109 protein-coding genes, 1 tRNA gene and 8 pseudogenes (2 of these 118 only partly in view) are annotated in these 112,471 nt (G+C 58.7%); 62 read left to right on the forward strand and 56 right to left on the reverse strand.

Annotated features, from left to right (window positions below):
* Positions 1–723, reverse strand: the 5' portion of a protein-coding gene (locus tag ACN2TU_RS01170; protein WP_435151996.1) for a mandelate racemase/muconate lactonizing enzyme family protein. The gene continues 516 nt to the left of window position 1, outside the view; only the first 723 of its 1,239 coding nucleotides appear in the window; the start codon lies at positions 721–723; the stop codon falls past the left edge of the window.
* A 48-nt stretch (positions 724–771) separates the two neighbouring features.
* Entirely contained in the window at positions 772–924 is a 153-nt protein-coding gene (locus ACN2TU_RS01175) for a hypothetical protein (protein ID WP_435152000.1), read from the reverse strand.
* Between the two features lie 331 nt (positions 925–1,255).
* Here ACN2TU_RS01175 and ACN2TU_RS01180 point away from each other — a divergent pair, with 331 nt between their 5' ends.
* Together ACN2TU_RS01180 and ACN2TU_RS01185 are read left to right on the forward strand one after the other, a co-directional pair.
* The gene (locus ACN2TU_RS01180) at positions 1,256–1,483 is read left to right on the forward strand and encodes a hypothetical protein (protein WP_435152002.1); all 228 of its coding nucleotides are present in this window, start codon (positions 1,256–1,258) and stop codon (positions 1,481–1,483) included.
* A gap of 289 nt (positions 1,484–1,772) precedes the next feature.
* Positions 1,773–2,891, forward strand: a complete 1,119-nt coding sequence (locus ACN2TU_RS01185; RefSeq protein WP_435152005.1) for a cellulase family glycosylhydrolase — start codon at positions 1,773–1,775, stop codon at positions 2,889–2,891.
* Positions 2,892–2,921: 30 nt separating this feature from the next.
* Here ACN2TU_RS01185 and ACN2TU_RS01190 read toward each other — a convergent pair whose 3' ends face one another.
* Both ACN2TU_RS01190 and ACN2TU_RS01195 read right to left on the reverse strand, forming a co-directional pair.
* Positions 2,922–3,767, reverse strand: coding sequence for a NosD domain-containing protein (locus tag ACN2TU_RS01190; RefSeq protein ID WP_435152007.1), 846 nt, complete (start codon positions 3,765–3,767; stop codon positions 2,922–2,924).
* A 67-nt stretch (positions 3,768–3,834) separates the two neighbouring features.
* On the reverse strand, positions 3,835–4,749 hold the full coding sequence (locus ACN2TU_RS01195) for a dihydrodipicolinate synthase family protein (protein WP_435152009.1): 915 nt from the start codon (positions 4,747–4,749) through the stop codon (positions 3,835–3,837).
* 100 nt (positions 4,750–4,849) lie between these two features.
* On the opposite strand from ACN2TU_RS01195, the gene ACN2TU_RS01200 reads away from it, so the two are divergent.
* Together ACN2TU_RS01200 and ACN2TU_RS01205 are read left to right on the forward strand one after the other, a co-directional pair.
* Complete coding sequence (locus tag ACN2TU_RS01200) at positions 4,850–5,116, forward strand: MoaD/ThiS family protein (protein WP_435152012.1); 267 nt, start codon at positions 4,850–4,852, stop codon at positions 5,114–5,116.
* A 136-nt stretch (positions 5,117–5,252) separates the two neighbouring features.
* A complete protein-coding gene (locus ACN2TU_RS01205) occupies positions 5,253–5,888 on the forward strand; it encodes a DUF8127 domain-containing protein (protein ID WP_435152014.1) in 636 nt (211 codons plus the stop codon).
* A 2-nt stretch (positions 5,889–5,890) separates the two neighbouring features.
* Here ACN2TU_RS01205 and ACN2TU_RS01210 read toward each other — a convergent pair whose 3' ends face one another.
* Together ACN2TU_RS01210 and ACN2TU_RS01215 are read right to left on the reverse strand one after the other, a co-directional pair.
* Positions 5,891–6,034, reverse strand: a complete 144-nt coding sequence (locus tag ACN2TU_RS01210) for a TRASH domain-containing protein (protein ID WP_435152016.1) — start codon at positions 6,032–6,034, stop codon at positions 5,891–5,893.
* Positions 6,035–6,111: 77 nt separating this feature from the next.
* Positions 6,112–7,365: an HAD family hydrolase gene (locus ACN2TU_RS01215; protein WP_435152019.1), complete on the reverse strand. Its 1,254-nt coding sequence runs from the start codon at positions 7,363–7,365 to the stop codon at positions 6,112–6,114.
* 447 nt (positions 7,366–7,812) lie between these two features.
* On the opposite strand from ACN2TU_RS01215, the gene ACN2TU_RS01220 reads away from it, so the two are divergent.
* Positions 7,813–9,216, forward strand: coding sequence for an MFS transporter (locus tag ACN2TU_RS01220; protein ID WP_435152021.1), 1,404 nt, complete (start codon positions 7,813–7,815; stop codon positions 9,214–9,216).
* 232 nt (positions 9,217–9,448) lie between these two features.
* On the forward strand, positions 9,449–10,864 hold the full coding sequence (locus ACN2TU_RS01225) for a nicotinate phosphoribosyltransferase (RefSeq protein WP_435152434.1): 1,416 nt from the start codon (positions 9,449–9,451) through the stop codon (positions 10,862–10,864).
* Between the two features lie 9 nt (positions 10,865–10,873).
* Here the strand turns inward: ACN2TU_RS01225 and ACN2TU_RS01230 are convergent, their stop codons facing one another.
* Both ACN2TU_RS01230 and ACN2TU_RS01235 read right to left on the reverse strand, forming a co-directional pair.
* Positions 10,874–12,379, reverse strand: a complete 1,506-nt coding sequence (locus tag ACN2TU_RS01230) for an alpha,alpha-trehalose-phosphate synthase (UDP-forming) (protein WP_435152024.1) — start codon at positions 12,377–12,379, stop codon at positions 10,874–10,876.
* A gap of 92 nt (positions 12,380–12,471) precedes the next feature.
* The gene (locus tag ACN2TU_RS01235) at positions 12,472–12,984 is read right to left on the reverse strand and encodes a gamma carbonic anhydrase family protein (protein ID WP_435152027.1); all 513 of its coding nucleotides are present in this window, start codon (positions 12,982–12,984) and stop codon (positions 12,472–12,474) included.
* Positions 12,985–13,060: 76 nt separating this feature from the next.
* On the opposite strand from ACN2TU_RS01235, the gene ACN2TU_RS01240 reads away from it, so the two are divergent.
* The gene (locus tag ACN2TU_RS01240) at positions 13,061–13,231 is read left to right on the forward strand and encodes a hypothetical protein (protein WP_435152029.1); all 171 of its coding nucleotides are present in this window, start codon (positions 13,061–13,063) and stop codon (positions 13,229–13,231) included.
* 10 nt (positions 13,232–13,241) lie between these two features.
* Here ACN2TU_RS01240 and ACN2TU_RS01245 read toward each other — a convergent pair whose 3' ends face one another.
* Entirely contained in the window at positions 13,242–14,099 is an 858-nt protein-coding gene (locus tag ACN2TU_RS01245) for an NmrA/HSCARG family protein (protein ID WP_435152032.1), read from the reverse strand.
* Positions 14,100–14,210: 111 nt separating this feature from the next.
* On the opposite strand from ACN2TU_RS01245, the gene rbcL reads away from it, so the two are divergent.
* A complete protein-coding gene (gene rbcL / locus ACN2TU_RS01250) occupies positions 14,211–15,458 on the forward strand; it encodes a type III ribulose-bisphosphate carboxylase (protein ID WP_435152035.1) in 1,248 nt (415 codons plus the stop codon).
* A gap of 88 nt (positions 15,459–15,546) precedes the next feature.
* Here the strand turns inward: rbcL and ACN2TU_RS01255 are convergent, their stop codons facing one another.
* Positions 15,547–16,017, reverse strand: a complete 471-nt coding sequence (locus tag ACN2TU_RS01255; RefSeq protein WP_435152038.1) for a hypothetical protein — start codon at positions 16,015–16,017, stop codon at positions 15,547–15,549.
* A 36-nt stretch (positions 16,018–16,053) separates the two neighbouring features.
* Entirely contained in the window at positions 16,054–17,691 is a 1,638-nt protein-coding gene (thsA, locus tag ACN2TU_RS01260) for a thermosome subunit alpha (RefSeq protein ID WP_435152436.1), read from the reverse strand.
* Positions 17,692–17,842: 151 nt separating this feature from the next.
* Between thsA and ACN2TU_RS01265 the strand changes: the two are divergent.
* A pseudogene (locus ACN2TU_RS01265) lies at positions 17,843–18,804 on the forward strand (AIR synthase family protein).
* A 166-nt stretch (positions 18,805–18,970) separates the two neighbouring features.
* On the opposite strand, the gene ACN2TU_RS01270 reads toward ACN2TU_RS01265, so the two are convergent.
* A complete protein-coding gene (locus ACN2TU_RS01270; protein ID WP_435152042.1) occupies positions 18,971–20,011 on the reverse strand; it encodes an NAD(P)-dependent alcohol dehydrogenase in 1,041 nt (346 codons plus the stop codon).
* Positions 20,012–20,258: 247 nt separating this feature from the next.
* Between ACN2TU_RS01270 and ACN2TU_RS01275 the strand changes: the two genes are divergently transcribed.
* From ACN2TU_RS01275 to ACN2TU_RS01310, 8 genes are all read left to right on the forward strand, one after another.
* Positions 20,259–21,323: a glucose 1-dehydrogenase gene (locus tag ACN2TU_RS01275; RefSeq protein ID WP_435152045.1), complete on the forward strand. Its 1,065-nt coding sequence runs from the start codon at positions 20,259–20,261 to the stop codon at positions 21,321–21,323.
* Positions 21,320–21,946, forward strand: a complete 627-nt coding sequence (gene gfcR, locus ACN2TU_RS01280) for a transcriptional regulator GfcR (RefSeq protein WP_435152047.1) — start codon at positions 21,320–21,322, stop codon at positions 21,944–21,946. The genes ACN2TU_RS01275 and gfcR overlap by 4 nt, the downstream gene beginning before the upstream one ends.
* Before the next feature lie 248 nt (positions 21,947–22,194).
* Positions 22,195–22,542, forward strand: coding sequence for a glutaredoxin family protein (locus ACN2TU_RS01285; protein ID WP_435152050.1), 348 nt, complete (start codon positions 22,195–22,197; stop codon positions 22,540–22,542).
* Positions 22,543–22,647: 105 nt separating this feature from the next.
* The gene (locus tag ACN2TU_RS01290) at positions 22,648–23,226 is read left to right on the forward strand and encodes a DUF7110 family protein (protein WP_435152054.1); all 579 of its coding nucleotides are present in this window, start codon (positions 22,648–22,650) and stop codon (positions 23,224–23,226) included.
* Positions 23,227–23,387: 161 nt separating this feature from the next.
* Positions 23,388–24,359 (forward strand): phosphoadenosine phosphosulfate reductase family protein, encoded by a 972-nt coding sequence (locus tag ACN2TU_RS01295; RefSeq protein ID WP_435152057.1) that lies wholly within the window; start codon positions 23,388–23,390, stop codon positions 24,357–24,359.
* 533 nt (positions 24,360–24,892) lie between these two features.
* Complete coding sequence (locus tag ACN2TU_RS01300) at positions 24,893–25,795, forward strand: polysaccharide deacetylase family protein (protein WP_435152060.1); 903 nt, start codon at positions 24,893–24,895, stop codon at positions 25,793–25,795.
* A gap of 227 nt (positions 25,796–26,022) precedes the next feature.
* Entirely contained in the window at positions 26,023–26,670 is a 648-nt protein-coding gene (locus ACN2TU_RS01305) for a class I SAM-dependent methyltransferase (RefSeq protein ID WP_435152063.1), read from the forward strand.
* The gene (locus tag ACN2TU_RS01310) at positions 26,667–26,858 is read left to right on the forward strand and encodes a hypothetical protein (protein ID WP_435152065.1); all 192 of its coding nucleotides are present in this window, start codon (positions 26,667–26,669) and stop codon (positions 26,856–26,858) included. The genes ACN2TU_RS01305 and ACN2TU_RS01310 overlap by 4 nt, the downstream gene beginning before the upstream one ends.
* 10 nt (positions 26,859–26,868) lie before the next feature.
* On the opposite strand, the gene ACN2TU_RS01315 is transcribed toward ACN2TU_RS01310, so the two are convergent.
* The 3 genes and pseudogenes from ACN2TU_RS01315 to mutL form a co-directional block, all read right to left on the reverse strand.
* Positions 26,869–27,060, reverse strand: coding sequence for a DUF7333 family protein (locus tag ACN2TU_RS01315; RefSeq protein WP_435152067.1), 192 nt, complete (start codon positions 27,058–27,060; stop codon positions 26,869–26,871).
* 31 nt (positions 27,061–27,091) lie between these two features.
* Positions 27,092–27,835: pseudogene (locus tag ACN2TU_RS01320) on the reverse strand (hypothetical protein).
* A 79-nt stretch (positions 27,836–27,914) separates the two neighbouring features.
* Entirely contained in the window at positions 27,915–30,056 is a 2,142-nt protein-coding gene (gene mutL / locus ACN2TU_RS01325) for a DNA mismatch repair endonuclease MutL (protein WP_435152070.1), read from the reverse strand.
* A 192-nt stretch (positions 30,057–30,248) separates the two neighbouring features.
* On the opposite strand from mutL, the gene ACN2TU_RS01330 reads away from it, so the two are divergent.
* Together ACN2TU_RS01330 and ACN2TU_RS01335 are read left to right on the forward strand one after the other, a co-directional pair.
* On the forward strand, positions 30,249–30,584 hold the full coding sequence (locus ACN2TU_RS01330; protein WP_435152073.1) for a hypothetical protein: 336 nt from the start codon (positions 30,249–30,251) through the stop codon (positions 30,582–30,584).
* 211 nt (positions 30,585–30,795) lie between these two features.
* Positions 30,796–30,930, forward strand: a complete 135-nt coding sequence (locus ACN2TU_RS01335; RefSeq protein ID WP_435152076.1) for a DUF7503 family protein — start codon at positions 30,796–30,798, stop codon at positions 30,928–30,930.
* Positions 30,931–30,934: 4 nt separating this feature from the next.
* Here the strand turns inward: ACN2TU_RS01335 and ACN2TU_RS01340 are convergent, their stop codons facing one another.
* The 10 genes and pseudogenes from ACN2TU_RS01340 to ACN2TU_RS01385 all read right to left on the reverse strand — a co-directional run bounded on the left by ACN2TU_RS01340 (position 30,935) and on the right by ACN2TU_RS01385 (position 43,014).
* Complete coding sequence (locus ACN2TU_RS01340) at positions 30,935–33,019, reverse strand: hypothetical protein (RefSeq protein WP_435152078.1); 2,085 nt, start codon at positions 33,017–33,019, stop codon at positions 30,935–30,937.
* Positions 33,020–33,048: 29 nt separating this feature from the next.
* Positions 33,049–33,735 (reverse strand): DUF7504 family protein, encoded by a 687-nt coding sequence (locus tag ACN2TU_RS01345; RefSeq protein WP_435152081.1) that lies wholly within the window; start codon positions 33,733–33,735, stop codon positions 33,049–33,051.
* A 361-nt stretch (positions 33,736–34,096) separates the two neighbouring features.
* Positions 34,097–34,300, reverse strand: a complete 204-nt coding sequence (locus tag ACN2TU_RS01350; RefSeq protein WP_435152083.1) for a DUF7576 family protein — start codon at positions 34,298–34,300, stop codon at positions 34,097–34,099.
* On the reverse strand, positions 34,297–34,581 hold the full coding sequence (locus ACN2TU_RS01355; protein WP_435152086.1) for a HalOD1 output domain-containing protein: 285 nt from the start codon (positions 34,579–34,581) through the stop codon (positions 34,297–34,299). Before ACN2TU_RS01355 ends, ACN2TU_RS01350 begins: the two co-directional genes overlap by 4 nt.
* Before the next feature lie 78 nt (positions 34,582–34,659).
* The gene (locus tag ACN2TU_RS01360) at positions 34,660–38,613 is read right to left on the reverse strand and encodes a PAS domain S-box protein (protein WP_435152089.1); all 3,954 of its coding nucleotides are present in this window, start codon (positions 38,611–38,613) and stop codon (positions 34,660–34,662) included.
* A 195-nt stretch (positions 38,614–38,808) separates the two neighbouring features.
* Positions 38,809–39,372, reverse strand: coding sequence for a COG4315 family predicted lipoprotein (locus tag ACN2TU_RS01365; protein ID WP_435152092.1), 564 nt, complete (start codon positions 39,370–39,372; stop codon positions 38,809–38,811).
* A gap of 97 nt (positions 39,373–39,469) precedes the next feature.
* Positions 39,470–39,772 (reverse strand): DUF8036 family membrane protein, encoded by a 303-nt coding sequence (locus ACN2TU_RS01370; RefSeq protein ID WP_435152095.1) that lies wholly within the window; start codon positions 39,770–39,772, stop codon positions 39,470–39,472.
* A 60-nt stretch (positions 39,773–39,832) separates the two neighbouring features.
* Positions 39,833–40,120: a winged helix-turn-helix domain-containing protein gene (locus ACN2TU_RS01375; protein ID WP_435152097.1), complete on the reverse strand. Its 288-nt coding sequence runs from the start codon at positions 40,118–40,120 to the stop codon at positions 39,833–39,835.
* A gap of 53 nt (positions 40,121–40,173) precedes the next feature.
* On the reverse strand, positions 40,174–41,667 hold the full coding sequence (locus ACN2TU_RS01380) for a S8 family peptidase (protein WP_435152100.1): 1,494 nt from the start codon (positions 41,665–41,667) through the stop codon (positions 40,174–40,176).
* Positions 41,668–41,869: 202 nt separating this feature from the next.
* Positions 41,870–43,014: pseudogene (locus tag ACN2TU_RS01385) on the reverse strand (acyl-CoA dehydrogenase family protein).
* Positions 43,015–43,210: 196 nt separating this feature from the next.
* Here ACN2TU_RS01385 and ACN2TU_RS01390 point away from each other — a divergent pair.
* The gene (locus ACN2TU_RS01390; protein ID WP_435152103.1) at positions 43,211–44,356 is read left to right on the forward strand and encodes a M24 family metallopeptidase; all 1,146 of its coding nucleotides are present in this window, start codon (positions 43,211–43,213) and stop codon (positions 44,354–44,356) included.
* Between the two features lie 124 nt (positions 44,357–44,480).
* Here ACN2TU_RS01390 and mutS (ACN2TU_RS01395) read toward each other — a convergent pair whose 3' ends face one another.
* Positions 44,481–47,138: a DNA mismatch repair protein MutS gene (mutS, locus tag ACN2TU_RS01395; RefSeq protein ID WP_435152106.1), complete on the reverse strand. Its 2,658-nt coding sequence runs from the start codon at positions 47,136–47,138 to the stop codon at positions 44,481–44,483.
* Positions 47,139–47,231: 93 nt separating this feature from the next.
* The gene (locus tag ACN2TU_RS01400) at positions 47,232–47,525 is read right to left on the reverse strand and encodes a hypothetical protein (protein ID WP_435152108.1); all 294 of its coding nucleotides are present in this window, start codon (positions 47,523–47,525) and stop codon (positions 47,232–47,234) included.
* A gap of 174 nt (positions 47,526–47,699) precedes the next feature.
* Between ACN2TU_RS01400 and ACN2TU_RS01405 the strand changes: the two genes are divergently transcribed.
* Both ACN2TU_RS01405 and ACN2TU_RS01410 read left to right on the forward strand, forming a co-directional pair.
* Positions 47,700–48,896 (forward strand): aryl-sulfate sulfotransferase, encoded by a 1,197-nt coding sequence (locus tag ACN2TU_RS01405; protein ID WP_435152111.1) that lies wholly within the window; start codon positions 47,700–47,702, stop codon positions 48,894–48,896.
* A gap of 194 nt (positions 48,897–49,090) precedes the next feature.
* A complete protein-coding gene (locus ACN2TU_RS01410; protein ID WP_435152114.1) occupies positions 49,091–49,234 on the forward strand; it encodes a hypothetical protein in 144 nt (47 codons plus the stop codon).
* An 18-nt stretch (positions 49,235–49,252) separates the two neighbouring features.
* Here the strand turns inward: ACN2TU_RS01410 and thiD are convergent, their stop codons facing one another.
* The 3 genes from thiD to ACN2TU_RS01425 form a co-directional block, all read right to left on the reverse strand.
* Positions 49,253–50,617: a bifunctional hydroxymethylpyrimidine kinase/phosphomethylpyrimidine kinase gene (gene thiD, locus ACN2TU_RS01415; protein WP_435152116.1), complete on the reverse strand. Its 1,365-nt coding sequence runs from the start codon at positions 50,615–50,617 to the stop codon at positions 49,253–49,255.
* Positions 50,614–51,627 carry an AIR synthase family protein gene (locus ACN2TU_RS01420; protein ID WP_435152119.1) on the reverse strand — a complete coding sequence of 338 codons (1,014 nt, stop codon included), beginning with the start codon at positions 51,625–51,627 and terminating at the stop codon, positions 50,614–50,616. The genes thiD and ACN2TU_RS01420 overlap by 4 nt, the downstream gene beginning before the upstream one ends.
* A 62-nt stretch (positions 51,628–51,689) precedes the next feature.
* Positions 51,690–52,700: an AIR synthase family protein gene (locus ACN2TU_RS01425; RefSeq protein ID WP_435152122.1), complete on the reverse strand. Its 1,011-nt coding sequence runs from the start codon at positions 52,698–52,700 to the stop codon at positions 51,690–51,692.
* A gap of 114 nt (positions 52,701–52,814) precedes the next feature.
* On the opposite strand from ACN2TU_RS01425, the gene ACN2TU_RS01430 reads away from it, so the two are divergent.
* From ACN2TU_RS01430 to ACN2TU_RS01450, 5 genes and pseudogenes are all read left to right on the forward strand, one after another.
* The gene (locus ACN2TU_RS01430; RefSeq protein WP_435152126.1) at positions 52,815–53,585 is read left to right on the forward strand and encodes an NAD-dependent epimerase/dehydratase family protein; all 771 of its coding nucleotides are present in this window, start codon (positions 52,815–52,817) and stop codon (positions 53,583–53,585) included.
* Positions 53,586–53,789: 204 nt separating this feature from the next.
* The gene (locus ACN2TU_RS01435) at positions 53,790–55,493 is read left to right on the forward strand and encodes an L-lactate permease (RefSeq protein WP_435152129.1); all 1,704 of its coding nucleotides are present in this window, start codon (positions 53,790–53,792) and stop codon (positions 55,491–55,493) included.
* 56 nt (positions 55,494–55,549) lie between these two features.
* The gene (locus tag ACN2TU_RS01440; RefSeq protein ID WP_435152131.1) at positions 55,550–56,050 is read left to right on the forward strand and encodes a DUF6735 family protein; all 501 of its coding nucleotides are present in this window, start codon (positions 55,550–55,552) and stop codon (positions 56,048–56,050) included.
* A gap of 16 nt (positions 56,051–56,066) precedes the next feature.
* Positions 56,067–56,846: an endonuclease NucS gene (nucS, locus tag ACN2TU_RS01445; RefSeq protein ID WP_435152134.1), complete on the forward strand. Its 780-nt coding sequence runs from the start codon at positions 56,067–56,069 to the stop codon at positions 56,844–56,846.
* Positions 56,847–57,011: 165 nt separating this feature from the next.
* Positions 57,012–57,544 (forward strand): annotated as a pseudogene (locus ACN2TU_RS01450) (metallophosphoesterase family protein).
* A 27-nt stretch (positions 57,545–57,571) separates the two neighbouring features.
* Here the strand turns inward: ACN2TU_RS01450 and mutS (ACN2TU_RS01455) are convergent.
* Entirely contained in the window at positions 57,572–60,163 is a 2,592-nt protein-coding gene (gene mutS / locus ACN2TU_RS01455) for a DNA mismatch repair protein MutS (protein WP_435152137.1), read from the reverse strand.
* A 116-nt stretch (positions 60,164–60,279) separates the two neighbouring features.
* On the opposite strand from mutS (ACN2TU_RS01455), the gene ACN2TU_RS01460 reads away from it, so the two are divergent.
* Positions 60,280–61,350 carry a guanosine monophosphate reductase gene (locus tag ACN2TU_RS01460; RefSeq protein WP_435152140.1) on the forward strand — a complete coding sequence of 357 codons (1,071 nt, stop codon included), beginning with the start codon at positions 60,280–60,282 and terminating at the stop codon, positions 61,348–61,350.
* 25 nt (positions 61,351–61,375) lie between these two features.
* Here the strand turns inward: ACN2TU_RS01460 and ACN2TU_RS01465 are convergent, their stop codons facing one another.
* Entirely contained in the window at positions 61,376–62,008 is a 633-nt protein-coding gene (locus tag ACN2TU_RS01465) for a DsbA family oxidoreductase (RefSeq protein ID WP_435152142.1), read from the reverse strand.
* Positions 62,009–62,130: 122 nt separating this feature from the next.
* Here ACN2TU_RS01465 and ACN2TU_RS01470 point away from each other — a divergent pair, with 122 nt between their 5' ends.
* On the forward strand, positions 62,131–62,460 hold the full coding sequence (locus ACN2TU_RS01470) for a DUF7471 family protein (RefSeq protein ID WP_435152145.1): 330 nt from the start codon (positions 62,131–62,133) through the stop codon (positions 62,458–62,460).
* A gap of 23 nt (positions 62,461–62,483) precedes the next feature.
* Complete coding sequence (locus tag ACN2TU_RS01475) at positions 62,484–62,996, forward strand: winged helix-turn-helix transcriptional regulator (protein ID WP_435152147.1); 513 nt, start codon at positions 62,484–62,486, stop codon at positions 62,994–62,996.
* Between the two features lie 16 nt (positions 62,997–63,012).
* Here ACN2TU_RS01475 and ACN2TU_RS01480 read toward each other — a convergent pair whose 3' ends face one another.
* Both ACN2TU_RS01480 and ubaA read right to left on the reverse strand, forming a co-directional pair.
* Entirely contained in the window at positions 63,013–64,131 is a 1,119-nt protein-coding gene (locus ACN2TU_RS01480) for a hypothetical protein (RefSeq protein WP_435152150.1), read from the reverse strand.
* Positions 64,132–64,210: 79 nt separating this feature from the next.
* Positions 64,211–65,029 carry an SAMP-activating enzyme E1 gene (ubaA, locus tag ACN2TU_RS01485; protein ID WP_435152153.1) on the reverse strand — a complete coding sequence of 273 codons (819 nt, stop codon included), beginning with the start codon at positions 65,027–65,029 and terminating at the stop codon, positions 64,211–64,213.
* A 141-nt stretch (positions 65,030–65,170) separates the two neighbouring features.
* Between ubaA and ACN2TU_RS01490 the strand changes: the two genes are divergently transcribed.
* From ACN2TU_RS01490 to ACN2TU_RS01510, 5 genes are all read left to right on the forward strand, one after another.
* Positions 65,171–65,986 carry a CPBP family intramembrane glutamic endopeptidase gene (locus ACN2TU_RS01490; protein ID WP_435152156.1) on the forward strand — a complete coding sequence of 272 codons (816 nt, stop codon included), beginning with the start codon at positions 65,171–65,173 and terminating at the stop codon, positions 65,984–65,986.
* A 58-nt stretch (positions 65,987–66,044) separates the two neighbouring features.
* The gene (locus tag ACN2TU_RS01495; protein WP_435152160.1) at positions 66,045–67,061 is read left to right on the forward strand and encodes an NADP-dependent oxidoreductase; all 1,017 of its coding nucleotides are present in this window, start codon (positions 66,045–66,047) and stop codon (positions 67,059–67,061) included.
* A gap of 118 nt (positions 67,062–67,179) precedes the next feature.
* Positions 67,180–67,572, forward strand: coding sequence for a hypothetical protein (locus tag ACN2TU_RS01500; protein ID WP_435152162.1), 393 nt, complete (start codon positions 67,180–67,182; stop codon positions 67,570–67,572).
* 15 nt (positions 67,573–67,587) lie between these two features.
* Positions 67,588–67,833 carry a hypothetical protein gene (locus ACN2TU_RS01505; RefSeq protein ID WP_435152165.1) on the forward strand — a complete coding sequence of 82 codons (246 nt, stop codon included), beginning with the start codon at positions 67,588–67,590 and terminating at the stop codon, positions 67,831–67,833.
* A 271-nt stretch (positions 67,834–68,104) separates the two neighbouring features.
* The gene (locus ACN2TU_RS01510; RefSeq protein ID WP_435152168.1) at positions 68,105–69,283 is read left to right on the forward strand and encodes an AI-2E family transporter; all 1,179 of its coding nucleotides are present in this window, start codon (positions 68,105–68,107) and stop codon (positions 69,281–69,283) included.
* 202 nt (positions 69,284–69,485) lie between these two features.
* Here ACN2TU_RS01510 and ACN2TU_RS01515 read toward each other — a convergent pair whose 3' ends face one another.
* A complete protein-coding gene (locus tag ACN2TU_RS01515; protein WP_435152171.1) occupies positions 69,486–70,076 on the reverse strand; it encodes a 50S ribosomal protein L15e in 591 nt (196 codons plus the stop codon).
* Positions 70,077–70,281: 205 nt separating this feature from the next.
* Here ACN2TU_RS01515 and ACN2TU_RS01520 point away from each other — a divergent pair, with 205 nt between their 5' ends.
* Both ACN2TU_RS01520 and ACN2TU_RS01525 read left to right on the forward strand, forming a co-directional pair.
* Positions 70,282–70,983, forward strand: a complete 702-nt coding sequence (locus tag ACN2TU_RS01520; RefSeq protein WP_435152174.1) for a DUF7504 family protein — start codon at positions 70,282–70,284, stop codon at positions 70,981–70,983.
* A gap of 176 nt (positions 70,984–71,159) precedes the next feature.
* Complete coding sequence (locus tag ACN2TU_RS01525; RefSeq protein ID WP_435152438.1) at positions 71,160–71,306, forward strand: DUF1328 family protein; 147 nt, start codon at positions 71,160–71,162, stop codon at positions 71,304–71,306.
* A 43-nt stretch (positions 71,307–71,349) separates the two neighbouring features.
* On the opposite strand, the gene ACN2TU_RS01530 is transcribed toward ACN2TU_RS01525, so the two are convergent.
* Complete coding sequence (locus ACN2TU_RS01530; RefSeq protein ID WP_435152177.1) at positions 71,350–72,267, reverse strand: serine/threonine-protein kinase RIO2; 918 nt, start codon at positions 72,265–72,267, stop codon at positions 71,350–71,352.
* Positions 72,268–72,781: 514 nt separating this feature from the next.
* On the opposite strand from ACN2TU_RS01530, the gene ACN2TU_RS01535 reads away from it, so the two are divergent.
* Both ACN2TU_RS01535 and ACN2TU_RS01540 read left to right on the forward strand, forming a co-directional pair.
* A complete protein-coding gene (locus ACN2TU_RS01535) occupies positions 72,782–73,270 on the forward strand; it encodes an Lrp/AsnC family transcriptional regulator (RefSeq protein WP_435152180.1) in 489 nt (162 codons plus the stop codon).
* Positions 73,267–74,406, forward strand: a complete 1,140-nt coding sequence (locus tag ACN2TU_RS01540) for an aminotransferase class I/II-fold pyridoxal phosphate-dependent enzyme (protein WP_435152182.1) — start codon at positions 73,267–73,269, stop codon at positions 74,404–74,406. Before ACN2TU_RS01535 ends, ACN2TU_RS01540 begins: the two co-directional genes overlap by 4 nt.
* 52 nt (positions 74,407–74,458) lie before the next feature.
* On the opposite strand, the gene ACN2TU_RS01545 is transcribed toward ACN2TU_RS01540, so the two are convergent.
* Positions 74,459–74,851, reverse strand: a complete 393-nt coding sequence (locus tag ACN2TU_RS01545) for a VOC family protein (RefSeq protein WP_435152185.1) — start codon at positions 74,849–74,851, stop codon at positions 74,459–74,461.
* Between the two features lie 167 nt (positions 74,852–75,018).
* Here ACN2TU_RS01545 and ACN2TU_RS01550 point away from each other — a divergent pair, with 167 nt between their 5' ends.
* Positions 75,019–75,828, forward strand: coding sequence for a lipoate--protein ligase family protein (locus tag ACN2TU_RS01550; RefSeq protein WP_435152188.1), 810 nt, complete (start codon positions 75,019–75,021; stop codon positions 75,826–75,828).
* A 20-nt stretch (positions 75,829–75,848) separates the two neighbouring features.
* Here ACN2TU_RS01550 and ACN2TU_RS01555 read toward each other — a convergent pair whose 3' ends face one another.
* Entirely contained in the window at positions 75,849–76,379 is a 531-nt protein-coding gene (locus tag ACN2TU_RS01555) for a redoxin domain-containing protein (RefSeq protein ID WP_435152190.1), read from the reverse strand.
* Positions 76,380–76,461: 82 nt separating this feature from the next.
* Between ACN2TU_RS01555 and ACN2TU_RS01560 the strand changes: the two genes are divergently transcribed.
* Entirely contained in the window at positions 76,462–77,331 is an 870-nt protein-coding gene (locus tag ACN2TU_RS01560) for a deoxyribonuclease IV (protein ID WP_435152193.1), read from the forward strand.
* Positions 77,332–77,399: 68 nt separating this feature from the next.
* Positions 77,400–77,585, forward strand: a complete 186-nt coding sequence (locus ACN2TU_RS01565) for a hypothetical protein (protein ID WP_435152195.1) — start codon at positions 77,400–77,402, stop codon at positions 77,583–77,585.
* An 18-nt stretch (positions 77,586–77,603) separates the two neighbouring features.
* On the opposite strand, the gene ACN2TU_RS01570 is transcribed toward ACN2TU_RS01565, so the two are convergent.
* Both ACN2TU_RS01570 and ACN2TU_RS01575 read right to left on the reverse strand, forming a co-directional pair.
* Entirely contained in the window at positions 77,604–77,948 is a 345-nt protein-coding gene (locus tag ACN2TU_RS01570) for an AzlD domain-containing protein (RefSeq protein ID WP_435152197.1), read from the reverse strand.
* On the reverse strand, positions 77,949–78,629 hold the full coding sequence (locus tag ACN2TU_RS01575) for an AzlC family ABC transporter permease (protein ID WP_435152200.1): 681 nt from the start codon (positions 78,627–78,629) through the stop codon (positions 77,949–77,951).
* Between the two features lie 137 nt (positions 78,630–78,766).
* Between ACN2TU_RS01575 and ACN2TU_RS01580 the strand changes: the two genes are divergently transcribed.
* On the forward strand, positions 78,767–79,558 hold the full coding sequence (locus ACN2TU_RS01580) for a class I SAM-dependent methyltransferase (protein ID WP_435152202.1): 792 nt from the start codon (positions 78,767–78,769) through the stop codon (positions 79,556–79,558).
* Positions 79,559–79,643: 85 nt separating this feature from the next.
* Positions 79,644–80,735, forward strand: a complete 1,092-nt coding sequence (locus tag ACN2TU_RS01585) for an aminopeptidase (protein WP_435152205.1) — start codon at positions 79,644–79,646, stop codon at positions 80,733–80,735.
* A 157-nt stretch (positions 80,736–80,892) separates the two neighbouring features.
* Here ACN2TU_RS01585 and ACN2TU_RS01590 read toward each other — a convergent pair whose 3' ends face one another.
* On the reverse strand, positions 80,893–81,540 hold the full coding sequence (locus ACN2TU_RS01590; protein ID WP_435152208.1) for a DUF7095 family protein: 648 nt from the start codon (positions 81,538–81,540) through the stop codon (positions 80,893–80,895).
* A 78-nt stretch (positions 81,541–81,618) separates the two neighbouring features.
* Positions 81,619–81,960 carry a hypothetical protein gene (locus tag ACN2TU_RS01595; protein WP_435152211.1) on the reverse strand — a complete coding sequence of 114 codons (342 nt, stop codon included), beginning with the start codon at positions 81,958–81,960 and terminating at the stop codon, positions 81,619–81,621.
* A 409-nt stretch (positions 81,961–82,369) separates the two neighbouring features.
* On the opposite strand from ACN2TU_RS01595, the gene ncsA reads away from it, so the two are divergent.
* Complete coding sequence (ncsA, locus tag ACN2TU_RS01600; protein ID WP_435152214.1) at positions 82,370–83,377, forward strand: tRNA 2-thiolation protein NcsA; 1,008 nt, start codon at positions 82,370–82,372, stop codon at positions 83,375–83,377.
* Here ncsA and ACN2TU_RS01605 read toward each other — a convergent pair.
* On the reverse strand, positions 83,365–83,826 hold the full coding sequence (locus ACN2TU_RS01605; protein ID WP_435152216.1) for a hypothetical protein: 462 nt from the start codon (positions 83,824–83,826) through the stop codon (positions 83,365–83,367). The two genes, ncsA and ACN2TU_RS01605, sit on opposite strands and share 13 nt — an antisense overlap.
* Before the next feature lie 119 nt (positions 83,827–83,945).
* On the opposite strand from ACN2TU_RS01605, the gene ACN2TU_RS01610 reads away from it, so the two are divergent.
* Together ACN2TU_RS01610 and ACN2TU_RS26930 are read left to right on the forward strand one after the other, a co-directional pair.
* Positions 83,946–84,164: a hypothetical protein gene (locus tag ACN2TU_RS01610; protein ID WP_435152219.1), complete on the forward strand. Its 219-nt coding sequence runs from the start codon at positions 83,946–83,948 to the stop codon at positions 84,162–84,164.
* A gap of 12 nt (positions 84,165–84,176) precedes the next feature.
* Positions 84,177–85,139 (forward strand): annotated as a pseudogene (locus ACN2TU_RS26930) (PQQ-binding-like beta-propeller repeat protein); the annotation flags it as partial.
* A gap of 42 nt (positions 85,140–85,181) precedes the next feature.
* On the opposite strand, the gene ftsZ reads toward ACN2TU_RS26930, so the two are convergent.
* From ftsZ to ACN2TU_RS01635, 3 genes are all read right to left on the reverse strand, one after another.
* A complete protein-coding gene (gene ftsZ, locus ACN2TU_RS01625) occupies positions 85,182–86,372 on the reverse strand; it encodes a cell division protein FtsZ (protein WP_435152222.1) in 1,191 nt (396 codons plus the stop codon).
* A gap of 3 nt (positions 86,373–86,375) precedes the next feature.
* Positions 86,376–86,555 carry a ribbon-helix-helix domain-containing protein gene (locus ACN2TU_RS01630; RefSeq protein WP_435152224.1) on the reverse strand — a complete coding sequence of 60 codons (180 nt, stop codon included), beginning with the start codon at positions 86,553–86,555 and terminating at the stop codon, positions 86,376–86,378.
* A 183-nt stretch (positions 86,556–86,738) separates the two neighbouring features.
* A complete protein-coding gene (locus ACN2TU_RS01635; RefSeq protein WP_435152227.1) occupies positions 86,739–87,266 on the reverse strand; it encodes a double zinc ribbon domain-containing protein in 528 nt (175 codons plus the stop codon).
* Positions 87,267–87,395: 129 nt separating this feature from the next.
* Here ACN2TU_RS01635 and ACN2TU_RS01640 point away from each other — a divergent pair.
* A tRNA-Tyr gene (locus ACN2TU_RS01640) sits at positions 87,396–87,469 on the forward strand.
* Positions 87,470–87,833: 364 nt separating this feature from the next.
* On the opposite strand, the gene ACN2TU_RS01645 is transcribed toward ACN2TU_RS01640, so the two are convergent.
* Complete coding sequence (locus tag ACN2TU_RS01645; RefSeq protein ID WP_435152230.1) at positions 87,834–89,699, reverse strand: SLC13 family permease; 1,866 nt, start codon at positions 89,697–89,699, stop codon at positions 87,834–87,836.
* A gap of 160 nt (positions 89,700–89,859) precedes the next feature.
* Here ACN2TU_RS01645 and ACN2TU_RS01650 point away from each other — a divergent pair, with 160 nt between their 5' ends.
* Together ACN2TU_RS01650 and ACN2TU_RS01655 are read left to right on the forward strand one after the other, a co-directional pair.
* Positions 89,860–91,041 (forward strand): M24 family metallopeptidase, encoded by a 1,182-nt coding sequence (locus ACN2TU_RS01650; RefSeq protein WP_435152232.1) that lies wholly within the window; start codon positions 89,860–89,862, stop codon positions 91,039–91,041.
* A gap of 61 nt (positions 91,042–91,102) precedes the next feature.
* Positions 91,103–92,704, forward strand: coding sequence for a COG1361 S-layer family protein (locus ACN2TU_RS01655; RefSeq protein ID WP_435152234.1), 1,602 nt, complete (start codon positions 91,103–91,105; stop codon positions 92,702–92,704).
* 63 nt (positions 92,705–92,767) lie between these two features.
* Here ACN2TU_RS01655 and ACN2TU_RS01660 read toward each other — a convergent pair whose 3' ends face one another.
* The 4 genes from ACN2TU_RS01660 to ACN2TU_RS01675 all read right to left on the reverse strand — a co-directional run bounded on the left by ACN2TU_RS01660 (position 92,768) and on the right by ACN2TU_RS01675 (position 95,234).
* Complete coding sequence (locus ACN2TU_RS01660; protein ID WP_435152237.1) at positions 92,768–92,965, reverse strand: hypothetical protein; 198 nt, start codon at positions 92,963–92,965, stop codon at positions 92,768–92,770.
* Positions 92,962–93,456, reverse strand: coding sequence for a hypothetical protein (locus tag ACN2TU_RS01665; protein WP_435152240.1), 495 nt, complete (start codon positions 93,454–93,456; stop codon positions 92,962–92,964). The genes ACN2TU_RS01660 and ACN2TU_RS01665 overlap by 4 nt, the downstream gene beginning before the upstream one ends.
* 74 nt (positions 93,457–93,530) lie before the next feature.
* Positions 93,531–94,325, reverse strand: a complete 795-nt coding sequence (locus ACN2TU_RS01670; protein WP_435152243.1) for an ABC transporter permease subunit — start codon at positions 94,323–94,325, stop codon at positions 93,531–93,533.
* Between the two features lie 24 nt (positions 94,326–94,349).
* Entirely contained in the window at positions 94,350–95,234 is an 885-nt protein-coding gene (locus ACN2TU_RS01675) for an ABC transporter ATP-binding protein (RefSeq protein WP_435152246.1), read from the reverse strand.
* 115 nt (positions 95,235–95,349) lie between these two features.
* Here ACN2TU_RS01675 and ACN2TU_RS01680 point away from each other — a divergent pair, with 115 nt between their 5' ends.
* Together ACN2TU_RS01680 and ACN2TU_RS01685 are read left to right on the forward strand one after the other, a co-directional pair.
* The gene (locus ACN2TU_RS01680) at positions 95,350–96,036 is read left to right on the forward strand and encodes a DUF7504 family protein (protein WP_435152248.1); all 687 of its coding nucleotides are present in this window, start codon (positions 95,350–95,352) and stop codon (positions 96,034–96,036) included.
* A gap of 20 nt (positions 96,037–96,056) precedes the next feature.
* Positions 96,057–98,138 (forward strand): CHAT domain-containing protein, encoded by a 2,082-nt coding sequence (locus tag ACN2TU_RS01685; protein ID WP_435152251.1) that lies wholly within the window; start codon positions 96,057–96,059, stop codon positions 98,136–98,138.
* Here the strand turns inward: ACN2TU_RS01685 and ACN2TU_RS01690 are convergent, their stop codons facing one another.
* Together ACN2TU_RS01690 and ACN2TU_RS01695 are read right to left on the reverse strand one after the other, a co-directional pair.
* Positions 98,139–98,273, reverse strand: coding sequence for a DUF7503 family protein (locus ACN2TU_RS01690; RefSeq protein ID WP_435152254.1), 135 nt, complete (start codon positions 98,271–98,273; stop codon positions 98,139–98,141).
* Positions 98,274–98,382: 109 nt separating this feature from the next.
* On the reverse strand, positions 98,383–98,736 hold the full coding sequence (locus tag ACN2TU_RS01695; protein ID WP_435152257.1) for a histidine kinase: 354 nt from the start codon (positions 98,734–98,736) through the stop codon (positions 98,383–98,385).
* Positions 98,737–99,194: 458 nt separating this feature from the next.
* Here ACN2TU_RS01695 and ACN2TU_RS01700 point away from each other — a divergent pair.
* The 4 genes and pseudogenes from ACN2TU_RS01700 (at position 99,195) to ACN2TU_RS01715 (ending at position 102,592) form a co-directional block, all read left to right on the forward strand.
* A pseudogene (locus ACN2TU_RS01700) lies at positions 99,195–99,968 on the forward strand (nucleotide-binding protein).
* Positions 99,965–100,174: pseudogene (locus tag ACN2TU_RS01705) on the forward strand (DUF8054 family protein); the annotation flags it as partial. The pseudogenes ACN2TU_RS01700 and ACN2TU_RS01705, both read left to right, overlap by 4 nt.
* A 507-nt stretch (positions 100,175–100,681) precedes the next feature.
* Positions 100,682–101,830: a PKD domain-containing protein gene (locus ACN2TU_RS01710; protein WP_435152260.1), complete on the forward strand. Its 1,149-nt coding sequence runs from the start codon at positions 100,682–100,684 to the stop codon at positions 101,828–101,830.
* A 114-nt stretch (positions 101,831–101,944) separates the two neighbouring features.
* Positions 101,945–102,592: a DUF4352 domain-containing protein gene (locus ACN2TU_RS01715; RefSeq protein ID WP_435152262.1), complete on the forward strand. Its 648-nt coding sequence runs from the start codon at positions 101,945–101,947 to the stop codon at positions 102,590–102,592.
* 48 nt (positions 102,593–102,640) lie between these two features.
* Here ACN2TU_RS01715 and ACN2TU_RS01720 read toward each other — a convergent pair.
* A pseudogene (locus tag ACN2TU_RS01720) lies at positions 102,641–103,342 on the reverse strand (creatininase family protein); the annotation flags it as partial.
* A gap of 47 nt (positions 103,343–103,389) precedes the next feature.
* Positions 103,390–104,784: a M28 family peptidase gene (locus ACN2TU_RS01725; protein WP_435152265.1), complete on the reverse strand. Its 1,395-nt coding sequence runs from the start codon at positions 104,782–104,784 to the stop codon at positions 103,390–103,392.
* A 107-nt stretch (positions 104,785–104,891) separates the two neighbouring features.
* On the opposite strand from ACN2TU_RS01725, the gene ACN2TU_RS01730 reads away from it, so the two are divergent.
* The 3 genes from ACN2TU_RS01730 (at position 104,892) to ACN2TU_RS01740 (ending at position 108,322) form a co-directional block, all read left to right on the forward strand.
* Positions 104,892–105,320 carry a hypothetical protein gene (locus ACN2TU_RS01730; RefSeq protein WP_435152268.1) on the forward strand — a complete coding sequence of 143 codons (429 nt, stop codon included), beginning with the start codon at positions 104,892–104,894 and terminating at the stop codon, positions 105,318–105,320.
* A gap of 809 nt (positions 105,321–106,129) precedes the next feature.
* A complete protein-coding gene (locus tag ACN2TU_RS01735) occupies positions 106,130–106,252 on the forward strand; it encodes a hypothetical protein (RefSeq protein ID WP_435152271.1) in 123 nt (40 codons plus the stop codon).
* 90 nt (positions 106,253–106,342) lie between these two features.
* Positions 106,343–108,322, forward strand: a complete 1,980-nt coding sequence (locus ACN2TU_RS01740) for a CocE/NonD family hydrolase (RefSeq protein ID WP_435152274.1) — start codon at positions 106,343–106,345, stop codon at positions 108,320–108,322.
* Positions 108,323–108,610: 288 nt separating this feature from the next.
* Here the strand turns inward: ACN2TU_RS01740 and ACN2TU_RS01745 are convergent, their stop codons facing one another.
* Positions 108,611–109,030: a protease-associated domain-containing protein gene (locus ACN2TU_RS01745; RefSeq protein ID WP_435152276.1), complete on the reverse strand. Its 420-nt coding sequence runs from the start codon at positions 109,028–109,030 to the stop codon at positions 108,611–108,613.
* 425 nt (positions 109,031–109,455) lie between these two features.
* Here ACN2TU_RS01745 and ACN2TU_RS01750 point away from each other — a divergent pair, with 425 nt between their 5' ends.
* The 3 genes from ACN2TU_RS01750 to ACN2TU_RS01760 all read left to right on the forward strand — a co-directional run.
* The gene (locus tag ACN2TU_RS01750; protein ID WP_435152279.1) at positions 109,456–111,144 is read left to right on the forward strand and encodes an ABC transporter substrate-binding protein; all 1,689 of its coding nucleotides are present in this window, start codon (positions 109,456–109,458) and stop codon (positions 111,142–111,144) included.
* A 66-nt stretch (positions 111,145–111,210) separates the two neighbouring features.
* A complete protein-coding gene (locus ACN2TU_RS01755; protein WP_435152282.1) occupies positions 111,211–112,188 on the forward strand; it encodes an ABC transporter permease in 978 nt (325 codons plus the stop codon).
* Positions 112,189–112,192: 4 nt separating this feature from the next.
* Positions 112,193–112,471 carry the 5' portion of an ABC transporter permease gene (locus ACN2TU_RS01760; RefSeq protein ID WP_435152285.1) on the forward strand. The gene runs 702 nt beyond the window's last position, so 279 of the gene's 981 nt are visible here — the first part of the coding sequence; its start codon is at positions 112,193–112,195; its stop codon lies off the right edge, out of view.

Raw genomic sequence — 112,471 nt, forward strand, 5'->3', positions numbered from 1 at the left:
CGCGCTCCCGGCGGAGAACGTCCAGTGGCAGTCGAACGCCACGTCAGCACGGTCTTTCACGCGCTCGGTGACCCGCTCGACGATTTCGGCCTTGTGTCGAATCTCCCCGGGGCGGAGATGGCGGTTCGCGCGGTCTTTCTCTAGTCCGGACGGAACGTCCAAGTCGAACTTCAGGGCGTCGTAGCCCAACTCTTCGACCACGCGCTCCGCTTCGTCGGCGCAGGCTTCGGGGTCGGCTTCGTCGGCAGTGTGACAGTCGCAGTACACGCGAACCTCGTCGCGGTACTTTCCGCCGAGGAGTTGGTAGGCCGGAACATCGAGAATTTTCCCTGCGAGGTCGTGGAGGGCGATTTCGATGCCGGAAATCGCGGTCACCGTGACACCTTCCACGGAGCCTTCACCGGACATCTTCTGCACGAGGTGCTCGAACAGTCGGTCGATATCGAGCGGATTTTCGCCGATGACGAACGGTTTCATTCGCTCGATGAGTTCGGGTACGCCCGCCCCCCAGTAGGCTTCACCCGTGCCGACGATTCCGGCGTCGGTGTAGACGCGAACGAGCGTCCACGGGAAATTCCCGTCCACCATCGTCGTCTGCACGTCGGTAATCTCTACGTCGCGCGTGCCGCTTCGCTCCGCCGTCGCGCCCATCGTTTCGGCGGAGAGATTTCGCATCGTGTACTCCGCGTTCGGGTCGTGGAGAGTCGAATAGTCGCGTCCCATGCCAGCGGGTACTCAGGCCAGAGTAAAAGTTCGAATGGTATCGGCTAGTCACTGCAGTACGTCGACTGGCTTCTCCGCACTGATCCATGCGTGGACGGAATCTTCTGTTCGGAGCTCGTATCGACCGCGGCGATAGTAGCCGACGACCCGTGGAGCGGTCTGCTGTTCTGGCATCTCGTTTATCGATTCGATTGCCGTCATCCTTACTATTGACCAGTTAACCAATGACACGGTAAAATAGGGCGACCGTTCCTGTCTGTTGGTGGACGAACGTCACAGCAACCGAGTCAGTCTCCCCATCACCGCTTCTGTCGATTAAGTGGTGTCTAATTGGTGTCTCCTTCGAACAAATCTCTGAATTTTTACCTTTCGACTTCGCTTCGCTCAGTCGAACGACGAAAATCGAAGATTTGCTGGCCCGACGGCGCGTGAGCGCCGTCGAACAGCGCGAGGCAGAGCCTCGCTGGCCTGAGGAAACTACGTTTCATCGAACATCAAATACCCGACCGACTCGGTTCGGTGGGCGACTTCGTTGTCCACGCTTCGTTCTTCTTCGACTCGCACCTCGACGCTCGAACCCGTCAGGTTCCGGTATCGGATTTCCGAGGTGTCGTGGCCGTTGTCCGTCTGGATATCGGCGACGAACGACGGATTGCTGTACGACCTTTCGAACGAAATTTCGTACCACTCCTCGGTAACTGCGTCAGGTGTCCGGCCTGCCTCGAACGTCGACCCGCCAAGCGTGCAGTTCCGCCAGTAAGTCGGATGAGTGTTCGGCGTGTCGTATTTTTCGCCGCGTCTCGGCTACTGTTTTGTCGCGTCACGGTTTGCTGCCAAACAGGTTGAAAGTATAAAACGAGAGAACAGTTGAGCGTTGCTAAACAGCACCTAAGCCGTTGAAGACTATTTCACGTTTGTAAGGCCCCGATATCGGTGCTTTCACGGAAACGACACCGTTTCAAAAAGCCGGGAAAACCCGTGTCAGGTTTTGATGGAGTATCAGTAAATCAACCATCACTTTCACGAGGGTCGGCGTTGTCCGCGTTTCTATGACCCGTCGGTGTACGAGACGGGGGTTCCTCGCTACCGGCGTCGCGTCCGCCGTTTCGCTCGCAGGATGCGTAGCCGATGCCCGAGAACCGCCGGTCGATGTCCGTGGTGCGATGTATCTCCCGTCCCGAGCGATGAACTCCTTTCAGATGTGGCACACCTACGAACGCGGTGTCACGAAGCGCGACATGGGCTTTGCCACCCGTTTGAACCTAAACGCCCTCAGAACGTGGCTGAGTTACGAGGCATGGCACAAAGACCCCGAGTCGTTCGGCCGGGCTGTAGACCATTTTTTGGACACCGCCGAATCACACGAAATTCGCGTTCTGCTGGGCATTTTCGAGGGGGTCGGTCGTCCGCCGGTTCCGAAGAACCTCTACGACACCGACCCGTGGACGGGTACGTCCGTCTGGTCACCAGGGAAGCGAGTGATGAAAAACCCCGACCGATGGGGGGGCCCGACCCGGTTCGCTGAATGGGTGATGAACCGCTACGGCGACGATGAGCGCCTCCTCGCCATCGAAGTGATGAACGAACCCGGGTGGCGGCCGTGGAAAAAGCGGTTCGCTCGCGAGATGTTTCAGGTCGTCCGCAACAATCGTGGCGACGTTCCGCTGACGGTCGGCGCGACGAGTTTGGCGAACGTCGCCGACTACTACGACTGGGGAATCGACGTAATGCAGTTCCACTACAACTACCCGAACACGCAGGCCATCTACCGCGATGTACTCGAACAGGCGAACAAACTCCAACGAAGCGCCGGGATGCCGGTATGGCTCACCGAGTGGCAACGAATCGCTGACTTCGGCTGGGGGCAGCAAAACGTCCCCGTCGAAAAGCGCGGACCCCGCTACGCCTCGCTCGCCCCGGTCATCCGCGAGGCCGGCGTCGGCAACTTCTTCTGGTCGCTCATGCTCAAACCGGCCTACATGCTGAGTCAGCGAAAACGCGGGATTCTGAACGGCGTCTTCCACGAGGACGGGACGGTGTGGAGCAGAGAGGACGCTCGCGCCATCAAATCGATGTCCGGCGACGATTCGTTTTCCGGACGCGAACGGAAAGAATGGCCGGAGTGGGCGAAGGAGGTGCCACGCCGAGCGAACTCGGGCGGGTCGTGATTCGTCCGGATGACGAAATCGCCGCTGGACTCACGTTGCGGGCGTGAGTCCGGCGTAGGCCAACACGTCACCGTGGTCTAACCGTCCATCATCGTCGAAATCGAGGGAGACTCGCTGTTCCGTCGGAACGTCGGCCAGGCCGACCGTGTTGGCCACGACGACGACCGGAAACGCCACTGCATCCCAGAATCCGGTTTGGCCGTTCCCTGTGACGTCCTCGTACTGCCCATCCCGGTCGGGGTCGAGAGGTGGGCCGACCGTGAGTTGGACGCCGAAGACATCGACGACTGCGAGTGGGGCGTAGACGTTCACGACGTGATTGTTGCCGATTCGGTTTCGTTCGAGTTCGTCGTCCCACGGGTCGGCGAGGACGATTCCCTTGAGGTCTCTTCTGGCGACGTTTTCCACGAGCCGAACGTCGGCGTCGGTAACGTCGATGCCGATCGCGTTGTTCGACGCGTCCACACCACGAATCGTCACGTCCTCGGCGTTTTTCACCATGACACCGCGATTCCAATCCTTGGCTCGAAGGTTTCTGACGGTGACGTTCGAAGCACCTTCGACGCGGACGCCACTGGTGTCGCTGACGCCGAAGCCATCGAGGAGATGGCCGCGACCGTCGAGCACGACATCGTCCGCTCGAATCTCGATGCAACCGGTCGAGATGCGCGTCTTGCCGTTATGGATGTCCTTCCCGAGGGCGTACGTGCCGGGTTCCGTGATTTTCGTACACGAACCGATCGTCGATACGGATTGTGTGTCGAGTGCGGAGTCGGTTGGGGGGCCGTTGATAGCTGAAGCGAGGGGTCGAGCGTCGGCGACACCACTCAGCAGACAGACGACGACCAGACCGACTACAACGACGCGTGAGACCATAGCCTCCCGCACAACGTCCTCCGTGTTATAGGCATCTCCTGAAAGAACGTCCTACTCGGGAGAAGGGTTAGAGTAAATCCAACGCACGGAGGTCGGATTCGAGTTCATCCCGATCTGAATCGTTCATTTTCCGGAGCGGACTTCGGAGCGGGCCGGGCGAAAAGTCGAGGTTTCGAATATCGAGGGTCGTCTTCACGCCTGCCATGTACGACCCACCTTTCAACGCATCTCGAACGTCGTACACCCGACTTTGGAGTTCGCGCGCGCGAGCCTCGTCGTCCGCATCGTACGCGTCGTAGAGGTCGACCACCAGTTCGGGGAAGGCGTTGGCGACGGCGCTGACCATGCCCGAACAGCCGATTTCGAGCCCGGGGAAAAGCAGGGAATCGGACCCTGCGAGGAAGGTAAGCTCCGGATGTGTGTCGATAGCCTGTCCTAACCACGGCACGTTCTTGCTCGAATCCTTGAGTCCTGCGAGATTCGGAATCTCGGCGAGGTCGGCGAGCGTGTCGAGCGACAGCGAATTTCCGGTTTTGCTCGGAATGTGGTAGACGTACACCGGCAGATCCACTGCCTCACAGACGCGTCGATAATGCGACACCGCGGCGTCGTGGTCGAGCGGGAAATAGTACGGCGTGACGACGACGAGACCGTCCGCGCCGACGGATTCGGCGTGTTCCGCGTGGGCCACCGTTTCGTGTGTGCTTGGTGCGCCGACACCGGCGATGACCGGCACGTCGTCCACGGCATCGACGACCGCCTCGACGACGCCGCGACGTTCCTCGCCCGTCAGGAGTGGGAATTCGCCGTTTGTGCCGAGCGGGAAGACGCCGTGTACGCCGCGTTCGACGACGAACTCGGCATGGGCCGCCGTCGATTCGTAATCGACCGATTCGTCTCCGTGAAACGCCGTAATCGTGGGTGGAACGACGCCGTGCAGGGAAAGCGGGTCGTCCGACCCTGGTTTCGGTGCGTGCGACATACTCGAACGCTCATCGCCCGCCCCCAAAAGCGGTTTCGTCTCGGCAGTACTTTTTCGACTATGAGTAAACTTTTTGTTGCAGGGGGACAACAGTGTGAGTATGAACGTCACAGTTAAACTTACCGGCCCGATGGTCGCGCGAACCGGAACCCGCGACGCCCGCGTTGCGGTGCCGGAAAAAGCAACCGTCGAGGACGTGGTCAACCGACTCGGCGAGCAGTACGGCCAGCAGGTCAGCGCCGGAATCGTGGACGGATTCGGCCTCCGCTCGGACACGCGTGTTCTCCGCGAGTCCAACCACGAACCCCTCTCGGCCCACAGTCCCGTCGAAGCGGGCGACACGGTGCGCGTTCAGTTGAACGCCTGATTCGTCCACTTCGGCACGCTTACCTCGGTTCCTCTATCTCCCGCTTTCTTCCCACTTTCTCAGTTTCTTTCGAACAGAAAGCTTATTCCATATATCGACAACCGGCCGCTATGAATCTCCGACGAACAGTGGTTTCATGAACCGGCGGCGAACTGTCGGTATCCTCTGTTTTTTGCTGGCTATCGCGTTCGCCGCGAACGCGCTTTGGCTGTATCCGCATGCCGACGAACCCCGGTACGAGTATCGTGCCGACGAACTATCTGACGGCAATCGACATCAGTATTTGCAACATCATCCAAAGGTGAAAGAATGCTACATCGTCTTCTCGCGGGCTTGCGGGTTGGAACATCAAGCGCGTGATGAACCACTGCGTTTGAACCTCAATGAGACGGATGCCAGCGATTATCTTGATGATACGTATCGCTTTGTCGTCTTTAGTGATGGGTACCGGAAACCGACACAGCACAACGAAAACGGGTCGTTGGTTCTTTCCTCGAAACCCGTTTCCGAACAGGCAGTGGCCGCCGAACTTGCGACGTCCTACGAGCATATCCATTCACAGATTCGACGCGTTTTCGACAGCGGTACCACCACGACGCGTAACGAACTGCCGCGAAACTATCTCCTCCAGCGAAACGGTTCGGTCTACGTTATCGACAAAATCGGAGAGTCTCACCCGAATTACGGCTTCAAACTCGTCGTTCTGCGTGGCTTACTCTGGCTCACGACGATTCCACTTTCAGTCGCCAGTTTCATCTACTGGTACGGCTGATTTCAGACGTACTCGCCCGGTGCTTCCTCGAACTGCTCGCGATGGTCGGCGGAGCAGAAGTGATACTCCTCGCCGATATGACGCGTGACGAACTTGGTTTCTCGGTTCTCGTACAGCGTCGTTCCGCAGACTGGACATTCGTTCATGCGAGTCTATTCGCGGGCTTACTGAAAGCGCGCTGTGTCTGCATCGGCAAGCATACCGCTCACTTCTCGGTGGGACGCTACCCCAAATTCGCTAACCGATTCAGCGCGTAGACGGTTCGAAGCACGTCGCCCGCCTTCCCTTGGTCGTAGATGAGCTCGTCCGTTCTGACGACATGGTCTAACACGTCGCGAGAGGAGTGTTCCGGGGCAGCGGCGATGCCCGAGTTGGTTTCGTCCACCCATCGCATTACGCGGAGGTCGCTTTTGCTGTCGCCCATCACGAGCGGGAAGGGGTCGTCCACGCCGAGAACGTCCAGCGCACTCTTCACGCCGACCACTTTGTTCAACTCCCGACTCCCGATTTCGGCGGCGTCACCCTCGTAGTAGGCTACGTCGATTCGGCCGAAGGTGTCCCGCACGTCCTCCGGAATCGCCGCCACGTCGTTCTCGGGGGTTTCACCCTGTTCTTCCAGCACGCCACGGATTTCCGGGTCGCTGTCGGCGTAGTAAGATCGTGCCCAGTCGCTTCCATTGTTGTTTCCACTTTGGCTTTCCTCTCCGCTCCCGGCCACCGTTTTCCCGAGCAGGTCGAGCAGGTAGACCAGCGCGTCGTCGATGATTTCGACCGCCCGCGAACTGCCGGTCTCGAAGTTCGGTTTCATCGTGATGTTGAACTCGTTGCCTTGCAGGTGGGTACACCGCCGGAGTTCGTCGGGTGCTGAGGACAATACCTGCGAGCGAACCGTATCGAAGGTGTTCCGAATCTCGTCGTCCAACTCCTCGTACAGCAGGCGTTTCGTCTCCGCGCCGTGCCCCGGCGTGAACACGCCGGTTCCGGCCTCGTACACGATGCTCAGATTGCTCGAGTGGACGATTTCGTTGCCGAGGCCCTGAACGGCGAACCCCTTCACGTTCTCCAGTGTCTGGCCGGTACAGACGACGATGGGCATCCCTTTCTCGTGGAACTCGGTCAGCAGGTGGAGCGTCTCTCGCGGAATCTCGTTGTCGGTTCCGCCCGCAGAGCGCAGGGTTTCGTCCACGTCCAGCACCAGCGCGTTCACCGCCCGGCCGTATTTCGAATAGAGGTCAAGCGCGGTAAACGCCTGGTCGCGCGTGGCGTGTGCGGCGATGGTGGCGTAGGTTTCGCCCGCGTCGAACGCACCCCGAATCTCGTCCTTTCGCTGTTCCAGTTCCTCGCTCGCGGACTGCCAGTGTTCCAGGGCAACACGGGAGTCCACGGGTGGAAAGAGGTCTACAAAATCCTGATACGCCCGGAGGGTTTTCGCGTCGAACTCGTCGTACAGCCGATAGAGGGCGTCGTAGCGTTCCATGCTGGAATATGGCGTTTCATGGGCGATAAAGTTCAGGGGTGGGGATATGCGGGATGGTTTTGTGCGGTTTTTGGAGATTCGTCACGACGGAGTTGCCGGTTCGAAAATGACGAACTTTCTGAGCTGTCGTTTACTCTTACAGACTCCAGTGAGACCGACCCCGCAGCTAGACGAACAGTGAGCGAACCGAACTGATGCGGAGCCGCTAGGTACTGCCGACAACACATGACCGCCACCACCATCCCGGGACAAACCTTGTAAACTCCAGCCCGAATAAATATCAGACACTCGTCGTCGGATTTTCCTACGATGACAGTTTCATTTGAGTCTCTAACACTCCATTTCACTACCCGTAGATGCTCTTTTGCTCGTTCAGACCGTCTCTTTCTGCGAGAGGGGGAAGCCGAGTGCCACCAAATCAGCCATCAACCAACAGAAGCAAACACAATGGATAGCCAACGAAGAACCGACTACGTCGTCATCTTCGTCCTCTGGCTGTTGGTGTTCGTCGTCGCCAGCCAAGCCCTGATTATCGCGCCCATCCTCCCGCGGATCTCCGAACAGCTGTCGGCTCCCGAGGCCGTGCTGGGGACGCTCATCACTTCGTACGCGGTCGCCGTCGGAGCCTTCTCGCTCGTCGTCGGGCCGATTTCCGACCACGTCGGTCGTCGCCGGATTCTGCTCGTCGGCACTGCCCTCCTCACGGTTTCGCTCGCGGCCCACGGATTGGCGTGGGATTTTGCCTCTCTACTCGCAGTCCGAGGGCTGGCGGGTATCGCTGGCGGCGTCCTGAACGGCGCGGCGGTCGCCTACGTTGGCGACTACTTTCCGCGCGAACAGCGTGGCTGGGCGAACGGTTGGGTGTTCAGCGGCTTCGCCGCCGGACAAATCGCCGGAATTCCGCTCGGTGCGATTCTGGCGGAGCGACTGGGATTTCGGGTTCCGTTCCTCCTCTTCGCGGTGCTGATGGCCGTCACCTTCGTTCTCGTCTGGACGATGATGCCGAAACCCGATGTCCAGTTGGCGGACGGAACACTTTCCTTCAGGTCGGCAGTCGGTGCTTACACGACACTTCTCCGTCGCCCGGAAATCGCCGCCGCGACGCTCGTGTTCATCGTGATGTTCATGGGCAACGCGCTGTACACGACCTACCTCCCGACGTGGCTCGAAGCGACCCTGGGCATGAGCGGCACGGCGATCGGTGCGATGTTCTTCGTCGGCGGCATCGCCAACGTCCTCGCGGGGCCGCAGGCCGGAACCTTCTCCGACCGCGTCGGTCGCAAGCGAGTCATCGTCGCCGCCTCGGTCGGCATCGCGGTCGTCATGTTCGCAACGCCGTTCGTCGCGATTGCGGCTGGAGTCCTCGCGGTATACGCGCTCTTTTTCGTCGTGATGGGCCTGTTCGCCTCCCGGGCCACACCGTTTCAGACGATGCTGACGGAACTGGTTTCCGGCGACCAGCGCGGGTCGCTGATGAGCCTCACGGTCGGCATCGGACAGGTCGGCTCCGGCATCGGCGGCGCGCTCGCTGGTGGTGCCTACGTCGCGGTCGGATATGGCGGCACGACGACGATTGCGGCGGGTGCGATGGTCCTCATCGTCGTCCTCGTCTGGCGGTATCTGCCGGAGACGGCACGAATCGACGTTCCACAGGGTGAAGAGCGCTCTGAGCATCTCCCCGTCGACACGGCCACCGAACTCGCCTGCGGACAGACACACGACGCGTTCTGCGGGCCGACTGCGGAGGGTGGCTACTCGCTGGAAAAGACGATTGCCTACGAACAGGCACGGCGGGACGCAGACGGAGAGGTTCGTCCGCCAACTGCGGACGAATTTACTGGCGGTCGGTGATTAGCGGATGCGGTCGAAAACGGTGTTTTGACAACGTCGGCACTCTCGGCGGTTGCGCCAATATTTTTTCCCGCACGCGTTGCACTTCCAATTCGGCGTAAGGAAATCCGGTTTTAGGGATTCGAGATTCACACCATCAGTAGGGCACGAGCGAATAAACGCCTCTCGCCGGATTCGACGAATCGGTAAGGTTGCCCACAGCTATTACTGAACCCCCGTCGTCCCGATGGCTATGGTGGGGAGCGAGTTCGACGATGGGGAACCGAACTTCGGGTACGTCACGCCCGACAATCTGGGGCTGTTTACCGACCTCTACGAACTAACGATGTTGCAGGGGTATCACAGAGCGAACCACAACCCACGGACGACGTTCAGCCTCTTCTTCCGCGAACTGCCGCCGGACAGAGGGTACGTCCTTGCGGCGGGGTTGGAGCAGGCGATATCCTACATCGAAACGCTGTCCTTCGGGGAGCGGACGATTTCGTATCTCCACGACAGAGGGTTCGAGGACGAATTTCTCTCCCGACTCGCCGAGTTCGAGTTCACGGGCGAACTTCGGGCATTGCCGGAGGGAACCCCTGTCTTTCCGAACGAACCGATTGTCGAGGTAACTGCTCCCCTCTTTGAAGCACAACTGTTCGAGACGCTGCTGCTGAATCAAGTCGGCTTTCAGAGCCTCGTCGCGACGAAGGCCGGCCGGATGCGCGACGCGGTCGAACGCCTCGGCGACGACCAGTCTCTCGTTGATTTCGGCTCTCGACGCGCCCACGGTACCGACGCCGGAATGAAAGCTGCCCGCGCCGCCGTCATCGGTGGCTTCGACGGAACCTCGCTCGTCTCGGCAGGCGAAGCGTTCGACATCCCGGTTTACGGGACGATGGCCCACTCGTGGGTACAGAGTTTCGCGGACGAGCGTGATTCGTTTTCCACGTTCACCGAGCAGTACGGCGACGACACGATTTTGCTGGTCGATACCTACGATACCATCGAAGGGGCGCGAATCGCGATGGATGTCGCTCGTGAACACGACGCCGAAGTCGGCGTGCGCCTCGATTCGGGCGACCTCGTGGCGCTCTCGAAGGACGTTTCCGAAATCGTCGGCAACGCCCCCATCTTCGTCTCTTCCGGCATGGACGAGTACAAAATCGCCGACTTCCTCGAAAACGGTGGTGTCGCGACCGGTTTCGGTCCCGGGACGGCACTCACGACGAGCGAGGATGTACCCTCACTCGACTTCGTCTACAAGCTTACCGAAATCGAACGCGACGGCGAACTGCAACCGAGCATGAAACTCTCGTCGGGCAAAGTTACCTTTCCCGGCGCGAAAAGCGTGTACCGAGTCGAGCGGAGCGACGACGGAGGAAAGTACGAGAAGGACGTGCTCGCACTGCGGGGCGAAGACGTGGCGCGTCAGGACGGTTTGGAGAGCGTAGCAGGAGACGAGCAACTGATTACGATCTTCGAAAACGGCAATCGAGTGTACGACCCGCCAAGCCTCGACGCGATTGCAGACCGGGCGCGAGAACGACTACGGAACCTGCCCGCGAATTGTCGTTTGCTCCGGAATCCTGCGGCGTATCCCGTCGAAATCAGCGATGGGCTTCAGGAACTGACCGACGACTTACGGGCCGAACTGGCGAATGAGTAGACGGGCCTCTCAGCACCCGTGGAGAATGTCGCTCGCCTCTCGAAGCACGTTCCGTTTCCACTGTTCGATGTCGTTCGTTTCGACCTGTTCTCGGAGTCGTCGCATTCGATTCGACCGCTCTTCCGGTTCCATCATCCGTGCTTGGTCGACAGTTGCAGCGAATGCTTCGGTGTCGTTCGGGTGAACCGTCAACGCCGACTCCCCGAGTTCTTCGTGTGCACCGACGAGTTCACTGAGAACCAACACGCCTGGGTCAGCAACCTGCGATGCGACGAACTCCTTCGCCACGAGGTTCATTCCGTCCCGAAGCGAACTCACGAGACAGATATCCGCCTCTCGGTACAAGGCGGCGAGCGCCGACTGCGGAAGGTGGTCGTTAATCGAGATGACCGGTTGCCACGTCTCCGTTCCGAACCGGTCGTTGATTCGTTCGACTCGTGCTCCGACGTTCGCCTGTAGGTGTTGGTATTCGTCGATTCGACTACGACTCTCGGTGGCTTTCTGCACGTAGGTGAGTCGTTCTCGGCAGTCGGGATACCACTCCCATAGGTGTTCGAGTGCCGCGAGTCGTTGTTCGATTCCTTTCGTGTAGTCGAGTCTATCCACGCCGAGGGCGAGTTGCCCTTCGTCGGGGATTCGGTACGTTTTACGCAACGATTCCCACTGCTCGCCCGCCTCCTTCCCCTCGGCGAGTGTTCGTCGCTCCGCGGTATCGATGCCGAGCGGAAACGCCGCGACGCGAACCGTCCGTCCGTCGTAGTCGATACGGCCGCGATTTCGGTCGACGTCCGCATCGAGAGCGTGGGAAACGCAGTCAAGGAAGTTTTGGCAGTACTGGTCGAGATGGAACCCGAGGAGGTCGTTTGCCAGCAGTCCGTCGAGGAGTTCCTCGTACTGTGGACAGCTCTGAAACACGTCCCACGACGGCCACGGAATGTGCCAAAACTGCATACAGAACGCGCCGGGTGACTGGTCGCGTATGTACCTCGGCGCGAGCGCGAAGTGGTAGTCCTGAAACCAGATGACCGCATTCGACGGGTCGGTTCGCTCCCGTACCGCGGCCGCAAACTGACGGTTGGTCTCTCGATACTGTCGCCAGAAACGCGCGTCCGAGGTCACCTTCGCCGTGTCGGAATGACACAACGGCCACAGAACTTTGTTGCTGTATCCGTAGTAGTAGTTCCGCACCTGTTCCTCGGTGAGGCTGACGCGTTTCAGTTCGTATGACGGCGATTCCGGCGGGACGCGGACACAGCCGTTTTCGTCGGATGCTTCATCGTCCGCGCCACCGCTTCCCCACGCCACCCACGTTCCGCCGGTACTCGCCATCATCGGGTCGAGCGCCGACGTGAGGCCCCCTGCCGGTCGAACGACGGTTATCGACCCGTCGTCGCGCTCGTGTGTGTACGGCTCTCGATTCGAAACGAGCACGAACTCCCGATTCTCGAACAAACTCGTCGCCGTTGGAGGGGATTCGAACGAGGAATCCGAGGCGGTCGTATTCGTGTTACTCATTGACTGAATTTGCGGTAGAAAGCCCAATCACTTCGTGGGTTGCGTTCGCAAGTTTATTTATAACGACGTGTCGGGTTCGCGTTCGACGACCGCTATTCGAATAGCGACCCGTGTCGTTCTGCGAGGTTGGTGTACGCCCCGGAGGAGTACGCTTCGAACGTTTCCTTGGGGTCGATAGCCGTCTCGGAAAGCGGCGTCACCTGCGCTGGTACACCGCGAACGAACGACTCGGGCGGAATCTCGAACGATTCCGGAGTTACGGTTCCTGCCGCGACGATACTTCGCTCTCCGACGTGTACGTCGCTGTTTATCGTCGCGTTGAAGCCGACGAGCGCGCCATCCGCGACTTCCGCGTCGTTCAGCACCGCGCCGTGCCCGACCATTACGCGGTCACCGACGATGGAGGCGTGGAGGACGGCGTTGTCCCCGATATGTGATTCCCGACCGATTCGTACCGGCGAAACGTCGCCCCGAAGGACGACTCCGGGCCAAATGCTCGCGTCGGCGTCGATTCGCACGTCACCCACGAGCGTCGTCTCCCGACTGACGTGGGCGTCCTCGTGGATGGACGGTTCTTTCCCTTCGAAACCGTACGTTCGAACCATAGCTCTGACACGACGTTCTCCAGCAAAACTCTGCCGGGGGTAGCTTTTACTGGACGAACGTCGTGTCTTGACAGCGATGTTCAAGGCACAACTTTCCGACGGCGAGCAGATACGGTGCGACGAGTACGAGATTGAGGAAGTCGGCGTCAGACTGTTCGACGGGGATGGGGATTTCCTCGCATTCGTTCCCTTCGCGCATCTGTTGTGGGTCGGGCGCGTGGACGAAGCCGGACGAACACTCTGGTAACCGAAGGCGGTTACTCTCCCCAACCGTGCTCGCGGAGGTACTCCTCGAACAGCGTGAAATCGACGTCGTGGTTCGTCCGCAGTGCGGCGACGTCGATCGGTGCCTCGATTCGGTTGTACCACCGGAACATGTCGGCGTACGCTTTTCCTCCTCGCTCTTCTACTGCTTCGGTTGGGACGTGGTCGGTCATCACGTCGATGCCGATACACTCCGATAGCCGAACCGCCATCGCCGACAGCGTGAGTTCGTCACCGGCGAGGTCGAAGGTCTTTCCGACGTACCGGTTCCGGTCGTGAAACGCCTCCGCGATGAACGCGCCGATATCGTTTACGTCTATCATGTAGAGCGGGACACGGGGTTCGAGCGGCATCGAAAGCGTCTCGTTCATGATGTCGTCGCGCATCGTCTCCACGTTCTGCATGAACGAGACCGGGCGGACGATGGTGAGCGGCAAATCCAGGTTTGCCAGTCGTCGCTCGATGGTGTGTTTGGACTCGAAAAACGGAATGCCGGTATCCTCGCCGGCGCTCCACACCGAACTGAAGACGAACTGCTCGACGCCGTGTTCCGCGGCGACTTCGCCGAGGTTCGTCCCTTGCTCGATTTCAGCGTCAGGCCCTTCCACCGGCGTCGTCACGCCATAGACCGCGTCCACGTCTCCCGTCCGAACTGCGTCATGAAGCGATTCCTTGTCGCGCAGATTCCCTTCGACAACTCTCGCGCCCAACTCGTCCAGTTCGCGCGCGGAATCGCTGTACTCGTCCCGCGTCAGCGCGTGGACTTCGACGCCGCGCTCCATGAGGTGTCGCGCGACTGCGCCCCCTTGTCGTCCCGTTGCCCCCGCCACAAGCACTCGCTCCGGTAGCATAAGCGGAGGAGAGACGACGGGAACATGCTTAGCTGTTCTCGCTCGCCATGAACGACTTCCATCCGAAATCGGCGGTCGGTTTTTTAACTGATGACGATGAAGTATCGGGTTATGCCGGGAATCACATACGAAGACTTCCTGAACCTGGACTACACCCCCGCCGACTCCGATCTCGTTTGCACCTTCCACATCGACCCAGCCGAAGATATGGACATGGAGGCCGCCGCGTCGCGCGTCGCCAGCGAGAGCTCCAACGGAACGTGGGCGGAACTGCAAGTCGAAGGTGGTATCACCGACCTGAGCGCCACGACGTTCGCCATCGACGGCAATACGATTCAGGTCGCCTATCCCGACGAACTGTTCGAGGACGGCAACATGGCGCAGGTGCTCTCGTGCATCGCGGGCAACATCATGGGCATGAAAGCGGTCGACCGCATCCGCCTCCTCGACTGCGAGTGGCCCGAAGCGCTCACGACCTCCTTCCCCGGTCCGCAGTTCGGAACCAGCGTTCGAAACGAAATTTTCGACGTGGGCGACCGACCGATTACCGCGACGGTTCCGAAACCGAAAGTCGGCCTTTCCACCGACCAGCACGCGAAAATCGGCTACGAAGCCTGGATGGGCGGTCTCGACCTCCTCAAGGACGACGAGAACTTGACCGACCAAGCGTTCAACCCTTTCCAAGACCGTCTCACGGAGAGTCTCTCCTACCGAGACGACGCACAGGACGAGACGGGTGAGAAAAAGAGCTACCTCATCAACATCACAGCGGACGCGAACACCATGCTCGAACGCGCGGACATGGTGGTCGAACAGGGCTGTGAGTACGTGATGGTGGACGTGGTGACGACCGGATGGGCTGCCGTGCAGGCCGTCCGCGAACGTTGTGAAGAACTCGGCCTCGCAATTCACGCCCACCGCGCCATGCACGCCGCCTTCGACCGCCTGGAAGACCACGGCGTCTCGATGCGCGTCATTGCGCAAATCACCCGACTCTGCGGTGCTGACCAACTCCACACCGGAACCGCAGACCTCGGCAAACTCGCAAACGAGGACACGGAGGGCATCAACGAGTGGCTCTACTCCGACCTCTACGGCATGAACGACGTGCTCCCCGTCGCTTCCGGCGGCCTTCACCCCGGGCTCGTCCCCGAACTTATCAGGCGCGAAGGGTCGAACATCGCCATTCAGGCGGGTGGCGGCGTCCACGGCCACCCCGACGGCACCCGAGCAGGTGCGGCGGCGCTCCGGCAGGCAGTCGATGCCTCGGTCGCGGGAACCCCAATCGAGGAGTACGCCGAAGACCACCCCGAACTAAAAACTGCACTCGACAAGTGGGGAACTGAAACACCACGATAACCAAGTCGCCACGATCGCTCTTTCGAGCGAACTAAAATGGTCGTGACCGCTCAACGGTCACGAATGCCGTAATCGTTCGGCGGTCGTATTATCGGGCCCGCTCGACGGTCGTCGATTTCGCTGATGGGTCATCGATCTGCTCGACGCGAAACGTCTCGGGTAACCGCTCCTTCATAGTGACCACCAATCGGTACGCGTCAGCGCTCTCGTCGGCAGTACAACTGTTCCCGGAGTTGGACGTGTCGCCGCTGCCGACCCGAACGGTGAGCGTTTTCGACGTTGCGTCGTAGGATACGTCCTTCAGGTCGGCTCGATGGCACTGACTCGACCCGACGAAGAGCGCGCCGCGAACGACGACCTGCTTCGATTCCGACTCGAACGAAACGGTCGGTTTGTCGGTCGGGCCGGGCGCGCGCTCGAACCCGTCACTTTCCGGTTGATACTCCGTGAATTCGCGGTTTACGATGTACTGAGAACCACCGCTCACGTCACCGAGGGAGGCGAGACAGCCGCCGGAGAGCGTCACTGCAGTCACGGTGAGGAGGGAACGGCGTTTCATGCCGAAAAATCATATCCTTCCAACAAATATTTTGAGCTATATCGCGCCACCCATCCCTCCCATACCGCCCATGCCACCCATGTCGCCCATTTCCGGTTCCTCCTGGCCTTCGCTCTTGCCGAGGTTACCTGCCGAAATCACGTCGTCGATTCGAAGGAGGAGTTCGGCAGCATCCGTCGCGCTCTCGATGGCTTGGGTTTTCACGCGGAGCGGTTCGACCACGCCCGCATCGAACATATCCGCCATTTCGCCGGTTTCCGCGTCGAGTCCAACGTCTTCCTCTCCGGCGTCGTGCTTGCTCCGGAGGTCGGTTAGCGCGTCGATCGGCCCGATACCGGCGTTCTCGGCGAGGGTGCGCGGAATGGCCTCCATCGCGTCGGCGAAGGCCTCGACGGCGAGTTGTTCCCGGCCACCGACGCTATCCGCGTAGTCGCGGATGGCGAGGGCGAGTTCCGTCTCGGGTGCACCGCCGCCCGGAAGGAGTTGCCCGTCGAGCAGGATAACGCGAACCACGCCGAGGCTGTCCTCCACTGCGCGTTCGACTTCTTCGACAACGTGTTCGGTTCCACCCCGCAGGAGCAAAGTGACGCTTTTCGGGTTCTCACAATCCTCCACGAAAATCATGGTGTCGCCCGCCACGTCGCGTTCGCTGACGGTTCCCGCCTCGCCGAGGTCTGCCGGGTCGATATCGTCCAAACTGGAGACGACGCGGCCCCCCGCGGCGCGCGCGAGATGTTTCATGTCGCTCGCCTTCGTTCGGCGGACGGCGAGGAAGCCCTCCTGTGCGAGTAGATGTTGCGCCATGTCGTCGATTCCCTTCTGACAGAAGACGACGTTCGCGCCACTGTCGGCGATTCTGTCAACCATTTCGCGAATCTGCGCCTCCTCCCGTTCGATGAACGTCGTCAGTTGGTCGGGATCGGTGACGCTCACCGAGGTGTCTGTCTCCGTCTCGCGCACCTCGATCGGCGTGTCGATGAGCGCGATTTTCGCGTCTTCGACGTGCCACGGCATGTTGTCGTCGACGCGCTCTTTGTCCACGACGACGCCCTCCACGAGTTCGGAGTCGGAAATTCCGCCTCCGACGACGGTTTCGACGGCAACGTTCGACAGGTCGATGTCCTCCTCGTCCTTGACTGCCCGTACTGCCGTTACCACGAGTTCTGAAAGCGCTCCCTTTGCGGCCTCCGCTCCCTTTCCGGTCATCGCGGTTTGCGCGATTTCGGTCAGTAATTCGGCCTCTTCGACCGGGTACGACTTCGATTCGAGGACGCGATGTGCCTCCTCGCTGGCCATTCGATACCCTCGTGCGACGACGGTCGGATGAACGCCTTGCTCCAGCAAGTCTTCCGCGCGTTTCAATAGTTCGCCAGCGAGAATGACCGCCGTAGTGGTTCCGTCGCCCGTTTCGTCTTCCTGCGTCTCGGCGACTTCGACGACCATCGTTGCTGCCGGATGCTCGATTTCCATTTCCTTCAGAATGGTGACACCGTCGTTCGTGATGACTACGTCACCCATCGAATCGACGAGCATCTTGTCCATCCCGCGCGGGCCAAGCGTGGTTCGTACCGCCTCCGCGACCGCCTTCGCCGCGGTGACGTTCATCTCACGGGCGTCCCGCCCGCTGGTTCGCTGTGCGTCTTCCCCCAGTATCAGAATCGGTCCGCTCTGCATTCTGTTTGCCATGGTACCCCCAACCACAGTACGTGAGCATCCACAAAAGAACTATCCCGACGCTCGGTCGAACGGTTCTACGTCTCCGCAAGCAGTCACCCCGATTCCGGTGGCGAAACGCACATTGGCATGCCTCGAGAATTTCCGGGCAATGATAGGTAAACTCGACCCCGAAGACCTCGCGCTGGTCGTGGCGCGCCGCCGGGTGCGCGAGACGACGACGTGCAGGTCGGGCCGGGGTACGGCGAGGACGCCGCGGCAATTCGGGTCGGCGACCAGTCGCTCGTTGTCAGCTCCGACCCACTCTCGCTGGCCAGTGAGCGACTCGGAACGCTGGCCGTCAACGTCGCCTGCAACGACGTGGCTGCCTCCGGGGCCGAACCGCGCTGGTTGACGAACGTCGTCTTCCTCCCCGACGACGACCCCGAAACGCTGGATGTGGTGACCCAACAGATAGACGACTCGGCCCGCGAGTTGGGTGTCACCATCGTCGGCGGGCATTCGGAATACGCGCCCGACCTCTCGCGTCCGATGGTGACGATGACCTGCATGGGCCTCACTGACGAGTTCGTTCCCACCGGCGGGGCGCAACCCGGAGACCGACTCGTTCTGACCAAGGGGGCCGGAATCGAAGGAACGGCCATCCTTGCCACGGATTTCCGCGACGAGGTCGGTTCCAACGCCGAACAGGGAGAATCCTTTTTCGAGGAGATCAGCGTGGTCGAGGACGCCCGAATTCTCCGCGAGTACGCCACGTCCATGCACGACCCAACCGAGGGTGGGGTGGTCACCGGACTGCTTGAGATGGCCGAAGCCTCGGATGTGAGTCTGGAAGTATCACGCGAGGACGTACCGGTTCGGGAGATTACTCGGGAATTTTGTGACGTAATGGGTGTCGATCCGCTGCGGATTTTTGGGTCGGGGGCACTCCTCGCGGCAGTGCCGGGCGATGCTGTTGCGGAGGTTCTCACCGACCTTCGCAACTCGGGAATTTCGGCCGACGAAATCGGTCGGGTTACCGAGGTCGGTCAGGGTAGCGATGGCGAACTCCTCTTAGATGGCGAGCGCGTTTCGAATCCACTGCGGGACGATTTGTACCACCTTTGGGAGTAACCGTTCGAGAACTGTTTCGTAGTCTCGTTGGTTGGTTTTCTGTTTTGGTGTCGCTGGCTGTTACCGACCCATCTACCGCAACAGCATCTGCCACCGCAGTCTCTCCTCTCCGCCAGCGTTTCGGCTGGTTGCTCACGCGATGTGGCGTGCGCCGAACGAACCTCGCTTACGGTGTGATGACCGCTCGACCTTCGATTTCGCCGTGTTCCAGTTTCTCGGCCACGTCGTTGATATCACTCAAATCGTATCGGGTGGTTCGTAACTCTACGTCGCCCCGTGCCACGAGCGCCATGAGTTCCTCTAGTTCCGTGTAATTCCCAACGAGAGTCCCTCGATAGTCGAAATCCCCGTTCACGAGTGCTTGGGCTGGTTCGTGAATATGGCCGCCGTAGCCGACGACGTGGTGCTCGCCACCCCCGGCGAGCAGGGCGGGTGCATAAGCGAGGGTTTCGTCATTTCCCACGAAATCGAGTATTTGGTGAACTCCCGCTCCGTCGGTAATCGCGTCTACTTCCTCCGCCACGTCCTCGTCACGGGAGTTGACGGTGTGGTCTGCACCTACATCGGTTGCGAGGTCAAGTGCCTCGTCTTTCACCTCGACGGCGGTTATCTTCGCGGCGCTCATGGTGCGGAGTGCCTGGAGGCCGATGTGGCCCAACCCACCGACACCGACGACGACGGCGTGTTCGCCGGGGTTCAGTTCGCGGACTGCCTTCTTCACCGCGTGGTAGGCCGTGATTCCGGCGTCCGCGTGCGGCGCGATTTCCGCCGGGTCGACGCCGTCGGGAAGCAGAATCACAGCGCGTTCGCTGGTTAGTAGATAGTCCGCGAACCCGCCGTCGGTGGAAAGGCCGGGGAAGACCAGGTTTTCACAGTGCATGTCCTGCCCGAGTCGGCAGGCGCGACAGAGGCCACAGGTTCTGGCAGGGTGGCAGACGACGGCGTCACCTTCCGAAACGAGTGTCACGTCCGAACCAACTTCGGCCACGGTTCCGGCGTTTTCGTGACCGAGTGTCATTGGCAGCGACTGGTTCATCTGTTCTTCCCACATGCCTTCGATAACATGATTGTCGGTTTGACACCAGCCAGCCCCCTCGACTTCCACGATGACGTGGTTGTCGTCGGTTACTTCGGGCCGGTCTACATCTTCAATCGAGAGTGCATCGCCCATCTCGTCGGTGTATTCGTGAAGTCGTGCGGCGCGCATACATGCCCCACAATCTGAAGAAGGACAGGTGTTGTGGCAATGACGGGGCCGTTCGGTGAATGATTCGAACGAACGTGACGGCTCGTGCGAAGGCGCGTAACGGCAAAAAGCGGGTGGCCGCCACGACGAATCGGACAGGTGTTCGGAGTTCGACGTGAGCGTACTGCTCCGCAGCGGTCACTCCCATCACACAAATTTACTCGGTAAAGAATAAATCTTTTTGAATCAGCGTGACCAAGGGAGAGATATGCACGCAGTCGCACTTCGACGTGGGGCAACCGGCCCCGAACTCATCGAGAAACCGCGTCCGAAACCCGGCCCGGGTGAAGCGCTGGTACGAACCCTCCGGGTCGGAGTCGATGGCACCGACCACGAAATCCTCGCCGGACACCACGGCGGGTTCCCCGCCGACGCCGACCACCTCGTACTCGGGCACGAGGCAGTCGGCGTCGTGGAAGACCCTAACGGAACCGCGTTCGAGGTAGGGGACGTGGTCGTTCCGACGGTTCGCAGACCACTCCCCGACGGCCCGACGGAATACTTCGAGCACGGCGAACCCGACATGGCCCCGCCGGACGAAACCACGGAGCGCGGGATTTCGGGCGATCACGGGTTCATGAGCGAGTACTTCACCAGCCCTGCCGAGAACCTCGTTCCGATTCCCGACGGACTGGCAGAGTGGGGATTTCTCGTCGAACCCATCAGCATCTCGGAAAAGGCAATCGAACACGCTCGCGCCTCACGGTCGGCCTTCGACTGGCGACCGGAAAGCGCGCTTGTCCTCGGTAACGGCAGTCTCGGCCTTCTCACGGTGTCAATGATCGAATCGGAGTTCGACCGTATCTACTGTCTCGGACGACGCGACAGGCCTGACCCGACTATCGACATCATCGAGGCGCTGGGCGCGACGTACATCGACTCGCGTGAAACGTCCGTCTCTGAGATTCCTGCGGCATACGAACCGATGGATTTCATCTACGAGGCGACAGGCTACGCAAAACACGCCTTCGAGTCCATCGAAGCACTCGCTCCGAACGGGGTTGCTGCGCTGCTTGGTGTGCCGGAGTCGTGGTCGTTCGAAATCGACGGCGGCGCACTTCACCGAGACCTCGTGATGAACAACAAGGCGCTCGTCGGCAGCGTCAACTCCAACTACCGGCATTTCGAATCCGCGGTTGAGACCCTTGCGGACGTGCCCGACTGGCTGCTGGACGACCTCGTGACAGGCGTTTACGACGTGTCGAATGTAGAGTCAGCCTTTGCGGACGACGAAACGACAATAAAGACGGCCGTTAAATTCCACACCCAATGAAGAACGTAGACGATTTGATAGAGAGTGCGGCAGAACTCGCAGAACGTGGCCTCTCGAAGGGCGAAATCGCGGACGAACTGAACGTGTCGCGCGAGACGGCCAGTTGGCTCGTCGAGCGCAGCGGGAGTGCCCCGACCCCCGAACCGAAAGGCGGTACGCAGGATATCCACGTCGATTGGAGCGCCATCGGCCGCGACAGCGCCCGACTCACCCACATCGGTGCGGCGATGGCTGACCTGCTGTCGAAACATGGTGAAGAAGTGGATTTGACGATCGGCATCGAGAAGGCTGGCGCGCCACTCGCGACCGTGGTCGCGCGCGAACTCGACACCGACCTCGGCACGTACGCCCCCCGCAAACACCAGTGGGAGGAGGGCGATATCGACGAGTATGGCGGCAGCTTCTCGCGCAACTTCGCGCAGATACGCGATCGCGAGTGCTACGTCGTCGACGACACCATCACCAGCGGGACGACGATGACCGAAACCATCGAGGCCATCCAAGACCGCGGCGGCGACCCCGTCGCCTGCATCGTCCTCGCAGACAAACAGGGTATCGAAGAACTGAACGGCGTCCCGGTCTACTCACTCGTGCAAGTCATCGGCGTTGGAAGCGACGAGTAGGCAAAAACCCGCTGCACAGAAAATAATTATTCCCAACCATCGTCGCTGAGGACATGTATTCCGGACGGGAACACGTATCAACGCTGGAATCACAGTTCCGCGCGACTACGACTCGATTACCGTCGTCGATGGTGATACCCTGACGACCATCGAAAATCGCGACTCGTCCTTTGCTCACATTGAAAGAGTAAATGCAACTGGATGACTCGGGCGCAACTTCTTTGCGGCGTGGGTGCCTACACAACCGCATGACGTTCACACCCGGCGAACAACTCACTGCCGAGGAGGTCGAAGACCGAGTGGATTCGGCGATCAAAGACGAGGAGGTCATCCTGTTTATGAAAGGGACACGAATGATGCCACAGTGTGGCTTCTCCCAGCGCGCGCTCGAACTCATCGGCAAACATCGCGGTGACGAGTTCGAGACGGTGGACGTACTCGACAACTTGGATGCCTACCGCGAAGAACTGTCGGGATACAGTGGCTGGGAAACGATTCCACAGACGTTCGTTGACGGCGAGTTTATCGGTGGCAGTGACATCCTCGCGGAGATGGAAGAACGAGATGAACTTGGTGACGCACTTCGAGCCAACTAGCGTCGTTTCGCTGGTTGAATACGCAACCGAAAGGGTAGCCCCTATAAGTTCGGGGCACGTAGTAGCAAACGTACAGCCGACGGGAGACGGAACTCACGACCACAAATGAGCCAGGTATACCGACTACATTCGACGCTCGAACTGCCGCTTGAAACCGTCTACGACCACTTTGAAAGCGACCCCCCACTACCGGATGGAATCGACAGCGTCGATATCACCCGCCGGAACAACACGCTTATCATTAGCGCGGTCTCGACGGACGAGAGCATCAGCAAGTACACACCGACAGCACAGCTGAAGGCCAGCGTTTCGGAGACGCGCGTCTTCACCGAAGAGGAGGAAGCACGGCGCAACGCTCCTAGATGGGGCACGGACGCCGAAGACGAGGAAGAGGAAGAACCCACGGGCGAACTCATTGAGATGGCTGCGTTCAAAGGCGACCGGGAGACCGTGTTGCAGAACACTGCGCTTCAGTATCCGATGTTCGAGGTGCTGTGCACCATCGCCCGCCAAGCCGAAAAGGGCACACTCACCGCGATTGCGGAAGTCGATGGTGATCTGGAAGCCACACGCATCGTAGATGGGGACGACCGCCCGGCCTCCATCGAAGTGGTGGAAGGACCGCGGAAGGAAAGTTCCTCGTCCAGCGGCGTGAACTGGCGCGACAACAAGTTCATTTCCTAGTATTTCGGTTTTCGATTCCCATTTTCGTCGAGCCACAGCGACCGCAGCGTGATTTCTTCCTTGGGATGTAAAATTCGAATCGAGTATCTTACTAACGTAAATGGTTCTTCATCCGGAGCCGAAAAGCACTTTAGCCAGGTAATTATATCTAATTACGAGTCATGGCAGACGAGTTCCCAGACTATCTCGATGTGGACTACACCGATGGCGAAGGCGAACAGCCCGAGGATTACCCCTCGCTCGAACACAAAGTAGAGAAAGCCATCGAGGTCACGAAGAAGGGTCTCGAAGAGTACGAAAACCCCGCCGTGATGTGGACTGGTGGCAAGGACTCCACGCTCACGCTTTACTTCATCAAGGAAGTGGCGGAGCGATACGACTTGGAGGTTCCACCGGCGGTCTTCATCGACCACTACCAGCATTTCCAGGAGATTCACGACTTCGTGGAACACTGGGCTAACGAGTGGGATTTGGACGTTATCTACGCCCGCAACGAAGACGTCGGTGCGTACGTCGATGAGCACGGCCTCGAACCGGGCGACGACATCGACATCAACGCGCTCTCCGAGCACAACCAACACCACGTTCGTGATCTCCTCGAATACGAGGAGGACACCTTCCCGTTCCTGCTCGACACCTACGTCGGCAACCACCTCCTCAAGACCGTCGCGCTGAACGACGCACTCGAGGAGTACGACGTGGACGGGGTCATCTCCGGCGTCCGCTGGGACGAACAGGAAGCTCGTGCCGACGAGACGTTCTTCAGTCCGCGCCACGACCCCGAAATCTACCCACCGCACGACCGCATTCAGCCCATCCTTCACTTCGACGAACCTGCCGTTTGGGACGCCTTCTGGTACTTCGTCGTGCCGGACACCGTCGAGGCGTACCCCGACGACGGCTACGTCCCGCAAGGATTCGACGACCTTCCGGAGGGCGTGGAACAGGACGACATCCCCGTCTCGCCGAAATACTTCGAAGGGTTCCGTTCGCTCGGCAGCGAAGTCAGCACAAAAAAGAGCGACCAGGAGCCTGCGTGGTTGCAGGACATGGAGAACACGACCGAGCGTGCAGGACGCGCCCAGGACAAAGAAGACCTGATGGAGCGCCTGCGCGACCTCGGCTACATGTAGGCACCACTTTTTACGACGGTCGAGGGTCAGCGTCTGCGTCGCCATGACGCAGACGCTGACCGTCTCCCTGTAAAAGCTGAACCAAAGGCACCGGAAGACGGTTCTGCTCGCTTCGCTCCGCGGGCTGCGACTTCCGAGCCTTCGTGAGCAGTGCGAACGAAGAAACTCCTTCTTCACTTCGCTACGCTCCATTCAGCCGTCGGCCCGCTCGTTCGTCACTTCGTTCCTCACTCGCGAAGTCTCAAACTCGCACAATGATTTTGATAGCTCGAAATAGCGAAGGTTTATTCGATGGATGAGTACGTCGTCGATGTTACTGTTTGCTCCCTCTCGAGCGGTCTTCTCACGTGAGGCCGCTAATACCAAATGCTTCCCTCTTCAAATTGATACAATTGATTTTTGAGTAGACGGGTATATGTATCTCTGTGAGAAAGTCTGCAACGAGTTCTCGCCGTGGATTTCTCCAAACTGTAGGAATCAGTGGTTTCACCCTTACCTCGTCGGCATCCGTTTCGTTCGCCACTGCATCAACTATGGTACAGAAATCGGGTTCGGGAAAGCTCGTATTCATCTACGACGATGGAACTACAACAGATTATACCAAAATATTCCCCGTTCATCAGGGAGAGTGCGTCCCCGGATGTTTCGCGGTCGTTTCAGGACTAATCGGGTCCGAAGGACGACTCACGATAAGCCAACTTCTCGAAATCAACGCCGCCGGGAACGAAATCATCTCCCACACGATCAAACACAGGGCGTTGGGAAGTCTCGAAGTCACGAAGGATGTCGAGAAGGATGACACGAAAGTCTACGGACACTCGAACCGTTACGGCGAGATTCCGGGTGACGACATTCGGATTTTCGACTCCGAAAAGCACGAAACCGTGACTGTTACTGGGAACGGCACTGACGAAACTGGGGAATTCATCACGCTCGAAAGTCCAGTGACGAAGGCGTTCAGCGCAGATGACGCACGGATTCGATATACAGACGAGATACTGAAATCCGCAGTCGGCGGCTCGAAAGCGCAGTTGGAAGGGTACGGCGTGAACGTTTCAAATTTTGTACTTCCCTACGGTATCAATAGCGACCGCGGGCAAGAGTTGGTTCCGAAACACTACTCCGCCGTCGCGAACGCGGAGCGAGGCGATGGTCTGAATCCGATTCGAGGGCTCGACCCGTACAACCTCCATCGGCGCTATTTCAGACCGGATCGGATGTCGAAAACCGAACTGGAAACGCATCTCGATAGGGTGGCAAATAACGACGTGCTCGCTATTTTAGTAGGTCACAGCGCCTACGAAAATTTCAGTGCAGAGCGTGTTCGGACGGCAATTCGACTGGCAAAGGAGCGAAACATCGAAATCGTCACGCTTCGTAAAGCACTCGTCGATTTGGGGTTCGCAAAACCGACGACGACCACGACACAGCGGTAGCTGACTTCTACCCGTACTAGTACGACGCGGACTACATCGCAGAAGACGACGACACGAACTGGACGGCTGGGGTTTAGGTTTGCGACTGCATTCGGTGGACAAAGTGATTCTTTTCTACGACGAATGAAACGGAAAACTGACGCTTTTTCTCGTCTCGCTCGCTAGCAGATAGTACCAACCTATCGGACGAAGAACTTTATTCCATTATCAGAAATGGACATGTCACGATGGCAGACGATGACCTACGGGCCAAAATCGACCCGGCGAACTACTACTACGATCTCGGCGAGGGCGAGTGGGAACGCCTCCAAGAGTCGTTCAAGAACTCGCTGGAGTTCGAGACCACGACCGATTATTTGAGTCAGTACCTTCCCGAGTCGGGGCACATCCTCGACGCTGGCGGGGCCGCGGGCAGGTATTCGATCTGGTTGGCGGAGCAGGGATACGACGTGACCCTACTTGACCTCTCGGCGGAGCAGGTCGTCATCGCCAAATCGTGGGTTGCGGAACGTGACCTCGAATCGCAGGTCACCATTCAACAGGGTGACATTCGCGACCTGCCGTTTTCCGAAAACCGATTCGATGCGACCCTGTGTCTCGGCGGACCGCTCTCACACGTCATCTCGGATGACGAGCGGGGCGAGGCAGTCCGCGAACTGAATCGCGTGACGCAGTCGAGTGCGCCCGTCTTCGCCTTCGTGATGGGATTCGTCTCTGTCGTCCAGAACCTCATCAAGAGCGCACCCCATTTCGAAGCCGGAATTCATCGAGACGGCGACGTACTCACTCGAACCCGCCGAGAAGTACGAGGGCGACGACCCGGCGTTCGTGGAATGTCACTTCTTCCGAAGCGAGGAACTGCGCGACTTACTTGAAAACCACGGCTTCGCTGTCGAAGTCGTCGCCGAACTCGAAGGATCGGCCTCGAACTTCGAAACTTCGCTGGAAGAAATCGACGCTGACTCGCAGGAGAAACGTCACAGAAGTCGTTCGAAAACTGCGCGAAGACCCGACCGTCGCCGACCTGTCGAATCACATCCTCGTGGTCGGACGAGTCGAGTAAACTCGTTTGGCTATCGCGTCGCGCGGTACTCGCCGTGTTTGACACCAAGGAAGAGTGCTATCAGGCCGAACACCAGCATCGAGGGGGCCACCATCATCAGTACTGTACTCGTCGCCATGGCCCCCATTCCGATGAGGCCCGCCGTACCGACGGCGACGATTGCCAGCAGTGCTGCTGCGGTCACGGGTAATGTAAATTCCATATCGGACAGTTAGCCGAGCAATAGAAAAGGGTTACTCCGATTTCGGGCGCATGAGATTCGCCAAAGTGACGAAGAACCCGAGGAACCAACCCAACGGTACCGCGATGCCGAACCACATGCCGACGTAGGCAAACCCTTCGAGGTCGAATCGCGCGCGGAGAATCTCGTTGATTCCCCGATAGTCGAGCACGTTGTCAAGCAACCATACCGCCAGCGTCTCGCTGTTCGGGAAGATGACTTCAGAGAGCGTCGGCGAGTACAGCGCCGCGACGACCGGCGGCAGGAACAGCGCCGTCATGCCGAACGGGTAGGCGAACAGCACTGTCGTAATTCGGCCGCCATATCGACTGGTGAGGTATGCCAGCACCGCCGCGATGGTGGCGACGCCTCCGGCGGCGGTGACGGCGTAGAACCCCTCGGTCGAAAATCGGACTCTGGCGAGCGCTGCAAAGTCACCCCAGACGACGACCGAGAGCAAAATAACGCCCAAAACCCCGAGACTCGCCGCAGTTCGGTCGATGCGACTCGTGTAGTAGCGAGTCGCGAAGCCGAACAGGACGAAGGGGTAGAGGAGAGCGACGACGAGCGTGCTGACCACGCCTCACACTCGGTAGGCTACTTTCCCCGACGTACTCTGTGGTGTCCACTGTCCGAGCACCGAATGGGCCTGCTGTCGCTGTCGTGGAAAGAACAGCGACATCCACCCGGTGTGTAACTGCTGTAAGTCGAATCGTATCGCATCTAGAAGTCTTCCCTGACTCGTCCCGCGTGCCATACTTTGGCTTGATTCGGCCAGCCGATATGAAGGTTCTCCTTACTAGTCGCAATACCAGTCACAAATAGTATCAAAATACTCACTCCGTCCGTCGCCCAGAATGGCCAGGATAGTCCCGCTCGAACCGGTCTTCGATCTCCCGCTCGTTGAACTCGATGATGACCGGTCGCCCGTGCGGACAAGCGTACGGATTGTCACAATCGTCCAACGCCGAGAGCAGACTCACCACGTCACCCTCCCGGAGTGAAGTGTTTCCTGTAATCGACGGGTAACAAGCCAAATCGGAGATGAGCGCGTCGGCTACCGCCTCCGCGGAGTTCCGGTCGTGTTCGTCCGGATCGGTCGAGACGAACTCGCCGAGCACGTCCCGCAGCAGGTCGGGTGAGAGCGTTTCGCTGAGAACGGCGGGAACGGTCGTCACTTCGACCGTTCGCTCGCCGGTGAGCGCCGCGTGAAAGCCCAATCGCGCCAGCGACTCGTCGTACTCGTCGAACAAGGCCGCCTCCGCCGCTGTCAGTTCGAGTTCGACCGGTGAGGCGAGGACTTGTGTCGTCGTATCGCCCGCGAACTGGGCGCAGAGTCGTTCGTAGTTCACTCGCTCGTCGGCGGCGTGTTGGTCGATGAGTACCAATCCTTCCGGCGTTTCAGCGACGACGTACGTGTCGTGCAGTTGCCCGAGGACGTGCATTCGTGGGAGTTGGTCGAACTCTGATTCCGGCGACTCGGTCGGCGTTTCCGACCCTGTCAGCGTTTCCGACTCGGTCGGTGCTCGGAACTTGCGTTCCGGTTCGCGGGACGGTTCGGAGTACGATGCCGTTCTTTCGGTCGCGGTCGATGTTCGGTTCGAATCGGACTGCTCGTCAGCAGCACCTTCCGCGGAATCGGTCTGCGGTCGGGTTGCCGACGGGTAGTCTTTCGACCGTCGATCTACCGTCTGTCCGTCTGCTGTCGAGTAATCCGCCGCAGTCGAACTGTCGGAATTCGAACTCGGAGGAGCGTTCGTGCTTGTTTCGGAACTGCTCGTGTCCGACTTCGAACTGCTGGCGCGATGGTTGGCATCGTCTCTGCTGGGTGTCCGTGACGGTTTCACGTCTTCCGGTTCGGCGTCGAGTTCAGACTGTACCCCGTCCGGTGTCACGTCGGTTTCATCGGGTGCGGAGCGTCCACGGGGGGCGGACGACCGGACGAGTCCATTGTCGAGAAGCGCGTCCTCTATCGCCGTTCGGACTGCATTTCGAACCCTGCCTTCGTCTCCGAACCGGACTTCCATCTTTCGCGGGTGGACGTTCACGTCCACTGAATCGCCCGGAACGGAGAGAAAGAGCACTGCAAACGGGTAGCGGTCGGGCGCGAGCTGGTTTCCGTAGGCGGAGAGGACGGCTTCCCTGATGACCGACGAGCGTACATATCGTCCATTGACGTACGTGGCAACGTACTCCCGTGTGCTCCGAGTCGTTTCAGGATGGCTGACGTAGCCAGTAACACCGACTTCATTCGTTTCGCTTTCGTCGGGAGCATCACCTTTTTCGCCCCCAACCGGAATCATCGCAGTAGCGATCTCGCGCCCGTACACCGATAGAATTGCAGATTGGAGGTCGCCCTGACCAGTCGTTGCGAACACTTCGCGTCCGTCGTGTTCCAGCGAAAACGCTACATCTGGATTCGCCAGCGCGTACTGCGTAACGACGCGGTTCACGTGCGAGAACTCGGTCGCGTCGGTTTTCAAGTACTTCTCGCGCGCAGGGGTGTTGAAAAACAGGTCGGTGACTTCGACCGTCGTTCCCGCCGGTCGGCCCGCTGGTTTGATTTCATCCATCTCACCGCCGACGAGTTCGAGTTCAGTACCTGACTCGCCACCCCTCGGTTTCGTTCGAATGGTCAGACGGGAGACTGCGCCGATGGTGTACAGGGCCTCGCCGCGAAAGCCGAGGGTAGCGACGCCGGACTCCAAATCGTCGATGTCACGGATTTTGCTCGTCGTGTGCTCCTCGACGGCGAGTTGGACGTTTTCCTCGCTCATGCCGATACCGTCGTCCTCGATGACGATTCGCTCCGTGCCACCGCCGTCGATGCGCACCGAAATCCGCGAGGCGTCGGCGTCGAGGCTGTTTTCGACCAGTTCTTTCACCACGGAGGCAGGTCGCTCTACGACCTCCCCTGCCGCGATTCGCTGGACGGTTTTCTCGTCCAGCGCCCGGATATTCGGCTCCCCGTCACTCATTTCTGGAACCGTTTCATCCCGGCGTATTCAAGGTTGGTGTGTTCGTCCGACTGGGGGACCCGATTCTGACACCGATTTCGTCATGCGGTGAATCGTTTGCCGTCAGTGATAGCGAGTAACGCCACAGAAACACTGCACACGACGAAAATACCGATATGCTCTCAGTAAATCCAACAGCCAGAAATAGTCACCGTGAAGGCCGGAACGCTTACTCGCGTTCGCATCGTGTTAGTCAGCGACATGCAGACGTTCACCGAAACACTGGAGCTTGTCGTCTTGGGAGACAACGTCCGAATCGAACTCACGAACGGGATGACCTACGAAGGGCCAGCGAGTCCGATCGACTATGCACCCGACGAACGCTTTCGACTCGAAATCGAACCGAAACACGAGGGAATCAGGCGGTGTGAGGTCAGTGCAGAGTACATCGACGGCGAGTGGTCGACACCCGAAGTTCGTCACTACAAATTCGGCGACGACGACTGGATCGTTGCGGGAGAGGCCGACGACATCGAAATCACGCAGTAAGATCGCCGGGAACGGGACCTCTCTTCGCGATTCAGCACTCTTCGTCGCATCGATTCGTGCAAACTGTAACTCGAACAGCTTTCATTTCCCACGTCAGCAACTACCGAAAGAAGTCGGTTTCTAGTGAATTTGCTAGGAGTTTATTTATATATTACAAACGTTTGTATGTTTGAGAAAAGTATAGGTTCCCGCCAGGTAACTATCCAAGCGCATGTCGGAAAACACCATCCAAGCCTACTTGGCGAACAATCCACGAATGATCGGAATCCTGTTCACTATCTGCCTTGCTTTGATGCAGGCGGGAAATGTGCTGGCGGCGTCAGCGAACAGCACAAACGGGCCATAACTAGTCAAAAATTTTCCATATTTAATTCATCGCTCCAGTAGAGTTCGCCATCGATTTTGACGGGGAGAAGTTCGAGTTCCAGCGCAGTCTCAAACTCTCCCGCGGATAGTTGAAACTCCGCTATCCTACCGGACATTAGGTATTTTGTTATGCTCTCATCGATATTTGATGAACACATAGACCCTATACCGTAGTTCGACGTGAGGAAGACCAAATGTTCGAGATGGTACGTGTCGGTCGCCTCGTCGTGGGAAACATCGTACATTGCCGGGCCACCGCTCGCACTCTGGCACAACGCGATGCCACCATCTCCGACGGTAACATACTCGACTGCGACGACGACTTCCTCCTTGGCGATGCTCAGCGCGGTTCGCAGTGAAAACCCGGCGTTCAACAACCGGGCGAGGGTTCGCCCGACTTTCGTCGCGGAACTGTTGATGACTTCCGCGAGCGTCACGACGCCGCCTTTGCTCCCTTTCTCGATCAGTGTCTTTCCTTGCCGATAGGAGCGACAGGCGTTCAACAGGAACGCATCGACGTTTACTTCGTCGAGCGACTGGGCGTCGAGATAGCCATCGGCACAGCGAAACCCTTTCTCATCGACGTGGCCGATGTAGTGGATGAAATCGGCGTCGGATTCGAACAGAGCCGCGAGTTCCGCCGCTGTCGTTTCTTCGTGAATCGATACGTCGAAGCTGACGAAATCTCGCAACCCATAAAACTCGCCGACGACGTTTTCTTCAGCCATCGCCGGATCGTTACAGACGACGTGAATTTTCAGCGCCGAATCGTCCGGTGGCGTTCGGTCTATCTGCTGGCGTAACGAGTCGAGCGTTACCTTGTTCGCACCGATTGGATAGCCGTTGCCGACCCACGCGTGTTCGATGGTGTCCACCGAGTCCACTTGGAACAACTCGTCGTCATCCCAGTTCCACCCGTCGCTCGCACTTCTGGTGAACCCCTCTGCCGTCACCGCGGTTCGCGTGAAATCGTCGAATATCTGCGGCGCGGGCATGACCGTGTGCGTGTCCGGATTTCGCGGCGTTCTGAGAAGCGACAGTTTGTTGGCGAAGTACGGCAGCGCAGGTACGTTCTCCGCTGTCGGAACCACGTCGGTCGTCAGGTGCCAGTCGAGCATGTGCGGTTCGAGCGTCTCGAACGGAATCGAGAGATACGCTCGAAGTTGTTCGGCGAGTGGTCGCTCGTAGAGGTCGGTAAAATCGAGATCGACCAGCGGTTCGACTTGCGTCCGCTCGTGGAGTTCGACCGGATAGTAGCCTTCGGTGCGGGTGAGACAGTCGAGAAAGAACACCTGTTGGAGAATGCGATTGCTCGTCGCTTCGTATCCTTCCGACCGGTCGAGTGCGTGTTCGAACTCGCCTGCAATCAGTCGCGGCGTGCTTCCTGCGACGATTTCTGCGCCGAGATAGTAGGCGAGTGATGCCGCCGGATAAACGTACTCCGGTTCCGATGGGAGGACGAGTTTGACCCCGGTGTCCGGCGCTTCGATACCGTTCGGAACGTTGAACGTCTCGCCGTATTCGATAAGCGGTGGATGGCCACGAAGCGTCGGAAACGACCGCTCGCAGGAGGTCGTCTTCAGTGCCGACCCGAGTAGCGAAAGACTCGCCATCGCATCCGCAATATCGTCGGTGACGGTAATCGTCCCCGCCGGATGTTCGTGAAAGGAGCGTGCACCGATACGAACCCGTCTCCGTCCATCGAACTGCACCGTGACGGCTGTGTCACCGTAGGTGAGGCCGAGCGACCCTTCGACGGCGATGTACAGTTTCATCGGTGTGCTCTGAAATTCGAGAAGGTGCTCGCCGGGTGGAAGCGACAGATTGTTCAACGAGGTTGCATCGGCCGTAATCTCCCCCGACTGCGTTCTGACGACGACTGAGAGATGATTCGGAATCTCGATAGCCGTCGTTTCGAAGCCAACGGCGGTTTCGACCGGGAAATAAAACTCGGCGGTCGGTGTCGGCTCTAATGCGATAGGTTCGGCAGTGTAGAGTTCGAACCGGACGTTCTCGATGGAGTCGAAAATCGCAAGTCCGGAACGTCGGTCGAGCGTATCGAACTCCATCTACTCTCCCGTGTTTTCTGCTGTCCAACTTATAGCTTTACCCACACGGTCGTTTTGCCGAGTTTCGGAACGTGCCACCGCTGTTCAGGTTGTACTCCCGGTCGTTTTCGAAGTTCGATACGTGCATCGAACAGCGGTGTTAGCTCTTCGACTATCTCCTCGTTGTCGCCGACTCGGAGATGATAGTGGCCCATCCCTCGAACGCCACGGACGGTCGCAGCGAGCGTTCGGAGCGTTTGTTTCGTCATCGACAGGTCTCGCTGGACGAACGGAAAGAGCGAATCGACACCGACGCGGAGTTCCGCCGGGTCAAACCCGTCTGCACGTTCCTCGAAAAAACTGATCGCCGTTTGGATTTCGGCACGGAGTTGGCAGACGTTGTCCTTTTCTGGCAGTTCGAGGTGGGACGCAATCGGCGTCGCGGCGGTTGGAATCGACCGTTCACCGTTCCGCTGGTCTAGCACCCACGTCGTCGAACTCTCGACCGACGTGGATTCCGGGAGGCGAGATTCGGGACTGCTAATGGTTCGGTCGATGCGGGCGAGTATCCGGTATCGGTGGTGACGACCGAAGAAGATTCGAGATGCATTCGCCGAAACGGCGTCCGGAACGTTTCCGGTGACGAGGACGTTGCTTCCCTGTCGTTTCAGCCGGTGTAGCCACGACTGAAACGTGATGTGGTCGTCTTCCCCACGAAACCGAACCTCCGAATTCATATAGTATATTGTTTCAATATTTTAAATAAATATTTTTATCATTAAACTACTCCGTGATGGGTTCGTGGCTCACAACGGCGCGGCTGGTCGAACTGGTCGGGTTCGATGGGTTCTCCATCGTCGTACAGCAGTCCTCGAATCCCATTGAATCATTACGACTCCGGCACGGTCGGGGGAACCGACTCTCAGCGCTTAACGGGGTACGTCGCGGACGACCGAATCCATGCTTTCGAGTTTTTCGGGTGGTAAACCATTACGATTCGACCGGAACCGTCAGTGTATTCCGTTTGTCGCAGTTCGCTCGCTCGTTCATTAGTAGTTGACATGTGGGTGGATAGGGGATTTTTGATTAGTTGGGTGATTATGACTGGTTCCATTCATCTTGACATGTTTCGTCACAGAATGAATGGAGTACGACAGATTCGCTTTCGGTGGTTTCCGTAATGATTGGAAACCATTCCGTCGTCTCGATGGGTGTGCCACAGTGAGAACAGACCGGTGTTCCCATCGGTGACACGACATCTGATTGGTGGGCTACTTTCCTGTCTTCTGCGTCGTCGCTCATGTGTCGACCGGTGAGAGGAGTTTCGCGGCCACGACCTGATTGTCGGTAATCGTCACTTCACAACCGGCCATGGTAAATCGGACGCGTGATTTGATGTCCCGGTTGGTCGAGACGGTCGGCTGAAAGAGCCGATTGAGTGCGTCGGGGTCGATAGTGTCGTACAGGGGGGTGTCGATGTCGAGCGGGTCAACGCCATTCACCCGCGAAATGGCACGAATCACCGCCTCGCTGACCTGCCCGTCTTCGACAGATATAGTGACGGAATTTTCTCGATTGCTCATGCGTTCTACGACTACATCCATGGGAAGTATCGACAAAGCGATTCCAGCTAGCTATGCAGTGGCAACGTGCGACCCTCACTAGTTATCTAGTGAGTCGATGCCGTAGAGCTGATCGAACAGCTTTCGCTGTGCCGTTCTGAGATGGTTCATGAACGTCGGTTGCGTGATGTCGAGGGATGCGGCGACTTCCTGTCCCGTCGTGCTTCGTGGCGAATCGAAAAATCCACTGAGGTAGGCCGTTTCCAACACCTGTCGCTGCCGGTCGGTAAGTCGTTCTTCGAACGCGGCACGACACGTTTGAACCGTCTGTACCGGGCGTTCGCGGTCACGTCGTGCGGCGAGTTCGAGGTTGGGATAGCGCGCTCGAAGACGTTCGACGAACTCCCTGACTTCCATCGCCTGTGGGAGGTTGACGACCGCTCGAATTATCCCCTCGGTGGCCGTCACCGATTCGGGCACCGCACCTCGCTCGACCAGTGCCGACACGAACAGTGGTTCGGTGACGGTTACCTCGAACAGCGCTTCGTCATCGCGTTCGCTGACGAGGCGTCTCTTCTCGACCCCGACCACGTCGTCCAAGTACGCTTCGATCGTGTCGATATCTCCCTCCGAAACGGTGATGAACAGGTTGTTATCGTCGCCACCCGCGACCATACCTTCGTACGTGACGTGGCAGTCGATCGCGGTCGCGAGACGTTGGAGCAAATCGTCCGAATCGCGCACACGCAAGTCGAGTTCGGTGATTCGATCCGTCAACAGTCCACGCTTCGTTTCTATGGCATTGATAGCGTAGGCGATGGTCTTCCCCAGTTCGGCAAACACCCCCCGCGAGAGTGCATCGAAGGCATCCGACCGTTCAGCGTAGACGGACAAGACGCCATAGGTGTGATCTCGATAGACCAACGGAATGCCGATGACTGCCTGGTAACCTCGTACGAGTGCCTCTGCTCGCCATCCATCACGCTGGAATCCGTCCGAAACACCCGCGATGTCCGCGACGTTCGTGACGGTCGTGAGGTCGCCGCTCTGTACTGCCTCTACCGCAGGTTCTACCGTTTCCGAGTCGCCACTCAGCGCGAGGGAAACGCTGTCCAGATAGCCACGCTCGGTTCCTGCCCACGCTTCGGGGAGAACTTGTGATGCGGCTTCGTCGGGCACGCCAACCCACGCCATCTCGAACCGGTCGGTTCTGACGAAACGGTCACAGACCTCACTCATTACGTCCGAGCGAGAGTTCGCGAGGACGAGTAGATGCTCGATATCTCGAAGCAGTTCCGTCGTCTCGTGAAGCTGTTCGAGTCGTGCGGTCTGTTCTTCGAGCTCCCGTTCTCGCTCGCGAAGCGCGGATTCTCGACTCACCCGGTCGAGTGCGGCCTGCGTCGTCGCGGCGAAGATGGTCGCCAGTTCGACCGCATCCGCTTCGAAGGTTTCCGGTGTATCATCGACGGAAATGAAAACACCGTGATTCCCGAGCGGAATGTAGAGCCCACTTCGAAGGCGTGTATCCGGATTATAGACCTTCTCGGATTCACGTACGTCGTCGAACACCCGTGTTTCGCCGCTGACGAACACTTGCCACGTGATGCTCTCACCCGCTTCGAACGGCACGGGTTGTCCCACGAGTTCAGGCACGTCGTCCGAGTGCGCGACGGGACAGAGCGCGTTCGTCTCCTCGTCGAACATGTAGACGACCACGCCGGGGAGGTCGAGCACCGAGGCACCCACCTCGGCAGCGATTTGAGCGACTGCGGCCGTGGAATCGGCATCGAGCATTTCCTGTGTCGCTGTGTGAAGCGCCGTCAGTGCCTGCTCGTGACGGGTTCGGGCGGTGACATCCATCGAGACACCGATGACGCCGGTCACCTCGTCCCCCTCACGCACCGGTTGGTACCACGTTTCGAAGTGGGAATCCCCTATTTTGTGAACGGCATCGAACGTCTCCCCCGCGAGTGCTCGCCGCACGTCCGCGATAGCGTCAGGATACGACGCCGACAGGTCGAAAATCGAATCGCCGACCATCTCCCCGGGGTCTGCATCGAACACCGACAGCCCTTGACCCTCGGACAACGTGAACACGCCGTCGGCATCGATGGCGAACAGGATGACCGGAACGTTTTCGACCACGGTTCTGAGGCGTTCTTCGTTCTCGCGGAGGGCACGTTGGCGCTCGACGCGCTCCGTGATATCGCGAACGACGCCGACGGTACCGTACTGTTCGCCGTTCGTCGGGAGCGGTTTGAATCGGAGCTCTACCGGAATCGCGTCACCATCCGCGGTGTGCAGATCTATCGTGGCAGATTCCATTTCCGAGGCACCGGTCAGCAATCGCTCGCGCATGGCCGTCGTTTTCACGAGCGTCTCCTCGTCGATGACCAGCGCGGGCGTGCTTCCGAGCAGTTCGTCGCGGCTATATCCGGTCAACGAGACCAGTGCGTCATTGACCGACGTGAACCGGTACTCCTCGTCGGTCGTGTAGATGCCGTCGCCGACCGTTTCCACGATGGTTTCGTAGCGCTCGAGTTCCCGCTCTCGTTCCTTTCGCTCGGTGATATCGGTGTACACGCCGTACGACCGCTCTCCCGATTCGCCCGGGCGAATCGGGACCGACCGTAAAAAGAAATCGCGTAACCCGTCGGCGGTTTTTCGCTGAACCTCGGTTTCCGAGTACTCTCCCGCCTTCGTTCGCCTGTTGATTTCGGTCGCTTCCTCCGCATGCTCAGGCGGGACGACCACGTCGTCGATCGGCCGACCGACCACCTCGTCGCTGGTGACGCCGAAAGACGTTTCGAACGCGGCGTTCACCGACCGGATAAACGGCACGTCGCCGTCGTATTCGCAGTAGGCCATCGCGTCGCCCGAGTTTTCGAACAGCGCCGCAACTCGGTCGCGCTCGATTTGGAGTCGCTGGTCTCGCTCGATTCGATCCGAAATGTCGCGCATGACCCCGACCGTTCCTTCGAAATCCCCGTTTTCAACCGGGAGAGCGGTAAATCGGACTTCGACCGGAACAGCATCGCCGTCAGCGGTTTGGATGGTGATTTCGTACCGCCCCACGTCGATTTCGCCCTCGAGAAGGAGTTCTCGCTGGTACAGCGCTTCTTCGACCGTCTCTTCGTCCCCGATGAGCGAGCCGTGTGCGCCGATGAGTTCCTCCCGGTTGTACCCCGTCAGTTCCTCCATCGCCTCGTTGACTGAAAGCAATCGGAACTCCTCGTCCAACGCATAGATGCCGTCGCCGACCGTCTCCACGATGGTTTCGTAGCGCTCGAGCTCCCGTTCCCGTCGCTTTTGTTCCGTGATATCCGTTGCGACTATCGTCACCCCATCGGACGAAGGGTAGAGGTGCGTCTGCATCCACGAGTCCGTGACCGAGAGGTGCTCTTGAAACGTGATCGGTTGCTGGGTTTCCAACGCGGCATCGATTTCGTCGTGTAATCGCGTTCCGACAGCCCTGGGGAACTCCGACCAGATGTGTTTTCCAAGTATCGGGCTTCCGTCGTATTCCCACTCAGCCGCGGATTCGTACCACGCTTCGTTCACGTACGTGTACCGTAACTCCGTGTCCAGAGAAAAGATGACAGTATCGACGTGGTTTAGCGACTGCATCCCATCCGTCGGTTCGTTTCTCTCGCCCACGACTGCAAAGAGGAGGTCGTCGTCGGGTATCCGGACGACTCGGCAGTCGCCGGAACCAGTTCGCTCACCGGCTGCATCGAGTGTCACTGGAAACGATGCTTCTCCCTCGCGGAGCGCCGTCTGTACTCCTGCTTTGAACCGACTTCTGCAGGTGTCGGCGATGAGGTCTTCGGCGTCTCGCGAGACGAGGTCGGAATCGGTACAGTCGGTCAGATCGGTCACACGGTTCGACCACCACGTGAGCGGTTCGTCGGGACGGAATGCGAAGGCAAATATCGTGTCGTCCACCGCCGAGAGCAACGGGTCAGATGAGTGTTCTTCAGCAGACAGCCATGATGCGATAGCGTCGAATCCGCCGACATCCAACGACGCCTGTTTATCGGGAAACGAAGTCATATCCGTTCGTGCTCCTAGCCACCGTCAGAAGCTACCTGGTAAGATGGTGGGCATGGTGATGAATCCATTGCCGACCGAACTTTCGTTCCAAGGCTCATCCGGGTAGTAACTGATTGTTACTAGAATGAACGGGAGTTCTCAGTGGACCATTGGGACAAATGCCAGCTCAACCCATCCAACTGGCAATATCAGTGACTAGTACCCGCCATCAGCACTCGTCGTCGAGGACGGTTTGACCGGATTGCCGTCCGGTTCGAGCACCCACCACACGTCGTTGACTCCCTGGCCGTTCACGTCGCCGGGGTTCTCATCGGAGGCGAAGTAGTACAGCGGCCACCCGTTCGCTGCGACTTGCATCTCGCCCGACTCCCGCTCGAACGTCGTTATCGACGCTGTGACGGCGTCCGATTTCGTCGGTGACTTCGAGACGGTGAGCGGTGGCCACGCTTTCGCACACCCGTCGCTGCACGTGCTCGCCTGTTCGCCCTTGGTATCGCTGTCGAACATGTACAGCGTCTTCCCCTCCGGGCCGACCAGGATATCACCGAGGTCAGAATGTTGGCGAACCTGAACCGTCATTCCCCCCTTTCCGTCCGTCGTGGTCGTTTCGGTAATCGTCGTGGACGTATCCGACATGGTCGTCTCAGTCATCGTCGTATCGGTCGTGGTATCGGAACCACCATCTCCGCCGCCGAGACAGCCAGCGAGGACGGTCGTAGCGGCGATAGCACCGAGGAGTGAACGACGTGTTCGGTTCATGGCCGGAGGGTGGATACCGTTGGTCAAGAGCGTTTTCCGAACTCAGTCCAAAATTGCGCCAACATCGAACGGCCTATCGGACTCTCTCAAAATTCCGCTACACCACCGTGAGACGTGCGAGGAACAGGAGCGCGACGAGTTCGAGACCACAGAGCAGTGTCATTCCCACCTGCACGTCGCCCCCGGCATTGACGAACCACCCGACGAATTTCGGATGGAGAACGTAGAAATACAGCCAAAGGCCGTTTTCGACGAGAAGGAAGCCCGCAAACACGAGCAGACCGAGGGTGTGTCGAGCACCGTGATTGCGGTAGTTGCGGAGCCACACAGACCCGAGTACCAGTAGTAGCACCACGTTTACCGCGGCGGCGATGCGGGCCACATCAAGCCAGAATGTCATCGGTATCTATTCTCCGTTGGTGTGTGGTTGCTATATGTCCTGTCCAAAATTTCTCTAGAGTCATGGTTCCTCCGGGGCGACTACGTCGAATATCTCGCTGACCGTGTCCCAGTTCGACCGTACTTGCTCGGTGAAGAGATAGACGGCCGCGTAGTCGTCATCGGTTCGCTTGACGACGTTGTTCTCCATCAACACGTCGAGATGGTGGCGAATCGTCGTGTAATCCAAATCGAGTTCGGTCGCGAGTTGATTGGCGTTCTGTGGTCGCCTATCGAGCGCCCGGAGGATGCGAACCCGTGTGGCACCGCCCCGGGAACTCGCGAGCAAGTACCAGAGAATGCCTTCCATCGCTTGTAGGGTCGCAGGACGGTTTTAAATATACTCGGTCGGTTGAGCCGACGTTATCCGCGTCGTTCGGCTTCCGCGACGGCGTCCGGTGGATAGATGACACCTGCACCGATGTCTGCATCACCCTTTCCGTTGCTGAACCGCGCGGTGTTTTCGATGATGCTCTGAACCTGTTTTGCGTTCAAGTCCGGGTTGACCTCTCGGATGAGGGCAACGAGCCCGGCGACCTGTGGTGCCGCCATCGAGGTGCCCGCGTACCAGGCGTATGCGGTGCCGTCGTTCAGATCCGGCGGCACCGTCGAGTAGACCAGATTGAGTGGGTATGGCCACTCCGTATCGCTCGCAAGAGTTTTTTCGAGCGTCTCGTAGCCCCCGCCGGGTGCGCCAACGTCGATGTCGCTGGTGCCGTAGTTCGAGTAGAAGACGCGCTCGTTGTTCGGCCCCGTCGCGGAGACGCTGATGGAGCCCGGAACGCTGTTCGGAAGTGTGTAGTACCCCTCGTGCTGGAGATCGGAACTCGCATTACCGGCACTGGTCGTTACGACAGTCCCACGCTGAACGGCGGATTGGATGACCTTCTGGTAGGCGACGTGCTCACCGTTTTTGTGCGCGTTGCCCTTGATGACACCGCCACCGAGGCTCATGTTCGCGGAATCGGCACCGATTTTCGCCGCGTAGTCGATGGCACTCAGAATGTCGAAATCCGTCGTCCAGAGCGTCGTCACGGTGACGCTTTCGGCCTCTCCATCGCCGTCTACGTCGTACTGATAGTCGTCCAACCGCTTCCAGTAGAACACGCGCAGTGGGACGACATCGGCGTCCGGTGCCATCCCTGCGACGCCGAAGTCCTCGCCGGCCGAAGTGTCATCGTGTTTTGCCGTGGCGATACCAGCACAGTGGCTGCCGTGGGAATCGACGTCGTCCGCGGCCATCTGTGAACGCAGTGCCGGGGCGCCGAGATAGGTGTAGGATTCTATCTCCTCGCCACCCGGTGGCAATCTCGCCTCGATGGTCGTGTCACCGGTGACGGTCGGACTTCCGTCAGGGCTGGACGCCCCGTCGGTACGGAATAGTTGTCCCCGTTCGACTCGGTTCCGCAGGTCAGGGTGGGCCGTGTCGATACCGGTGTCGATGATGGCGACGGTTCGTCCGTCACCTGTCGCGGCGTCGTGGGCCTCGAACGCGCCCGTCGTGTCGGCCTGTTTGTCCCACTGGATGTCCGCGTACTGTTCGTCGAGGGATTCCTCCGTCGATTGGAGTTTGGGGCCGACCGCTCGATACCCGATGTTCGGTTCGACGTGTTTGACGCCGTTGACCTCCTGAACCGAGGATTTCGAATCGGCGGCCACGAGTAGAACGCGTCCGTCAGCAACACTGCCTTGAACGTCGAAATCCGACCGCTCGAGTTGCTTTCGGCCACCCTTCCCCCCGACTGTGACAACGAACTGGTCGCGGCCTTCCGCCGTGCTCGTAACGCCCATCGTGGTCAATGCGACGGCTCCGGCACCGACGCTTTTAACGAAATTTCTTCTGTTAAGTTTTGACATAGCATTCCCACCTTATCTTCTGCATTCATATATCTTATTTACAGTTTCAGACCATATCAACGATATATAGAATCAAATGAATGTTTACATGAGTTTGTTTACATTTCATATCCATCTGCCACCGATTTTTCATCCGTTATCCGAGTTTCACCGAGAAAATCAGAGATTCCAACCTCGTTGCTGCCGGTTCCGTAGTTCGCGCTTAGAGCAGGCGGTCTGCGATTATGTTTTTCTGAATCTCGCTGGTGCCTTCGTAGATTTTCGTGATACGAGCGTCCCGGTAGTATCGTTCGACTGGATGGTCACTGACGAATCCGGCACCGCCATGCACCTGAATCGCTTCGTCTGCGACATCGACAGCGTGCTCCGACGCAAAGAGTTTCGCCATACTTGCAAATCGAGTCGCCATCTCCCCGTTGCCGGATTCGACTTGCGATGCGGCGCGATACGTGAGCGACCGAGCGGCCTCCACGTTCGTCGCCATCTCCGCGATTTTGTGGCTGATCGCCTGATAGTTCTTGATTCGTTGGCCGCCTTGCTCGCGCTCGTTCGCGTACTCGGTGGCCTCATCCACTGCGGCCTGCGCGATGCCGACGGCTTGTGAGGCGACGCTCACGCGCCCGGAAGCGAAAAATTCCATGAGCTGGTAGAATCCATCGTCCTCCTCACCGATGACGTTCGATGTCGGAATACGAACGTCGTCGAGGACGATTTCGGCGAGGTCCGAGGCGCGAATCCCGAGTTTGTTGTCTATCTTCGTCGCGCTGAACCCGTCGGTTTCCGTCGGAACGAGGATGGCACTGATACCTCGGTGTGGCGGTTCGGCTTCCGGGTCGGTTTTCGCCATGACGACGGCGACATCCGCAACCGTCCCGTTCGTTATCCACATCTTGTTGCCGTTGATGACGTACTCGTCGCCGTCCGTCTCGGCGACCGTCTCGATACCAGCGACGTTCGACCCGTGTCCGGGTTCGGAGATACAGCTACAGCAGGCGGATTCGCCGCTTGCGATACGGGGAGCCACTCGTCTTTCATCCAGTCGTCACCGAACGTCCGAATCATGCTCGAGCCGAAATCGCGGCTTCCGATTGCGCTCCCGATACCGCCGTGGGCGCGCCACAGTTCCTCCGTGACGATACTGGACGAGAGGACGTCCATCCCGGCACCGCCGTACTCGACGGGGATTTCCGCGCCGACGAAGTCGTACTCTGCGGCTTTTTCCACAAGGTCATGCGGGTACGCTTTCTCTTCGTCGTGTTCGCGCGCAACCGGCTTGATTTCCTTCTCTCCGAACTCGCGGACGGTCTGTCGGATGGCACGATGTTCCTCCGAAAGCTGAAAACTCATACGGAAATTTCGTTCGTCGGTCGCTAATAACTTCGCAGATGAATCATCGTTGAAACGATTTCACGTGCGAGCATGGCATTATTTCCCGATTACGTTGACCGGAAATCGTAACACCATCGATTCCAAACAAGCGGCAATCGACAGGGCACAGCGAATAGGCTATTGTATTGCTGTGATTGTGTACCAGTATCAGCGTATGAGGGTTCAGAAAACAGCCGACGAAATCACGCGTGAACTCGATGCCTCCGGTGCGGATGCGTTCGTTCACGTCGGTGACCGTTTCGATGACTTTCTTCGGTATTTCACCGGCTTTTCCGGGCCAGACCGCGACTACGCCTTCGTCTACGTTGCCGGACGAGCGATACTCTGTGCGCCGAGACTGTTCGGCGACCAAGCGCGACGAGAGTTCGACGGTGACGAGGTACGGACGAGTAAGCAACAAACGGGGACGACGGCGGCGGCCCGAGCCATCGAAACGGTTCGAGAGTTCGCCAACGCGCAACAAATTCTCGTTCCGAACCACACGTCACACCGAACAGTTACTGCGCTCGCAAATCACTTCGAAATCGTCACGACTGACGCCGATTTCGGTCGGGCACGGAAAACGCCGGACGAGCGTGCCGCAATCGCCGCGGTTCAGACCGCCGCACAGCGCGGGATGAATCGTGCCGAAACCGTTCTCGCGGAAACGACGGTTCGAGATGGGTCATTCCACTGGGACGGAACCATGCTTACGACGGAGCGTCTTCGTCGGGAGGTCAACGCCGTCCTTGCACAGCACGGCATTCGAGACGCCGGGAACACCGTCATCGGTGCGGGGCCGAGTTGTGCAGACCTCCATTTCACAGGCGAGGACGAAATCCGTCCCGGGGAAACGGTTCTGCTCGACATCTCCCCTCGCGGTTCGCGCGGGTACTATGGTGACCTCACTCGAACGTTCGTCGTCGGCGATGTCGGCGACTGGGAACGCGCCGCCTACGACGCCGTTCGGGACGCACAGGATGCCGCTTTATCGACGCTCGATTCGGGCGCAGGAATACCAGCCAAAATCGTACACCAGCGCGTTTCGGAAACGCTCCGTAACCACGGATTCGATGTCGGGGACGTTCCCGTTGGGATGTATCACGGAACCGGACACGGTGTCGGTCTCTCGCTTCACGAATCGCCATCCCTGTCGAGCAACGAGCGACTCGAAGCGGGAACCGTCGTCACGGTCGAACCGGGCGTGTACGACCCCGAGCGCGGCGGGGTTCGCATCGAAGACCTCGTGGTCGTGACGGAATCCGGTTACGAAAACCTCACCGACTATCCACGACGGATTCGGCCATCGTCGAGTCGGTAGCGTCGTCGCAAACTCGACGCCAACCGACCTCCGTGGCGACGGTCTGTCCGGGGTAACCGGCAACTACTCACCGATGAATCGAGGCGTGAATTTGCGAAAATAGCGTTTTTTGCCCCGCTGCGGTTTATTCGTTGTCGAGTCGATTCTGCCACTCCTGCACTTTCGACATCAACTCGATTGGTGAGACGTCGGCGACTTCGACCCCCGAAAGTTCCGAAAGCACCGCGTCCGTCTCCGGGTCGAGGGCGTCGTCGCTCTCGCCTTCGTTCGACTCGTCCGTTCCGGTGGTAGAACCGGTCTGGAATTCGCCGTTTCCGAGGTCGAAGACGGCCTGTACGGGTTCGCTGGCCGTCCCGCCCTTCGCCTCGATCGCCTTCTCCTGCCGCAGTTTGTCCAGCACGTCGCGGGAGCGTTCGACCACCGGAACCGGCACGCCAGCGAGGTCGGCGACGTGAATCCCGTAACTGCGGTTGGTTGGCCCGTCGCGGACGGTTCTGAGGAAGGTCACATCTCCGTCGCGCTCGTCGGCCGCGACGTGGACGTTCGACACTCGCGGGAGGTGTTCAGCCAGCGTCGTCAGTTCATGGTAGTGTGTCGCAAAGAGTGTCTTGGCGCGAACTTCGTTGTGGAGATACTCCGTGGCCGCCCACGCTATCGAAATCCCGTCGTAGGTCGCGGTTCCGCGCCCCACCTCGTCCAGGATGACGAGCGAGTCCTCGCTCGCGGAGTGCAGGATGTTGCTCAACTCCTGCATCTCGACCATGAACGTCGAACGCCCCTGGGCCAATTCGTCCAGCGCGCCGACCCTGGTGAAGATGCCATCGACCAATCCGATTCGGGCCTCCTTCGCCGGAACGAAACTCCCGACCTGGGCGAGCAGGGTGATGAGCGCGACTTGGCGCATGTACGTCGATTTCCCGGACATGTTCGGCCCGGTGACGATGAGGAACTCGCGTTCGTCGTCCATCCGCACGTCGTTTGGAACGAACTCGGTGGTCTGTTCCACGACGGGGTGGCGACCCTGCCGGATGTCGAGCCCGTCGGTCGCGAGTTCCGGACGCACCCAGCCGTTTTCGACGGCGTGAACCGCGAGACTCGCCAGCGCGTCGAGTTCGGCCAGCGTGCGTCCCACGTCCTGCATGAGTTCGGCGTACTCAGCGATTCGCGCCCTGAGTTGCTGGAACAAGTCGTACTCCAACTCGCCGCGTCGTTCTTCGAGGCGCAGGATTTCCCGCTCGCGCTCCCGAAGTTCGTCGGTAACGTATCGTTCGGAGTTCTTCAGCGTCTTGACCGCTTCGTACTCCTCGGGAACCTTGTCCGTATCCGACTTACCGACTTGAAGGTAGTAACCGTCCGTCTTGTTGCGGTCCACTTGCAGATGCGTGATTCCGGTGCGGGACTTCTCCCGACTTGCGAGGGTATCGAACCATTCCAGGTTTTCCTCGTGCTGGTCGATGATTTCGTCCAGTTCCTCGTCGTAGCCCTGCTTGAACAGGCCACCTTGCGTGACGGTTTTCGGCGGGTCGTCAGCCAGCGCCTCGGCCAACTCCTCACGCAGGCGCTCCGCCTGTGCTCGGTCGGGACGAGCCACGAGTTCCGCGAGTGGCGAACTCGACAGCGACGGCGCGTTCGCTATCGAATCCGCGACTTTCGGGAGCACTGCGAGGCTATCGTGCACTCGGAGCAGGTCGTTCGCGTCGGCGCTTCCCGACGCCGATTTGCTCGCCAGTCGTTCGAGGTCGTAGGCGTCGCCGAGCGTCTCTCGAATCTCCTCGCGGGCCAAGGCCGACTCGGCAAACGCCGATACGTTCGACTGCCGTTCGCGGAGCAACTCGACCGACCGCCGAGGGCGTTGAAGCCACTCCTTCAGCAGACGGCGACCCGCACTGGTTTTCGTGTGGTCTACCGTGTCGAACAGCGACCCGGTTCGGTCGCCGTGCATCGTTTCGGTGAGTTCGAGGTTGCGCTGGGTCGTCGCATCCAGTTCGACGTGGTCGTCGGCGTGATACGACTGGAGGCGCGTCATCGACCCGAGGACGCCCGCCCCGGTTTCTTCGACGTAGGAGAGCACTGCTCCGGCCGCACGGATTTCGGCTCCTTCGTCCGAGTCCAACCCGAGACTGGAAAGCGTTTCCTCGCCGAACTGCTCGCGGGTAACGTGTCTCGCTTTACCCGGCGCGAAGGCGTTCGCGTCGTGTAACGAGAGGGAGCCATCGGTTCGTTCGCGCACGCGCTCAAGGAACGAATCGTCGTTGCGAACCTTTGGGCCGGGAAGCACTTCGGCGGGGTCGAACCGATAGAGTTCGGTTAGTGCTTCCGAGTCGGCGTCCGGGCCCGACACCGAACTGACGAGAAATCTTCCAGTTGTCACATCCGCGAAGGCCAAGCCGTATCCATCGTCCACCCGGACGATTCCGGCGAGGTACTGGGCGTCCGCGGAGGTGGTTTCGAGCAGCGTCCCCGGCGTCACGACGCGCGTGATTTCGCGGGCGTGGCCGTTTTTCGTCTCGTACTGGTCGGCGACCGCGACCCGGTAGCCGCGCTCGACCAACTGTTTCACGTACGGCGTCAACTCCGAGAGCGGGACGCCGGCCATCGGATAACTGCTACCGTGACTCGATTTCTGCGAGACGTTCAAATCGAGCACGTCGCCGACCAGTTCCGCGTCGTCGGCGAAAAACTCGTAGAAATCGCCGACCTGCATCGTCAACACGTCCGCATCGGACTCCGTTTTCAGCGAGAGAAACTCCCCGACGATGCCGCCTTCGCTCACGGCGGGCACCCCCGAAGACGGGTAACCGAAATCATGTACGAACGTGAGTCAGAGCGCGACTAAAACGGTGTGGATTCCCCGACGATAGCAGTGGCCCACCTGTCACTGGGACATCACGGTGCTGAGTTCTTCGACGGTCGCTCGTACCGACTCGACGACCCCGTCGAATTCAGCGATGAATTCGGCAGTTCGTTCGGTGGTGACCGCACCGTCCTTGGTGGATCGTATCAGCTCGCGTTCCTCGAGTATCTGGAACGACGTTCTCACTCGATGTTCGGGTTGTTCGGTGACTGCGGCGGCCTTTCTGAGGCCGACGGGCTCCTCCTCATCGATCAATTGGAGGGTTTCGACGGTTCGTGCGATAAGTTCGACTTCTTCTTGGAGGGATTCGAACACTACTCCCAAAGGGTTGTACACCGGCTAAAGCGTTACTTCGTAGCGCCACTGTGAGTTGTATTCACATACCATTCCGAACCGGAGCCAGCACGGTTTTGTCGCTTCGCATCGTTTGACACTACTTACGTGGTCTCCGTGGCTTCTCCGTCGGCTAGACGTTTCGGTGCCGGACTGATGGCACTTGCCCTCGTGAGTTTTACCCTCGTTATCGTCGTCAGTGCTGCCGTCGCGCCGCCTATTTCGAAAGCTCCGATGACCAACGGCGCCGAGCAGACCGTCGTCGGTGTGCAATCCACGACCACCGAGGGACGAATCGCCGTTCTCGACGCGAACGGCGAACAGGTTTGGGATTTCGAGCGGGCGGATAGCTACCACGACGTGTCCCGCCTTCCGAACGGGTCGATTCTCGCTTCGTTCATGGCTGATGGGTACAGCGACTGTGGCGCCTACGAATCACCCTGTGCACACACGGGCGTCAGAATCATCGACCCGGAACCCGCCCCACACATCGTTTACGAATGGTCGTTTCCGGTTCGAACCAGCCTGAACAGCGAGGTTCACGACGCGGAGGTTCTCCCGTCTGGCGAACTGCTCGTCGCGGATATGGACAGGGAACGAGTGTTCACGCTCGCACCGAATGGAACCATCACGTGGCAGTGGAACGCGAGCCAGTTTTACGACTCACCGGCCGACCCGACCGAAACGGATTGGCTTCATATCAACGACGTGGATAGAATCGGGGAGGACAGATATCTCGTCTCGGTTCGCAACGCCCACCAGTTGCTCGTTATCGAGCGCGGGCGGGGCGTCGTCGAAGTCATCAACGAGAATCGCGACACGAGCGTCCTGCACTACCAACATAATCCACAGTGGCTCTCGGAGGACGCGGTTCTCGTCGCCGATTCGGAAAACGACCGCATCGTCGAACTCCACCGAAACGAATCGACGGGACGATGGGAGGTCGTGTGGCAGGCCCGCGGAGCGGGCGGCATCGGTTTCGACTGGCCCCGGGATGCCGACCGCCTGCCCAACGGGAACACGCTCATCACCGACAGTCGGAACAACCGCGTCGTTGAACTGAACGAATCGGGTGCTATGGTCTGGAGTGCGAAGGTTTCCACGATTCCATACGAAGCGGACCGTGGTTCCGGCGAGTATCCCGCCGGAGCGCCCTACGACTCGACCGGCGAGGTCGGCAGTAGCACGATGAAGCTGCCGCTTTTCGGCTACCTCCTCGACAGCGCTCGGCACGTGGTTGGTCTTCCGTACTGGCTGGCCGGCTGGCATCTCGCGGTCGGCGCGGTGGCGTTGTTGACCTTTTTCGTCGGTCTCTGGCTGTTCGTTCGCGGTTCCGAAAAATCGGTCACATGACCAACCACAGTATCCTCGCCGAACACTCCCGCAGTCTTTTCTAAGGTACTTGCCGAAATCGACCATCTGAGCGACGAGCAGCAAGATTGCATCGACAACTATTTCGAAGCCGCCCAAGCCTGTGAGTGGTGTGGAGATGTCGTTCGACCCCGTGGAAACGGGGGTCGGCGATTTCGAGGTGACGTTCAAACTACGTGCAAAACCGATGTTCGTTGCGAACGACGCCGACCGACCGAAAGTCGATGCGCGCGGTGGAAAAAGGGTTCACCCCCATCGAGATGTTGACGACCGACCGCGAGACGTTTCGGTGTTACAACTGGCTGGGCGAGGACGGCTAGCAGGACGCCGTTCTCACATCAGGACTCCAGCGCCGAAAGCACCGCCAACGTCCGTCGTTGCAGTTCCTCCGTATCTCTCGCCAACAGCTTCACAATGGCCTCTTTGCCGACTTCACCCCGGTCGATGATTGCAACGGGTGTTCCCTCTGCCGACTCGAACGCCCGCGTTGCACCCCACCCCATCGTGCTGCCCTCTCGCTCTTTCACGTCCTCGGGTTCCGCCGAGCGGTCGAACTCCGCGACTTCGCCGCTGAGCGTCGAGAGCGCGGACTCCACATCGTCGTCAAATCGACAGTTGACGGCAAATCGTAAGTCGGGGTCGAACTCGCGCGCCGATAGCAAGAACCGGGCGACGTGACTCGACGCGCCGAATCGCACGCTGCGATTCGGCTTCACGCCTGCAATCGTTCGGGTGATTCGTCCCTCGACGGCGGCGGTTTCGCCGACCCGCTCAGCGTACGGCGTCGCACCCACGACGTTCATGCCGACTTCCGGTACGAGCGCGCTCACGTCTCGTTCGACGAACGACTGGACGACGCGTTCGACCGCTTCGGCGGTCGAATCGCGTTCCGCTTCGTTCCGCAGTTCGGCGAGATGGTGAACCGACCCCGGCCCCTCGCCGACGTTCAGATGGTAGCGAACGGCACGTTCCATGAACGCCGTCGCGCCTGCAACCGACTCGCGCAGGTCGTCGTCCTGCGCGAGTCGGGCGGCGATGGCACTGGCGAGCGTGCAGCCGGAGCCGTGGCTCGCGTTCGTCTCGATTCGGTCGTGAGTGAAGGTCTCGACGCCGTCCGCAGTCATCAACACGTCTCGAACTGTTTCACCCGGAACGTGGCCACCCTTGATGAGCGCCGCATCCGCACCCAATTCGAGTAGGTTCTCGCCTGCCGCCCGGGAGCTTTCATCGTCCACGGGTTTCGTCCCGGTCAACACCTCGGCCTCGTCGGCGTTCGGCGTCACGAGCGTCGCGTGTTCGATGAGTTCTTGATAGGCGTCTTCCCCCTCGGAGTCCAGCAGTCGGTCACCCGACGCGGCGACCATCACCGGGTCGATGACAACGGGGATGTCCAGCCCTGCGACCCGTTTCGCTACACTCCGCACGACCGGGGCCTCCGCGAGCATCCCAGTTTTCACCGCTCGAACGTCGAAATCCGAGAGGACGGCGGAACACTGTGCTTCGATTTCCTCGACCGGAAGCGTGAACTCTCCCTCGACACACTGCGTGTTTTGGGCCGTAACGCTCGTGACGACGCTCGTTCCGAACACGCCGTGGGCCTCCATCGTCTTCAAATCGGCTTGAATCCCCGCGCCGCCGCCGGAGTCGCTCCCGGCGATTGTCAGCGCCACCGGCGGTTCGACGGGTGCTGGAATCCGGGTCATTCCAGTCGCTCCATAAACTCCTCGAAGGCACCCCAGAAGGGGTCGATTTCGGGATGTTCTATCCGTTCGCCATCGACCGTGACGCCGTCACCCTCGCGGACTTCGCCGATGTCCGCGGCGGGAATGTCGGCTTGTTCGAGTGCGGAGAGGACGCTGTCCGCGTCCTCAGGCGCGACCGAGAGCAGGAGCGTCCCTTCACTGATGGACGACCACGTGTCGATGTCGAAGAACTCGCAGGCTTCCAGCACGCCAGGGAGAACCGGAATCGAATCCTGTGATACGTAGAGATGGACACCGCCAGCACGCGCCATCTCAACCAGCGCACCGTAAACGCCGCCTTCGGTCGCGTCGTGCATCGCCGTGACGTTCCCCGCGTCCGCCGCAACCAGGGCGTCCGCCACGGGACTCATGTCGTAGAATCGTTCTTTGGCGTCTTCGACCGTTTCCTCCGGGAGTTCCATCAGTTCCTCGAACTGGATGGAAAGCAGACCAGTCGCTTCTACTGCCGGGCCTTTCGTGAGCAGAACACGGTCGCCCGGACGTGCGCCGTTCGGACGAACGATGTCATCGGGGTCGCCGACGGCCATCGCGTTCGCACCGCCAACCATCGGGTAGTTGCATCCCGCGTAGCGCGCAGTGTGACCCGTGACGACGCCCACGCCCAATTCCTTCGCTTCTCGGTCGAACGTCTGCCAAATCGTTTCGAACTCCTCGTCCGTGATTTCCGGCGGGAGATTGAAATCCACCGCGAGGTGTGTCGGCGTGAGACCGCTGACCGCCACGTCGCTCATGATTATGTGAAAGGCGAACCACGCCGCGCGCTCGAATCCGAGCGAGGGCATGATGAAAATTGGGTCGGTTGCGGTTGCGACTGCTTGGCCACCGACTTCGAAGACGCCGAAGTCCACGCCGTGCTGTGGCGAGAGCGTCACGTCGTCGCGTTCTGCCCCGAGATGCGGGTAGATGTACTCCTCGAAAAACGTCCTGTCTACTTTGCCAAGGTTCTCCATACGCAGGTGTTATTACTAGGTTGTATTTACCAGTGATGCTTACTGGCTATCCGCAGTAGCGTTCAGTCCCGGTCGGCGTACTCTGCGAACACCTGCCACGAGGGGTCTACGTCGGGATGTTCGATTCGACCGTCATCAACGTACACTCCATCGCCCTCACGCACCCTACCCATTTCGGCCGCCGGAATTCCCGCATCGGTGAGCGCGGAAAGCACAGTGTCCGCACTCTCGGGTGCGACGATCAGGACGAGCGTTCCTTCGGTCGTAGATTCCCACGGGTCGATGTCGAAGAACTCACACGCTTCCAGCACGCCCGGCAAAATCGGCACGTCGTCGTGGCTCACGTCGAACCGCACGTTCGCCGCCCGAGCCATCTCGACCAGTGCACCGTGAATTCCGCACTCCGTGGCGTCGTGCATGGCGGTGACGTTCCCCGCGTCCGCCGCAATCAGCGCATCCTCGACGGGACTCATGTCGTAAAATCGCTCTTTTGCATTCTCGATAGTCTCTTGCGGAAGGTCGATGTGTTCCTCGAACAGCGTGACCAGAAACCCCGCCGTCTCGACGCCCGGTCCTTTCGTGACGAGGACGCTGTCGCCCGGTTCCGCTCCGTCCGGTCGCACGAGATTTTCCTTCTCGCCGACTGCCAGCGTCGTCGCGCCACCGACCCACGGATACTGACACCCCGAATACCGGGCGGTGTGGCCCGTGACGACACTGACGCCCAACTGTTTGGCTTCCCGGTCGAACGTCCGCCAGACGGTGGCGAACTCCTCGTCCGTAATCTCGGGGGGCAGGTTGAAATCCACCGCGAGATGGGTTGGCTGAAGCCCACTGACCGCTACGTCGCTCATCACGACGTGGAAAGCGAACCATGCCGCGCGCTTGAATCCCAATTCCGGCAGAATCGAAAGCGGGTCGGTAGCGAGCGCGACGACGTTTTCGCCCACCTCAATTACTCCAAAATCGACACCGTGTTTCGGCCCGAGCAGTTCGTCGTCGCGCTCTGCGCCGAGATACGGATAGATATGTTGGTCGAAGAAATCGCGGTCTATCTTCCCGAGGTCGGTCATACTCGAGATATCTCCCGGTGGCACAAATCGGTGGTGATTTGCCAGGCCCGGTGCAATGGGTCCTGCTTTTAACGAGCCAAGAGATATACCTTCCAGCACACCAACCTCGCCCACATGACACGAATCGCAGTGACGGGTGCGGCGGGCAACGTCGGGCGGGAGACGCTCGCCGCCCTCGACGGTCACGATGTGACACCCATCACCCACAGCGAACACGACGATATCGACAGCGAGGTGTGCGACGTGACCGAACCGGATGCGCTTTCGGACATCCTCGCGGGCCACGACGTGGTCGTTCACCTCGCAGCGAACCCATCGCCGGAGGCCGACTGGCGAAGCACCGTGGACGTGAACATCGAGGGAACGCGCAACGTCTTCGAGGCCGCGCGCGAACACGATATCGACCGCGTCGTCTTCGCCTCCTCGAACCACGCCGTCGGGATGTACAACGCGGATGACCCCGCTGAAACGGAAACGATAGTTACCGGCCATGCCCATCCCGTCTACCCCGACGACCCGGCGCGTCCCGACTCGTACTACGGCGTGAGCAAGGTGACCGGGGAAGCCCTCGGTACGTATTTTGCGGATCGCCACGGTATCGAAGTCGTCAACCTCAGAATCGGCTGGCTTCTCTCGGAAGACGAACTTCGGGAGACACAGACCGGGTCAGACGAACACGCCCGATTTTCGCGCGCGATGTGGCTCAGTCCCGGCGACTGCCGAGACGTGATGCACGCCGCCGTGACCGCCGAACTCCCCGAACGGACGATTACCGCACACGCCACGTCGCGCAACGACGACCGATTCCTTTCGCTCCTACAAACCGAACGCGCCCTCGGCTATCGTCCCCGCGACAACGCGAACGAGACGTTGGATAGTCGATAGGAACGTGCCGGAATCGGTATCTCCTGTCGTATCTATCGACGGGGTTCGAGTTCTGACCCATCAGTTTTCCCATAGTAGTTAATTATAAATGTTACAATCTATACTTTGAATTCATGCCAGTCAGTCCCTGTCATAGTCCCGGTCTCCACATGGTTTGCGTCCGCCTGACAGCTTCGCGAAGCGATGCCGCGGAGGTGTCTATCGATGGCTAGCGCGACCGAAATCCTCCTTGGGGTTCTTCCACTGCTCGTCATCGCGTACCTGATGGTCGGCCAGTACTGGCCAGCGACACGCGCGATGCCGGTTGCTTGGGTCACCGCCGTCGTGGTCGGTTTCTTTGGGTGGGAGATGACGCCGCGCTGGGTCGCCGCGGCGACCATCAACGGCTTCATCACCGCGACGAACATCCTCTGGATCGTCTTCGGCGCGATTTTACTGCTATACACGTTGAAACAGACCGGCGCGTTCGACACCATCAACGCGGGCTTTACCTCCATCAGCGAAGACCGGCGGGTTCAGGTGGTGTTGCTTGTCTTCTTGTTGGGTTCGTTCATCGAAGCTGCGGCCGGATTCGGCACGCCTGCGGCGGTCGTCGGACCGCTTCTTGTCGGCCTCGGATTTCCGCCTCTCGCGGCCGTCGTGGTTGCCCTCACCGGAAACCTGATGGCCATCACTTTCGGCGCCGTCGGGACGCCGCTCATCATCGGTCTTCAGGACGTGTTCGCAACGTCCGACGTGGCGACACCCGCCGGGACGACCGTTCCGGAGTGGGTTGCTCAAATTGGCGTCTGGGCGGCGACGTTTCACGTCACCGTCGGTATCCTGCTCCCGTTCGTTGGGGTCGCCATGATGACGCGATTTTTCGGCGAGGAACGGTCGATTCGCCCTGCGCTCGAAGTGCTCCCGCTCACGCTGTTCGCGTGGTTCACCTTCGCCGTTCCGTACTGGCTCACCGCCTACTTCATCGGGCCGGTGTTCCCTGGGCTCATCGGCGCGATGTCTGGGATGGTGCTCACCGTCGGCGCGCTCAAAGCCGGCTTTTTCCACCCCGACGAGGAGTGGGATTTCGGCCCGCAGGAGACGTGGCCGAATCACTGGGTAGGCGACATCGAGCCGGGTGAAACGACCACGCAAGACGGTACCATCGCCGCCGACGGTGGCGTCGTCACCAAGCAGATGCCCCTTTGGAAGGCGTGGACGCCGTACGCGATGTTGGCGGCGGTGCTCGTCCTGACGCGCGTCTGGTCGCCGCTGACCGATTTCCTGACCAACACGCTCGTCCTCGCGTGGTCCGACATCCTCGGAACGGGCCTCGAAAACGACTTCCCGCTGCTGTACCTCCCCGGCGCGGTGTTCGTCTTCGTCCACCTCCTGACGATACCGATTCAGGATATGAACGGCCACGAAATCAAGGCTGCGTGGGTCGAAACGGCGGAAAAGGTCATGCCGGCCGTCGTTGCCCTGCTGTTCGCCGTCGCGACCGTTCAAATCATGATTCAATCGGGGAAGGCTGCTGGTATCGACAGCATGCTCGCCGTTCTCTCGGACGCGACTGCGAACTTCGCAGGGGGCGTTTATCCGTTCTTCGCGGCGCTCGTCGGCGCGTTCGGTGCCTTCCTCGCGGGGTCGAACACGGTCAGCGACATCCTGTTCGGCACGTTCCAGTACAACGTCGCGGAAAACCTCGGGGTTTCCCGGACGATTCTCGTCGGGGCACAGGCCGTCGGCGGTGCTATCGGCAACCTCATCGCGATCCACAACGTCGTCGCAGCGCTCGCCGTGGTGGGCCTCGTCGGTGAGGAGGGACGGGTAATCCGACTCGAACTCATTCCATTGACCTACTACGCCGTCGTAACCGGGACTCTGACGATGTTGTTCGTCTACGTGATATTCCCGGGCGTTTTCTGAGAAACGCTTCCCCTCGCGAACCCTTTTATCCGATACGGAACCACTCCGGGCTACCCGTGCGACACCGAGCACTCGTCGCCTACGAGCGACCCGACGGCCGCTACGATCGCCACTACGCACACTGGGGAGCAACTTCGCTCTCGCTCCGCCACAAAATCACGCCGGAAACCCCCTTCGCAGGTGGAATCGAAAATCGATGGACGCCTGCCATCGAACCCCTTCCCCAAGCAACAGCACTCCCGTTCGAAGACACGGCGACGTTCGATTACCAGCAGATAGAAGCGTTCTACGTCGTCTCGCTTGCGTGGGTCGTTACGGTATATCTCCCGCTCTGGTTCGGAACTACGGTGGAGGCCGACCCGACTGTTGGCGCGCTCGTTGCCGTCTCGGAAGACCAAGACGCCAACCACGTTCGTCAGTGGTTTCAGGCGACGAGAGCGGTTGTTCGTGATATGGTTCGTCGGGGAGCGCTCTCGGAGCGCGAGGCGACGAACTACCTCGCCACCCGTGTACCCGAGTGGGCCGGCGACCGTCGGGAGGTGATTTTGATCCGGTGACGATTTCGATGCGCCGATGGCGGTCGGTTTTTATCCGACCGCCATCTACCACCGGGCAGTGACAACCGAGGGCGAGAGGAGCGGCGAACCGACGACGGTACTGACACCGACCCACCGCGAGGCGCTGGTGCAGGTCGAGGCGGCAATCGAGCGAGGTGACCTCCTCACCTTGTTCGGGCGCTGTACCGTCGAGTATGACGGACGTGCGGAGAGCTATCTCGGCCCCGGCGACCGACTCGTCGTGCTCAAACCCGATGGTACCGCGCTTGTCCACACCGAGGAAGGGCAAAAACCCGTCAACTGGCAACCCCCGGGTGGGACGTTCGAGTCCGAACTGACCGACGGCACGCTGCTCGTCAAGAGCAGACGACCGAACCCGGACGAAACGCTTGCGGTTCACTTCGAGCACGTCACCCAACTCTCGGCGTTCGACGTGACCGACGCCAAGGAAATCTCGCTCGCCGGAAGCGAAGAAGACCTCCGCCAGCGCATCTTGGACGACCCCGACCTCGTAGAGGAGGGCTTCACACCGCTGGCGACCGAGCGCCAAACTGCCGCCGGAGCGATCGACATCTACGGAAAAGACGCCACGGGAACCACCATGGTCGTCGAACTCAAGCGACGGCGGGTCGGCCCGGATGCGGTCGGGCAACTCCGACGATACATCGACGCGCTTCGCCGTGACCTCCACGCCGGGGCGGAAGTCCGTGGTGTGCTGGTAGCCCCATCAGTCACGGAACGCGCTCGCAACATGCTCGCGGAAAGCGGGTTGGAGTTCGTATCGCTCGAACCGTAGGAGGTGCTGATGGATTCGGCCGCGTGGAAATCGTTGCCAGTGGCAACGCTGGGGGAACGAACGCCATCTCGATGCTGGCGGATACGTGAGCAACCCGTGTCGTCGCGCCCGTCAAGATTGTCTCTTCCGTAAATTATTACATAATTAGATGACATTCGGGGGTGCATGAACGTCGCAATCCTTTCCGACACGCACATTTCCGACCAGGAACGGCAAATTCCCGATGAGTTCCGCCAACATATCCAAGACGCTGATTACGTTATCCACGCCGGAGATTTCGGCTCGAAGGAGACCCTAGCCAACGTGCAAGCGCTCGCCGCAGACTTGACGGCCGTATACGGAAATGCAGACCCCAACGATATCGACCTCCCGCCCGTCGCATCGGTCGAAATCGGTGACGTGACGTTCGTCGTCGTCCACGGAATCGTCAATCCCGTCGAGCGAGCGGTCGCCAGTTCCGAGGGCGTCGTGATGAACCGCGAGGATTGGTTAGCTGCCATCGCCGACACGGCGCAGGTGAGAGCCGACGAACCAGTGGTCGGAATCGGCGGCCACACGAAATCGAGGACACGGTTCACGATGGCGTTCGATTGTTGAATCCAGGGTCTGCCATGGGCGTCGGCCCGGACGTAGACGCGACGATGATGACCGCGGAGGTTTCCGACGGTGACGTGAACGTGACCGTTCATGAGACGTGAAAGACGTCTCACTGGAAAAATCCGGTGTCAGTCCAACTGCCCTTTCAGCCTATCGAGCAGTTGCAGTGCCTCCAACGGCGTCGTGTCGGCGACGTTCGTCCGCTTCAGTTCCGCCAGCACGTTCTCCGACACGGCGGCGGCCTCCGACGGTTCTTCGTCGTCTTCCCCATCGTCCAGTAGGTTCTTCGAGCGACGAATGACCGATTCCGGAACGCCCGCGACCTGTGCGACTTCGATGCCGTAAGATGCCATCGTCGCGCCCGGCGAGATGTTGTGCTCAAACACGACTTCGCCGTTGTGCTCCGTCGCGCCGAAGTGGAGATTGATGGCGTTCGGCAGTTCGTTCGCGACAGCAGTGAGGTCGTGGTGGTGCGTGGCGAAGAGCGTCTTCGCGCCGATTTCGTCGTGGATGTGTTCCGTCACCGACCGTGCGATGGCGAACCCGTCGGTCGTGCTGGTTCCGCGTCCCACTTCGTCAAGCAGAATAAGCGATTTCTCGGTTGCGTTTTGCAGAATGTCCGCGACTTCCGTCATTTCGACCATGAAGGTAGAACGGCCGCCCGCGATGTCGTCGCTCGCACCGACCCTGGTGAAGATTCGGTCAAGCAGTTCGACCTGCGCTCCGTCAGCGGGGACGAAACTGCCGACCTGCGCGAGGAGGGTAATCAGTGCGACCTGGCGCATGTAGGTCGATTTCCCGGACATGTTCGGCCCGGTGATGACCGCGAGGGTGTCTCGGCCGAGGTCAGTGTCGTTCGGGATGAACGAGTCTTCGGTTCGCTCGACGACGGGATGACGACCGTTTCGAATTTCGATTCCCTCGCCCCCGATTTCGGGCCGGGAGTAGCCGTGTTTGGCGGCGACTTCCGCAAGCGAAACAAGCACGTCCAGTTCGGCCAGCGTATCGGCAAGTGACTGTACTCGCTCCGATTCCTCGGCAATCGAACTCCGCACTTCGCGGAACAGGTCGTACTCCAAGTCGTCGGCGCGTCCTTCCGCGCGGATGATTTCGTCCTCGCGTTCCTTGAGTTCCGGCGTATAGAACCGTTCCGAGTTTTTGAGGGTCTGTCGTCGATTGTAATCGTCGGGCACCTTATCGAGGTTGGGGTTCGTCACCTCGATGTAGTAGCCGTGAACTTGATTGAAGCCGACTTTGAGCGACCTGATGCCGGTTCGTTCGCGTTCCGTTGCTTCGAGGTCGTCTATCCATTCTTTGCCCGACCGCTCCGTCTCCCGGAACTCGTCGAGTTCGTCATCGTAGCCCGATTTGATGACGCCGCCCTCGGTGATTTCGATGGGTGGCTCCTCGGGAATGGCGCGACCGATTCGGTCGCGCACGTCGGCCATCTCGTCCAGATTTTCGTGGACAGTGTGGAGTTTATCCGACTCTACGTCCGCCATCGCCGCCGCCACGTTCGGAACCACATCGAGCGTGGATTTCAACGAGCGCAGGTCGCGGGCGTTCGCCCGCCCGCGGGCAACCCGGGAGATGAGGCGTTCGATATCGTACACGTCCCGTAGCAGGTCGTGTACTTCCTCGCGCTGTTGCACTCGCATCGTCAACTCCTCGACCGCGTCGAGTCGTTCTTCGATTCGCTCTCCGTCGAGCAGCGGTCTTCGAAGCCAATCTTTCAGTCGTCGCCCACCGAGCGCACAGGCGGTTTCGTCCAGTACGCCGACGAGCGTCGCGTCGTCTTGACCGTGAATCGCCCGCGATTCGAACAGTTCGAGGCTCGAAAGTGCGACGGCGTCCACGAGCATGTACGACCGTGGGTCGTATCGAGTGAGGTGGTTCAAGTAGTCGAGATTACCGGTTTCGGCTTCCTCTCCGCTTTCTTCGCTTGCATGCTCTCCGCCGCGGACATACTCGGCGTAGGCGAGGAGCGCGCCACAGGCACGGATTTCGGCGTCGGTCGCCAGCAACCGCTCCGGCGGGCCGAAATACTCCGTGACGAGGTCGCTCGCATTTCCGATGTCGAAGGCGGATTCCTCGTATCCTGTGACCATGCAGTCGGCGTCGAACGGCGTCTCCGGTGTTTCGGGGGCGACGATAGCCTCGGCGGGTGCAAACCGGCCGATTTCGTCCCGAACCTCGCTCTCGGTTTCGACCGTCGTGGCGTAGAAATCGCCCGTCGAAACGTCGAGGACGGCCAACCCGTAGTCGCCGTTTCCGTGCTCGCCGCCGCGGGTGAGACACGCGACGAAATTGTTGTCGTCGGTGTGGAGCAGTTCGTCTTCGGTCAGTGTTCCCGGCGTGACGACCCGGGTGACGGCCCGTTCGACCACGCCGGACGCGTCGGCCGGGTCTTGGACTTGGTCGGCGACGGCAACGCGATACCCCGCGTCGAGAAGCGTCTCGATGTACGACTCGGCGTTGTCGATGGGAATGCCCGACATCGGGTAAGTTCCCGTGCTGTCCTCACGTTTTGTAAGCGTGATTTCCAGTATCCGGGCGGTTCGTTCCGCGGCCTCGCAGAACGTCTCGTAGAAATCGCCCACCTGAAACAGCACCAGCGAATCTTCGTACTGCCGACACAGTTCGAAATACTGGCGCATCATCGGCGTCAGTTCCTCGCTGTGCTCGGCCATCTTTTCCGGTGGCCCCAGCGCCGCATCCATGCCTGAAATCCAGTGCCCGCATGCAAATAAGCACCCGGAATCGCGTGGAATCTCGAACCGAAAACCGGTTTCAGTAGAATTAAGTGGAGTCGAAAACTCGAAAGTGAAGGTTACCGATGGACATCAGGACTGGACTTTCGTACGGCGACGTGCTTTTGCTACCACAGCGTTCTCCGGTCGATAGCCGGAGCAACGTCTCCCTTTCGACGAATCTCACGCCGAACCTCGAACTCGATACGCCACTGCTCAGCGCGGCCATGGATACCGTCACCGAGACGGAAGCCGCAATCGCACTCTCGGAGATGGGTGGGATCGGGACGCTCCACCGGTTCATGAGCATCGAGGAACAGGCGGGACAGGTTCGCTCGGTCAAGGACGCTGGCGAACTCGTCGCCGCCGCGGTCGGCATCAACGAGGAGTTCGAAGCGCGCGTCGAAGCCACGCTCGAAGCGGGCGTCGATTGCATCATGGTCGATGTCGCCCACGGCCACATGGAACGCTGTTTGGATGCTGTCTCGCGCATCGACAGCGAATTTCCCGACGCCGAACTTGTCGCAGGCAACGTCGTCACACCCGAGGCCGTCTCCGACCTCTATTCTGCGGGCGCGGACGGCGTGAAAGTCGGCGTTGGCCCCGGGTCGCACTGCACGACCCGAGAAGTCACCGGTGCGGGGTCTCCACAGTTGACCGCGGTCGATGACTGTGCACAAAAAGCACACGACCTCGGAATTCACATCGTCGCGGACGGCGGCATTCGAACCTCCGGCGACGCTGTGAAGGCGCTGATGGCGGGGGCTGACACCGTCATGATGGGCAGTTTCTTTGCCGGAACCGAGGAAGCACCCGGCGAGACGGTCACCATCGACGGGCAGAAGTTCAAACGGTCACGCGGGATGGCCTCGACTGCCGCGAACGAAAACCGCACCGACAAAGACCTCACGCCCGACGCGGACGAGGGTATCGCGGGAGTAACTGAGTACAAAGGGACGCTCGCCGACGAAGTCGAACCGTTCCTCGCCGGAATCCGCTCCGGGCTGAGTTACTGCGGCGGGCACGATATCGTGGCGGCACGCGAAAACGCCGAGTTCATCCAGGTCGCCCCGAGTGCTCGTGAGCGCGAGGGCGCACACTCGGTGTTCGTCGGTGTCGAACCGGAAACCGAGAAGGAACTGGCTCCATTGCAGTAGCATACTCGGTCGTTATTTTCTCGCCCTAAACGCCTTCTACTAGTCGCTCCAGCTGCTCCGGCGGAACCGCACCCCGGGCCGCGTAGCCTTCGTACGTGAACGTCGGGACACCCGTGATACCCTGTTGCTGTGCCTCGGCGAATTTTTCACGAACTCGCTCCCGTCGTTCCTCGTCTTCGGCGGCAGTCCGTATCTCATCCCCGTCGAGTCCCTCGTCGTCGGCAATCCCGGCCAGCACGTCGGGGTCACCGATGTCCCGTCCGTCCTGCCAGAGGGCATCCAGAATGGCCTCGTCGAAGGGTCGCCACTGTTCGGGATAGTTCTCCTTGACGTAAAACGCGGCGACCTGCGCGGGAAGCGAATCGATGTCGGTGGCGATCTCCTGTGCCATCTCCACGTCGTACTTTTCATGCAAACGTCGGACGTTCTCCTTTGCCTGCTCGTAGTAGGCGTCGTCCTTGCCGTCGTCCGCGTCGTGGTCGATGGTGCCATCCGGCTTTCGTTTCCCGCTTCGGAGGTCGAACGGCTGCCAATCGAGGTTCACGTCGTCGTCCCGTCTATTTTCGTAGCGTTCGAGCGATTTTCGTCCGAGGTAGCAGAACGGGCAGACGTAGTCGGAGTACACCGTGAGTCGGTCGCTAGTTTGCGATTCGGCCATGCTGCATCGTTATGGATTCGGACTGTAAAGGGGGACGAATCGGGAGGGAATTGCCGGATACCGCTCTCATCCAGTATCGAAAACCGAACGGCTGACGTACCTCCGCATCTAACCTATGCCGAATGGCTTCCGTGGCCCACCCGCTTCACGCCCTCGCTGGAAGCGGCGAACTGATGCTTCCGACCGTGCTCATACTGGCGGCCGTAGGGTCGACGTTCGTCTTCACGCTGGCGCTGGTCGCCTTTCGCCAGCGGCGGACGGTTCCCTACCTGTTGGTGGCGCTAGCGTTCGGGGCACTCGCAGGCCAAACACTCGTCGGTGGTCTGACGACCGCCAACTATCTTGCAGGGAGCACGCATCACCTCGCGGAGCACATCCTCGACGTGGTGATTATCGCTCTCCTCTGTGGCGCGGTGTACTACGCACGGAGAGCGCAAAATACGGCCAGGTAACCGTGACACGACGAAACTAAACGATGACAGAGACACGAACCCAGATACAGCAGCACGTCGAATCCCGTCCCGGCATCCACTTCAACGACCTCGTCCGAGGGTCGGGACTCGCACCCGGACAGGTTCAGTACCATCTCCGCGATTTGCTCGGCACAAATCGACTGATCAGCGAGCAGTTGTACGGTAAGACGCACTACTACCCGCCGGAGTACGACGAGTGGGAGCGTTCTGCACTTGCGTTGCTCCGCCGGGAGACCGCCCGCGACGTACTCGTCACCTTACTCGAGCGTGAATCCGCTCGCCCCGCGACGCTCGCGGACGACCTCGATATCGCCCGAAGCACCCTCGAATGGCACGTTTCCCACCTCGTGGAGCAAAACTTGGTCGAAAAACAGCGAGACGCGAGAAATCGAGTGACACTCGTTCCCACTCGACCGGAGGAAACCGGACGGTTACTGGCGGCAGTTACGCCATCGTTCCCGGAGCGGATGGTGGACAGGTTTACGCGCCTCGTGGACAATTTGCTGTCCGAATGACTCGGTAAAATACTCCTTATTCGTTCTGCACGCCGAACCACACCAAATTCGCGGCCAACAGGGCGACGCTGAAGACGAAAAACAGCGCGCCGACCGGCGAAGCGAGATCAACGAACAGCCAGTAGAGCGGTGCGGCCGCGGACGGGCCGACGGACACCACCGCGAGTTCAGAGATGATGGGGCCACAGCAACAGCAGGCGTTGGGGGCCGCGACGGCCGCCGTGCCGGAGGTGACTTCCCTCGTCCCGGTTTTTGTTGCGCCTTGCCACTGGAACGCGATGACCGAGGCGTTCAGCCCGACGAGGACGGCGACCAGTCCGATTTGAATCACCATCCCGAGCGAGAACACGCCCGAGATGGGAACCGAGGGGAAACTGAACTCCACTGCGGTCCAGTAGACCAGCGGATTGGCGACCGGAATCGTCGTGACGAACGCCCCGTCCGGAACGCCGATGCCGTGCTCAGGAACGAACGTGAGCATCCCCATCGAGAACGCAAAGAAAAGCCCTGCGAGGATACCGCTTCCGACGCCGAACCAGCGAGCAGGTCGGTCGCTCACGACCCACGAGAGCGGTTTTTTCGCGTCTCGCCAGAGGACGTACCCGAGGCCCAGTGGAAGGCTGAAAACGAGCAGATAGCCGAGCGGGTGGGTTCGTGCGCCGAAGGCATCCATCACGGCGGGATAAGACACCCACGCTCCGAGCAGCATTCCGATTCCGGCGTAGCGCGGTCGCCCGGGCCATTTGAGTCGGCCGACGAGGACGCTTCCGACGGCGATTATCGTCCCGGCGGCCAGCGTCAGTGGGAGATACCACTCCCTGCTGAGCGGTGCCTGCGATGCACGAAGGGTTTCGACCGGCGATAGCTGCACCAGGCCGACCGCCCCAGCGGCGGCGACGAACAGTCCGGCGAAGACTCCCCAGAGTGCGACCGTTCGGTGCTGTTCCTGCACGATTCGTCCCAAGAAGATGCTTCCCGCGACGATACCGACGCCCACGAGCAGAACGACCAGCGCGAGCCATTGTGGATACGCCGGTGTGTGCCCACCACCGTGCGCGGAAGCGACCGGAAGCGTGCCGAGAGCTGTCAGCGCGACGAGTGCTCGACTACCCCACGCTCCCACGTTCGAGTCCATAACCGGGTCTACCGGTTCGGTCGTCATGTATGCAATGGATTCGCTTCGCGCTCCGAATCCGGATGGATACGGCGACGTTTCAGTCCGCCTGCACCGCACACGATTCGTCGGTGTACTCCACTTCGCCTATCGACTCGATTCCCTCCTCACCACAGACCGGACAGTCGGGATTCTTCCTGTATTCGACCTCCTCGAAAGTCATGTCCATGGCGTCGTAGAACACCATCCGTCCTTCGAGCACGTCGCCGATTCCGATGAGGTGTTTGACCGTCTCGGTGGCCTGAATACAGCCCACGGTTCCGGGGAGGACGCCGAGAACCCCCGTCGTCGCGCAGTCCGCAACCATGCCTTCCGGCGGCGCTTCGGGAAACAGACAGCGATAGCAGGGGCCATCGGTCGTGAACGTCGTCACCTGTCCCTCGAACTTGTAAATCGCACCGTGGGAGAACGGAATCCCCGCCAGCGTACACACGTCGTTGACGAGGTAGCGCGTTCGGAAGTTGTCGGTCGCATCCACGACGAAATCGTACGCCGCGACGAGTGCTTCTGCGTTCTCGGGTTCCACCCGTAGCTCGTGGGTTTCGACGGTTACGTCGGGATTCAGTTGCGTCACAAAATTCCTCGCACTCTCGGCTTTCGGGCGTCCAACGTCGTCGTCGCCGTGAACGACCTGCCGCTGGAGGTTGCTTCGTTCCACCACGTCGTCGTCCGCGATGCCGAGCGTTCCGACGCCAGCCGCGGCGAGATATTCGATGACGGGTGCGCCGAGACCACCCGCACCGATGACGAGGACGGCGGAATCGAGGAGTGCCCTCTGGCCCTCCGGACCCACTTCGTCCATGATGATGTGCCGGGAGTAGCGGTCGAGCTGTGTTGCGTCGAGCGAAAGGCCGCTCATGCGTTCGGATTGGTGATATCGAGGTATAAACCCGTGGTTCAGCGACGTCGAAACTGGAACCCGTCTGGCTGGTGGCGACGGTGGCCGACCAGTGAAACCCAATGGGAATAGTTTTTCGCCTTTCGCTACGCGCCCTGTGATATGCAAACCGCCACATCTACGAGGAAACGAACAGGGTCGCGTTCGTTGTTGAAGGCGGTCGTAGCGATGTTTCTCCTCGGACTCCCGGGTATCGTGGCGGTCGGTGTCTCCTTGTTAGGGACGCTCCGACAACTTCCACAACTCGCCGAACTTCCAGCAGTGACGTTGTTTTTCGTGGCAATCAGCCAACCGCTCGTCCTGCTCGCCATCGCCTGTACCGTCGGGACCATCCTCGCCCCTCGCGTCAACCTTCGGTCTCGCCTGTTGGCTCGACTGACGGGACGAATTCAACCACCAAGCCTCTTTGCCGAGGAAGTGCCCATCGGTGTCGGAGTCGGTGTCGTTGCTGCACTCCTCACGCTTACACTGGATTTCGCGTTCACGTTGCTCTTTCCGGTTGAGCTCCTGACCACCCTCGTTACGGGGACGAGCAGTTCCATCTTCGACGTTCTCGCCGGCATTCCGGTTCGACTTCTTTACGGCGGTATCACCGAGGAACTGCTCTTGCGATACGGGTTCATGACGCTCGTCGTGTGGGGATTCTCGAAACTGACCGGCGGTGAGCGCCCGTCCGACCGAGTGATGTGGGCCGCAATTCTCGTCTCGGCCGTCGTCTTCGGTCTGGGTCATCTTCCCGCGCTGTCGCTAGGCGCTTCGTTGACATCCGTAGCGGTCGTTCAAACGGTGCTTCTCAATGCAATCGCCGGCGTCGGATTCGGCTGGCTCTACTGGCGACAAAGCCTCGAAACGGCAATGGTCGGTCACGCGTCGTTCCACGTTGTTTTCGTCATCGTGTCGTTCGTTTTCGTCGTATAAAGCGGCAAAGGTGGCTCCTGCCGAAGTGTTGTTTTGTCCTCTCACCGTTCGTTCGGGCATGGCGACTAACCGAAAATACCTCCTCTCACAGCGGCCGGACGGCACGCCGAACCGAGAAACGTTCGAACTGGTCGAAGAAGACGTTCCGGAACCCGAACCGGGCGAAGCACTCGTCCGAACGCTGTACCTCTCGGTCGACCCGTACATGCGTGGCCGGATGCGCGATGCGGAGTCCTACGCCGAACCGTGGGATATCGGCGACCCATTGCAAGGCGCTGTCGTCGGCGAAGTCGTGACGTCGAATGGTGCAGGATTCGAGGAGAGCCAACTCGTCGCTGGCAACCTCGAATGGGCCGACTACGCGACCGCTCCCGGCAGTGCGCTTCAGCCGGTCAATCCGGATTTCGCACCGATTTCAACGGCCCTCGGCGTCCTCGGAATGCCCGGTCGAACCGCCTACTTCGGAACCCGGGACGTAGCCGAACCGAAAGCGGGCGACACGTTCGTCGTTTCCGGTGCAGCGGGTGCGGTCGGTTCCGTGGCGGGGCAAATCGCGAATCGATCGGGCGCTCGCGTCATCGGCTTCGCCGGTTCGGACGAAAAAATCGAATTCCTCGAAGACGAGTGTGGCTTCGACGTCGGAATCAACTATAAGACAACCGATGACTACGGCGCGGCGCTCGATGACGCCGCACCCGGCGGCGTGGATGTCTACTTCGACAACGTCGGCGGCGAGATTACCGACGCCGTCTTCTCGAAACTGAACGTAGACGCACGAGTTGCCGTCTGCGGTCAAATCGCGCTCTACAACGAAGAGTCGGTTCCGACGGGGCCACGCAAACTCGGCACACTCATCCAGAGTCGTGCACGGGTGCAGGGCTTCCTCGTCAGCGATTTCGCACCCCGGTTCGAACAGGCCACTCGGCAGTTGGCGGAGTGGGTTTCGTCGGGCGAACTCGCCTACCGCGAAACGGTGACGGATGGATTGGAAAACGCACCCGACGCCTTCTTGGGGCTATTCGAAGGGGAGAACATCGGCAAGCAGTTGGTGAAAGTCGGCGAGTACGAGACGTAGTCGGCCATTCGACTGTCCCGTATCGGAGCTATCACGCCACAGAAAATATTTGCCGAGGTACAGGTTAGCCAGTGGTGTTCCTCCCGCCACTCGCGTTTCCCGCCGGACTCTTTTCCCGGTGCTGACAGGTTCGGTTTCGTTCGTCGCTGGCTGTACCGGCAACTTGTCGCCGTCGGAATCGACCGACGAGACGAGTACGTTTTCGACCGAAGCAAAGACACCAGTCGAAACCACACCCCAACCGACACGGGTGACGACCGCGATACAGTCCACGACCACCACCGAGTGGCGACGGTACGGCCATCCGATTACGCCGACACCGCCGAGGACGACGACTCTCACGACGAGCGACCGTGTCTCCCCGAAGTCGTATCCCGAACTACCGGAACGGCTGAACCGCGAATCGGTCGTCGAATTCGTGAAAGCGACCGAACGTGCATTCAAAATCAACGAAATCATCCAAACGGAAGAGTCTCGCCATTCCACCCTCATGTACGTCGATATCTCGTGACTATCGGTCGCTAGTGTGAACACCGTCGACGGCGGATTCGTCGTTCACGTCGAAGTCGAGTTCGGTTACGGGAAACACAGCGGGGACGGGACGACGACTTCGTCGAGCGTCCACGCTGATGGGGATGCAAAGGTCAGTTACTTTGTCGGCAACCGTGTCGTTCGACGCGTTGAAACTGACCAGTACGAGTACGTAAACCCGAGGACGACGCAAAACGGTGTGGTACTCTGGTGTACGCCTGACGACACCGACTCCGCGTAACATCGTCGGACGTGGGCCCCTCCCGCGTCGGCGGCCGCTGAAACCGTCGTTACATATCCGACGCGGAACTGGCGGAGTTCGAATTCGAGTGGAGGCCGTTCGAGATCGAAATCGAACTCGGCGGTGACGTGGAAATCGAACTGGAACTCACGACGGCCGAATAAGCCGGGGATCACCGACGGCGTGGCGTTCGGGAACGGTCGTCCTTCGAGTTGACTTTCCAGTGTGCAGCCACAACCGTTTCGGGGGTAAAACCGCTATCCGAAAGGAGATGAGCAATCCCCTATGGACCTCCATCGATAATCGATCCCGTATCGGCTGGTGGCTGTTCGTTCTTGCCCTCGGCGTTGCGGCGGCGTTCATCGCGTACTCGTTCGTCGGGATGTTGGTGCTCGGTATATTCGGGTACTACGCCACGCGACCGATTTATCGGCGGCTGAGTTCCCTTACCGATTCGGACGGAGTCGTGGCTGGACTGACACTCGTCATCGTCTTGCTTCCGGTCGTTCTGCTCGCGTTCTACGCCGGTATCCACGTCGTTCAACAGGCCCAACAGCTTCTCGGAAGTACGAGCGGCGTTCCGATTCCAGGAAACGTTCTCGACGCCCTCTCGAACGAACAGCGCCAAACGCTGCTGTCGGCCGTTCGAAACCCACGGCAGTTCGTGACGAATCCCGGTCAACTACTGCAAACCGGAATGAAAGTGGCTTCGGGTCTCATCGGCGGTATCCTGATCGTGGGGCTGTCATTGACGCTCTCGTACTTCCTGCTCAAAAACGACGACGACATCGAGGACGGACTGGCGCAGTTGTTCGGAGGCAGGGAGACGACGGCCCACGCATACGCTACTGCCGTCGATGAGGACCTCGAATCCGTGTTCTTCGGAAACTTCCTGTTCGTTATCGTCATGTCCCTCATTGCGGTGGTGACGTACTCGGGAACCAACCTTTTCGCACCGCGGGAACTCCACGTTCCGATGGTCTTCGTTCTCGGATTGTTGACCGGCGTCGCCAGTCTGATTCCCATCGTCGTCGGGAAACTCATCTATCTCCCGGTCGTGGGGTACCTCGGCCTACAGGCGATGAGTTCCGGTGGCAACCACTTCGGGTTCGTCGGCGGCGTCCTCATCGTTTACTTCCTCGTCCTCGATATCCTCCCACAGACGTTCATCCAGCCGTACATGACCGGTCGCCAGCTCGACATGGTTGTGATGATGTTCGCGTACCTGCTCGGTCCGGTGCTGTTCGGTTGGTACGGGTTCTTTCTGCTACCGATATTGTTTATCCTGATGCTCGAATCGATTCGCATCGTTCTCCCGCAGTTACTCCACGGTGAACCGCTCACGCCGACCGTTTCGATGGGTGCGTCTATCGGGACAAATCCCGGTACCGTCAGCGAAAACGCGCCTCCGGACAACGGTAACGCAGCGACAGGTGACGACAACGATTAAGCGACGACGATTCGAGCCCCCTTCTCGCGCAGGTATCACGAACCGAATCTCGTATCGTGTTATTTGATTTATCGTCCCACAATGCAGTTAGGCACTTCCACAGCACCAGCGCTGAAACTCACGAAATCGGCGCTTGACGAGAGGAGCAGTCGCTATCGAATCAGTTGCACAAAAAAGCGTTGCTGTTGAACTACGGACGCCGTTACTTACCGCGGCCTTTACCTTTCGAGTTGCTCGGGCGGGTGTGTTCGGTACCCTTCCCACGCTGTTGGAGGCCACGGTTGCTCTGGCCTGCACTCGTGAGACCACGCTGGGCGCGGCCACGGTGCGAGTCGTCGCAAATCCAGTTCAGGTCGTCATCGTTCTGGATGGCGGGGTGTTCGGGGTCTACGAGAATCACTTCGTGCCACTTCTGGCTCCCATCTTCGCCGACCCAGTAGGAGTTGAGCACGCGAAGGTTCGGGTACTTCTTGCTCACGCGCTCTTCTGCGATGCGCTGGATGTTCTTGCGCCGACCGAGGCGGTTGACACCCTGGCGCTTGGAACGACGGCCTGCTTTGTGGCGCTGTTTGCGTGCGCCACCTTTGCGGACGCTCGCGCGCACGACGACGATGCCCTGCTTGGCTTTGTAGCCGAGCGAGCGGGCACGGTCGAGTCGGGTCGGGCGCTCGATTCGCTCGATTGCGCCCTGCTTGCGCCAGTCCTGTTTTCGTTGCCACTGGAGTTCGGCGAGTTTGCCGTCGTCCGGGTCTTTCCACGCGTCTCGAATGTGGGAATAGAAACTTTTTGCCATGGTCTATCACCACGGGCGTTGAGTGGTTCAGCGTGCAGGCGATTCGAATCGCGCACGCCACATTCCGTCCTGCGATTGCAGGTGCCCGCTGGTGCCCGTTGACCAGCGAGTTATGGAAAATTCCCTATTCGTAGGTTTAAGGGCTTCGTCTTCGCTTTGTCACCATCAGAGCTGTTTTATCAAATTATGTGGAATACAGGATAGAATGAACGGCTGTCGGCTGTCGTTCCGAAACGAGGAGGACGCGCACGCATTTCGGGAGCACCTGGGTTCGCTTCGACAGCGTGGGAGTAATCTTCTCGTCACGGGTGAGGTATCACAGAGCGTGACGAATCGCGCGTCCCGAACCCTGTTCGGTGACGACGCGACCGAGCGAAAACGCATCCTCGCGCTCACGGATACGGGAGTGGACACGGTAACCGACCATTTTCCGGATGATATCGAGTATGACGAGGCTTCCCTCCGGCTCATCGACTGCGGCAACAAACGACGTGCCGTCCCACGAAGCGAGACGGTTGTCGACCGCGACCTTCCGCCGTTGGATGAACAGGGTGGCCTTCGCGAACTCCGCGAGGAAATCATCACCGCCATCGGATTCTACGAGGACGCTGTCGGCGGTGGGGCACCTGCGCAGATTCGTCTCTGCGTCGATTCGCTGAACTATCTTGTCGATGAATACGAACTCGTTGCTGTCAAACGATTCGTTCGTTCGATCGGCGCACTAATCAAAGGTGTTCGCGGGATGGCACACTTCCATCTCTCGATGCCGGACGACATGGCCATCGTACAGGAACTGTCTCCCCTGTTCGATGCACGAATCGAACTTCGCCACCGCGCCGGGAGAGACCCGGACAATCGGTGGCACGTTCCCGAACTGGAGATGACTACGGCGTGGGTCGATTTATAAGTAGGTACAGTCCGCAACGCATGACCGCTACAATCCCTCCGTAAAACCCAAAACAGCCACAATCCATATGTGTACCTTGCTAATTCAGCCCATAGCGGAAAGAGCCTCGGTGAACTACCTTCTCTCATGAACTTCGTACTCCGATACGAAATCAGCGAGGTGACGCACTGATGGCGATCCTCGAACTCGCAATCGCGTTCTTCGTCCTCGCAATCATCGCGGGGGTGCTCGGCGCGGGCGGCGTCGCCGGATTATCGATGGATATCGCCAAGTGGTTGGTCATTATTTTCCTCGTCCTGGCGATAGTGTCGTTCGTCCTGTAAACGAAAGAACAATTTTTTGGCGGAGTATCCTCTAGTCGCGACACTATCGTCCGTCATCCGAGTGGTCGCGTACCGATTCGAACTCGCCGTCCGCGATTGCGCTTGCGACACCCGGAACATCCACGTCGCCGACAAGTCGTGGGTATTTCCGCCGGAAATACCCCACGACGTTTCGCACATCGCGCTCCAAGAACTCCATCGCGTTTTCGTGGTCGGTCGGGACGGCTTGGGGCCAGTCGAACACGGTAACGCCCTCACTGCTGACGAAGACGTTGTACTCACTCATGTCTGCGTGGACGTACCCGCGTGTGAAGGCTTCGTCCATCTCACCCAGCACGAGATCTAATACCGGCACGACCTGTGCGTCCTCGAACTTCGCGCGGGCGAGTTCGACACCATCGACTTTCTCCATCACGATTGCGTGACGATTGTGGTCGATCGGCCGGGGAACGCTCACGTCAGGGTAGAGCGTTTCGAGGACTTCGTGCTCCCGCTCAGCAGCTTTCCGCGCCGTATAGAGCCACGAGACGTGCTCACGGTCGGACGTGTAATCGCGCTCTTTCATTACCTCGCGGAAGTTCGTGTATCCCTCACGATGGTATTTGAGCGCCAGCGGCCGGAACGACTGCACTTCATACACGTCACTTTCCTTGCCGACGCCGAGCGGCGAGCCGACGCCCTGAATCGTATCCCGTTGTGAAAACGTTCGGAGCGCCAGTGCGTCGTACCCTTCGAACGTGAGAGTGTACCCCTCGTACTGAATCGTTTTGCGCTGTAGCAGTTCCCGGTCGAGACAGCGGTCGATTCGGTAATCCACCTCTTCGGCGGTCAGCCGCGAGAAGTTCGGGATTTTCTCTTTCTGCACCCACTCGCTAAAGCGCATGCCCTGTTCGACGCCGGAGAGCAGATAAAAATCCGCTTGCTCCAACTCGGCCATCTCGGGCGCGACGTTCCGAACCATCGACTCCGTCTACTCGGCGGGAGCGTAAGGGGCTTGCGCCATGGATTCCGTCTTCTCAGGACAATCGGCCGTCTCGGTAGAGACATCTCAACCACACTGACAGCCGGTTTCGCGGCTCGAAACGCTGTTTTCCCGTCGTGTGTGTCGCTCACTTGCGAGAGGAAAACAGAGGTAGTAAACTTCATATTGCGATATGAATTTTTGATAACTGTTTCCGCGAAGCTCGACATCTGACACTCACTACTGGCTCCTCGTGTGGGACGGACTGGGTTCTCCGGCTTTCTATTCGACCGGAGCGATTCAGCATCTTCACCCTGGAAATTATCTCAACTGACTTCAACAGTTCAGACCTCAGGCTCGGCCCGGCGGCGAACTCACCAACATGCCGCCATCGAAGTGGTCTGTCGAAAGCTGTCGTCGAACTGATGGCACCATCGTTATCTCAGATGATTCGGACGGACAACTGACTGTCAAGTGCGGCCAGATTTTTGTGCCCCACAATCGCACAACAGCCATGGACGCGAAGCGAGAACTACTGACCCTCTTGCTGTCGAATGCCCGTGAGGACACTGCCGACCTCGCTCGACAGACCGGACTTTCGGAATCGGATGTCGAATCGCTCCTTTCCGACCTCGAAGCCGAGGGTGTCGTCCGAGGCTATCAGGCAGTCGTTGACTGGAGCAATCTCACCGACGAACACGTGGAGGCGAAAGTCGAACTCAACGTCGAACTCGACCGTGAAACCGGGTACGAACAAATCGCTCGACGAATCGCAAAATTTCCGGAAGTCGCATCGCTCCGGTTGGTCAGCGGCAACTACGATTTCGCCCTCGACGTGGAGGGCGAGTCGATGCACGACGTGTCGAACTTCGTCGCGGAGCAGATCGCACCGATTCCGGAAGTGACCCAGACGGTCACCCACTTCGTGATGGAGACGTACAAGAAACGCGGCATCGAATTCGATGACCGCGACGAGGACGACCGCCTTTCCGTCTCACCATGAAACCGGCAGACCGTGTCGAACGAGTTCCACCGTCGGGTATTCGTCGGTTCTTCGAACTCGCGGAGGAACGCGACGACATCATCTCGCTGGGAGTCGGCGAACCGGACTTCTCCGCGCCGTGGTCGGCGCGCACCGCCGCAATCGACGCGCTGGAGCGCGGGAAAACATCCTACACCGCCAATCGTGGCCGACGCGATCTGCGGAACGCGATTGCGAGTCACGTCCGACGGTACGATTTGGAGTACGACCCGGACGGCGAAATCCTGGTGACCGCGGGAGCGAGCGAGGCTCTCGACGTGGCCATGCGAGCGTTGGTCAACCCTGGTGACTCGGTCGCGATTCCGCAACCGTCATACATCTCTTACGTCCCCTGCGTCACCTTTGCAGGCGGCGAACCCCTCCCGGTTCCGACGAGCGCGGACGATGAGTTCGTGTTGACCCACGAGGCACTCGAAACGGCCGGTGCGGGGGATGCGGAGGCACTCGTACTGTGCTATCCGAACAATCCGACGGGCGCAACGATGTCCCGCGAGGAACTCGAAGTTGTCGCCGAGTTCGTTCGCGACAACGACCTCTTCGTCCTCTCGGACGAGATTTACGCGGCGCTAACCTACGACGGCGACCACACCTCCATCGCCACCCTTCCGGGCATGCGCGAGCGAACCATCGTCTTCAACGGCTTTTCGAAAGCCTACGCGATGACCGGATTGCGGCTCGGCTACGCCCTTGCCCCGGAAGCGACCATCAACGCGATGAACCGCATCCACCAGTATTCGATGCTTTCGGCTCCCGTAACCGCTCAGTACGCCGCATTGGAGGCGCTCAAGAGCTGTGAGGACAAGGTCGTCGAAATGCGCGACGAGTACAATCGCCGCCGCCGGTTCGTGCTCTCGCGGTTCGACGAGATGGGACTGGACTGTTTCGACGCCAGCGGCGCGTTTTACGCCTTCCCGGCCTGCGGCGGCGACGACGAGGCCTTCGCCGAAAACCTCCTCCAGGAGCAGGGTGTCGCCGCCGTTCCGGGAAGTGTCTTCGGCGAGGGCGGCGAGGGCCACCTTCGCGTCTCCTACGCGACCGGAATGGCCGACCTTCGGGAGGCCATGAACAGAATCGAGACGTTCGTTCGAGAACGATAATCGACTTGGAAACGTCTGATTCGAAGACGTAGGTTCACTTCGGCGCGACGAGTTAGACTTTCATCCGTTCTGGGTCTTCGAAATACACCGCGTAATGGTCATCGCCGCCCGCAAACGGGTGGTCGTCCTCGTACAGAATCGGCGCGTCCCGCTCCCGAAGTTCCGCGGTCAGTTCGTTCACTTGCTCACGAGATTTGGCGTGAAACGCGAGATGGTTCAGGCCCGGCCGACAGCGATGGTACGGTTCGTCCAGATACGTCTCATCGGCTTGCACGAGGACGATATAGGTTGGGCCTCGTTTCCATGACCGACCGCCGTCCCAGTCCTGGTAGACGTCGTAGCCGAGTTCACCGAGTAGCCATCCCCAGAACGAGGCCGACGTGTCGAAATCCGAGGCGTACAGTTCGACGTGGTGGAGCAACCCGGATTGGGAATCGGAAGTCACGCCCGAAATTGACGAGACGGTGGCAAATGGCTGTCAAATCTCGAGGAATTCGAACCATTCGAACCACGTTGAGGATTCCTGCGGCTGGAATTTCCTGTCGAATTGTTTATCATACCATCCTAATCTCGTCCGCAATCGCTTTGCCCGACCCCTCCCAACGCCGAAGTATGACGCTGGCGGATAGGGACTGGCGGCTGATTCGAGAGGAGTCATGGGACGGCCCGCTGAACATGGCGCTGGACGAAATCGCGGCGGAAACCGCGGCAGCGGGCGGGTCGAGAACCCTTCGCGTGTACCGCTGGGAGCCGAGCACGCTCTCGCTCGGCTACCGACAGGAACCCAAGACGGTCGATTGGGAGTTCTGCGAGAGCGAGAACATCACTGTTACCCGACGACCGACGGGTGGCGGGGGAATCTATCACGACAACTATGGCGACATCTCCTATTCCATCATCGCGCCCGCCGACGAACTGCCGGGGAGCCTGATGGAAACCTACGAACTGCTCTGTGACCCCATCTTCGACGCCTTCCAGCGCATGGGTATCGATGCAAAATTCACCGACGAGAAACTCCCCGTTATCCACCAACCGGCGTGCTATCTCCGCGAACTCCACCCGGCACACGATGTGGTGGCGAGGGGGCGAAAAATCAGCGGCAACGCACAATACAGACGGAAAGACGCGGTCATCCAACACGGGTCGTTGAAATTCGCGCTCGACGCCGAGCGCCATCTCTCGACGTTTTCAAATCCAGAGACGACGCCGGAGACGTTCCACGAACGCGTGACGACGATAAACGAACAGGTCAGTCTCTCTCGCAAAGATGCCGTCACGGTCGTCGAATCCGCGCTCGGCGACTGGGGCGATGCGGATGAAGGTGAGTGGACGGACGACGAACTCTCTCGCGCACGTGAGCACGCACGAATCAAGTTCGAAAGCGATGAGTGGACGAAGCGGCACGACGACCCGACTGCCTGATTCGGTCTGTTTCTACCGATTCAAAACCCGAACGTCTCCGGCTCGGAACCGAACGCGTCCTCGATTGCGTCGTGAATCTCGGACAGTGGTGGCGTGTCCATCGTCGGGTCTATCGGATGATCGCCGACCCAGATGTATCGTATCGTCGGTATTGGTCGATGAGGAAACACGACCGTTTCGCTCGACTGACGACTTTGAACGTTCGATATTTGACGCCTTATGAATCGGCGATTTCCAGATTCGTGTCCGGTGTAAAGTGGAAACTGCAAGTCGAGATGGTTGATGAACCGACGATGAGTTTTCGGCCGGGACTTGCTGATTCCGACGACCTGCACGTGGTCGCCGCTGGCGAACCAGTCGTAATCACGGAACAAACACCACTCATCGATGCAGTCGGGGCCAAAATCGTTCGTGTAAAACGACAACAATACTGGACTGTCTGCGAGGAGTGACGAAAGCGGTGTGTCCTCGACTGCTCCGTCGCTGGTGACGAGTGGGGCGCTAAACTTGGGTGCCATATCCCCGACCGATAGGCCACCTGAATCGGACATACGCGATTCTCACATGCGGCCGACATAAGCGTTCGGAGACGCTTCGAAGTACATTTGACCCCCGAATTACTAGTCAGCGAATATGCGAGTCGGAGCACACGTATCCATCTCCAGTTCGAAGGTTTCGAGCGACGAGTCGAAACCACCGCACGGAAACATCGCCAACGCAGTCCCCCGACAGGTCACGTTCGGCGGCAACTGCGGGCAAATATTCACGACCTCGCCGCAGGTGTGGAAAGACCCGGACATCAGTGACGAGGAGGCCGACCTGTTCAAGCGAGAAACCGCGGGGAAACTCGACGGCCCGTGGGTCATCCACTCCTCGTATCTCGTCAACCTCTGTACGCCGAAGGACGACCTTCGCGCGAAATCCATCGACAGCATGCAGAAGGAAGTCGATGCCGCCGACAAACTCGGCGTCGAGTACGTGAACGTCCACCTCGGCGCACACACCGGCGCGGGTGTCGAAGGCGGACTGGAAAACGCCGCGAGCGCACTCGACGAACTGGACATTCCGGACGGCGTGACGGTGCTCATCGAAAGCGACGCCGGAAGCGGGACGAAACTCGGCGGCGATTTCGAACACCTTGCGGAGGTGCTCTCGGAATCGAACCAAGACCTGGATGTCTGTATCGACACGGCCCACGCCTTCGCGGCGGGCTACGACCTCTCAACCCGCAAGGGCGTCGAGGAAACCATCGAGAAGTTCGACGAAGTCGTCGGATTGGAACATCTGCAATGTATCCACCTGAACGACTCGAAACACGAATGCGGGACGAACAAGGACGAACACGCCCACATCGGTAAGGGCCTCATCGGCGAGGAAGGAATGAAGACGCTCATCAACCACCCCGAACTGGAAGACGTGCCGCTCGTCCTCGAAACGCCGACTGAGAACGGCAAAGGCTTCGCGTGGAACATCGAGCACGTGAAAGAACTGCGCGAGGAGTAGTAGGTGACGAACACACTCGATACACCAGTAGACTAACATTTTTATAGTCACACGAGCAACTAACAACTATGCGTTCCCAATCCCGAGCCCTCCAACTCGTCGGTTTCCTGGCGTTCGTCGTCGGCTTCGTCGGCTTCACCGTCTTCGACTGGCGGTTCGATTCCACGGGCAATCCCGTCGTCGCAGTCGTTGCAGGTGTCTGTATCGTCATCGCAATCGTGATGACGATTCGACGGTCGATGCAAGGCCAGTAATCGCCGACAACACGGTTTTCAGGGGAACAGGAAATTCAGCAGCCACAGCGCCCCCATTCCTGCGGCCAGCGTCGCCAGAATATCTTCGGTTTTCCATGCGACGAGTATCGCCAGTCCTCCCGCGAACAGTCGGAGGTTGTCCGGCGAGAGCGAGACGGCACCGTCGGCGTAAACGAACTGTGGGACGACCAGCGCGGAAAGCACCGCCGCGGGAACGAACCGAAGCGCCTGCTCGACGCGTTCGGGAATGTCGTCAAGTCGCCCGAAAAAGGCGATGAACGACAGTCGAATCACGTAGGTTCCGAGGCCTGCGGCGATGATGATGAGCCACAGCATCTCCGAACCGAAGTTCGTCTGCGGCATTCAGACCACCTCCTCGACCAGCAGCCCGGCGAGAATCCCGACGATTGCGGCAGTTACCAGTCCGAGATTGAATGGCAGTCCGTCGGCGGCGACGGCAGTCGTCCCGCCGACGACTGCCGCAACCGTGGTCGCGCGGTCGGTAACGCTCGGCACGAGCACCGCGAGGAAGACGAGCGGAACCGCGAAATCGAGATGCCACCCTGACGGGACGCTGGTGCCGAGGAGGATTCCGGCGATGGTCGCGATCTGCCACGACACCCAGAGCGGGACGCCGATGCCGAGATAGTACCACCGCCGGCTCGTCGTCTCGTCCTGTTCGAACCTAATCAGCGAGACGGCGTAGGCCTGGTCGGTGAGAAGGTACGCTAGTCCCGCCTTCCATCGCGCCGATTGTTTCCTGAAGTACGGCGCGATGGACGCGCTGTACATCATCATTCTGAGATTGATGATGAGAACCGTCAGCACGACGACAACGGCGGGCGCGCTTCGTCCGATGAGGTCGGCCGCGGCGAGTTGTGACGCCCCGGCGAAGATGACGACGGACATGGCGAGCGCTTGAACGACGGGAATCCCGGCGCTTACCGCGGCAACCCCTGCGACCATCCCGAACGGGACGACCCCGAGAATAATCGGGAGGGAGACTCGAACTCCGGAGAGGAAATCCGCACGTGATGATGCCACTGTCTCATCGTAGGTTCGCTTTCGGCTATCAACCTTGGTATCTCGGTAAGACCACGGGATTGTCCCTGACTGAACGGCCGCATCGCAGACCGTCCCGTTTTTGCCGTTCCCATCCGAAATCGAACTGAGGAATCAGTGTGCGAGAGTTCTCAGCCGACTATCTGGAACGCACCCGAGAAGGGATGTGGGAATCGCGCGAGGCGCTGTCCGACCTCGAATTCGACTCCCGCCAGCGCGTGCTGGATGTCGGCTGCGGGACGGGCGAACTCGCCCGTGTTCTCGCGGAGGAGACACCGGGTGAAGTCGTCGGTACGGATGCAGATCCGCGGCTGTTGTCGGTCGCGCGGGAACACGTTTCGGTCGTTGCGGGTGACGCCCACCGTCTTCCGTTTCCGGACGACAGTTTCGACCTCGTCGTCTGTCAAGCGCTGCTCATCAATCTACCCAACCCGGAGCGTGCAGTGCGGGAGTTCGCCCGCGTTTCGTCCGACCTCGTCTCGGCCATTGAACCCGACAACTCGGCCGTGTCGGTCGAATCAACCGTTTCCGCGGAAAGCGACCTCTCCCGCCGCGCCCGAAAAGCATACGTGGAGGGGGTGGACACGAACGTTGCGCTCGGCGGAGATGGAACGCGAAACGTGTTCGATGAGGTCGGCCTCTCGGACGTTTCGACCCGAAAACATCATCACGCGAAGACGGTCGCGCCGCCGTATTTGGCGCGCGACCTCGAATCCGCCAAGAAGAAAGCGACTGCGGACGCACTGGGGGAACGACGGCAAACGTTACTAGAGTCGCTTTCCTCCGACGAGTACGAGCGGTTGCGCGCGGAGTGGCGCGAAATGGGTCGGTCGGCCATCGAACAGATACAGGAAGGGGAGTATCAGCGGGCCGAGGTCGTTCCGTTTTACGTGACGACTGGGCGGGTCTGAGTTGGATAATCGAACGAACCGCCGGAGTTGGGAAAACCGTATCCAATCCAAAAGCAGTTAGCACGACGACTGTTCATGCTACGGTATGGACTCACGAATCCGCGAGCATGCAGAGGTCATCGTCGACCATTCGGTACGCATCGAAAAAGGGGATACGGTTCGAGTTGCCGCGCCGACGATAGCCGAAGACCTCGCCGTCGCTATCTACGAAAAACTCGGCGAACGCGGCGCAAAACCCTCGCTTTCGATGCGAAGTTCGCGGGCCGACCGCGCATTTTTCCGGGCGTGCGAAACGGACGATTTCGAGCTCCCAGAGCAGTCGCTCGCGGAAATGGAGGAAACCGACGCCGTCATCATCATCAAGGGAGCCGAAAACACGGCGGAGATGAGCGACGTGCCGCCCGAAAAAATCGCGGCGTACAGGACTGCCACCGCCCCCGTGCAAAAAGAACGAATGGGAAAACGCTGGGTCGGGACGCAGTTCCCGGCACCCGGCGAGGCACAACTGGCCGAGATGAGCACCGACGCATACGAGGAGTTCGTCTACGGTGCGGTGAACAAAGACTGGGACGAACAGCGCGAGTTCCAACGACAGATGGTCGAAATCCTCGACCCTGCCGACGAGGTTCGTCTCGTCTCCGGCGACACCACCGACCTGCAAATGAGCGTCGATGGAATGAAGACCATCAACGATTACGGCGAGAAGAATCTGCCCGGCGGCGAGGTGTTCACCGCACCAGTGCCAAATTCGGTCGAAGGGGAAGTGTTGTTCGACAAACCACTCGTCCATCAGGGTCGGGAAATCGAAGGCGCGTGGCTTCGATTCGAAGGCGGCACAGTGGTCGAACACAGCGCCGAGAAGAACGAAACCGCCCTTACCGGCGTTCTCGACACGGATGAGGGTGCGCGCCGACTCGGTGAACTCGGCATCGGGATGAACCGCGATATCGACCGGTTCACCTACAACATGCTTTTCGACGAGAAGATGGGCGATACCATCCACCTCGCAATCGGTAAGGCCATCCGTCAGACGGTTCCGGAGGGGCAACCGTACAACGAGAGCGCGACCCATCTGGACATGATCGTCGATATGAGCGAGGATTCGTTCATCGAAGTCGATGGGAAAGTCGTCCAGCGAAACGGGACGTTCCGCTTCGAAGATGGGTTCGAGGACTGAAGGTACACGAATTCACGAAAGATCAAATATCGAAACGCGACCAACCTCAGCGTGACCTGAAAACGGTCGCGTGGGTGGTCGAGGAAGTTGTGCGGTACACCCCCGCGCGAACGCAGAGTACCGCCTGTTCGCAAATCGATTCCAAGGCCGAAGACGATTACACCACGTCACCGCGAACCGTCGCGCCGTCCTGTCGCCGTCGATAGGATTCGACCGCCTCGGCAGCCACCTCAGTTTTCTCTTCGTCCATTCCGAGCATCTCCAGCGCGGCGGGAAGCGTCGGGAAGGCGAATTCGCTCTCGCGCAGTTTTCGGAACGCCTCCGTGCTTCGCTGGCCATCGACCCAGAGACAGACGCCTCGCGGGTCGAGAATTTGCTCGTAGGCGTCGCGAGCCATCGCACCCCGCAATCGCTGGGTGACATTGTCCTCGAAACTCGAATTACAGACTTCGAGGTGAACCGGTTCGTCTTCGGGCAGAAGATGCGCTGCGAGACATTTTTCGGGGGCAGCGTAGCCGTTGTCGTTCGTCCGAACCAGGTCGGGATGCTCGTCGGCCCACGCCGCACGAACCGTTTTTCCGATGCCCTTCACTCCGTGCGTGTCCACGAACTCGGCTTCGCGGTCGGTGTCATCTCCACGGAGCAGGATGTCCTTCGTCACGTACACGTCGAGGCGGTCGATAGGGTCGAGACCGAGCGCCACGTCGCCGTACACCCAGATCTCGCGGATGGGAACGGGCATGGTGTCGTTCTCGACCGTCTGAACCAGTTCCTCAACGCGCTCGATTGCCGCGCTTCGCTCCATCGGTTCTCGATTCGAGTTTGGTGTGGATAAGTCCGCTGGAACTGCGACTATGAGATGTATCGATGACGCCGCTATCCGTTACCGGAACGCGTACACTGCATCACTCGATGCATACACTGCATCACCCGTCTCACATTCATCGACTGCGACGTGTTCGACTTCGCCGCCGGTTTCGAACCGTCGAAGCTCGGTTCCATCGTCCGCTGATAGCGCATACACCCGCCGGTCGCTGACCTGTTCGCTCCACGCTATCCACGCTCCGGTACCAGGGCCATCTCCGACGGGATTGTAACCTGTCTTTCCGGCGTCGTGGTGAAACGTCGTCCATCCTTGGGTCGAAATTTCACCCGTGTCGGACGTAACGGTTCCCGAAAATCTAGTTAGACCAAGGGTGACGCCAGTTAATTTGAGAAAGTTCACCTCGTTTAATCGAAAATTTGAATCATGAATCAATACACGATGAGTATTAGGTTTATTATTCGTCTGTTAAGCCGCTCGTAATCGTCGTTTACTGGCAGTCCATTGGCAGTTCCCAACCAGTCGTAGACCATCCCTGTAATCGCCGTTATGAACCGCTTACGATCCCAATTCGACCAGTTACGGTGTTCGAGCGGTGGTCAGCCCGACCGTTGCAGCACCAGAGGGAGAAATGGAAATAATAATCAGAATAATTTCATAAAATTATGGAAAACCACTATATGAGGAATATGACGGCTCTAAGCAGATGTTCATCTAGTCAAGATAATTGCTATTCTCCGATTTAGTATAGCGATATTTGATTTACTTCGGAGCGAAACCGTGAAACGGCCCGCGACGAAAACGACACGTAATGGACTGCGACAAGTGCGACCGAGAGGCGGTGATGCACGCGGCCTACTCCGGCCTTCACCTGTGCGAAGACCACTTCTGTCGGTCGGTCGAAAAGCGCCTTCGGCGACGGGTTCGTGACGACAATCTCCTTCCCTCGTCCGCCACGCCCGATGAGCCACAGACGTGGCTCATCGGGCTCTCGGGCGGCAAAGACAGCGTCGTCCTCACGCAGATTCTCCACGACACGTTCGCCAACGACCCACGGGTCGAACTCGTTGCGCTGACGATTCACGAAGGTATCGAGGGCTACCGTGATGCGAGCTTGGACGCCTGCCTCGAACTCACCGACGACCTCGACATCCGCCACGAAGTTGTCACCTACGAGGACGAGTTCGACGTTCGGATGGACGATGTCGTCGAAAAAGACCCCGAAAGTATGGCCGCCTGTGCCTACTGCGGTGTGTTCCGCCGGGACTTGCTTTCGAAGTATGCCGAGGAGTACGAGGCTGATAAACTGCTTACGGGGCATAATCTGGACGACGAAGCCGAAACCGCGCTGATGAACTTCCTCGAAGGCGACGTTGCCCAAATCGCTAAACATTTCGATGCGAGTCTCGGAACGTTCGCGGAAGACGCACGAGGCGGGTCGGACGAAGACGCCTCACCGACGAGAAGCGACCAAGATTCGTTTGTGCCCCGTGCAAAACCGCTTCGAGACGTTCCCGAAAAGGAAGTCGCGCTGTACGCACAGTTAGAAAATCTGCCCGCACACATCACCGAATGTCCACACTCCAGCGAGGCATATCGCGCTGAAATTCAAGAGCTAATGCTTTCGCTGGAAGAGAATCACCCCGGAACACGCCACTCCATCATGGCCGGATACGAAGAACTCGCCGCGGTTGCCGCGGACGAGTTCGGCGCTGGGGAAGGTGCACGTGAGATCAACGAATGTGAACGCTGCGGTGCATCCACGACCCGCGACATCTGTCGGAAATGCGCGCTCGTGGAATCGATTCACGCAGTGTAGCCGAACTGCCGAAGTCTCGCTTTCGATTCCTCGCCGAAGTTTCGCCACTGGAGCGGAATCTGGTTCTCTCGAAGCCAGTATTTGACCAGTTCGAAGTGAGTACCAGTTCGGATCGCTATCGCCCACATCGTCCGTTTCTCGCCCCAAAACCACGTTTGTAGCGTATTCTCGTCGGGTCGTCGGTCGAGCAATCCGACCGATTCTCCGCCCGGTGTCGTGGCGACTTCGTCCCGCTCGGCAAAATACGAGAGGAGGAAGGCTGCCCCTTGGTCGGGGTCTCCGTCGCGTTTGTACTCCGTCTTCCAACTGTCGTACACGCGTTTCATCCCGCTCCACCATCCGACATTGAACTCGTCACGGTGGGTTTCGAACGCCTCGGGACAGTCGTAGAACGTCCGGTCGAAGGCGCGGTCGATATCCGTCCACTGTACCGGGTCGAACTCGTCCATATGCGTCATACTATTGTGAAAAACCGGTCATTTTTCGTGGTAGCGGCTGAAACCCTGGGCTATTGTAGCTTCCCCGACAGTAAAGAAAACTTATTACGACGAACACCAACGCCGAATATATGCTTTCTAGACGACGGTTCCTCGCGCTCGGTGCGGTTACGGCGTTCGCTGGGTGTACTGCCACCGCCGACGATCCGCCCGAACCGGGGTCGAACCAATCGACGGACCCCGATAGACATATTTACGGCGCGGACGGTGAGTGGTCGAGTTTCGGCTGTAACGCCAGCAACACGCGCGCAGTCGCCGACGGACGGGCTCCGGTCGATGGTGTCACATAGCGGTGGCGAGTCGAGGTTCCACAAACGACGTATCGGGAACCGTTCGTCGCCGATGGCCGGGTCTTCGTTCCCACTCCGTCCTCATTCGTCGTCTACGATGCGACTGACGGAACCGAACTGTGGCGAAAGGACGATGAGCCGGGTGCCGACGTGAGTGCAACACCCATCGTTCGTGGTGGAACCGTCTTTGCGAGCAATGGCGATGGAGTGCTCGCGCTGGATGCCGAAACGGACGAGACGCGGTGGAAGAAAACGTTTGACGGAGACAGTCGCGTTCGAACCCCGTCGATGAACATGAACAGGCTCTACGTACCTGTTGGTGAGCGAATCTACGGACTCGATTCGGTCACGGGTGAAGTCGGATGGTCGCGTCGGCTATTCGGTACCGTTCTCGGGTCGCCGCCGATCTACACCGGGATGCTCGTCGCCCCCGTTACGGCGGCCGGGAAACTGTACCTCTTCGACGATGATGGAACCGGATGGGGAGAGTGGAACCTTCCTTCGCGACCGCAGACGTCACCCACAGTGGACACCGACGGCATCTACGTCAACTGCCTGGATGGGAAGACGTACGGAATCACACTCGATAGCGCGCCCCGTTTCAACATCGACTGGAAAGTGCGGACGGGATGGGCGAACGGAGGGTTGGGAGTGAAAACCCATCTCTACGCGACCGGCACGGGGGGATTGCACGCTATCGACCCCGAGGACGGCGAACGGTCGTGGAAGCACGACACTGGCAGTTGGCGGTGGACGGCGCCAGCACTCGGTCGTGATACGCTATTCGTCGGTGGCAACAAGTTCTACGCTTTCGACCCGATACCTTCGTTTCAGATTCCGGGAACCGGCCCGGCGAAACGATTCGAAAAATCGTTTCACGGCCGCGTTGGACCCGGCCCGGTGTTGAACGACGGAACGCTCTACGTCATCGCACAGACCGCAGAACGGAATTACCACCTGCTCGCGCTAGAATAGGGATTCGCCGGTCAACGAAAGAGAGAAACGAGAGTTTGCGAATTATCGGATAACGTCGAGACCGTTGTTCTTCTCGACTTCGTCCCTGCCACCGTCGCTCTGGGTGCCAAAGGTTCGGTTTTGAACGCTATCGACGTTGTTGCTGGCATCGTAGGACTGTGCATCTACGTCGCGCATCTTCTGGCGGGAGCGGTCGGCCTGTTTCTGTGTCGATGGGCCGAGCACTTGTGCGCTTTTGACGCCAGTCATGATTGCCATGACTCGGACTTTGCTCTTGTAGTTCTCCTGAATCCGTGCACCCCAGATGACGTTGGCGCTCGCTTCGAGGCGTTCGGTGATGTTGGCCGCGATACCCTCTGCCTCTTTGAGCGTGAGATCCGGGCCGCCCGTGATGTGGACGAGCCCGCCGGATGCTCCGCGGTAGTCCACGTCGAGAAGTGGATGGTTCATCGCGTCGCGTACCACTTCCTCGGTTTTGTTCTTATCTTGCGTCTCACCGACGAGCATCACCGCGACGCCGCCCTGATTCATGATGGAGGTCATGTCGGCGTAGTCGAGATTGATGAGGCTCGGTTGGGTGATTGTCTCCGAGATACCCTTGACTGTTTCGGCGATGATTTGGTCCATCACCGAGAACGCCTTGCCAATCGGGAGATTCGGGACGTAGTCGAGCAGGCGGTTGTTGTCGAGGACGATGATGGAATCCGCTTCGTTGCGAAGCTTTTCCAGTCCTTCCTCGGCTTTCACCGTGCGTGCACGTTCGACGTTGAACGGCGTCGAGACCATGCCTACGACGATTGCGCCCTGTTCTTTGGCGATTTTCGAGACGACCGGTGCCGCACCGGTTCCGGTTCCGCCACCCATGCCTGCGGTCACGAAGACGAGGTCGGCGTCACCGAGCACTTCTTTGACCGTCCCCTGTGCCATCTCGGTGGCGCGCTCGCCCATCGAGGGGTCGCCGCCAGCGCCGAGACCGGAGGTGAGCGATTTGCCGACGAGGATCTTCGTGTCGGCTTCGACCATCTTCAGGTGCTGTTTGTCCGTGTTGATGGCGACCGTGTCAGCACCATCGACGCCGATGTTATACAGGCGGTTGATGGTGTTGTTCCCCGCGCCACCACAGCCGACGATGACGATTCGAGGGTCACCGAACTCGTCGCCAGTCGCGACGGCGTCCATCTCACGCTGTTCGCTTTCTGCGTTCTCCAGTGCGTCTTGAACGATATCCTGCATCGTTCACACCTTCGCCCAGGTGCGCTTGTTCGTGGTCTCGGTTCCGCTTCCGTCTTGCTCGTTGAGCATGTCGCGAACTGCTGCTCGAATCGCTTCGCTTCGGTTCGGAAACTCGCCAGTTTCGACCATCTGTTCGACTTCTTCGATTTGCTGTTTTGGGATTCGTAGTGTCACGCGCTCCATAGTTGGATTCCCCTTGTTTGGTAAGACGACACGCGGTGTTTTGTAATTCCCGTCTTACGCCATTTCGGTGGCCGAAACGCGATAATTCGACCGTTTAGTTCGTGGCGTAAGACAATCGTCTTACGTGAAAGTATCCACAAAGGCACAGTATATATATCTAACGGCGGGCGTAAAACAATCGTTTTACGACGAATCCAAAACGTCTGCCGACGGCGTTCGACGACCACAGCCCGGACAGAACGCCCAGTCGGATCGGAGTTCGTCGCCACAATCACAGAACACGCGGTGTGTCGCCTTCTCGCCGCAGTTCGGACAGTAGACGTGACCCGAATCCACTGACTCTCCACACTGGCCGCACGTGTTCTCTTTCTGAGGTGTGTCGGCGGTCGTCTGACGCGACCGATCCACCACCGTTTCATTCGCTGCGGGAGGTTCCTCTCGCGCTTGGACGTCACCGGTTCCTTCGACGGTGACGTTCACGTTGATGTCGCGCGCGCTCTCGCCGCGACGAGAACCGAGTCGCCGATCGATGAGGTCGTCAACGCGCTCTTCGACGACTGCATCGAGGCTTCCGTCGTTATTGTCTGGCGATTCATTGTGACCGTCGAGATAGTTGCGAAGTGCTTCGCGCATGACCTCGCTCTTGGAGGCGTCAAGCGATTCGAGTTGCTTGACGAGGTCGTCGTCCGCGCGAAATGTAATTTTGCTCATGTTGGCCACCTGAATACGTCTGTATCCCGATACACACGGTCTATCATACTTGAACCTTTCCGTGTGTCCGACACGCGGCCGCGAATAATAATTCTTAAGTCCGTAACCGAATTAGGTGGAAGTGCGTGCCCGCCCTTAGCTCAGACTGGTAGAGCAGTCGACTGTAGATCGACTTGCCCCCCGTTCAAATCGGGGAGGGCGGACTTTTACTTGCGAACAACGTGAGCAGTGAAACGGCCGACCGGACGGATTTAAGATTGTGAGTCGCAGATACGGAATGGCTCGAAGGGCCACACGCCCAAACGTTTACACAATGTTCAAATCGGAGAGGGCGATGTACTGTTCGTAACGTCCGTCGAACGAGCGGAGCGAGTGAGACTAAGCGAGTGAGTCCGAATCGTAAGGAGAAACGAACCGAGCCGATTCGTACTCGCGAGTCGTACAGCCACGGAGCAACCACAGGTGTGTGATTGTACTACTCCTCTCGCCCGTAAACAGCAATTTTCGAGCTCGAAGCCATTCGAACTGCATTTTTCGGTACTGGCTGTGTTGCAAATACATCGTGTATTACACCCTGACCCCCCAAATCAGTGCGATTCCCAGTACGGTCGCTATCGACAAAATCATCTGGAGCGGCGCGCCCACGCGGAAGTAGTCCGTGAATTTGTACCCGCCCGGCCCGTAGACGAGCAGGTTCGTCTGATAGCCGATGGGCGTCATAAAATCGGCGCTGGAAGCGAACGTCACCGCGAGAACGAACGCGAACGGATCGCCGCCGACGCGGGTTGCCGCCTCGACGGCGACGGGAATCATCAAAATAACGCTCGCGCTGTTACTGACGACTGCGGTGACGAGCGTCGTGATGACGTAAAACAGCCAGAGGACGCCGATTGCGGGGAGGAAGTCAGCACTCATCGCCACCACCGCACCGACGAGGTCCGCCGCGCCGGTTCCCTCGAACGCGATTCCGAGCGGGATGAGTCCAGCGAGGAGGAAGATAACGTCCCATTCGACCGAATCGTAGAGTTCGTTGGGTTTCACGATACCCGTCAGAATCATGGCGACGACGCCCGCGAGCGAAGTGGTAAGGATGTCGAAAATTCCCAGCGCGGCGAGGCCGACGACGCCGAGAATGATGGCGATAGCAACCGGGATTTTCGAGCGGCGGTAGTCGGGTTCGTCGGGCACTTGCGCGACGACGAAATCCCTGTCCATCGCCAGGCGGTTGATGGTTTCTCGGGTCGCCTGTACTAGCAGGGTGTCCCCCCGACGTATCGGTGTCTGATCCATCCGCTCACGGACGAGTTCCGACCCCCGTCGAATTGCAAGAACGTTGGCGTCGTAGCGTTCACGAAAGGTCGTGCTTTCGAGCGTTTCGGTGACGAGCGACGACCACGAGGGGATGACGAGTTCGACGAGGTTCTGTCCCTCCTGCTCCGGGCCGAGCTCTTCTTCCGACACTTGCGAGAATGCGACGAGCGACAACCCCTCAGTTATCATGAGCTCGCGGAGCGTGCTGAAGTCGGCGCGAACGACGAGGATGTCATCGGGGCGGATCGTATTTCCGGCGAACGGTTCCATGAACGTCCCTTCTTCCCGAACCAGTTGGAAGACATCCACGTCGAGGTCGATTTCAGCCAATGTGTGCTCGACAGTTCGACCGACGAACGCCGAATCAGCGTCCACGACGACTTCCGTCAGGTACGGCGTCAACTCGTACTCTTCGAGGATATCCTCCTCGGGGCTGAGTCGTTCCGGGATGAGTCGCCGTCCGATCGTCATGATGTAGACCGTGCCGACAATAAAGACGATGACGCCGAGTTCGGTGAACTCGAACATCGAAAACCGATGAAGAGTCGGGTACTCCCCCGCGAGACGTGCGGTGACGCTGCTGGCGATGAGGTTGGTTGACGTGCCGATGAGCGTAAGCATTCCGCCGACCATCGAGGCGTAAGACAACGGGATGAGCAGTTTCGAAGGCGACGTGTTACCTCGGTTTGCGAGGTCGGAGACGACGGGGATGAGCATGGCGACGATGGGCGTGTTGTTGAGCACGCCGGAGGGAATACCGGCGAACGCAAGCGTCGCCCCCAATTGCTTTCGCTCGTCGTCGCCCGCGAACGATGCCATCCGTTCGCCGAGTTCCTGCACCGCACCGGTTTGACTGACGCCCGCGCTCAAGATGAGCATCGCCAACACCGTAATCGTCGCGTCGTTTGCGAATCCCGAAATTCCCTCCTCCGGCGAGATACCCGTCCACGGGCCGAGGACGATAAGCGCGACCATGACGATGAGCGCCGTGACATCCGGGGGAAAGGCCTCCGTCGCGAACAGCACGAAAGTCGCCACTGCGATGGCGAAGACGACGACCATCTCTACCGTGAGTTCCGGCATCGCCGACCCGGTTTGCACCAATAGGTCGGGTGCTGTCATTCGACGGAAAAACGCCCTCCGGACAGTAAAGAATAGCTTCCGAAATTCGAGTAGGCTTCCCATTCTCGGCGGACAAGGACGCGTTTCGGCTGTGACGGTGGGTTTGGAGCAGGTTTCCGGCACGTGAACGCTTTTACTTCGCACCTGTGAACCGACTGGCATGAGCACACGACTTCCCGATTCCGAGTTCGACCACCGGCTCGACGAGGTACGCGACAAGATACGTGAACAGGATGCCGACGCCGGTGTTTGGTTCGGCGCGACGAGCATCGAATATCTCACCGGTTTCGACCACATTCAGACCGAACGGCCGGTCGTGCTGGCAGTCACGGACGAGCGAATCGAAATTACGGTGCCGCGACTCGAAGTCGAGCGCGTCCAACCGAATCAACGAATCGACACGGTTCATCACTACTTCGACTATCCTGGTGGCAGGCCGATTCAGGTCGCCGTCGAGATGCTTTCCGGACTCGATGCGGAGACGGTCGCCGCAGATGCGGACGGCGCACCGGGCGTGATGGGCTACGACGGTCCCGCACTCTCGGAGTTCGTCGAAGTCGAATCCCAGGGATGGGTGAGCAGAATGCGGTGGGCGAAAACCGACGCCGAAATCGACCTTATCCGTGAGTCGGCAAAGTGGGGGAACCTCGCCCATCAGTACCTCGCCGACTACACCGAACCCGGTGTACACCCGGCGACCGTTAGCCAGCAGGCTTCGACGGATGCATCCCGCGCGATGCTCGACACGCTTGGCGACGAATACGCTCCGCGCACGCGAGGCGACGGCCCGGCCTACGCAGGCTACATCTCCGGGCCACAAACCGCCCTTCCGCACGGCCACACCGCGAACCGCCGAATCGAAGAAGGCGACGTGCTCGTCACGGGTGCCGCCGCGAACATCGATGGCTACTTTTCCGAACTGGAGCGGACGATGTTCGTCGGCGAACCGACCGACGAACAGGAACACTACTTCGAGTTGATGCTAGAATCTCAGACCATCGCAATCGACGCGCTCGGGCCAGGCGTGCCCCTGTCTTACGTCGACCAACAGGTGTGGGACTACTTCGAGGAGCAGGGTGTCACCGACCTCGCACAGCACCACGTCGGCCACAACATCGGCATGGGGGGCCACGAACCGCCGTACATCGACCGCGGGTGGGGCGACCACGTGGACGAGGGTGACGCCGAAATGGAACCCGGCCACGTGTACACCATCGAACCGGGGCTGTACACCGACACATACGGCTATCGTCACTCCGACACGGTCGCAATCACGGAAGACGGCACGGAAATGCTGACCTACTTCCCCCGTGATTTAGAAAGCAACATCATCACGTGGTAGGCCGCCGTTTCCTCGGGTGATTCATCGCCACCCATTTGTCAGACAGTATCCTACCACCCGTATGCGCATTGGGGGGTGCGCGGGAGTTCGAGGGCTACTCACCGTTTTCGTCGTTTGCTCAGCACTGTCGGGGAGCGGTGTCGCACAGCAGGTTGCCGGTTCACCCGATGTCACGGTGTCTACAGCGGATGCACGAATCTCTCCCGGCGAGACGACACAGCTCCAGCTCATCGTGGCAAACGACGGCAGCGTGGCCAGCGGTGGCCCTGCCCAACTCGAAACGCGCGTCCAGACCGCACACGGCGTGTCGGTCGAGATTCGCCGCGGAGGGGCACCGATTCGAGTGCAAACAGGGAACGTTCCGCTCGGAACGCTCCCCCCAGGCCGACAGCAGTCAGTCCCGATTCGACTCACCGTCGCCGAGGATGCAGACCCAGGATTCTACCGGATTCCGGTTCGCATCAGCTACGATTACACGAGTTCTGTCTCGAACGTCGATAACGGAACCGTCGCCGACGAAGCCAGCGCGTCCGTGCTCAGGTACGTTATCGTTCGAGTCCAACAGAAAGCACGGTTCCGTGTCGTCAACGCCTCGGCGAACGTCAGTGCTGGAGATTCGGGAACGCTCAGACTCGCCATTCGAAACTCGGGGACGGCAGACGCATTCGATGCGGCCGTCGCCGTCACCTCGACTGACCCGGAACTCCAATTCGGCGGCAACGCGACGACTGCCCAGAACACCGTCGGGGAGTGGATTCGAAAGGACACGAAGTACGTCCGGTTTCCGATTCGCGTCGGACGTGATGCACTCTCTCGCAACATCACGGCACAGGTTCGAGTGACCTACGAGGATAAAAACGGGGTTCGACAACGCTCCGAACCGCTGTTCATCGGCGTCCGTCCGCGCGGACAACCGACGTTTGCAATCCGAAACGTGACGAGTACCGTCCGAGTCGGTGACGAAGGTGCGATTTCCGGCAGGGTCATTAACACCGGCCAGCGCGCCGAAAACGCCGTCGTCGTCCTGCAATCGAACGGAACGAGGTTGGTTCCGGAAGAGACGAAGTATCCCATCGGCACCGTTCCACGAAACGACTCGCGCGATTTTCGATTCGACGTGGACGCGACGAACGCGACGAACCCCGGCCCACGCGAGTTCGTTTTCAGGATTACCTATCGCGGTGCGACCGGGAACCGACTGGCGAGCGACCCGATTTCGGTGCCGGTTCGCGTCGAACCCCGCCGGGAACCGTTCTCCGTAAACGCCACGAACGCGACGTTTGCAGTCGATTCCAGCGACACGCTCCGAGTGAACGTGACGAATACCGCCGGCCAGCGACTCTCGAACGTGACGGCACGACTGCTAGTTTCCGACCCCCTTTCGAGCGACGACGACAGCACGTACATCGGTGTGCTCGCACCCAACTCGTCGGCAACTGCCGCGTTCCAGTTGACGGTCGGCGGCGAAGCGATTCCGAAACGCCATCCGGTTGCTGTCGTCATCTCCTACGAGACGCCGAACGGTGAGTCCCGGGAGGCAGGACCGTATGCAGTCGCGGTCGATGTTCGACGCGAACCGGGCGTCGGTTCGTCGGTGATTTCGGTCGCAATCGCGGTTGCTGTTCTGCTGCTTGGGATAGGATGGTGGCTTCGACAGCGGTAGGTCGAATCCGACCTGCCGTTTGCACTATCGTTCGGGGAGTCTGGATACTGGTTGCCACCACAGTCATTCGTCAATCGTGAACCGATATCCGAGTTCCATCTTCAACTCGTTGAGTTCTTGTAACAGTTCATCCATCACCTCACGTTCCGGAAATCCGATTCCTGTCGGGGGTGCCACCGACTGTGGTCGAAGAATTCGTCGGAAGATGCGATTCAATCGCGAGTCTTCGGATGGTGACTCCCACGTCAAATCGAGAATCATTCGTTCCGAGAGGGGACGAACTCGCCGAAGCCGTTCGAATTCGAACGGTGCGAAATCCGACCGCTCGCATCGACTTCTCGGATGTGACCGTGGTGGGGGACGGATCTGTACAACCGATCGTCCTCGGAAATGATGGCAAATTCGTTGAGGGTGAATAGGCGGTTGCTCCATTCGTCGGTGTTTCCGGGAGTGACTGCGAGCGCCGACCGGACGATATCACCGTCTCGTGGAAGGACAGCACGGTACTCCGGCTTACTGCCCGCAAATATCTTCCTCGATTCGTCGACCCGCTCTAACTTCGTTTCAGTCCTGTCGAACTTGCCTGCGTTTACTGACAAATGAATCGCATCACCATACCCCAGTACGCTATCGACGACTCGATTCTCGACGGTGAGTTGTCCCGTTTCGTCCCAATCTTTGACATCGGACGACTGTCGAGTGACGATTCGATGGGTCGTGTCCATCTCATCGAACGGTTCGACGAACGCCATTGTCAAATCGGTTTGATTAGCAGGGTTGATTATCTGTCGCCGTTGGCCTCGTTGCGGTTCCGGTTCGACCTGTCTTACACATCTCGCCGTTCGAACAGTTCCGCGCTGACGACGAGCAAAACGACTGCCGAGATGGTGAGCACGGCGAAGTCGCCGAGCGCGACTTCGCCGTCGGTCAGGATTTCTCCCAAATCAAAGTAGCGCGTGAAGGCGATATCGCCGATCCAGTCGTAATCGGTGTCGAAGGTGAGCGTATCGACGAGGAACATTCCGAATATCGCGCCGACAGCGACCGTCTGGGCGCGGCGTGCCGTGTCGAACCGAACCGATGCGAGCATGCCCAAACTCGCGCACGCGAGAAAGTAGACGACAGAAAAGGCATGGAGGGCGAGTAAGTCTTCGGTGTCGATGAACTCGCCGATGGAGACGACGCCGATGTACACCGCGAGAAAACAGAGCGCGTTGACGATGAGCATACTCGGAACGAGCGCGAGATACTTTCCGACGACGAGTCGCGTCCGACTGACCGGATGAGCCAACACGAGTTCGAGCGTCCCGTCTTCGATCTCCCCCGCGATGCTCGACCCGGTGGCGTAGGCATAGTAGATTCCGAGGGCGAGAAGCCACGCGAGTTGATAGAACTGCGAGACCAGATAGCCGTCGATGGTCGTGATGGTAGTCACGTCGCCGATGAAGGCCCGTCGTGCCTCCGGCGGAAGGCTTTCGATGTACGCGTCGAAGTCGATGCCCGTCTGTTCTATCGACGGAAATAGGGCGATGATGAGCACAATGAAAACGACGAGCGCCGCCGACAGCAACAACGTTCCTCGCACTCGCCGACTGGTTTCGAAGTTTGTTATCTCGAACATCGGCCACCTCGGAAACGCACGATATCAGCCACCCCCGTAGAATTCGATGAACACGTCTTCCAGTGACGTCTCTTCGACATCCATGTCACGAATCGAGTATCTGTCGAGTACGTCCACGAGACCGTCGAAACCCCCCGTCACGACCAACCTGTAGTAGCCATCCTCGTCGTGTGTCGCACTGACCGCTCCCTCGAACAGCAGTTCGTCGGGGTCGGGCGTTTCGGCGATGTCGAGTCGGACGACTTTCCCGCTCTTGCGCAGGAGTTCCTCGATGTTTTCCAGCGCGACCAGTCGCCCGTCGCGAATGATTCCGACACGGTCACACACCTTTCGCACCTCGCTGAGCACGTGTGTCGAAAAGAAGACGGTGACGCCGCGTTCGCGCTCGTCCAACAGGAACTCGTACAGCGTGTTCTGTGCGAGTGGGTCGAGTCCCGTCGTCGGTTCGTCCATGATGACGAGGTCGGGGTCGTGCATGAACGCCTGCACGAGCGCGAGTTTCTGTCGATTCCCCCGCGAGTAGGTTTTCACATTGCGGTCAATGGGGATGGGGAATAGGTCGAGCAGTTCATCCCTTCGGTCGTCGCCCGAGAGCGCCGCGAAGTAATCAAGCAGTCCTCGTCCAGTGACGTTTTCGTACACGGTTGCATCGCCCGGTACGTATCCGATTCGGCGATGAACGAGGTTTTTCCGTTCGGTAGCGAGGTGGCCGAGCACCCGCGCGGATCCACCGGTCGGTTTCAGGAGGCCGAGCAGCACTCGTATCGCGGTCGATTTTCCCGCCCCGTTCGGCCCGAGAAACCCGAATATTTCCCCGCGATCGACCGCAAACGTGAGGTCTTCGACGCCGCGAACGTCGCCGTAGTATTTCGTTAACCGCTCGACTGCGATCGGTTCCAACACGGACACCGAACAGAGGACGCCCCCGAGCGACTTATACGGTTCGCCGGGAACGGTCGGGTCGATTCGGCCGGTGAATCTGTATCCCGAACCCTTATTTTATAGAGGAACATTCATCTTACTAATGACTTCTCGTCTCGAGTTTCGAAGCCAGACGGACGAGGGTTCGGCGACACAGGACGTGCGATTCACCGAGTGGCTCGCAGGGTTGAAAACGAGCGGAAGCAACCTCCTCGTTACCGGAGACGTGCCGAAGGAGACGAGTGCTGCGTTCAGTCGAACGCTCTTTGGGCAGGGGCGACGGACGCGCGTTCTCGCGCTCACGAATCCTACGACGCTCGATGCCGTCTCTCACCTTCCGGTCGGACTGGATACCCCAAAAACCCGTGTCTTCGACCGGCGAACGGAATACCGGGCGTCGATGAGTGACAGTGCGAACGAGGCCGCATTAGAACTCGACAGGGAAACGTTTCGTTCGGAACTGATTTCCGCGATCAGTTACTACGACGACCGGAACGATGGGTTCGCCCCTGCTGAACTCAGACTCGGTATCGACTCGGTCGAAGTCCTCTCCGGAGGAGATGACCTCGTTTCACTCACTCAGTTCCTTCGCGGTCTCACTGCAATCGTCCGTGGCGTACGAGGAATGGCACACTACCACGTGCGCGTTCCCGATGACGACCCCCTGGTCGAGGAACTATCTCCGCTGTTCGATGCACGCATCGAACTCCGCAAGCGACCCGGGTTGGCAGAACAGCGCTGGCACGTTCCCGATCTTGGTGAGACAACCCACTGGGTAGAATTATCATAACAGACACACACATCTCTGATATGGAGTTTCGGCGGCATCCCGACCGAGACGGTCTCGATATTTATGATCCGGTCGAGAACGTCCGATTCGCGTTGGTAACGTCCGGCTCAGTCCAGCCGACGGCGATTTCGACCGAGTCGTTTTACTTTCCGGTCGACGCTGCCGTCACCATCGATACAGCATCGCTCGAAGTGCCGAAACTCCTCCCAATAACGATTCGGACGCAGGACGGTCGAATGGTTGCCGAAACCTCCGACGGAAGTAACCGAACTGTCGAATCCGGCCGCTACCTCATCGAACTGAGTACGGCGCCGATGAAGCTGTATCTCGCGGTCGAAAGCGCCTTCGAACTTCGACAGAAGGATGCCGGAGTTCGCCTCGATTTCGGCTCGGAAACGACCGTTCGATTGGGTGCACGTTCCTATCATGACCGTCCGGCAGGCACGGTAACGGTCACCGACGACATCCACGACCTGATGCGTGCGATGTCGCTCTCCGGTTCGGCGTTGAAGACGATGAGTTCTGAACGGTCGTTTCCGACTCTTCGCGGGCATCCCCCATTCATCGAACGAGGCGACGAATTTTCGGCACCGGACGGAATTCGCTCGCCGGATACGGATGTCGAACTGGTCACCCCGCTGGATCGAGCGCACGTCTATCCGCTGGCGTCGCTCGCGTACTACCTTGGTGCGGATGTCGTTCCGGGGAGTAGCCCGCGGCTTGTCGCAGGCGATTTCGAGTACGAGTTCAACAGCGCCGTAGGGTACGAGGACGCGGTCAATCGCGTCCTTCGGCAGACGTTCTTCCTCGACTGTCTCACTCGGACGGAAGGTTACTACAAAGTCGATTTGCACGAGCGTCGGCAGGTCGAACCGCTAGTCGACCTCGACTTTTCGTCACTGTACGATGCGTCGTTGACGGAACGTCTGGCGACCCATCTGTCGGTACCGTTCGAAACGCTCGAACCACATATTCCGAACTGGCGACTCGGGGTCGACCTCACGCCGACGGTCGAAAACACGGAATATATCCCGTATCTCGCGGACAACCTCGCGCTCGTTCGGATTCCGGACAGTCCGAAACCGAAATCGGTCAAACCGATGTCGGATGCACAGAGCGAGTTTTTCCGCGCGCCACCGTCGGGTGTGTTGGTTCGCGGGTCGAGCGGTTGGAACGCGGTGGACGACCGCGATGTGTTTCAGGTTGAGTCGATGGAAAACGTCATCGAGCAGGCGTGGGCCGGGCCGGGATTCCCGCTCAAAGTCAACAAACTCGACGTATCCGCACTCCGCAGACGAGTCGACCGGATTCCGTCCTCGGACACCATCGATATCCACGTCGTCTGTAACGACGATAAGATGCAGGACGAGGACGTGGTACAGGAGTTCTACGGGACGCGTGAACTCCTCGATTTCGACGTAACTGGCCATTACGACCTCTCGTGCGACGAACTCAGGGAACTGCTCGCCACAAATTCGGATTTCGTTCACTACATCGGTCACATCGACGACCGCGGGTTCCTGTGTGCCGACGGGTCACTCGATGCCCGGTCGCTTTCGGATGTCGGCGTGACGGCGTTCCTTTTGAACGCCTGTGAGTCCTACCAGCAGGGGTACGAATTGGTCAAGAAGGGGAGCCGCGGCGGCGTCGCTACGCTCTCGCCGGTCGGCAATCCGTCGGCGACCGAACTCGGAAAAACCTTGGCTCGACTCCTGAACTGTGGATTCCCACTTCGCGCGGCGCTGTCGATTGCCCGACGCCATTCGATATACGGCTACCAGTACACGGTGCTCGGTGACGGTGGGTTGTCACTCGTTCAAAGTGAGAGTGGCGTTCCGCATCATCTAAAGGTCGAACGAGTCGGAGACGACCGATTCGAGGTTGAAGTCAGCACGTATCCGACTGACATTCATGGTTTCGGAACGCATGTGAATCTCCACCAAAAATGGTCAAATAAACGCCATATTTCTTCGGCACCATTGACGACGGTAACTCTAACCGCAAAAGAACTCGATTACGGCCTTTCTAATGAAACCGGTCCAGTCGAAGTAAGAGACCAAATTTATTGGAGCAACGAACTGTGCTCGTCTGATATCGAATAATTACGGGCCGCTATTCGCGCCGTTGTCTGCCAGAACACTTCCCACCTGCATCAGCAACGCGCTGAGCGTGAACAGGACGCCGATCATTCGTGGGTGCTGTGCCAAGTACTCTCCAACTGCATTGTTTTGCGACATTGCAACTAATACATGTGGCTCTCCTTTCTTATAATTTTTTTAATAATACAAAACAAAAATTAATTATAGTAAATAATTAAAAAATAGTATTGATTCGTTTTAGCCGCTCTCACTGGGCAAAACCGCCGATTGCGTCTGAGAGCGGGTCGTTGAGTTCGTACAGTACCGCGTTGATGTCTTCCGACAGTCGACGAAGAAGTTGTGCGTATGCCGTCGAGGCGAGCGAACACTCCGGATACGTTCCGTTCGTGTCGATTTCGTCCACCGGTTCGAGTTCGAGCAACTCGTCACGATGGTTCGTCCACGTGCTGGTCGCGGTTCCAGCGTGTTCTGCCAGTTTGGTGGCGCTGAAACTCTCATTGGGGTTGTCCGCGAGTACTGCGAGGAATTTCACGCGCGCGCGGGATAGACGAAATACTCGCGCGAGCGGCGGCGTGGCGAGGTCGCTCTGTGGAGGACTCATCTGGTATGCTATTACATGTTTGTCTCAAAACTGTATCGGATTTCGTCTCGACACAAAACAACTTAACATACGCTCATCTAGTAAGTAAAATTTTAGATAGTGGAAATTGCATAAAAGAGTGGGGTGCACGAGAGACACACGAACGACCGATTCAATCGCACAACTCTCCAACTGGTCACCGCCACTCAACCAGTGTAAGAGCACATCGATGCACACTGCGACATCCCACTCGCGTCGCCGTCGGTCGTATCGGCGTGCATCCCTACCCTATCGCTTACCGAATAACCCCGAAATGTCCCGCTTTCTTCCCCGCTGACCAGCGGTGTGTCGTTCGTTTTTCATACGGTCAATGCACTTTACCCCTCCACTCCCTCGTTTCCATCCGTCTCGGAGGTGCCAGTTTTTCCTCGCCATCGAATTGCATGATTTTTAACGAATGACGACAGGAGTATGGAACAATGGTCGAGGCGTTTGCAGTTGCAAGCGGCAAAGGTGGGACTGGAAAGACCACGAGTACGCTTTCCCTCGGGATGGCGCTAGCAGAGCAGTACGATGTCACGGTCGTGGATGCCGATACGGGGATGGCAAATCTCCTGTTTCACGCGGGGCTTACCGACGTGGAGACGACGCTCGACGACCTCCTCATCGAAGAGAGCGATGTAACGGTCGAAGACGCCGTTTACGAGCAGTTCGGGATGCGCGTCGTCCCCTGTGGAACGAGTCTCTCCGCGTTCGAGCGTGCCGACCCTGACCGATTGTAGGATGTCGTCGCGGAACTCGCCGCTGACACCGACGTTCTACTACTGGACTCGCCCGCTGCCCTCGGGAGCAAGAGTGCGATTTCACCCATCGTACTCGCCGACCGAATCGTCGTCGTGCTCCAACCGACGATTCCGTCGCTGAGCGACGGCCTCAAGGTTCAAGAGTACGCTCGGTCGTACGGTACCGGAACCGCGGGCGTGCTGTTCAACAAGGTACACGACGACGAGAACGTCGCCGCGATTGTCGAAAAAAGCGAACGCTACTTCGACGGCCCGACGCTCGCCGAAGTTCCCGACGAAGACGCGGCGCGCGCCGCACGGCAGGCCGGAAAACCGCTTCTCGCACACGCGCCCGAAAGCCCGGCGGCACGAGCGTACCGAGACGCCACCGCGACTCTCAACGTTCGGCCGGACGAATCTTCGGACGTTGCAGAGCGCTTTCGGAGTGCGGTCATCCCCGATTCACCATGAACCAGCCACGCGGTGACCTCGTTCGTTCCCGCGTCGTCAGCGACCCCGCGACGGCGCTCACAGCCGTTTTGGAGCGTGAGCTGACTGAATACGCCGTCTTCGAACCACAGGACTCGCTCCTCTTGGACGCGGACGGGCACGGAATCGTCACTTTTGAAGCGGGTGTTCCGCTCTTTGCGTACCACACCGGAACCGACCGCGGCGGTGGTCTATCACGGTGGCGGACGGTGAATCCGACGGCGCGAGATTCGAGGTTTCTGCGACTCCCGCAGTTCCGAAAAACTGAGCTCTCGTCGGTGAGACTTGGCACGAAAGACGGCGGGACAATTAGGGTTGCATCGACGACTTCCGACCGGCCATACTCATCGGGTTGCTTTTGAAGGGCCGCCTGGTAAGCTGTCGAAACGATTTCGGTTTTGAGTTCTATTTTTCGAGACACGAATCTCCACTGATTGGAGGAATTTCGTTTCGGGTCATTCGACGGGTTCGATTCGAGATGACCGTTCAATTCGCGGGGGGCTGACAATTAACTGATTAATACGAAACATTATATGACGGATGTATTAGAATGGTGTCGTTATAAAATAATGTAGTAATGTATGTATAGAAAGTTTATTCTCCAACATGTTTGTATAATTATCCAGAATCCCAACCTATTTTTGAACAAATCCAAAAAAATATATCCCTCGGTTTTGATGCTCGATTGAGCAACGATGACTACGACACGGCGCACGTTCCTAACTGCTGTTGGATGCACAGGACTTCTTGGACTCGGCGTAGCACAGACGAGTGGTGAGAGCGAAACCGACCTCGCGCGCGATTCGTTCACGCTCATGAGCGGAACCGACGACGCAACCGAGGTGTACGTAACGACGGCAAGCGAATCCGGCCCGACGGCGTTGGTCGTTGGCGGGATGCACGGCAACGAGGAGGCGGGATACGTGGCTGGTGAAGATATCGCTCAATGGGATATCAATCGCGGGACGCTAGTGACGATTCCGAAGGCGAACGCCGAAGCCGTCGCGGCAGACGCACGCACTGCGAGCGGTGAAGGTGACCTGAATCGAAAATTCCCCGTCGGCGAAGAACCGACAACGGAACTCGCCCGTAGCATTTGGGGTGTCGTGGAGGAGTACGAACCAGATGTAGTTATTGACCTTCACGAGTCGGTCGGTATCTTCGATGGGGATCTGGTCGGCGGTGTCGGACAGGTAATCTTCACGTCGTGGGACGAACCCGCATCTACCGACGCGAAGAAAGCTGCCGATTACCTGAACGAAAACTACGTCGCGCGCGACGACTACGAATTCTCGATCGGCGCGTTCTCCTCGTCCTCGAACGAACCGTCCGGACTGCTCGCTCACAAAGCCGCGCGTGACACGGACGCCGTCGCGTTCCTCGCGGAGGTGACATCCAAGGATACGGAACTCGACAAGCGAGTACAGTGGCACTCCAAACTCGTTCAACAGCTCGTCGAAGAGGAACTGCTCACCACGTCAGGCGGCGGAGACGACGGGAGCGACGACGGAGATGATGGTGAGGACGGAAACGATGACGAGGATGGCGGAACCGGCGACGAGGAAAACCAGCCACCAGTCGCACGAATCCAAACGTCCCCGAGCGTCGGCGACGGGTCGCTCGAGCGGGGTGACACGGTCACGTTGGATGCCTCCGCATCCGAGGACAGTGACGGAGAAATCGTGGAATACATGTGGGATCTCGACGGTGACGGTTCGTTCGAAGCCGATGGAAAATCCACCGAGCTAACGGTGTCCGACTGTGGAAGCTATCGAGTTACGCTTCAGGTCACCGACGACAAAGGCGCGATGAGCACGGACGAGGTCATCATCTCGGTCGCCTGATTGTAGTCAAAATCAGATTGGTTTTTAGCATTATTTTTGTAATATCTCCGCTAGCGAATGGTATTTTTGCGGCCAATAGTAAAATATACCTCACACAGAAACCGCCGAGATGCTATGAAACGTCGCACATTTATCGGAAGCACGGTAGGCGCAGTCTTTCTTGCGGGATGTTCCTCCAGTGGAGACGACACCGGTTCGACGACGACCGGAACGGATCAATCGACCACGACGCCAACGGACGAGATGACGGGAACGACGGAAGCGGGAGAAACCACGGCGGCCGAATCGACGACATCCGAAACGGCGAGCGAGACTACCACGTCCGATTCATCCACGACGACCGAGACTCGAACTGCCGCCTTCGGAGCGTTCGTGACCGTTGCTGACGGTCTCGAAGTCGCCGTCACCGAGGCCGACACGTCCAATTCGTATGAACACGACGGAACGACGACAAAATCCGGCGACGGAAAGACATTCCTTTTCCTAACGTTCAAGGCGAAAAACACCGCACAGTCGTCGCAATCGCTTCCCGATGGAACGACGGTGTCGGTACAGGCGAACGACGAGCAGTACGATGTGACAAAGCCAGCTGCCGAGAAATGGCAACAGTTCGCGTCGTCATCGGTAAACGCAGGCGGGTCAGCATCCACCTCAGTCGCATTCGAAGTGCCGAAGAAGGCAGTTTCTTCGTTCGGTGTGGCGGTGCAGTTGTCGTACACCGAATCCGGAGCCAAACGGGCCGTTCGGTGGAACATGGAATAGTCCCCGTGAAATCGGACTGGTTGGTTTGAAAAACCCGACCAGTCTTCGTTACTCTTGTTCCATATCTTGTTTCAGTGCCGTGAGGATTTTTCCGGTCGTCTCCTCGACGATTTCCGCCAAAAACTCGGGGTCGGATTGTGTCGGGTCGCCACGTCCACCCTGTTCCGTGATGTTATCGTAATACGTGTACTGTCGGGCTTTGAATCTCGCTTTTCGGGTCTGTGGTTCCTTTTTGTCGGATTTCACGAGGTCGGGGTAGAATAGCTCGATGACACTCGTCTCATGGTCGCCTGCGTGACCCCAGTCCTCTCCGAATCGCTCTTCCAGTCTCTCGCGGGCGAAATCCGTCCAGTGGACGAAAAACGTTTTCACGCCGTAGTCGCGCTGGATGCGGTCGCCAGCGAGTTTCATCGGCGGGCGGTTGCCGCCGTGGCAGTTGAGCAGGACGAGTCGTTTCGCGCCGTGTTCCGCCATCGACTGTGCTATTTCCATGATGACGCGCTGATACGTCTCACCTGACAGCGTAATCGTCCCGACGTAGTTCATGTGATGTTCCGAATAGCCATACGGCAGCGTCGGCAGTCGAACCATCGACAGGTCGTGTTCCGTGGCGGATTCGACCAGTTCGCGCGACAGGGCTTCCGCCCGAAGCGTATCGACCGTCACCGGGAGGTGAATGGAGTGTTGTTCGACGCTGCCGGTCGGAAGCACGATAAAGTCGGCATCCGAAATCGCCTCCTCGGCGTCTTCCTACGTCATCCCCCCGAGGTCGTACGCGTCGTAATCGAGACGAACGGTCATCGGTCACCCTCCGCTGTCGCTCCTGCGGTCGCATCGATTCTTTCCATATCCTCGAACGGCCACCCACCAGAGTTTCGCATCCCCTCCTCGAATCCCTGTTCGACGGTCGCATCGCGGATTTCGGCGACCGACTTCGGTGAAATCTCGCGGTCACTCTCCGCGAGTTTGACGACTCCCGCAGTGAAGACGACGGCGAGGTCACGGAGGTCACGGCGGTCGAGTTTGTCGAGGGTGTCGCCGTGGGTGTGGCCCCATCCGCGACCGCTGCCGTCGGCGATGGAGCGCGCTTGCGCACCCGCGACACCTTTCTGAACGAATGGCCAGTGGTCGCTGTGCGGACGGATGCCCGTGTTGATTTCGACTGGGACGTCGAACTCGTCACGAACTTCTTCGAACGCTTCACCGATTGCCTCGAATCCGTGTGTGTACACGTCGGCGGTTCGGGAGTAGCCCGCACCGTCCATGTTGAAGATACATTTCACCGAATCGAGGTCGTGCGTTTCGGCCCAGTGGTACGCCCCGTACAGTCCGACCTCCTCCGCGCCGAAAACGAGACAGCGAACCGTCGTGTCCAGTTCGTCTTCCATTTCCGTGAGTAAGCGTCCGATTTCGGCGACGAGGACGGTGCCGACCCCGTTGTCGTTCGCGCCTTCGCCCACATCGTGGGCATCGACGTGGGCAGTCACGAGCACTTCTTCGTCCGTGTCCGGTCCGACCACCGCCTCGATGTTTCTGGAGTTCGTCGGTTTGTTTCGGCAATCGACGGTCAGTCGCGCGGTCGTATTGCCGTTCTCGCAGTAGCGAACTAATCGATGGCCGACCTCCTTCGAGACGCCGACGGCGGGGATGTCACCCGGCCCGTCTTCGTTACCGATGCTTCCCGTCGGCGGAAGGTTGCCGTCCAGATGGTTCCGAAAGAGGAACCCGATCGCGCCCCCGCGAACCGCTGCTCCATATTTTTCTGCACGGTGAATCCAGCGGCCGTATTCGTCCGGCGTGAGACTAGACGCCATCACGATTTTTCCTTCCACGTCGCACTCCTCGAAATCCTCGGGCAATCCATCGCCGACATCGACTAGTTCGGCGCTCACGTCGCCGCTCGGCGTCCCCGGAAGTGCGACCGTCTCGTGCTGTGCATCGAACTCGTGGGTACGGTCGTGTTCGACGGATAGCGAACTCGACTCCCGCCACCAACCGGGGATTTCGAACTCGGTTATCGAGGCATCTCGGAAACCGTGTTCCTCGAACGCGTCTTTCACCAATGCCGCGCCTTCGACTTCGCCCTGTTGTCCGGCCATTCGGTTGTCCAAATCGACGAGGTCACAGAGAAGATTCCAGTGATGCGAACTCGTGTACGCATCGCCAACGATTGTCGTGGGTAATGTGTTCATTGTCCGTGGTAGGGAACACAGATGCGTGGGGGTGCAATGTAGGTTTGGATGGGAGAAATCCGCGCATTTGCGGAACAAATTTTACCGCCTCCGGACGAACGGACGGCATGGAACGACTGGCGCAGGGTATCGACACCGCGGAGTGGGTGCTGTCGCAACTCGAATCCGAGGAGCGTGTCGCCTACGCTGAAGTCGGTTGTGTCGGCAGGGAAAGCACCGATGGGTCGGTGATTCCGACGGACGTACGATCTACGATCGATCTCTCACAGATCGGCGTTTGGTGGCGACTGTGCGCAGATGGTAGTGTAGACTACCGATTTTCTTCCTCGCTCGAAACCGACCATCTGGATGACCTCATCGAACGGTCAATACGGTCAGCAACTGTGCTCGACCAGCGTTCCCCGGCATGCTACGACCGTGGAACGGTTCATCGAGCGGTTCATTCCGGATGGGCAGTGGGTGGATCGCTCGGTGATTTCGATGCGACGGAAAAGCTCGAACGCATCGCGAATCTCCATTGTGTAAATCATCAGTAACGAATAAGAAATCTACATCTTCTTCGATTGCAGTATCGAAGATTTGTTCAACTGCGGTATAGACCGCAGTATCAAGAACTTCAGCTGATTGGCTCGACTGTTGGTACTGGGTTTTGAGTTGGTTTCCCAGATGAAAATCATATAGATATTTATGGCACTGTCTAGTTACGCGATTCTGTTGTAGAGTGGCGTTTCAACGGCTCTACCGTGAGTGGCTAACGAATCTCTTCGTCTCATCATGCCTAGGTTTTCGGTGAAGCAATCGAATTCAGTCTTCTCACGGTGCAGTCGATCTAAACCCCAAGAATCAGTTACTTACGAACAGTGCATAAAACTCTGTCAATCGTACCGCTATCGCTTGGTTTTCCTTATCTAGACAGTGCCATATTTATTGTATATATATAGTCATTAACTATATGTGGAAATATTATGAACCTACTTTAGTATACCATTTCTTATTTTTAATATTCACTTTTAGTAGTGGCGAGGAGAGTTTTTCGCCCCTGAAGGGTGCGGGGCACACTGCGTGCCTCGTGGAGCTAACATGTCCAATAAAAACGTCCTGTCCTATCTGACGTTCACCAAGCGAGTTGCAAAGCGTGCCCAGTACGAAGCCCTCAAATTTTCACTCAGGGTAGGATTTGGGGAGGGGGGGAGGTATTGATAACGACGGCCATCCAAGTTCGGAGTACAATGAGTAGAACATCCTCTAACGAGAAAGCCGACAAAGCCATGGAAAACTCAAAAACCCAAGACAAGAAAAGCGAAAAAAGGGCTACGCAACAGCTCAGAAGATCATTACTGGTAATATGCCCAAGCCGTTCCTGGTCTGGAACAACGTCAACCACGCGTTCCGCTCTCGAATCAACAACTTCGACGTCTACCCGACTGCTTACATGCTATTCGAGGACGTGTGGGTGAGTCAAAACTGACCCTGCAAGAACATGTGAATTGATGAAAGTAACTATCATTTCGATCCCATCATGACTTCCCACGACCCACTTGGCGATATTCGACGCCACATGGCTCTTGAAATCCCCGTAGAGTCAGAAACCGTTGCAGCGTCCAGATATGAACCGCTCGGCAGCGATACGCCCTCACCAGCTTTGTTGATGTATGTACCGTACCACCAGGACGATCTCATCACCTACGGTGCTTACGATCCTCTGTGCCTATATTTTGCCAAACACGGCTACGAGGTCGTCGTCGCTGATATGCTCGGGACAGGTAGTTCGAGCGGGTTTATCCACGAACCATTCACCCGACGTGAAGGAACCGAACCCGCTGCCATCGTTGAGTGGCTCGCTGAACAGCCCTGGACTACTGGTCGGATCGGTCTCTTCGGGAAATCCTACGGTGGTATCACAGCCCTGGATGCCGCAGCCCAGCAGCCGGACGCCTTAGACGCGATAGTCCCCATTCATACCCCCTATCAGGGATGGCGGAACGCATACTCCTACGGCGGTCTGTTCGAGTTTCTCACCATTGGGATGGACTGGCTAACATTGATGCAGGCTCTCGAAGCAAAACCAGCGAGTATCCGTGATGCAGATGGTGAGCGGCTCAATCGTTGGCAGAAGCGATTAAAACGGTCACGCGATCGAAGGCCATGGCTGTTCCAATTCATTGACAATGATCCCCATGAATCGTACTGGGAGGACAAGAATATTCCCGTCGAGCGTATCGAAACCCCGACGCTGGCTGTCGGTGGTTGGCGTGATCCGTACACACAGGATACACTGGAGTACTTCGAGGCCATCGATGCACCGAAGCGACTTCTACTCGGCCCATGGCGTCATCAGATGCCTCATCGCGGCCGTGAGAGTGCTATCAACTTCCGTCGGCAGGCACTTGACTGGTTCGACCGCTTCCTGCGTGATGAAGAAAACGGAGTGATGGACGAACCGACCATTTCTTACTGGACCGAGCTCGACAGTGGCGGGTCTTCGACTGGTCAATGGCGCGGACGGAAGACGTGGCCGACAGTATCTACTGAAGATGCAACGGATCCGCCAACCGACGGCGAGACGATTTATCACGAGACAGATGATCCTGTGACATTCGAACTCACATCAACGGGACTCTCATCGCCGAGTGAATTCAAGACCGGTGAAGTTGATGCCGAGTACACGTTTGATCCTACTGTCGGACCTTCCTCGATCGATCCTTACGGAGTATCGTTCGAACCGCCAGCAACGAACGATGACGACGTACGGTCGTTAACTTTCGAGACAGATCCCCTTGATAGTCCGATCGAGTTCACCGGTACTGGGGAAGTGACGCTCCGACTCGAATCCAGCGTTCCCGACCCAACTATTGTCGTTCGACTCATCGATGTGTCTCCGAATTCTCGTGGCACACTCGTTTCCCATGGTGCAATTCGGGGCAAATACCGAAAAGGCCTCGACACCCCTAATGAAATGGAACCCGGAATTGAATACGATTTAACCATTCCGTTCGAACCCAAGTCTCATGTCTTCGAGGAAGGGCATTCGATCCGTGTTGCCGTCGGCTCGTCTTACTTCCCCGTCGCTCTTCCGACTCCACAACAGGGGTCGTTTATTGTTCGTTCCACATCTGCTGATCCTTCTACTGTGAGGTTCCCTGGCTGTCAAATGAATAGTGTAGATTTCGACGACTCGGTAGATATGGCACCACCCGATGAGAGAGTACCGACAAGCGCCGAACATGCGAATGGCAGTTCCTCGTGGACCACTAGTCGTGAGCGGGTCTCTAATTGTGTTCAGACGTCCAAACGCCACTCGTTGGACGTTGATCTCCCACACGGTCGACTTTTCCGAGAAGCAACTTTTGAGGCATCGGTTATGGCAGACGATCCATCAACCGCAGCTGCTCAGAACAAAATGACAATAGAAATTGCGGCTGATTTCGGTGAGTTCGAGATTGTTGCCAGTAACTACATTTCTAACGATCTCTGTCAGCTTGAGACCCGGGTTGAACTCGAGGGCAACACGATGTTCGAGGAGACGTGGCGTCAGTGACATCCTCCCCGTGCTAAAGCACGGAGCTTTCCACGCCCGATTACGCTGGTCTGGGAACTTACGTTTACGACCCGACACGCCGACGGGAGTGCCACGCCACCATTACTTCTATCCCGTAAAAGACTCAAAGGTACCTGATTGTTTAACGTCGGTTGGGTGTCTGAAGACTTACTTATTTGATGCGGCAAACACCAAGTCAACTGCCAGTTTTCGGACAGTCAAATTCGATGGGAAACCATTGAATTGACAAATTCAGATACGCAGTGAGGGCACGCAACTCTTTCGATTTTAGCGTTTAGTACCAAAGATAGCGGTGTATCCTCCTCCCCCTAAATGGCGAGGTTTTAGCGCCTGCAATCCCCATAACGACCCTGTAAACAACGCTTGATGGTACGTTTCCGGTGATGACACGCTTCCAATGTTTCCGGTCGGCGGAAGCGCACCCTCGGTGTAGTTGTAGAAGATGAACGCAGTGGCACCGGATTCGGCGTAGTGGTACTTCTCCGACCGGTGGATCCCCCGTCCGTGGTCGTCGGGTGTGAGACTGGACGCTAGTACGATATTGTTCGTGAGATCCACGTCCTCAAAATCCTCGGGAAAACTGCACCCCATATCAAATATTTTACCTGTTTCCTCGCCCGGTGGCGTTCCTGGCAATTCGACAAGTTCGTGCGACTGAGCGAATGTCTGTTCCTTGTCGCCGTGCATAACGGTGAGGCTCGCGTCACCCCGCCACCATACAGGAATGGGGGAATGCGTTCAACGAGACATTCTCAAGTCCGACCACTTTGAACGTCTCGGCCACGCGTACCGCACCTAATCGTTTGCCCTCGTGTCCTGGCATCCGATCGTTCAAATCCTCTAACTCGGCCAGGAGTTCCCACCCAATAGTATTTCGGTAGCCCTCCCCATGACTTCATCCGGTAGTATTGCCATCGGAGTGGGGTGTGATATCGTTACATACTACCCTTCTTGTTTCTTGCGGAAAATGGATACGATCTACAGAAAATTTGGAGAATATTTCTGTAAATATAACAATTACTGTTAATATGTCCACATATGCTCCCCTCCGTTGTCCAAATAGTAAAGCTTTTAGAAAGATATTTAAGGATAGAATATAGAATATCTAATCCATGCCAGAGAATAGCACCCACGAGGGTCGTCGGAAATTTCTAAAAGCAGTGACTGCAGGTGGTGTCGCAGGTATGACGACCTTAGCAGGCTGTTCTAGTAACAACCAAGGCAATAACGAGAATGGGTCCGACGACTCCGGGAATAAGAATGCGAGTGCAGGCAAAGGCCTCTCGGCCTACACCTATGTCAACAACTCTCAAAGCTACAACCCACCACGACATGACGCGATAAATCTCATCGCGAAACAGTTCACCGATCTTGGACTAAAAATGAACGTCGACGTGCTCGAATGGGGTACCTTATACAGCCGCGTATCCGAGGAGTACGATTATAGTTTCGCAACATGGCACACTTTTTTCGTCTCAGAACCAGTAACGGAGTTGAACAACCTTTTCAACTCTAATAATACCGGCCCAGGGCAGGGTAACTACTCCGGCTACAAGAACCCTGATCTCGACAAGAAAATGAAGAACTACCTGGCCGAACCGAACTCCGACAAGCGAGTCGACCTGGCCCACCAGATACAGAAGACACTGATGGATGAAGTGCCGACGATGCCAATCACGCAAATGCCGCAGGCGGCCATCTATAACAAAAACCAGGTGGGCAACTGGCAAGCAGACCTCGCGAACGGGTTCAACTCCTACTGGACGATGATAAATCTGGAGATGAAGGGCGGTGAGGACACCCTCAAGGGCTACTGGCCCGAGACGCTCTCGACGATGAACGTGCTCGGTCACAACGACGAGAGCAAGCACGTCTACCAGTTCAATATGATGTACGACTTCCTGGTTCAGCTCAACAACAAAGCCGAACCAGACCCCAAGGTCAGCCTCGCTACGGACTGGAACCGGGTCAATGACACCACGATGGAATACACCATCCGCACTGACCACTCGTGGCACGATGGCAAGGACCTCACCGCCAAGGACGTCGCGTTCACGTACAACTACATCGTCGAGAACGAGGTACCGTTGTACTCGACGCAGGTAGAGTATCTCAAGAATGCCAAAGCTGTCGATGAGTCAACGGTTCGGATCAATATGTCCCAACCGCTGGGACCGTTCAACCTCGCAGTTGCGAACCTCATCCCCATTATCCCCGAGCACAAATGGGCCGACAGGAAAAACCCGAGTAAGGCCAACATCCAGAAACCAGTCGGTAGCGGTCCGATGATGTTCGACTACTGGGAAAAGGGCAGCGAGTTCGGGATGAAAAAGTTCAACAAACACTTCGCTCCTGTCTCCTTCAATAAACGGTTCTGGCGCGTTATCCCCGAAGCGTCGACAGTATGGCAGAATCTCAAGAACGGCGACCTCAACTACGAGCCGTTCGGCCGTATCGACCGAAGTCTCGACCAGAACCAGAATCACAAGAACATCGGCACGACGTTCCAAACCGCGCCAACGTTCTGGATGTTCACGCCGAACGAGCGTAAACAGGGTCTCGACGACGTGCAGTTGCGGAAGGCGCTCGTCGAGGCCATCCCTCGGACCCCCATCGTCAAACAGATTCTGTTCGATTTCCCGGACTCTGGCAGCAATGTCGTCTCGTCGGCGTTCGGTGAACTCCACACCGATGACGTGACCAAGTACAAAGAGAGCAAAGAAGCTGCCCGAAAACGACTCAAGGAGGCCGGTTACACGTGGGATAACAACGATATGCTTCAAGCGTCGAGCGACAACTGAGCCGGACAAGCCAACTTCGGTGCAGAATTTCACGAAAATAAGCTGTAAGAAATACAATACAATAATATGGGAAAAGCGAGCTTTGTTATCAGACGCACACTCCAACTTGTCGTGACACTCTGGGCAGTCGGAACAGTACTATTCGGCCTATTTCGGCTCATGCCAGGGGATCCGACGTCGTACGTGGTTTCCGCGCAAATGACACAGGAAGCGCGTCAAAAGATTATTGCAAGCTACGGCCTCGATCAACCGCTGCACATTCAGTACATCAAGTTCCTTGAGAACTTGCTGATGCTGGATTTCGGCCAATCGTTTCACTCGAACCAACCAGTTACGGACGTCATTGCGACCTACCTGCCAAACACGCTCTTGCTCATGCTGACGGCGTTCATCTCGGCGTATGTTATCGGTATCACGCTTGGTGTATTATCGGGCTGGTACCGTGGCTCTCGGTTCGAGAAAAATGCAGTCATCGTCGCGCTGACCGCTCGGAGCGTTCCCACATTCTACGTCGGACTTATCGTCCTGTGGATTTTCGGTGCGAACCTTGGCGTCATCCCGATGAGCGGTATGACCAGTCTCGGAACCCAAAGCACAGGATTCTGGGAGATGGTGTTCTCCCTAGACTTCCTGCATCACCTCCTCGCTCCAGCACTGGTGCTGGGCTTCTACTTCATGGGCTATCCACTGCTCATCATGCGGTCCAGCATGCTCGAAGTACTCTCGGAGGACTTCATCGACGTCTGCCGTGCGAAAGGACTGAAAGAGCGGACGATAATGTTCAAACATGCCGCACGGAACGCGCTATTACCCATCGTCACGGCGGCGGCCATCGCCCTTGGCTACGCCGTCGGCGGGAGCGTCCTCATCGAGACAGTGTTCGCGTGGCCCGGTCTCGGTCGGGAGATGGTGCGAGCAGTGCTCCGGCGGGACTTTCCCGTCGCGCAGGGAACGTTCATGGTTCTCGCTACAACCATCATCACCCTGAACTTCATCGCCGATTTGGCGTACGGATATCTCGACCCGCGGGTAACTTACGATTAGGACAATGGCACAAGAACAACAGACAAGTCGGTCGATCTTCGCTGACCTCGACGACAGCTCGTCAGATGAGGAAGTCAACAAGTGGCAACGGACAGCCCGTCTCTGGCGTGAGACGCTTCGCGACCACTGGGGAAAATTGACCAGCGAACTCTCGGTCAAGCTCTCGCTGATAACCGTGGCAGCGTTCGTACTCATTGCAATTTTTGCGCCGTACATTGCGACCCATCAGCCGCTTAAACGCCAGTATCAGAGTGACGCCGGGATAATCATCGAGAAGTGGGCG

This window comes from Haladaptatus marinus (assembly GCF_051194195.1).

Excerpts from the sequence above, each read along its gene's own strand:
- ACN2TU_RS01175 (WP_435152000.1), bottom strand. The coding sequence starts at position 924 with ATGACGGCAATCGAATCGATAAACGAGATGCCAGAACAGCAGACCGCT.
- ACN2TU_RS01185 (WP_435152005.1), top strand. The coding sequence starts at position 1,773 with ATGACCCGTCGGTGTACGAGACGGGGGTTCCTCGCTACCGGCGTCGCG.
- ACN2TU_RS01190 (WP_435152007.1), bottom strand. The coding sequence starts at position 3,767 with ATGGTCTCACGCGTCGTTGTAGTCGGTCTGGTCGTCGTCTGTCTGCTG.
- ACN2TU_RS01195 (WP_435152009.1), bottom strand. The coding sequence starts at position 4,749 with ATGTCGCACGCACCGAAACCAGGGTCGGACGACCCGCTTTCCCTGCAC.
- ACN2TU_RS01200 (WP_435152012.1), top strand. The coding sequence starts at position 4,850 with ATGAACGTCACAGTTAAACTTACCGGCCCGATGGTCGCGCGAACCGGA.
- ACN2TU_RS01205 (WP_435152014.1), top strand. The coding sequence starts at position 5,253 with ATGAACCGGCGGCGAACTGTCGGTATCCTCTGTTTTTTGCTGGCTATC.
- ACN2TU_RS01210 (WP_435152016.1), bottom strand. The coding sequence starts at position 6,034 with ATGAACGAATGTCCAGTCTGCGGAACGACGCTGTACGAGAACCGAGAA.
- ACN2TU_RS01215 (WP_435152019.1), bottom strand. The coding sequence starts at position 7,365 with ATGGAACGCTACGACGCCCTCTATCGGCTGTACGACGAGTTCGACGCG.
- ACN2TU_RS01220 (WP_435152021.1), top strand. The coding sequence starts at position 7,813 with ATGGATAGCCAACGAAGAACCGACTACGTCGTCATCTTCGTCCTCTGG.
- ACN2TU_RS01225 (WP_435152434.1), top strand. The coding sequence starts at position 9,449 with ATGGTGGGGAGCGAGTTCGACGATGGGGAACCGAACTTCGGGTACGTC.
- ACN2TU_RS01230 (WP_435152024.1), bottom strand. The coding sequence starts at position 12,379 with ATGAGTAACACGAATACGACCGCCTCGGATTCCTCGTTCGAATCCCCT.
- ACN2TU_RS01235 (WP_435152027.1), bottom strand. The coding sequence starts at position 12,984 with ATGGTTCGAACGTACGGTTTCGAAGGGAAAGAACCGTCCATCCACGAG.
- ACN2TU_RS01240 (WP_435152029.1), top strand. The coding sequence starts at position 13,061 with ATGTTCAAGGCACAACTTTCCGACGGCGAGCAGATACGGTGCGACGAG.
- ACN2TU_RS01245 (WP_435152032.1), bottom strand. The coding sequence starts at position 14,099 with ATGCTACCGGAGCGAGTGCTTGTGGCGGGGGCAACGGGACGACAAGGG.
- rbcL (WP_435152035.1), top strand. The coding sequence starts at position 14,211 with ATGCCGGGAATCACATACGAAGACTTCCTGAACCTGGACTACACCCCC.
- ACN2TU_RS01255 (WP_435152038.1), bottom strand. The coding sequence starts at position 16,017 with ATGAAACGCCGTTCCCTCCTCACCGTGACTGCAGTGACGCTCTCCGGC.
- thsA (WP_435152436.1), bottom strand. The coding sequence starts at position 17,691 with ATGCAGAGCGGACCGATTCTGATACTGGGGGAAGACGCACAGCGAACC.
- ACN2TU_RS01270 (WP_435152042.1), bottom strand. The coding sequence starts at position 20,011 with ATGCGCGCCGCACGACTTCACGAATACACCGACGAGATGGGCGATGCA.
- ACN2TU_RS01275 (WP_435152045.1), top strand. The coding sequence starts at position 20,259 with ATGCACGCAGTCGCACTTCGACGTGGGGCAACCGGCCCCGAACTCATC.
- gfcR (WP_435152047.1), top strand. The coding sequence starts at position 21,320 with ATGAAGAACGTAGACGATTTGATAGAGAGTGCGGCAGAACTCGCAGAA.
- ACN2TU_RS01285 (WP_435152050.1), top strand. The coding sequence starts at position 22,195 with ATGACGTTCACACCCGGCGAACAACTCACTGCCGAGGAGGTCGAAGAC.
- ACN2TU_RS01290 (WP_435152054.1), top strand. The coding sequence starts at position 22,648 with ATGAGCCAGGTATACCGACTACATTCGACGCTCGAACTGCCGCTTGAA.
- ACN2TU_RS01295 (WP_435152057.1), top strand. The coding sequence starts at position 23,388 with ATGGCAGACGAGTTCCCAGACTATCTCGATGTGGACTACACCGATGGC.
- ACN2TU_RS01300 (WP_435152060.1), top strand. The coding sequence starts at position 24,893 with ATGGTACAGAAATCGGGTTCGGGAAAGCTCGTATTCATCTACGACGAT.
- ACN2TU_RS01305 (WP_435152063.1), top strand. The coding sequence starts at position 26,023 with ATGGCAGACGATGACCTACGGGCCAAAATCGACCCGGCGAACTACTAC.
- ACN2TU_RS01315 (WP_435152067.1), bottom strand. The coding sequence starts at position 27,060 with ATGGAATTTACATTACCCGTGACCGCAGCAGCACTGCTGGCAATCGTC.
- mutL (WP_435152070.1), bottom strand. The coding sequence starts at position 30,056 with ATGAGTGACGGGGAGCCGAATATCCGGGCGCTGGACGAGAAAACCGTC.
- ACN2TU_RS01335 (WP_435152076.1), top strand. The coding sequence starts at position 30,796 with ATGTCGGAAAACACCATCCAAGCCTACTTGGCGAACAATCCACGAATG.
- ACN2TU_RS01340 (WP_435152078.1), bottom strand. The coding sequence starts at position 33,019 with ATGGAGTTCGATACGCTCGACCGACGTTCCGGACTTGCGATTTTCGAC.
- ACN2TU_RS01345 (WP_435152081.1), bottom strand. The coding sequence starts at position 33,735 with ATGAATTCGGAGGTTCGGTTTCGTGGGGAAGACGACCACATCACGTTT.
- ACN2TU_RS01350 (WP_435152083.1), bottom strand. The coding sequence starts at position 34,300 with ATGAGCGACGACGCAGAAGACAGGAAAGTAGCCCACCAATCAGATGTC.
- ACN2TU_RS01355 (WP_435152086.1), bottom strand. The coding sequence starts at position 34,581 with ATGAGCAATCGAGAAAATTCCGTCACTATATCTGTCGAAGACGGGCAG.
- ACN2TU_RS01360 (WP_435152089.1), bottom strand. The coding sequence starts at position 38,613 with ATGACTTCGTTTCCCGATAAACAGGCGTCGTTGGATGTCGGCGGATTC.
- ACN2TU_RS01365 (WP_435152092.1), bottom strand. The coding sequence starts at position 39,372 with ATGAACCGAACACGTCGTTCACTCCTCGGTGCTATCGCCGCTACGACC.
- ACN2TU_RS01370 (WP_435152095.1), bottom strand. The coding sequence starts at position 39,772 with ATGACATTCTGGCTTGATGTGGCCCGCATCGCCGCCGCGGTAAACGTG.
- ACN2TU_RS01375 (WP_435152097.1), bottom strand. The coding sequence starts at position 40,120 with ATGGAAGGCATTCTCTGGTACTTGCTCGCGAGTTCCCGGGGCGGTGCC.
- ACN2TU_RS01380 (WP_435152100.1), bottom strand. The coding sequence starts at position 41,667 with ATGTCAAAACTTAACAGAAGAAATTTCGTTAAAAGCGTCGGTGCCGGA.
- ACN2TU_RS01390 (WP_435152103.1), top strand. The coding sequence starts at position 43,211 with ATGAGGGTTCAGAAAACAGCCGACGAAATCACGCGTGAACTCGATGCC.
- ACN2TU_RS01405 (WP_435152111.1), top strand. The coding sequence starts at position 47,700 with ATGGCACTTGCCCTCGTGAGTTTTACCCTCGTTATCGTCGTCAGTGCT.
- thiD (WP_435152116.1), bottom strand. The coding sequence starts at position 50,617 with ATGACCCGGATTCCAGCACCCGTCGAACCGCCGGTGGCGCTGACAATC.
- ACN2TU_RS01420 (WP_435152119.1), bottom strand. The coding sequence starts at position 51,627 with ATGGAGAACCTTGGCAAAGTAGACAGGACGTTTTTCGAGGAGTACATC.
- ACN2TU_RS01425 (WP_435152122.1), bottom strand. The coding sequence starts at position 52,700 with ATGACCGACCTCGGGAAGATAGACCGCGATTTCTTCGACCAACATATC.
- ACN2TU_RS01430 (WP_435152126.1), top strand. The coding sequence starts at position 52,815 with ATGACACGAATCGCAGTGACGGGTGCGGCGGGCAACGTCGGGCGGGAG.
- ACN2TU_RS01435 (WP_435152129.1), top strand. The coding sequence starts at position 53,790 with ATGGCTAGCGCGACCGAAATCCTCCTTGGGGTTCTTCCACTGCTCGTC.
- nucS (WP_435152134.1), top strand. The coding sequence starts at position 56,067 with ATGGCGGTCGGTTTTTATCCGACCGCCATCTACCACCGGGCAGTGACA.
- mutS (WP_435152137.1), bottom strand. The coding sequence starts at position 60,163 with ATGGATGCGGCGCTGGGGCCACCGGAAAAGATGGCCGAGCACAGCGAG.
- ACN2TU_RS01460 (WP_435152140.1), top strand. The coding sequence starts at position 60,280 with ATGGACATCAGGACTGGACTTTCGTACGGCGACGTGCTTTTGCTACCA.
- ACN2TU_RS01465 (WP_435152142.1), bottom strand. The coding sequence starts at position 62,008 with ATGGCCGAATCGCAAACTAGCGACCGACTCACGGTGTACTCCGACTAC.
- ACN2TU_RS01470 (WP_435152145.1), top strand. The coding sequence starts at position 62,131 with ATGGCTTCCGTGGCCCACCCGCTTCACGCCCTCGCTGGAAGCGGCGAA.
- ACN2TU_RS01475 (WP_435152147.1), top strand. The coding sequence starts at position 62,484 with ATGACAGAGACACGAACCCAGATACAGCAGCACGTCGAATCCCGTCCC.
- ACN2TU_RS01480 (WP_435152150.1), bottom strand. The coding sequence starts at position 64,131 with ATGGACTCGAACGTGGGAGCGTGGGGTAGTCGAGCACTCGTCGCGCTG.
- ubaA (WP_435152153.1), bottom strand. The coding sequence starts at position 65,029 with ATGAGCGGCCTTTCGCTCGACGCAACACAGCTCGACCGCTACTCCCGG.
- ACN2TU_RS01490 (WP_435152156.1), top strand. The coding sequence starts at position 65,171 with ATGCAAACCGCCACATCTACGAGGAAACGAACAGGGTCGCGTTCGTTG.
- ACN2TU_RS01495 (WP_435152160.1), top strand. The coding sequence starts at position 66,045 with ATGGCGACTAACCGAAAATACCTCCTCTCACAGCGGCCGGACGGCACG.
- ACN2TU_RS01510 (WP_435152168.1), top strand. The coding sequence starts at position 68,105 with ATGAGCAATCCCCTATGGACCTCCATCGATAATCGATCCCGTATCGGC.
- ACN2TU_RS01515 (WP_435152171.1), bottom strand. The coding sequence starts at position 70,076 with ATGGCAAAAAGTTTCTATTCCCACATTCGAGACGCGTGGAAAGACCCG.
- ACN2TU_RS01520 (WP_435152174.1), top strand. The coding sequence starts at position 70,282 with ATGAACGGCTGTCGGCTGTCGTTCCGAAACGAGGAGGACGCGCACGCA.
- ACN2TU_RS01530 (WP_435152177.1), bottom strand. The coding sequence starts at position 72,267 with ATGGTTCGGAACGTCGCGCCCGAGATGGCCGAGTTGGAGCAAGCGGAT.
- ACN2TU_RS01535 (WP_435152180.1), top strand. The coding sequence starts at position 72,782 with ATGGACGCGAAGCGAGAACTACTGACCCTCTTGCTGTCGAATGCCCGT.
- ACN2TU_RS01540 (WP_435152182.1), top strand. The coding sequence starts at position 73,267 with ATGAAACCGGCAGACCGTGTCGAACGAGTTCCACCGTCGGGTATTCGT.
- ACN2TU_RS01550 (WP_435152188.1), top strand. The coding sequence starts at position 75,019 with ATGACGCTGGCGGATAGGGACTGGCGGCTGATTCGAGAGGAGTCATGG.
- ACN2TU_RS01555 (WP_435152190.1), bottom strand. The coding sequence starts at position 76,379 with ATGTCCGATTCAGGTGGCCTATCGGTCGGGGATATGGCACCCAAGTTT.
- ACN2TU_RS01560 (WP_435152193.1), top strand. The coding sequence starts at position 76,462 with ATGCGAGTCGGAGCACACGTATCCATCTCCAGTTCGAAGGTTTCGAGC.
- ACN2TU_RS01565 (WP_435152195.1), top strand. The coding sequence starts at position 77,400 with ATGCGTTCCCAATCCCGAGCCCTCCAACTCGTCGGTTTCCTGGCGTTC.
- ACN2TU_RS01570 (WP_435152197.1), bottom strand. The coding sequence starts at position 77,948 with ATGCCGCAGACGAACTTCGGTTCGGAGATGCTGTGGCTCATCATCATC.
- ACN2TU_RS01585 (WP_435152205.1), top strand. The coding sequence starts at position 79,644 with ATGGACTCACGAATCCGCGAGCATGCAGAGGTCATCGTCGACCATTCG.
- ACN2TU_RS01590 (WP_435152208.1), bottom strand. The coding sequence starts at position 81,540 with ATGGAGCGAAGCGCGGCAATCGAGCGCGTTGAGGAACTGGTTCAGACG.
- ncsA (WP_435152214.1), top strand. The coding sequence starts at position 82,370 with ATGGACTGCGACAAGTGCGACCGAGAGGCGGTGATGCACGCGGCCTAC.
- ACN2TU_RS01605 (WP_435152216.1), bottom strand. The coding sequence starts at position 83,826 with ATGGACGAGTTCGACCCGGTACAGTGGACGGATATCGACCGCGCCTTC.
- ACN2TU_RS01610 (WP_435152219.1), top strand. The coding sequence starts at position 83,946 with ATGCTTTCTAGACGACGGTTCCTCGCGCTCGGTGCGGTTACGGCGTTC.
- ftsZ (WP_435152222.1), bottom strand. The coding sequence starts at position 86,372 with ATGCAGGATATCGTTCAAGACGCACTGGAGAACGCAGAAAGCGAACAG.
- ACN2TU_RS01630 (WP_435152224.1), bottom strand. The coding sequence starts at position 86,555 with ATGGAGCGCGTGACACTACGAATCCCAAAACAGCAAATCGAAGAAGTC.
- ACN2TU_RS01635 (WP_435152227.1), bottom strand. The coding sequence starts at position 87,266 with ATGAGCAAAATTACATTTCGCGCGGACGACGACCTCGTCAAGCAACTC.
- ACN2TU_RS01645 (WP_435152230.1), bottom strand. The coding sequence starts at position 89,699 with ATGACAGCACCCGACCTATTGGTGCAAACCGGGTCGGCGATGCCGGAA.
- ACN2TU_RS01650 (WP_435152232.1), top strand. The coding sequence starts at position 89,860 with ATGAGCACACGACTTCCCGATTCCGAGTTCGACCACCGGCTCGACGAG.
- ACN2TU_RS01655 (WP_435152234.1), top strand. The coding sequence starts at position 91,103 with ATGCGCATTGGGGGGTGCGCGGGAGTTCGAGGGCTACTCACCGTTTTC.
- ACN2TU_RS01660 (WP_435152237.1), bottom strand. The coding sequence starts at position 92,965 with ATGATTCTCGATTTGACGTGGGAGTCACCATCCGAAGACTCGCGATTG.
- ACN2TU_RS01665 (WP_435152240.1), bottom strand. The coding sequence starts at position 93,456 with ATGGCGTTCGTCGAACCGTTCGATGAGATGGACACGACCCATCGAATC.
- ACN2TU_RS01670 (WP_435152243.1), bottom strand. The coding sequence starts at position 94,325 with ATGTTCGAGATAACAAACTTCGAAACCAGTCGGCGAGTGCGAGGAACG.
- ACN2TU_RS01680 (WP_435152248.1), top strand. The coding sequence starts at position 95,350 with ATGACTTCTCGTCTCGAGTTTCGAAGCCAGACGGACGAGGGTTCGGCG.
- ACN2TU_RS01685 (WP_435152251.1), top strand. The coding sequence starts at position 96,057 with ATGGAGTTTCGGCGGCATCCCGACCGAGACGGTCTCGATATTTATGAT.
- ACN2TU_RS01690 (WP_435152254.1), bottom strand. The coding sequence starts at position 98,273 with ATGTCGCAAAACAATGCAGTTGGAGAGTACTTGGCACAGCACCCACGA.
- ACN2TU_RS01695 (WP_435152257.1), bottom strand. The coding sequence starts at position 98,736 with ATGAGTCCTCCACAGAGCGACCTCGCCACGCCGCCGCTCGCGCGAGTA.
- ACN2TU_RS01710 (WP_435152260.1), top strand. The coding sequence starts at position 100,682 with ATGACTACGACACGGCGCACGTTCCTAACTGCTGTTGGATGCACAGGA.
- ACN2TU_RS01715 (WP_435152262.1), top strand. The coding sequence starts at position 101,945 with ATGAAACGTCGCACATTTATCGGAAGCACGGTAGGCGCAGTCTTTCTT.
- ACN2TU_RS01725 (WP_435152265.1), bottom strand. The coding sequence starts at position 104,784 with ATGAACACATTACCCACGACAATCGTTGGCGATGCGTACACGAGTTCG.
- ACN2TU_RS01730 (WP_435152268.1), top strand. The coding sequence starts at position 104,892 with ATGGAACGACTGGCGCAGGGTATCGACACCGCGGAGTGGGTGCTGTCG.
- ACN2TU_RS01735 (WP_435152271.1), top strand. The coding sequence starts at position 106,130 with ATGCCCAAGCCGTTCCTGGTCTGGAACAACGTCAACCACGCGTTCCGC.
- ACN2TU_RS01740 (WP_435152274.1), top strand. The coding sequence starts at position 106,343 with ATGGCTCTTGAAATCCCCGTAGAGTCAGAAACCGTTGCAGCGTCCAGA.
- ACN2TU_RS01745 (WP_435152276.1), bottom strand. The coding sequence starts at position 109,030 with ATGCACGGCGACAAGGAACAGACATTCGCTCAGTCGCACGAACTTGTC.
- ACN2TU_RS01750 (WP_435152279.1), top strand. The coding sequence starts at position 109,456 with ATGCCAGAGAATAGCACCCACGAGGGTCGTCGGAAATTTCTAAAAGCA.
- ACN2TU_RS01755 (WP_435152282.1), top strand. The coding sequence starts at position 111,211 with ATGGGAAAAGCGAGCTTTGTTATCAGACGCACACTCCAACTTGTCGTG.